The 112302-nt window shown below is 50.1% G+C and carries 126 protein-coding genes, 1 tRNA gene and 2 pseudogenes (2 of these 129 only partly in view); 87 read left to right on the top strand and 42 right to left on the bottom strand.

The genetic code is table 11. The features are described 5' to 3' along the window. The 3 genes from VSQ30_RS14045 to VSQ30_RS14035 form a co-directional block, all read left to right on the top strand. Nucleotides 1–273: the 3' portion of a Maff2 family mobile element protein gene (locus tag VSQ30_RS14045; RefSeq protein WP_482558736.1), read on the top strand. Its footprint begins 69 nt before the window's first position; only the last 273 of its 342 coding nucleotides appear in the window; its start codon lies off the left edge, out of view; it ends in the stop codon at nt 271–273. A gap of 51 nt (nt 274–324) precedes the next feature. Beyond that, the gene (locus VSQ30_RS14040) at nt 325–636 is read left to right on the top strand and encodes a VirB6/TrbL-like conjugal transfer protein, CD1112 family (protein WP_502876260.1); all 312 of its coding nucleotides are present in this window, start codon (nt 325–327) and stop codon (nt 634–636) included. Nucleotides 637–774: 138 nt separating this feature from the next. Beyond that, complete coding sequence (locus VSQ30_RS14035; RefSeq protein ID WP_502876283.1) at nt 775–1017, top strand: TnpV protein; 243 nt, start codon at nt 775–777, stop codon at nt 1015–1017. A gap of 82 nt (nt 1018–1099) precedes the next feature. On the opposite strand, the gene VSQ30_RS14030 is transcribed toward VSQ30_RS14035, so the two are convergent. After that, entirely contained in the window at nt 1100–1921 is an 822-nt protein-coding gene (locus tag VSQ30_RS14030) for a MerR family transcriptional regulator (RefSeq protein ID WP_334464678.1), read from the bottom strand. Between the two features lie 88 nt (nt 1922–2009). Here VSQ30_RS14030 and VSQ30_RS14025 point away from each other — a divergent pair, with 88 nt between their 5' ends. The 14 genes from VSQ30_RS14025 (at nt 2010) to VSQ30_RS13960 (ending at nt 14245) form a co-directional block, all read left to right on the top strand. Further along, a complete protein-coding gene (locus VSQ30_RS14025; RefSeq protein WP_334464676.1) occupies nt 2010–3341 on the top strand; it encodes an MATE family efflux transporter in 1332 nt (443 codons plus the stop codon). A gap of 101 nt (nt 3342–3442) precedes the next feature. Continuing rightward, nucleotides 3443–4189 carry a winged helix family transcriptional regulator gene (locus VSQ30_RS14020; RefSeq protein ID WP_334464674.1) on the top strand — a complete coding sequence of 249 codons (747 nt, stop codon included), beginning with the start codon at nt 3443–3445 and terminating at the stop codon, nt 4187–4189. Between the two features lie 221 nt (nt 4190–4410). After that, nucleotides 4411–4692, top strand: coding sequence for a DUF3847 domain-containing protein (locus VSQ30_RS14015; RefSeq protein ID WP_016324247.1), 282 nt, complete (start codon nt 4411–4413; stop codon nt 4690–4692). A gap of 180 nt (nt 4693–4872) precedes the next feature. Continuing rightward, nucleotides 4873–6339, top strand: a complete 1467-nt coding sequence (gene mobQ / locus VSQ30_RS14010) for a MobQ family relaxase (RefSeq protein WP_334464894.1) — start codon at nt 4873–4875, stop codon at nt 6337–6339. Nucleotides 6340–6369: 30 nt separating this feature from the next. Further along, on the top strand, nt 6370–6690 hold the full coding sequence (locus VSQ30_RS14005; protein ID WP_334464671.1) for a DeoR family transcriptional regulator: 321 nt from the start codon (nt 6370–6372) through the stop codon (nt 6688–6690). Nucleotides 6691–6701: 11 nt separating this feature from the next. Next, nucleotides 6702–7556 (top strand): ParB/RepB/Spo0J family partition protein, encoded by an 855-nt coding sequence (locus VSQ30_RS14000; RefSeq protein ID WP_334464669.1) that lies wholly within the window; start codon nt 6702–6704, stop codon nt 7554–7556. Continuing rightward, a complete protein-coding gene (locus tag VSQ30_RS13995) occupies nt 7546–7890 on the top strand; it encodes a winged helix-turn-helix domain-containing protein (protein WP_334464667.1) in 345 nt (114 codons plus the stop codon). Before VSQ30_RS14000 ends, VSQ30_RS13995 begins: the two co-directional genes overlap by 11 nt. Before the next feature lie 8 nt (nt 7891–7898). Further along, entirely contained in the window at nt 7899–8237 is a 339-nt protein-coding gene (locus tag VSQ30_RS13990) for a cysteine-rich VLP protein (protein ID WP_334464892.1), read from the top strand. Nucleotides 8238–8377: 140 nt separating this feature from the next. Continuing rightward, entirely contained in the window at nt 8378–9130 is a 753-nt protein-coding gene (locus VSQ30_RS13985; protein ID WP_334464665.1) for a phage replisome organizer N-terminal domain-containing protein, read from the top strand. Next, nucleotides 9127–9933 (top strand): ATP-binding protein, encoded by an 807-nt coding sequence (locus VSQ30_RS13980; RefSeq protein WP_334464663.1) that lies wholly within the window; start codon nt 9127–9129, stop codon nt 9931–9933. The genes VSQ30_RS13985 and VSQ30_RS13980 overlap by 4 nt, the downstream gene beginning before the upstream one ends. A 25-nt stretch (nt 9934–9958) precedes the next feature. After that, entirely contained in the window at nt 9959–10132 is a 174-nt protein-coding gene (locus VSQ30_RS13975) for a transposon-encoded TnpW family protein (RefSeq protein ID WP_334464661.1), read from the top strand. A 90-nt stretch (nt 10133–10222) separates the two neighbouring features. Beyond that, entirely contained in the window at nt 10223–12139 is a 1917-nt protein-coding gene (locus VSQ30_RS13970) for a recombinase family protein (protein WP_334464660.1), read from the top strand. Between the two features lie 117 nt (nt 12140–12256). Continuing rightward, a complete protein-coding gene (locus VSQ30_RS13965; protein WP_334464659.1) occupies nt 12257–13693 on the top strand; it encodes a hypothetical protein in 1437 nt (478 codons plus the stop codon). A 159-nt stretch (nt 13694–13852) separates the two neighbouring features. Continuing rightward, complete coding sequence (locus VSQ30_RS13960) at nt 13853–14245, top strand: VirB6/TrbL-like conjugal transfer protein, CD1112 family (RefSeq protein WP_502876259.1); 393 nt, start codon at nt 13853–13855, stop codon at nt 14243–14245. A 24-nt stretch (nt 14246–14269) separates the two neighbouring features. On the opposite strand, the gene VSQ30_RS13955 is transcribed toward VSQ30_RS13960, so the two are convergent. After that, nucleotides 14270–15577 carry an IS4 family transposase gene (locus VSQ30_RS13955; RefSeq protein ID WP_334461212.1) on the bottom strand — a complete coding sequence of 436 codons (1308 nt, stop codon included), beginning with the start codon at nt 15575–15577 and terminating at the stop codon, nt 14270–14272. Between the two features lie 120 nt (nt 15578–15697). Between VSQ30_RS13955 and VSQ30_RS13950 the strand changes: the two are divergent. The 13 genes and pseudogenes from VSQ30_RS13950 to VSQ30_RS13890 all read left to right on the top strand — a co-directional run. Further along, a pseudogene (locus VSQ30_RS13950) lies at nt 15698–15919 on the top strand (hypothetical protein); the annotation flags it as partial. Between the two features lie 42 nt (nt 15920–15961). Next, nucleotides 15962–16405: a SpoVG family protein gene (locus VSQ30_RS13945; RefSeq protein WP_016289158.1), complete on the top strand. Its 444-nt coding sequence runs from the start codon at nt 15962–15964 to the stop codon at nt 16403–16405. Next, nucleotides 16405–16962 carry an MT-A70 family methyltransferase gene (locus tag VSQ30_RS13940; RefSeq protein WP_334464658.1) on the top strand — a complete coding sequence of 186 codons (558 nt, stop codon included), beginning with the start codon at nt 16405–16407 and terminating at the stop codon, nt 16960–16962. The genes VSQ30_RS13945 and VSQ30_RS13940 overlap by 1 nt, the downstream gene beginning before the upstream one ends. A 28-nt stretch (nt 16963–16990) precedes the next feature. Beyond that, nucleotides 16991–17425 carry a PrgI family protein gene (locus tag VSQ30_RS13935; RefSeq protein WP_334464657.1) on the top strand — a complete coding sequence of 145 codons (435 nt, stop codon included), beginning with the start codon at nt 16991–16993 and terminating at the stop codon, nt 17423–17425. A 10-nt stretch (nt 17426–17435) separates the two neighbouring features. Further along, complete coding sequence (locus tag VSQ30_RS13930; protein WP_350339959.1) at nt 17436–19799, top strand: VirB4-like conjugal transfer ATPase, CD1110 family; 2364 nt, start codon at nt 17436–17438, stop codon at nt 19797–19799. Nucleotides 19800–19917: 118 nt separating this feature from the next. Next, nucleotides 19918–20229: a hypothetical protein gene (locus VSQ30_RS13925; protein ID WP_334464655.1), complete on the top strand. Its 312-nt coding sequence runs from the start codon at nt 19918–19920 to the stop codon at nt 20227–20229. Between the two features lie 4 nt (nt 20230–20233). Further along, the gene (locus VSQ30_RS13920; protein ID WP_004083315.1) at nt 20234–20479 is read left to right on the top strand and encodes a DUF4315 family protein; all 246 of its coding nucleotides are present in this window, start codon (nt 20234–20236) and stop codon (nt 20477–20479) included. After that, nucleotides 20469–21668: a DUF4366 domain-containing protein gene (locus tag VSQ30_RS13915; protein WP_334464654.1), complete on the top strand. Its 1200-nt coding sequence runs from the start codon at nt 20469–20471 to the stop codon at nt 21666–21668. Before VSQ30_RS13920 ends, VSQ30_RS13915 begins: the two co-directional genes overlap by 11 nt. Nucleotides 21669–21706: 38 nt before the next feature. After that, nucleotides 21707–26629 carry a class B sortase gene (srtB, locus tag VSQ30_RS13910; RefSeq protein WP_334464652.1) on the top strand — a complete coding sequence of 1641 codons (4923 nt, stop codon included), beginning with the start codon at nt 21707–21709 and terminating at the stop codon, nt 26627–26629. A gap of 66 nt (nt 26630–26695) precedes the next feature. Continuing rightward, complete coding sequence (locus VSQ30_RS13905) at nt 26696–27178, top strand: hypothetical protein (RefSeq protein WP_161930566.1); 483 nt, start codon at nt 26696–26698, stop codon at nt 27176–27178. 148 nt (nt 27179–27326) lie between these two features. Continuing rightward, nucleotides 27327–27614 carry a hypothetical protein gene (locus VSQ30_RS13900; protein WP_016219331.1) on the top strand — a complete coding sequence of 96 codons (288 nt, stop codon included), beginning with the start codon at nt 27327–27329 and terminating at the stop codon, nt 27612–27614. Further along, a complete protein-coding gene (locus VSQ30_RS13895; RefSeq protein ID WP_502876282.1) occupies nt 27595–28368 on the top strand; it encodes an FAD-dependent thymidylate synthase in 774 nt (257 codons plus the stop codon). The genes VSQ30_RS13900 and VSQ30_RS13895 overlap by 20 nt, the downstream gene beginning before the upstream one ends. Beyond that, the gene (locus VSQ30_RS13890) at nt 28365–28778 is read left to right on the top strand and encodes a dUTP diphosphatase (RefSeq protein WP_004083327.1); all 414 of its coding nucleotides are present in this window, start codon (nt 28365–28367) and stop codon (nt 28776–28778) included. Before VSQ30_RS13895 ends, VSQ30_RS13890 begins: the two co-directional genes overlap by 4 nt. A gap of 119 nt (nt 28779–28897) precedes the next feature. On the opposite strand, the gene VSQ30_RS13885 is transcribed toward VSQ30_RS13890, so the two are convergent. After that, on the bottom strand, nt 28898–29212 hold the full coding sequence (locus tag VSQ30_RS13885) for a helix-turn-helix domain-containing protein (RefSeq protein WP_016219333.1): 315 nt from the start codon (nt 29210–29212) through the stop codon (nt 28898–28900). A 149-nt stretch (nt 29213–29361) separates the two neighbouring features. On the opposite strand from VSQ30_RS13885, the gene VSQ30_RS13880 reads away from it, so the two are divergent. The 22 genes from VSQ30_RS13880 to VSQ30_RS13775 all read left to right on the top strand — a co-directional run bounded on the left by VSQ30_RS13880 (nt 29362) and on the right by VSQ30_RS13775 (nt 48300). After that, the gene (locus VSQ30_RS13880; protein ID WP_016219334.1) at nt 29362–29871 is read left to right on the top strand and encodes an SLOG family protein; all 510 of its coding nucleotides are present in this window, start codon (nt 29362–29364) and stop codon (nt 29869–29871) included. Nucleotides 29872–29951: 80 nt separating this feature from the next. Further along, nucleotides 29952–30086, top strand: a complete 135-nt coding sequence (locus VSQ30_RS13875; protein WP_022746005.1) for a DUF3789 domain-containing protein — start codon at nt 29952–29954, stop codon at nt 30084–30086. Continuing rightward, entirely contained in the window at nt 30083–31108 is a 1026-nt protein-coding gene (locus VSQ30_RS13870; protein WP_016219335.1) for a DUF5688 family protein, read from the top strand. The genes VSQ30_RS13875 and VSQ30_RS13870 overlap by 4 nt, the downstream gene beginning before the upstream one ends. A 54-nt stretch (nt 31109–31162) precedes the next feature. Continuing rightward, nucleotides 31163–33271, top strand: a complete 2109-nt coding sequence (locus VSQ30_RS13865; RefSeq protein ID WP_334464644.1) for a DNA topoisomerase 3 — start codon at nt 31163–31165, stop codon at nt 33269–33271. Further along, nucleotides 33268–33645 carry a cysteine-rich VLP protein gene (locus tag VSQ30_RS13860; protein ID WP_334464643.1) on the top strand — a complete coding sequence of 126 codons (378 nt, stop codon included), beginning with the start codon at nt 33268–33270 and terminating at the stop codon, nt 33643–33645. The genes VSQ30_RS13865 and VSQ30_RS13860 overlap by 4 nt, the downstream gene beginning before the upstream one ends. Before the next feature lie 134 nt (nt 33646–33779). Next, nucleotides 33780–34310 (top strand): hypothetical protein, encoded by a 531-nt coding sequence (locus tag VSQ30_RS13855; RefSeq protein WP_251318382.1) that lies wholly within the window; start codon nt 33780–33782, stop codon nt 34308–34310. Between the two features lie 11 nt (nt 34311–34321). Then, the gene (locus VSQ30_RS13850; protein WP_004083346.1) at nt 34322–34960 is read left to right on the top strand and encodes a hypothetical protein; all 639 of its coding nucleotides are present in this window, start codon (nt 34322–34324) and stop codon (nt 34958–34960) included. Nucleotides 34961–34971: 11 nt separating this feature from the next. Continuing rightward, nucleotides 34972–35913, top strand: coding sequence for a DUF4316 domain-containing protein (locus tag VSQ30_RS13845; RefSeq protein ID WP_334464642.1), 942 nt, complete (start codon nt 34972–34974; stop codon nt 35911–35913). Then, nucleotides 35913–36611 (top strand): hypothetical protein, encoded by a 699-nt coding sequence (locus VSQ30_RS13840; protein WP_004056018.1) that lies wholly within the window; start codon nt 35913–35915, stop codon nt 36609–36611. The genes VSQ30_RS13845 and VSQ30_RS13840 overlap by 1 nt, the downstream gene beginning before the upstream one ends. Further along, a complete protein-coding gene (locus VSQ30_RS13835; RefSeq protein WP_016219341.1) occupies nt 36608–36952 on the top strand; it encodes a plasmid mobilization protein in 345 nt (114 codons plus the stop codon). The genes VSQ30_RS13840 and VSQ30_RS13835 overlap by 4 nt, the downstream gene beginning before the upstream one ends. 144 nt (nt 36953–37096) lie before the next feature. After that, nucleotides 37097–37387 (top strand): CD1845 family protein, encoded by a 291-nt coding sequence (locus VSQ30_RS13830; RefSeq protein WP_004056015.1) that lies wholly within the window; start codon nt 37097–37099, stop codon nt 37385–37387. An 89-nt stretch (nt 37388–37476) separates the two neighbouring features. Further along, nucleotides 37477–37986, top strand: a complete 510-nt coding sequence (locus tag VSQ30_RS13825; RefSeq protein WP_004056014.1) for a DUF3849 domain-containing protein — start codon at nt 37477–37479, stop codon at nt 37984–37986. Between the two features lie 33 nt (nt 37987–38019). Further along, a complete protein-coding gene (locus VSQ30_RS13820; RefSeq protein WP_004056013.1) occupies nt 38020–39429 on the top strand; it encodes a relaxase/mobilization nuclease domain-containing protein in 1410 nt (469 codons plus the stop codon). A gap of 202 nt (nt 39430–39631) precedes the next feature. Then, a complete protein-coding gene (locus VSQ30_RS13815; RefSeq protein ID WP_334464641.1) occupies nt 39632–40786 on the top strand; it encodes a relaxase/mobilization nuclease domain-containing protein in 1155 nt (384 codons plus the stop codon). A gap of 61 nt (nt 40787–40847) precedes the next feature. Then, the gene (locus VSQ30_RS13810) at nt 40848–41423 is read left to right on the top strand and encodes a hypothetical protein (protein ID WP_334464640.1); all 576 of its coding nucleotides are present in this window, start codon (nt 40848–40850) and stop codon (nt 41421–41423) included. 34 nt (nt 41424–41457) lie between these two features. Continuing rightward, nucleotides 41458–42708: an ISAs1 family transposase gene (locus VSQ30_RS13805; RefSeq protein WP_334464887.1), complete on the top strand. Its 1251-nt coding sequence runs from the start codon at nt 41458–41460 to the stop codon at nt 42706–42708. 356 nt (nt 42709–43064) lie between these two features. Continuing rightward, nucleotides 43065–43730 (top strand): response regulator transcription factor, encoded by a 666-nt coding sequence (locus VSQ30_RS13800; protein ID WP_016217823.1) that lies wholly within the window; start codon nt 43065–43067, stop codon nt 43728–43730. Further along, on the top strand, nt 43727–45175 hold the full coding sequence (locus tag VSQ30_RS13795) for a sensor histidine kinase (protein WP_016217824.1): 1449 nt from the start codon (nt 43727–43729) through the stop codon (nt 45173–45175). The genes VSQ30_RS13800 and VSQ30_RS13795 overlap by 4 nt, the downstream gene beginning before the upstream one ends. Before the next feature lie 271 nt (nt 45176–45446). Beyond that, nucleotides 45447–46094, top strand: a complete 648-nt coding sequence (locus VSQ30_RS13790; RefSeq protein WP_334464637.1) for an ABC transporter ATP-binding protein — start codon at nt 45447–45449, stop codon at nt 46092–46094. Further along, a complete protein-coding gene (locus VSQ30_RS13785) occupies nt 46091–46783 on the top strand; it encodes a response regulator transcription factor (RefSeq protein WP_135975259.1) in 693 nt (230 codons plus the stop codon). Before VSQ30_RS13790 ends, VSQ30_RS13785 begins: the two co-directional genes overlap by 4 nt. Then, nucleotides 46780–47811 (top strand): sensor histidine kinase, encoded by a 1032-nt coding sequence (locus tag VSQ30_RS13780; protein WP_135975220.1) that lies wholly within the window; start codon nt 46780–46782, stop codon nt 47809–47811. The genes VSQ30_RS13785 and VSQ30_RS13780 overlap by 4 nt, the downstream gene beginning before the upstream one ends. A 165-nt stretch (nt 47812–47976) precedes the next feature. Next, nucleotides 47977–48300 (top strand): hypothetical protein, encoded by a 324-nt coding sequence (locus VSQ30_RS13775; RefSeq protein WP_277820573.1) that lies wholly within the window; start codon nt 47977–47979, stop codon nt 48298–48300. A gap of 10 nt (nt 48301–48310) precedes the next feature. Here VSQ30_RS13775 and VSQ30_RS13770 read toward each other — a convergent pair whose 3' ends face one another. Beyond that, a complete protein-coding gene (locus VSQ30_RS13770) occupies nt 48311–49957 on the bottom strand; it encodes a recombinase family protein (RefSeq protein ID WP_135975218.1) in 1647 nt (548 codons plus the stop codon). 827 nt (nt 49958–50784) lie between these two features. Here VSQ30_RS13770 and VSQ30_RS13765 point away from each other — a divergent pair. Both VSQ30_RS13765 and VSQ30_RS13760 read left to right on the top strand, forming a co-directional pair. Continuing rightward, nucleotides 50785–52098, top strand: a complete 1314-nt coding sequence (locus VSQ30_RS13765) for an IS4 family transposase (protein WP_135975216.1) — start codon at nt 50785–50787, stop codon at nt 52096–52098. Nucleotides 52099–52581: 483 nt separating this feature from the next. Further along, a complete protein-coding gene (locus VSQ30_RS13760; RefSeq protein WP_135975216.1) occupies nt 52582–53895 on the top strand; it encodes an IS4 family transposase in 1314 nt (437 codons plus the stop codon). A 165-nt stretch (nt 53896–54060) separates the two neighbouring features. Here VSQ30_RS13760 and VSQ30_RS13755 read toward each other — a convergent pair whose 3' ends face one another. From VSQ30_RS13755 to VSQ30_RS13715, 9 genes are all read right to left on the bottom strand, one after another. Then, on the bottom strand, nt 54061–54303 hold the full coding sequence (locus tag VSQ30_RS13755) for a helix-turn-helix domain-containing protein (protein ID WP_135975214.1): 243 nt from the start codon (nt 54301–54303) through the stop codon (nt 54061–54063). Next, nucleotides 54300–54725, bottom strand: a complete 426-nt coding sequence (locus tag VSQ30_RS13750) for an RNA polymerase sigma factor (RefSeq protein ID WP_135975212.1) — start codon at nt 54723–54725, stop codon at nt 54300–54302. Before VSQ30_RS13750 ends, VSQ30_RS13755 begins: the two co-directional genes overlap by 4 nt. A 9-nt stretch (nt 54726–54734) precedes the next feature. Further along, nucleotides 54735–55361: a hypothetical protein gene (locus VSQ30_RS13745; RefSeq protein ID WP_135975210.1), complete on the bottom strand. Its 627-nt coding sequence runs from the start codon at nt 55359–55361 to the stop codon at nt 54735–54737. After that, nucleotides 55306–56736 carry a hypothetical protein gene (locus VSQ30_RS13740; RefSeq protein WP_135975208.1) on the bottom strand — a complete coding sequence of 477 codons (1431 nt, stop codon included), beginning with the start codon at nt 56734–56736 and terminating at the stop codon, nt 55306–55308. Before VSQ30_RS13740 ends, VSQ30_RS13745 begins: the two co-directional genes overlap by 56 nt. Then, nucleotides 56733–57614 carry an ABC transporter ATP-binding protein gene (locus VSQ30_RS13735; protein ID WP_135975206.1) on the bottom strand — a complete coding sequence of 294 codons (882 nt, stop codon included), beginning with the start codon at nt 57612–57614 and terminating at the stop codon, nt 56733–56735. Before VSQ30_RS13735 ends, VSQ30_RS13740 begins: the two co-directional genes overlap by 4 nt. A gap of 60 nt (nt 57615–57674) precedes the next feature. Then, a complete protein-coding gene (locus VSQ30_RS13730) occupies nt 57675–58877 on the bottom strand; it encodes a HAMP domain-containing sensor histidine kinase (protein ID WP_135975204.1) in 1203 nt (400 codons plus the stop codon). Further along, nucleotides 58865–59539, bottom strand: a complete 675-nt coding sequence (locus tag VSQ30_RS13725; protein WP_135975202.1) for a response regulator transcription factor — start codon at nt 59537–59539, stop codon at nt 58865–58867. Before VSQ30_RS13725 ends, VSQ30_RS13730 begins: the two co-directional genes overlap by 13 nt. 487 nt (nt 59540–60026) lie before the next feature. After that, on the bottom strand, nt 60027–60335 hold the full coding sequence (locus tag VSQ30_RS13720) for a plasmid mobilization protein (RefSeq protein ID WP_135975200.1): 309 nt from the start codon (nt 60333–60335) through the stop codon (nt 60027–60029). Nucleotides 60336–60360: 25 nt separating this feature from the next. Continuing rightward, complete coding sequence (locus VSQ30_RS13715; RefSeq protein WP_135975198.1) at nt 60361–61248, bottom strand: replication initiator protein A; 888 nt, start codon at nt 61246–61248, stop codon at nt 60361–60363. Nucleotides 61249–61428: 180 nt separating this feature from the next. On the opposite strand from VSQ30_RS13715, the gene VSQ30_RS13710 reads away from it, so the two are divergent. From VSQ30_RS13710 to VSQ30_RS13635, 16 genes are all read left to right on the top strand, one after another. After that, nucleotides 61429–63522, top strand: a complete 2094-nt coding sequence (locus VSQ30_RS13710; protein ID WP_277820572.1) for an ABC transporter permease — start codon at nt 61429–61431, stop codon at nt 63520–63522. Between the two features lie 126 nt (nt 63523–63648). Continuing rightward, a complete protein-coding gene (locus VSQ30_RS13705) occupies nt 63649–63909 on the top strand; it encodes a hypothetical protein (RefSeq protein ID WP_135975196.1) in 261 nt (86 codons plus the stop codon). A 5-nt stretch (nt 63910–63914) separates the two neighbouring features. After that, nucleotides 63915–64580 (top strand): ABC transporter ATP-binding protein, encoded by a 666-nt coding sequence (locus VSQ30_RS13700; RefSeq protein WP_135975257.1) that lies wholly within the window; start codon nt 63915–63917, stop codon nt 64578–64580. Nucleotides 64581–64594: 14 nt separating this feature from the next. Beyond that, nucleotides 64595–66979: an ABC transporter permease gene (locus tag VSQ30_RS13695; RefSeq protein ID WP_135975194.1), complete on the top strand. Its 2385-nt coding sequence runs from the start codon at nt 64595–64597 to the stop codon at nt 66977–66979. 102 nt (nt 66980–67081) lie between these two features. Further along, nucleotides 67082–67696: a helix-turn-helix domain-containing protein gene (locus VSQ30_RS13690; protein WP_442907046.1), complete on the top strand. Its 615-nt coding sequence runs from the start codon at nt 67082–67084 to the stop codon at nt 67694–67696. A 45-nt stretch (nt 67697–67741) separates the two neighbouring features. Next, on the top strand, nt 67742–68542 hold the full coding sequence (locus VSQ30_RS13685; RefSeq protein ID WP_017144665.1) for a dihydrofolate reductase family protein: 801 nt from the start codon (nt 67742–67744) through the stop codon (nt 68540–68542). Nucleotides 68543–68596: 54 nt separating this feature from the next. Then, nucleotides 68597–68740: a WxxxWxxW domain-containing protein gene (locus tag VSQ30_RS13680; protein ID WP_008687245.1), complete on the top strand. Its 144-nt coding sequence runs from the start codon at nt 68597–68599 to the stop codon at nt 68738–68740. A gap of 377 nt (nt 68741–69117) precedes the next feature. Continuing rightward, complete coding sequence (locus VSQ30_RS13675; RefSeq protein ID WP_135975190.1) at nt 69118–69396, top strand: hypothetical protein; 279 nt, start codon at nt 69118–69120, stop codon at nt 69394–69396. A gap of 41 nt (nt 69397–69437) precedes the next feature. Then, complete coding sequence (locus tag VSQ30_RS13670) at nt 69438–70223, top strand: class I SAM-dependent methyltransferase (protein WP_135975188.1); 786 nt, start codon at nt 69438–69440, stop codon at nt 70221–70223. Nucleotides 70224–70422: 199 nt separating this feature from the next. After that, entirely contained in the window at nt 70423–71202 is a 780-nt protein-coding gene (locus VSQ30_RS13665) for a response regulator (protein ID WP_016222142.1), read from the top strand. A gap of 61 nt (nt 71203–71263) precedes the next feature. Continuing rightward, nucleotides 71264–71755 carry a winged helix-turn-helix domain-containing protein gene (locus VSQ30_RS13660; RefSeq protein WP_022745526.1) on the top strand — a complete coding sequence of 164 codons (492 nt, stop codon included), beginning with the start codon at nt 71264–71266 and terminating at the stop codon, nt 71753–71755. Between the two features lie 155 nt (nt 71756–71910). Continuing rightward, nucleotides 71911–72642, top strand: coding sequence for a sigma-70 family RNA polymerase sigma factor (locus VSQ30_RS13655; RefSeq protein WP_334464635.1), 732 nt, complete (start codon nt 71911–71913; stop codon nt 72640–72642). A 606-nt stretch (nt 72643–73248) separates the two neighbouring features. Further along, on the top strand, nt 73249–73464 hold the full coding sequence (locus VSQ30_RS13650; protein WP_004083374.1) for a DUF6870 family protein: 216 nt from the start codon (nt 73249–73251) through the stop codon (nt 73462–73464). A gap of 138 nt (nt 73465–73602) precedes the next feature. Further along, nucleotides 73603–75231, top strand: coding sequence for a recombinase family protein (locus tag VSQ30_RS13645; RefSeq protein ID WP_135975185.1), 1629 nt, complete (start codon nt 73603–73605; stop codon nt 75229–75231). Continuing rightward, a complete protein-coding gene (locus VSQ30_RS13640) occupies nt 75232–76884 on the top strand; it encodes a recombinase family protein (RefSeq protein WP_135975183.1) in 1653 nt (550 codons plus the stop codon). Beyond that, the gene (locus tag VSQ30_RS13635) at nt 76866–78410 is read left to right on the top strand and encodes a recombinase family protein (RefSeq protein WP_135975181.1); all 1545 of its coding nucleotides are present in this window, start codon (nt 76866–76868) and stop codon (nt 78408–78410) included. Before VSQ30_RS13640 ends, VSQ30_RS13635 begins: the two co-directional genes overlap by 19 nt. Nucleotides 78411–78433: 23 nt before the next feature. Here VSQ30_RS13635 and VSQ30_RS13630 read toward each other — a convergent pair whose 3' ends face one another. From VSQ30_RS13630 to VSQ30_RS13610, 5 genes are all read right to left on the bottom strand, one after another. Further along, a complete protein-coding gene (locus VSQ30_RS13630; protein WP_334464634.1) occupies nt 78434–79489 on the bottom strand; it encodes a tyrosine-type recombinase/integrase in 1056 nt (351 codons plus the stop codon). 101 nt (nt 79490–79590) lie between these two features. Continuing rightward, the gene (gene mobP3, locus VSQ30_RS13625; protein WP_334464633.1) at nt 79591–80946 is read right to left on the bottom strand and encodes a MobP3 family relaxase; all 1356 of its coding nucleotides are present in this window, start codon (nt 80944–80946) and stop codon (nt 79591–79593) included. Next, the gene (locus VSQ30_RS13620; RefSeq protein WP_334464632.1) at nt 80943–81350 is read right to left on the bottom strand and encodes a hypothetical protein; all 408 of its coding nucleotides are present in this window, start codon (nt 81348–81350) and stop codon (nt 80943–80945) included. Before VSQ30_RS13620 ends, mobP3 begins: the two co-directional genes overlap by 4 nt. Nucleotides 81351–81679: 329 nt before the next feature. Beyond that, a complete protein-coding gene (locus tag VSQ30_RS13615; RefSeq protein WP_334464631.1) occupies nt 81680–82072 on the bottom strand; it encodes a helix-turn-helix domain-containing protein in 393 nt (130 codons plus the stop codon). Beyond that, a complete protein-coding gene (locus VSQ30_RS13610) occupies nt 82036–82248 on the bottom strand; it encodes a helix-turn-helix domain-containing protein (RefSeq protein WP_334464629.1) in 213 nt (70 codons plus the stop codon). The genes VSQ30_RS13615 and VSQ30_RS13610 overlap by 37 nt, the downstream gene beginning before the upstream one ends. 167 nt (nt 82249–82415) lie before the next feature. On the opposite strand from VSQ30_RS13610, the gene VSQ30_RS13605 reads away from it, so the two are divergent. After that, on the top strand, nt 82416–83381 hold the full coding sequence (locus VSQ30_RS13605) for a DUF6076 domain-containing protein (RefSeq protein ID WP_334464627.1): 966 nt from the start codon (nt 82416–82418) through the stop codon (nt 83379–83381). Between the two features lie 86 nt (nt 83382–83467). On the opposite strand, the gene VSQ30_RS13600 is transcribed toward VSQ30_RS13605, so the two are convergent. From VSQ30_RS13600 to VSQ30_RS13565, 8 genes are all read right to left on the bottom strand, one after another. Further along, a complete protein-coding gene (locus VSQ30_RS13600) occupies nt 83468–84232 on the bottom strand; it encodes a LytR/AlgR family response regulator transcription factor (RefSeq protein WP_334464626.1) in 765 nt (254 codons plus the stop codon). Nucleotides 84233–84251: 19 nt separating this feature from the next. Beyond that, a complete protein-coding gene (locus tag VSQ30_RS13595) occupies nt 84252–84731 on the bottom strand; it encodes a hypothetical protein (protein WP_334464625.1) in 480 nt (159 codons plus the stop codon). Beyond that, a complete protein-coding gene (locus VSQ30_RS13590) occupies nt 84728–86503 on the bottom strand; it encodes an ABC transporter ATP-binding protein (RefSeq protein ID WP_334464624.1) in 1776 nt (591 codons plus the stop codon). Before VSQ30_RS13590 ends, VSQ30_RS13595 begins: the two co-directional genes overlap by 4 nt. Before the next feature lies 1 nt (nt 86504). After that, on the bottom strand, nt 86505–88244 hold the full coding sequence (locus VSQ30_RS13585; protein WP_334464623.1) for an ABC transporter ATP-binding protein: 1740 nt from the start codon (nt 88242–88244) through the stop codon (nt 86505–86507). 85 nt (nt 88245–88329) lie between these two features. Then, nucleotides 88330–88809 (bottom strand): hypothetical protein, encoded by a 480-nt coding sequence (locus VSQ30_RS13580; protein ID WP_334464622.1) that lies wholly within the window; start codon nt 88807–88809, stop codon nt 88330–88332. A gap of 105 nt (nt 88810–88914) precedes the next feature. After that, a complete protein-coding gene (locus VSQ30_RS13575) occupies nt 88915–89232 on the bottom strand; it encodes a thioredoxin family protein (RefSeq protein WP_334464490.1) in 318 nt (105 codons plus the stop codon). 14 nt (nt 89233–89246) lie between these two features. Beyond that, a complete protein-coding gene (locus VSQ30_RS13570; RefSeq protein ID WP_334464621.1) occupies nt 89247–90167 on the bottom strand; it encodes a trigger factor in 921 nt (306 codons plus the stop codon). Next, entirely contained in the window at nt 90164–91024 is an 861-nt protein-coding gene (locus tag VSQ30_RS13565) for an NAD(P)/FAD-dependent oxidoreductase (protein ID WP_334464620.1), read from the bottom strand. Before VSQ30_RS13565 ends, VSQ30_RS13570 begins: the two co-directional genes overlap by 4 nt. A gap of 291 nt (nt 91025–91315) precedes the next feature. Here VSQ30_RS13565 and VSQ30_RS13560 point away from each other — a divergent pair, with 291 nt between their 5' ends. Genes VSQ30_RS13560 through VSQ30_RS13550 form a run of 3 tightly spaced genes read left to right on the top strand, consistent with a single transcriptional unit; the run spans nt 91316 to nt 96404 of the window. Further along, nucleotides 91316–94207: an insulinase family protein gene (locus tag VSQ30_RS13560; protein WP_334464619.1), complete on the top strand. Its 2892-nt coding sequence runs from the start codon at nt 91316–91318 to the stop codon at nt 94205–94207. Between the two features lies 1 nt (nt 94208). Beyond that, a complete protein-coding gene (locus VSQ30_RS13555) occupies nt 94209–95108 on the top strand; it encodes a YitT family protein (RefSeq protein ID WP_334464617.1) in 900 nt (299 codons plus the stop codon). A 15-nt stretch (nt 95109–95123) separates the two neighbouring features. Then, nucleotides 95124–96404, top strand: coding sequence for an L-cysteine desulfidase family protein (locus VSQ30_RS13550; protein ID WP_334464616.1), 1281 nt, complete (start codon nt 95124–95126; stop codon nt 96402–96404). 475 nt (nt 96405–96879) lie between these two features. Here VSQ30_RS13550 and VSQ30_RS13545 read toward each other — a convergent pair whose 3' ends face one another. Further along, nucleotides 96880–97158: a hypothetical protein gene (locus VSQ30_RS13545; RefSeq protein WP_334464615.1), complete on the bottom strand. Its 279-nt coding sequence runs from the start codon at nt 97156–97158 to the stop codon at nt 96880–96882. A gap of 132 nt (nt 97159–97290) precedes the next feature. Between VSQ30_RS13545 and VSQ30_RS20665 the strand changes: the two genes are divergently transcribed. Then, entirely contained in the window at nt 97291–97509 is a 219-nt protein-coding gene (locus tag VSQ30_RS20665; RefSeq protein ID WP_350339957.1) for a hypothetical protein, read from the top strand. A 102-nt stretch (nt 97510–97611) separates the two neighbouring features. Here VSQ30_RS20665 and VSQ30_RS13540 read toward each other — a convergent pair whose 3' ends face one another. The 6 genes from VSQ30_RS13540 to VSQ30_RS13520 form a co-directional block, all read right to left on the bottom strand. Next, nucleotides 97612–97809 carry a hypothetical protein gene (locus tag VSQ30_RS13540; protein WP_334464613.1) on the bottom strand — a complete coding sequence of 66 codons (198 nt, stop codon included), beginning with the start codon at nt 97807–97809 and terminating at the stop codon, nt 97612–97614. Between the two features lie 29 nt (nt 97810–97838). Beyond that, nucleotides 97839–97991 carry a HepT-like ribonuclease domain-containing protein gene (locus tag VSQ30_RS20660; RefSeq protein WP_350339949.1) on the bottom strand — a complete coding sequence of 51 codons (153 nt, stop codon included), beginning with the start codon at nt 97989–97991 and terminating at the stop codon, nt 97839–97841. 173 nt (nt 97992–98164) lie between these two features. Beyond that, nucleotides 98165–98473 carry a nucleotidyltransferase family protein gene (locus VSQ30_RS13535; protein ID WP_334464612.1) on the bottom strand — a complete coding sequence of 103 codons (309 nt, stop codon included), beginning with the start codon at nt 98471–98473 and terminating at the stop codon, nt 98165–98167. A gap of 73 nt (nt 98474–98546) precedes the next feature. After that, entirely contained in the window at nt 98547–99092 is a 546-nt protein-coding gene (locus tag VSQ30_RS13530; protein WP_334464611.1) for a DUF4276 family protein, read from the bottom strand. Next, nucleotides 99089–100273, bottom strand: coding sequence for an AAA family ATPase (locus VSQ30_RS13525; protein ID WP_334464609.1), 1185 nt, complete (start codon nt 100271–100273; stop codon nt 99089–99091). The genes VSQ30_RS13530 and VSQ30_RS13525 overlap by 4 nt, the downstream gene beginning before the upstream one ends. Before the next feature lie 533 nt (nt 100274–100806). Beyond that, nucleotides 100807–101085, bottom strand: a complete 279-nt coding sequence (locus VSQ30_RS13520; protein WP_334464607.1) for a hypothetical protein — start codon at nt 101083–101085, stop codon at nt 100807–100809. A gap of 43 nt (nt 101086–101128) precedes the next feature. Here VSQ30_RS13520 and VSQ30_RS13515 point away from each other — a divergent pair, with 43 nt between their 5' ends. The 4 genes from VSQ30_RS13515 to VSQ30_RS13500 all read left to right on the top strand — a co-directional run bounded on the left by VSQ30_RS13515 (nt 101129) and on the right by VSQ30_RS13500 (nt 102837). Then, nucleotides 101129–101614: a hypothetical protein gene (locus tag VSQ30_RS13515; RefSeq protein WP_334464605.1), complete on the top strand. Its 486-nt coding sequence runs from the start codon at nt 101129–101131 to the stop codon at nt 101612–101614. Nucleotides 101615–101888: 274 nt separating this feature from the next. Beyond that, on the top strand, nt 101889–102104 hold the full coding sequence (locus tag VSQ30_RS13510) for a hypothetical protein (RefSeq protein ID WP_334464603.1): 216 nt from the start codon (nt 101889–101891) through the stop codon (nt 102102–102104). Between the two features lie 107 nt (nt 102105–102211). Continuing rightward, nucleotides 102212–102424, top strand: coding sequence for a helix-turn-helix domain-containing protein (locus VSQ30_RS13505; protein ID WP_334464601.1), 213 nt, complete (start codon nt 102212–102214; stop codon nt 102422–102424). A gap of 59 nt (nt 102425–102483) precedes the next feature. Further along, nucleotides 102484–102837 (top strand): hypothetical protein, encoded by a 354-nt coding sequence (locus VSQ30_RS13500; protein WP_334464599.1) that lies wholly within the window; start codon nt 102484–102486, stop codon nt 102835–102837. 622 nt (nt 102838–103459) lie between these two features. Here the strand turns inward: VSQ30_RS13500 and VSQ30_RS13495 are convergent. Together VSQ30_RS13495 and VSQ30_RS13490 are read right to left on the bottom strand one after the other, a co-directional pair. Then, on the bottom strand, nt 103460–103591 hold the full coding sequence (locus VSQ30_RS13495; RefSeq protein ID WP_256376717.1) for a hypothetical protein: 132 nt from the start codon (nt 103589–103591) through the stop codon (nt 103460–103462). Further along, a complete protein-coding gene (locus tag VSQ30_RS13490; protein ID WP_334464598.1) occupies nt 103588–103791 on the bottom strand; it encodes a hypothetical protein in 204 nt (67 codons plus the stop codon). Before VSQ30_RS13490 ends, VSQ30_RS13495 begins: the two co-directional genes overlap by 4 nt. 289 nt (nt 103792–104080) lie before the next feature. Between VSQ30_RS13490 and VSQ30_RS13485 the strand changes: the two genes are divergently transcribed. The 5 genes from VSQ30_RS13485 (at nt 104081) to VSQ30_RS13465 (ending at nt 105611) form a co-directional block, all read left to right on the top strand. Next, nucleotides 104081–104341, top strand: coding sequence for a hypothetical protein (locus VSQ30_RS13485; protein ID WP_334464596.1), 261 nt, complete (start codon nt 104081–104083; stop codon nt 104339–104341). A gap of 124 nt (nt 104342–104465) precedes the next feature. Continuing rightward, entirely contained in the window at nt 104466–104660 is a 195-nt protein-coding gene (locus VSQ30_RS13480) for a hypothetical protein (RefSeq protein WP_334464594.1), read from the top strand. Further along, nucleotides 104653–104880 (top strand): hypothetical protein, encoded by a 228-nt coding sequence (locus VSQ30_RS13475; RefSeq protein WP_334464593.1) that lies wholly within the window; start codon nt 104653–104655, stop codon nt 104878–104880. The genes VSQ30_RS13480 and VSQ30_RS13475 overlap by 8 nt, the downstream gene beginning before the upstream one ends. Nucleotides 104881–104886: 6 nt before the next feature. Further along, nucleotides 104887–105231, top strand: coding sequence for a hypothetical protein (locus VSQ30_RS13470; RefSeq protein ID WP_334464591.1), 345 nt, complete (start codon nt 104887–104889; stop codon nt 105229–105231). 11 nt (nt 105232–105242) lie between these two features. Further along, a complete protein-coding gene (locus tag VSQ30_RS13465; RefSeq protein ID WP_334463679.1) occupies nt 105243–105611 on the top strand; it encodes an RNA polymerase sigma factor in 369 nt (122 codons plus the stop codon). A gap of 499 nt (nt 105612–106110) precedes the next feature. Here VSQ30_RS13465 and VSQ30_RS13460 read toward each other — a convergent pair whose 3' ends face one another. Continuing rightward, nucleotides 106111–106563 (bottom strand): hypothetical protein, encoded by a 453-nt coding sequence (locus VSQ30_RS13460; protein ID WP_334464590.1) that lies wholly within the window; start codon nt 106561–106563, stop codon nt 106111–106113. A 438-nt stretch (nt 106564–107001) separates the two neighbouring features. Between VSQ30_RS13460 and VSQ30_RS13455 the strand changes: the two genes are divergently transcribed. After that, complete coding sequence (locus VSQ30_RS13455; RefSeq protein ID WP_334464588.1) at nt 107002–108120, top strand: ABC-three component system protein; 1119 nt, start codon at nt 107002–107004, stop codon at nt 108118–108120. Here VSQ30_RS13455 and VSQ30_RS13450 read toward each other — a convergent pair. From VSQ30_RS13450 to VSQ30_RS13435, 5 genes are all read right to left on the bottom strand, one after another. Continuing rightward, a complete protein-coding gene (locus VSQ30_RS13450) occupies nt 108078–108656 on the bottom strand; it encodes a hypothetical protein (RefSeq protein ID WP_334464587.1) in 579 nt (192 codons plus the stop codon). The genes VSQ30_RS13455 and VSQ30_RS13450 overlap by 43 nt on opposite strands. Beyond that, nucleotides 108643–109098, bottom strand: a complete 456-nt coding sequence (locus VSQ30_RS13445) for a hypothetical protein (RefSeq protein WP_002583793.1) — start codon at nt 109096–109098, stop codon at nt 108643–108645. The genes VSQ30_RS13450 and VSQ30_RS13445 overlap by 14 nt, the downstream gene beginning before the upstream one ends. Nucleotides 109099–109277: 179 nt before the next feature. Continuing rightward, nucleotides 109278–109364, bottom strand: a tRNA-Leu gene (locus VSQ30_RS13440). A 348-nt stretch (nt 109365–109712) separates the two neighbouring features. Then, nucleotides 109713–109955: a DegV family protein gene (locus tag VSQ30_RS20655; RefSeq protein WP_350339948.1), complete on the bottom strand. Its 243-nt coding sequence runs from the start codon at nt 109953–109955 to the stop codon at nt 109713–109715. A 62-nt stretch (nt 109956–110017) separates the two neighbouring features. Further along, nucleotides 110018–110758 (bottom strand): hypothetical protein, encoded by a 741-nt coding sequence (locus VSQ30_RS13435; protein WP_334464585.1) that lies wholly within the window; start codon nt 110756–110758, stop codon nt 110018–110020. A 161-nt stretch (nt 110759–110919) separates the two neighbouring features. Here VSQ30_RS13435 and VSQ30_RS13430 point away from each other — a divergent pair. Together VSQ30_RS13430 and VSQ30_RS13425 are read left to right on the top strand one after the other, a co-directional pair. Then, nucleotides 110920–111111 (top strand): annotated as a pseudogene (locus VSQ30_RS13430) (sigma factor-like helix-turn-helix DNA-binding protein); the annotation flags it as partial. Further along, nucleotides 111104–112018, top strand: a complete 915-nt coding sequence (locus VSQ30_RS13425; protein WP_334464584.1) for an anti-sigma factor family protein — start codon at nt 111104–111106, stop codon at nt 112016–112018. The pseudogene VSQ30_RS13430 and the gene VSQ30_RS13425, both read left to right, overlap by 8 nt. 42 nt (nt 112019–112060) lie before the next feature. On the opposite strand, the gene VSQ30_RS13420 is transcribed toward VSQ30_RS13425, so the two are convergent. After that, a protein-coding gene (locus VSQ30_RS13420; protein WP_334464885.1) for an IS6 family transposase crosses the window boundary here: on the bottom strand, nt 112061–112302 show its end. 790 nt of this gene lie beyond the right edge of the window; the window shows 242 of its 1032 coding nt (coding positions 791–1032); its start codon lies off the right edge, out of view — the gene reads right to left on this strand; its stop codon occupies nt 112061–112063.

Genomic DNA, 112302 nt, shown 5'->3' with positions numbered 1-112302 from the left:
CAGCAGCCAAACCCCGAACAGGGGAAGGTTCAACGACTATCCTTTGCAGGAGTAGGGCCGAGCGGCCCGAAGCAGCCTGCCCCGCTCCATGCGGGTGAAGATATAGTCTGCGCCCATGTGAAAGCATGGGGTGTCCGCTTCTTTATGAAGTGGGGCCGCGCCGGGGCAGCGACCCGGTGTGAACAAAAACGGATGAAACAGCTTATGGCTGGCGGAGGTATTGCGCTGGTGGGTGCCACGCTGATCCCGCTGCTCTCCGGCCTGTTCGGTTAATAGCCGATGGGCAGTCTGTTTGAATGGATAACAGACTGGATTAAAGAGGGCTTGATTGAAGCGATCACAGGACAATACACCGGTATCTTTGAGTCCGTCAACAGCCAGGTCTCGGATGTGGCCTCGCAGGTAGGCCAGACACCGCAGGGATGGAATGGCGGCGTGTTCAGCATGATCCAGAATCTTTCTGAAACCGTCGTCATTCCCATTGCGGGAATCATCCTGACTTTTGTTCTTGTCTATGAACTGATCCAGATGATCCTCGAAAAGAACAACATGCACGACGATGTATGCTGTAAGCGATGTATTTCAAATGCATCAAATACAACGTACAGTCAGCTCATTTGCGGCAGAATGATATGACTGGTGAAAGGAATGAGGGAAATGGCTGAATTGACTTATACGAGAGTTGGAGACTACTACATCCCCAATCTGCTACTTGACCCCGAACCAGAAGCAGAGAAATTCTATGGCAAGTACGGCGATCTGCGCTGAGAGTACATCCGGGAGCATCGGACCGCGCTGTGGGCATCCCTGGTGAACAGCGGCAGACTAGACGATCACCTGACCACAATCGAGCGGCTGGCGGAAATTAGGATGGACAAGATGCTGCCGCAGATGATGGAGGTCGCTGGTGCAACTGAGGAACTGAAAGCCCGCGACCAGATGGCGTGGTTAAGGTTGGTAAATAATTGCAGGGCCAGGGCCGAAGAAATTATTTTCACAGAACTGATATATATTTGAAATCCTCTGAATTTACAATTTTAACAATAAAAGGTCGTTGCTTATTTTGAGTAGCGACCTCTTATTGTCTGCACTAAATGAGTCATTTTGATTTCACAGGTATTTCAATCTGCACGAGAGAGTCCTCAATCTGGTCGATTACGTTTATATTGATAACGGCTTCATAAGAGAATCCTGATAAAACAAGACCATGTTCTTTAACATAATCAAATATCCTTTGGTAACACAGCTCAGGGCTTTCCGCCGCGTCTCTATAAAACGCCCGCACATAATTCCCGGCTGGTTGGATGTGTAATTCATCGCTTTTTGTGGGAGACGGAATTTCAACAAAAAGTTTAGAATAATCCTCGAATCTTCCATTTTTCAGGCTATCTACCGTAATCATTGTCCCATAAGAAAAATCATGCAAGTTGCATAATTGGTACTTTTTCCTTTCGGCTGAAATTATCTCCACTTGTTTATCGAACGTAGTGTTTCGATTGATGTCCACGGTAACTAAACTGCGCGCCTTTTTCTCCACAATACCGATTTTCGATAAATCCATTGTCAATAATGTCTGCATATTCTGGCAATGGTAGGACAACGTTTTCCGCAGTGCCTTTAGATGGGCTATATTGCGGTCTATATCTTCAATTTTCTCTTGCATAAGCTGCTCCATGCTGGAGGCGCAACGGTTTTTCATAAAATCCTGAATTTCGCTAATTGGCAAATTCAGCTCCCGTAGCAGCAGAATTGTTTCCAAAACAGGACTTTGCTCGTAGCTATAATACCTGTATCCATTTTGGGGATGGATAAACGCTGGATGGAAAAGGCCAATTTCATCATACCACATCAGAGTTTTTTTGTTTATGCTATGCAGGGACGCAAATTGACCGATTGTGAGCAATTTTTTATTTTTCTCCATTTTTCAAAATACCTCTTGACTGTACAGTTACTGTACGGGTTATTATATCGCATATGCCGGAGAAACACAAGAAAAAAGGAGAAAAATAATGGAAAATGAAAACGCCTATAACAAGCCGGTTACGTTGGGGAACATCCTCAAATTCGCAGTCCCCACCATTGCAATGGCTGTCTTTATGTCTTTTTACACTATGGTTGACGGCCTGTTTGTATCAAATCTGATCGGTACAACCGCACTGTCTGCAATCAATCTGACAGCCCCTGTGATTCAAGTGATTACAGCAATTTCCACTATGCTGGCAACTGGCGGAAGTGCGGTCATCATGAAAAAGATGGGGGAGCAAAAGCAAAAAGAGGCAAGGGAAGATTTCACGTTCTTGATTTTAGTGAATGTGGTTGTTGGCATGGTCATGACGGTGCTTGGGTACTCTCTGATGGAAACTATTTTTGGGAGCATGGGGCTGTCCCCGGAGGTCGCAGGCTATTGTACCTCGTATCTCAGCCGCTATCTTCTCTTTACAATCCCAATCCTGCTGATGAACAATTTTGCTCTGTATATGATCGCCTCTGAAAAAGCAACCCTGTCCCTGATTTGTTCCGTGACAGGTGGCGTACTGAACATCGTGCTTGACTATGTATTTATCGGCCTTTTGGACATGGGAATCGGCGGTGCGGCCATCGCCACGGGCCTGGGCTACTCTGTGACTGCCGTTGTAGGTCTGGTTGTGTCCGGAAACAAACAAAGCCTCCTTCACTTTACAAGGCCCGCTTTCCGATTAAGGGTTCTTGCAAGTGCGGCTACAAACGGATGCTCAGAAATGGCGACCACTTTGGTCATGGGAATCATTACAATGATGATCAATGGGGCCATGCTCTATTATGTTGGTGAAGATGGAGTTGCCGCCGTGACCATCATCACATATATACTGGTATTCGCAAGTTCCCTTTACACGGGGTATTCCTATGGCATCGCTCCTATGCTCAGTTACTACTATGGTGAGGAGAACTACGGGAAGCTAAAAAAGCTGGTTTCCACCAGTCTGAAAGTGATTGCTGTCATTTCTCTTGTGACAGTGGCAGCGTCCTTTGCCGCAACAAAGCCCCTGGTATCTATTTTTGCCCGACCGGATAATCCAGTCTACGATCTGGCTATCACTGGAAATCGAATCTGTACCCTGGCGTTGTTCTTTATCGGTTTTAATATCTTTGCCAGCGGGATGTTTACCGCATTGTCCAACGGTATTGTCTCCGCAATCCTCGCCTTCTCTCGCTCCTTTGTATTCATGCTGATTACCATGCTGATTCTTCCCGCAGTTTTGGGTGTAACTGGCATCTGGCTGGCTACACCAGTAGCAGAGACGATGGCGATGGTATTATCGGTGTTAATGCTCGTGAAATATCGGAAGCGGTATCAATACTAAGGGGGTACCGTCTTGAACGCAGAAAACCGCAACTTAAATATAAGCGAGAAGCACAAAAGTTTATCCGTCGCTTTTCTGTAGCTATCCTAAAGGAGATTTGAATGGAGTACAGTGTATTGACTATCGGAATACCCGATGAGTTATTTTCTGATTTGAAAAAGCTGATAGTCCAATACCGTCTGCGCTTTATTATGTCCCCCACAGTTCATGCGGCAGGCCAGATGTTAAGTCACCAGCCTTTTCATTTGCTGATGGTTAACCTGGAATATCTACGAAGCATCCAGCAAACGGACTGGTTGATAGGAATACGGCGTATCAGTTTTGTGCCAGTCATTATCATCTCGGACACACCAGAAAAAGATATGAAGGGAATGATAGAACTTGGAGCGGATATGTGTGTTTCTGGAAAATGGCCCTACTCCATGATAGCAGATTTAGCTTACGCTCAACTGCGGCGTTACACAGAATATAATCATTACAGAGATCCCGGTGGAGCTGAAATATCTCCCTTCCAAGTAGGTGATATTTTCATAGACCCAGCACGACGCATTGTAATGGTTCAAGGACGATCTGTAGATCTCCGTCCCCGCGAATTTTCTTTGTTGCTATACTTTATGCAAAACCCCAAAATCGTGCTGACCGCAGAGCAGATATGTGAACACGCATGGGAAATGGAGGGCAGCTATAACCGGGGTGTTTCTGGCCCGATTGCTCTTTTACGAAAGGGCATTGAACCAGACATATCGAATCCTTGTTACATCGAAACGATTCCCCGTATTGGTTACCGCTTTACTGCGTATCGTGACGAAACTTGCGATGATTGTAGTAGTTCTGTAGGACTTTTGTAGGAGTTCTGTAGGGCTTGTATTGTAGAATACTTCCATCATACAGGAAAGGAGTATTCACATGAGGACACCGCCTCCAATTTTGAACAAGCAGCGAATGACCGCTATCCCAAGAAACGGGATAGCGGTCATTTTTTGTTCGACATGAAAGTCACTGTTGCCTGATTAAATCCTGTTTTCCACTTTTTCTCTCAAATCAATTTTACAGAAATGGAGTAATGTCAATGGATAAAAAAGAATCCCTGTTGAAGCAACGTGACGAAGCAAAAAAGGAAGCCGCCCAATACGAGAACCAGGTAAAGATTTTGCTGAACAAGCAGAGGGATGCAGAACGCCACGCTCGGAACCACCGCCTGATTGTGCATGGCGCGATCATGGAGGGCGTGTTTCCCTTCACCGCCAGCATGGACGGCGAATCGCTCAAGGCGTTTCTGATTGACCTTTCCCGTCTGCCGGGAGCAGAGGAAACGGCGGAAAAGGCGCAAAAAATCGCCCCCACAAACTAAAGTCCGTTCTTAACGGCGCACTTATACACCGTTCCGGTGTCGTGCGCCCTGCCGGGGGCTGTTGCGTCCTGCGGACGCGATGGGGAAGTACCTTCCCCAAACCCCTTGTGCGCCAGCGGAAACGAAACATCCGCTTTGCGTCTGTTCCGTTTCCGCTGGCCTTTATCTCCCCGCTGTTGACTGCGGAGGAAGGAGGAAAACCACATAGCGATTTTTCACTGTCCCATTCAAATCATCAAGCGGAGTGTAGGCCGTTCGGCTGTCGCTGCTGCCGCCTACCGGAGCGGCGAGAAGCTGACAAATGAGTGGGACGGCAAGACCCACGACTACACACATAAGCCCGGTGTTGTCCATACGGAAATCATGCTCCCCACCCACGCCCCGCCGGAGTTTCAAGACCGTTCCACGCTTTGGAACTCCGTGGAGCAAATTGAAAAATCCAGCGACGCCCAGCTTGCCCGTGAAATCGAAGTTGCCCTGCCCGTGGAACTGTCCAGAGCGGAGCAGCTGGCACTTGTTCGGGCTTTTGTCAAAGACAATTTTGTGGACGATGGGATGTGCGCCGACTTTGCGCTCCATGACAAGGGTGACGGCAACCCCCACGCTCATATCATGCTGACAATCCGTCCGCTGAAACCGGACGGACGCTGGGGGCCGAAGTGCCAGAAAGTTTACGATCTGGACAGCCAGGGTCAACGCATCCCGGATGGCAAAGGCGGCTGGAAGAATCACCGTGAGGACACCACCGACTGGAACAATCGAGAGAACGCCGAGAAGTGGCGGGCGGCGTGGGCCAGCTATGCGAACCGGGCGTTAGAAGCCGCTGGCAGGCCGGAGCGCATTGACCACCGCAGTTACAAGCGTCAGGGCATTGAAAAAATCCCTTCCATTCACATGGGCGTTGCCGCCAGTCAGATGGAACGGCGGGGCATCCAGACGGAGAAAGGAGATATTAACCGCCAGATCGCCGCCGACAACAAGCTGCTGAAGGAAATCAAGGCCCGCATCACCCGGATTTACAACTGGACGAAAGAGCAGGCTGGGGCGGAACAGCCCCAGGACGGCGGCAGCCTTGTGGCCCGGCTTTATGAAGCCCAGGCCAAGGTCAACAGCAACAAAGCCCATTCTCGTTCCGGTAAGATTAAGGCTCTGCAAGAGAACGCCAAACTGCTGGCCTTTTTGCAGAGCAACGGCATCAATTCCATGCAGGAACTTTATGAAAAAGTCTCTGCCATGAACAAGGATTATTACGATCTCCGTGGGCAGATTGTCGGCGCGGAACGTCGTCTTGCTGTCCTGGATGAACGTCTGGAAATGTGGGCGCAGTACGAGAAGTACAAGCCCATCCGCCAGAAGTTGGACAAGGTGAAACCGGGTAAGCGGGAGAAATACCAGCAGGAGCATAGGGCAGAGTTAGCAGACTTTGACGCTGCCGCCCATTTTCTGAAATCGCTGAAAGAATCCGGTGAGGCAATCACGCCCAAAGCGTGGCGGGCCGAAGCTGCAAAATTGACGGTACAAAAGGACGCAGATTATCAGAAAATGTATGCCATGAGGGATGAAATTAAGGCGGTGGAGGCCCTACGCAAAACCGCTGACCGTCTGGCTCACGAGGGACAGCATCAACAGAAAGAACAAGAACGATAATTTCAATTTTTGATGAAAGGATTTACGACTATGGACCTGAACCCGTGGGAACGCCGCCAGAAGATTTTGGAGGTTTTGTGCCTCCGGCGGCATGATACTTATGGAAATTTAGCGCATGAGTTTAACGTCAGCACCGGGACAATTCGCCGCGACATTGTAGTGCTGACCTGCTCCTATCCGATTGAAACCGTCCAGGGCGGTCATGGCGGTGTTCGAGTGGCGGAGTGGTTCCATCTGGACCGCCGTTCGCTGAACTCTGCGGAGATCACTTTCCTCCGTAGGCTGGGGGAATCTCTGGACGGCCATGACCGCGAAATGCTCAACCGGATTATTGCAGCGTTTTCGCATTGAGGGTAGTCATCATGCAAATCAAAATCAGTGAAATCAAAATCAATCCAGGACGGCGGGATACCCAGCAGAGGAATGTGGAAGAACTCGCCCGGAGTATCGCCGCTGTGGGCCTGATGAATCCCATCACTGTCACCCAGGACAACACGCTTATTGCTGGCCTGCATCGGTTGGAGGCGGTGAAGCTGCTGGGCTGGACGGAAATTGAGTGTACCGTCAGCGATGCGAACGGCCTGCAAGCGGAACTGGCCGAGATTGACGAGAACTTTGTTCGGGCTGGTTTGTCCCATCGTGAGTTGGGCGATCTGCTTCTGCGCCGGAAAGAACTCTATGAAGCCATCCACCCGGAGACGCGCCAAGGCCAGCGAAACGGACAGACGGCTAAAAACGAAAATTTCTCGCTTTTAGAAACGAAGTCCTTTTCACAGGATACCGCTGAAAAGCTGGGCGTGAGCAAACGCACCGTTGAGCAGCTTGTTCAGACTGCCGCCAATCTGACCCCAGAGGCCAAGAAGATTATCAAGGAGGCTGATACCAAGATCACCAAAGGGGCCGCGCTGAAAATTTCCAGACTGCCCCCAGACCAGCAGGAAGAAGCCGCTACTGTTCTGACCATAGCACCGCCCGCACCGAAGCGGCAAGGGATGATGGACAGCGAAGCGGCTTTGAGAGAGTTTACGTCTCTCTGCTCCCGCTATGTTTCCGGTATCAAATCCCTTCATCACCGGGCAGGCATTTTCGCTGGAATGTCAATTGCCCAATTTGACGCATTGGGCAATAGTGCGTATTCTGTCACGACCGCAATTAAAGAATTTTTCGAGAAGGTACATGAAATCCGACACGAAATGGAGAATGAACATGAAAACTGATTACATCACCGCCAGCTCCCCCCTGCCGCCTTATCTGGCCTATCCCCGGTTTCTGCTGGGGATGGACCTGCGGCTGATTACGAAAGAGGTCTACTGTATCCTGCTGGACATGACGGTGAACGGCGAGGGTAGCGTGGATAAGCATGGGCGGCGGTATCTGACATTCATCAACCCGGAGATCGCCAAGCTGATCGACCGCACTCCCTCCACCGTGGGCCATGCCCTGGCGGAGTTGGAGCGTGCCGGGCTGGTAAAGCGTCATTGGGTGAGCCGCAGCCCCACCCAGCCTTATCACACCTACATCAAGCTACCTGCCACGGAGGACGAGCCGTGATTGTCCACATGAACTATCAGCAGTACCGCACAGCCCGGAAACTGGTACATAGCTGCTGCAATTATGATGGTGAATGTTGCTTGCTTCTGGACAATGGAGAGGAATGTATCTGCCCGCAGAGTATTACCTATTCGCTTGTGTGCCGCTGGTTCCGCGCCGCCGTCCTGCCGCTGGACAATGCCCTGTGCGCCGCCCTGCTCTACCGTGACCATATGAAGCCCTGCGCCATCTGCGGCAGCTACTTTGTTCCAAAATCCAACCGGGCGAAATACTGTTCGGAATGTGCTGAACAGGAGCGGCGGCGTAAGACCCGTGACCGAGTGCGCCGACATAGGGCTGATATGTAACGCTTTAGGCCCGAAAAAGGCGTTGATTTGCAAGGCTTTCCGGGTGCTGGTCAATAGGGGGGCTGATACTTTTCCTATCCAGCACCCCGGAAGGCCCTCAGACGGCCTGCAACGGCGATTCTACAAAGGAGTTTTACCCTATGGCTGAAAACAGGAGATTTTACTATCTCAAACTGAAAGAAGGTTTCTACAACAGCGAGACTATGGTGGTCCTGGAAAGTATGCCGGACGGTCTGCTGTACTCGAATCTGCTGCTGAAAATGTATCTCATGTCGCTGAAATCCGGTGGAATCCTCATGCTCAACGAGCATCTTCCCCACACCGTTCAGACCATTGCCACCTTCACCCGGCACCAGATTGGCACCGTAGAGAGGGCAATCAAGGTATTCATGGAATTTGGCCTTGTGGAAGTCCTGACGGATGGTGCTTTCTACATGGCCGACATTCAACTGCTGATTGGACAGTCCTCCACCGAGGGCGAGAGGAAGAAGCGGGAGCGGAGCCGGTTGCAGCGTCAAAAACTGCTTCCCTCCGGCAAAGTGGACATTTGTCCACCCATAGACCCGGTGGACAAATGTCCCCCTATATTAGAGATTAGAGATAAAGAGTATAGAGATCAGAGTATAGAGAATAGAGAGGGGGAACACGCCCGCACGTTTGGCCGTTACCAAAATGTTTTTCTGTCTGCTGGTGAGCTGTCCGAACTGCAAACCGACTTCCCCACTGTCTGGCAGGAATACATTGAGCGTCTGTCCGAGTACATGGCCTCCACGGGCAAACAGTACCGCAGCCATGCCGCCACCATTCGCCGCTGGATAGCCGATGACCGCCGCAAGGCCGCTCCCGTTTCCCGTGACCGCGATTACAGCGTGAGGGAGGGTGACACCGTATGACGGAGATCCGCGAGGATGAATACCTTGACCCGGCAGACGGTCTGCTCCATTGCCGCAAATGCGGAGGTCCCCGGCAGGCAGTCATACCCGACCCGTTCAAGGGCGGCAGTTTCAAGCCCCGCTGCGTCTGTCCCTGCCAGCAGGAGGCGGAACGCCGCCGCAGAGAAGCCGAGGAACGCCGCCAGCGCATGGAGCGCATCAGACGGCGAAAGGCTCAGGGCCTCCAAGACCGCTATCTCTATGGCTACACATTCGCCCATGACAATGGACAAAACCCGGTTATGGCAAAAGCCCATGCCTATGTCGATCACTGGCCGGAGGCGTTCAAGAAGAACATCGGCCTGCTGTTGTTCGGTGACGTTGGAACGGGCAAATCCTTCCTGGCCGGGTGTATCGCAAACGCCTTACTCGACCAGGATGTACCCGTACTCATGACCAACTTTCCGACCATTCTAAGCCGCCTGTGCGGGACGTTCGGAGAGGACCGGACGGCGTTTCTGGACAGCCTGGGGGACTATGACCTGTTAATCATAGACGATTTAGGCGCGGAGCGCAACACCGAGTATGCCCTTGAGCAGATGTTTTCTATCATCGACAGCCGCTATCGTTGTAACAAGCCGCTGATCGTGACCACGAATCTGAAGCTGGACGAGCTGAAGCATCCACCCGACCTTGCCCATGCCCGTATCTATGACCGGATTTTAGAACGCTGCGCCCCCATCCTCTTTGCCGGGAAGAACTTCCGGGAGGACAACGCCGCCAGCACCAAAGCGGTAGCGCGGCGCATCGTATCACCAGAATAATTTTGAAAGTTTGAAAGGAGCGTCTATGGCAAAAACAAAAGCAACCACCCCCGCTACCCCGCAGAGCAAGCGGACATTGGAGAAGCGCATTGGCCACACCACTTACGAGGTGCATATCTGCTTCAGCGAGCAGAGCAAGGAGAGCATGAATGATAAAATCTGCCGCCTTATCAAGAATCAGATTGCGGATAGCCAGTAAAAGTTGCAAAAGGCAGTTGGCATCACGCAGATTTTGTGATATATTGGTGTTGCCGCAAATGAGCTGGCTGTCTTGAAAGGAAGTTGCGCTATGACAAGACAGCCGGAAAAGGACACAGCAATCTACACCAGATTATCACGCGACGATGAATTACAAGGTGATAGTAACTCTATTATTCATCAAAAGGAACTGCTTTCCAAGTATGCCGCTGACCATGGTTTCCGTAATGTCCGTTTTTTTGTGGATGACGGATTCTCTGGAACGAATTTCCAGCGTCCAGGTTTCCAGGAGATGCTGTCGGAGATTGAGGCAGGAAAAGTCGGAACCGTTATTGTCAAGGATATGTCCCGGCTGGGCCGCGACTATCTAAGAGTGGGATTTTATACGGAAATTTTCTTCCCGCAGAAGGGTGTCCGCTTCATCGCCGTTAATAACGGAATCGACAGTGAAAACCAACAAGAGACAGATTTTACCCCCTTTTTGAATATCATGAACGAGTGGTTTGCCAGAGATACCAGCAAGAAGGTTCGGGCAATCAAACGCGCCCAGGGTATGGCTGGAAAGCATACCGCCGTTCATCCGCTCTATGGCTACAAGAAAGACCCGGACGACCCGGAGAAGTGGATTATTGACAATGAAGCTGCCGAGGTAGTCCGCCGTATCTTCCGCATGACCATTAACGGCAAAGGCCCCTATGAGATTGCTACAATACTGGAAAAGGAACGTATCCTTTGCCCGTCTGCCTACCTTGCGGAGCGCGGCGCAGGGAACCGGCGCAACAACGATTTTGCAAACCCCTGCCGCTGGTGGGGAACCACCGTTTCTTACATCCTCAACCGCATGGAATACATGGGCCATACCGTCAATTTCAAGACAGAAAAGACCAGTTTTCGGGATAAACGACGGCATCTTACCCCCAAAGACAGTTGGGTGATTTTTGAGAACACCCAAGAACCGATCATTGACGAGGAAACCTTTCAGACGGCACAGAAACTCCGCAAAACCGGACGCCGCCCGACCATTCTTGGAGAAGCGAATCCGCTGACAGGACTTCTCTATTGTGCCGATTGCGGCGCGAGATTGTATAACGAGCGCGGGGATAATGGAAAAGGCCATTTCAAGGATTCCTATGCCTGTTCCAGCTATCGCAAGCGTACCAGTGATTGCACGATGCACTTTATCCGTTCGGAGGTTGTGCGGGATTTGATTCTATCGGCGCTGCGCTCCATTTCGGAGTATGCAAAAGCCAATCGAGAAGCCTTTGAGCGGCTGGTAATGGATACAACCTCTGACCGTCAGGCACAGCAGATGAAGGAGAGCCGGAAAGCCTTGACGGACGGCCAGCGGCGGTATGATGAACTGGATGTGCTGATTCAGCGTACCTATGAGGATCACGTTGCGGGCAAGCTGACCGACAAGCGTTTCTTGAAACTGTCCCAGCAGTATGAAGCGGAGCAGGAACAGCTTGAAGGTGAATTGAAACGGCTGGCCGCTGAAATGGAAACGATGCAGGAGCAGACCGGCAGGGTGGACAAGTTTATGGCCCTGGTTGACCGCTACACCAGCTTTGACGAGTTGACCACGCCCATGCTCAATGAGTTTGTGGAAAAGGTCGTTGTCCATGAGCGTGTGAGTGTAGGCCGCTACAAGCGCAAGCAGCGTGTCGATGTTTATTTCAACTTCATCGGGCTGGTGGAGCTACCTGCCGAACCGGAGGCCGAACTGCCCGCCGCAGAACCGTCCCAGGAGCGGTATGTAGCGGTGAATACCAGCTTTGCCCCGCTGGGCGAGTACCTTTCCCAGCAGACAGAGAACAGCGTTACCCTCTCTTTCTCAGATGTTGAGCGGGTAATCGGAAAGCCCCTTTGCAAGTCAGCGTTCAAATTCTACTCCTATTGGTATCCAGGCGACAACCGCCCGATCTCTAATGTGATCTACAATGCTGGCTTTGATGTTGACCGGGTTGACATCAAAAATCAAATTCTTTATTTAACTAGGGCAATTTGAAACGCTTACTGTTTGCGTACTTAGGACCTTAGTATAAGCCACAGGTGTCTCGGTGCCTTTTTATAGAATCGAGGCACTTGTGGTCAATAATTGTCTTACAATGGATGGAGATGTTTTATGGAAATAGTACAGGAAATATACACTGGGACTTTGGATTATAAAGGAATTGAATTCAACTTTATACTTAACGGAAATGAACTGCGGCTGGTTCCGCCAAAGGACAAAGTTCAAGATGTGTATCGAGACTTTTTGACACGGCCACTTGGTAATGGTGCATACACTATGAATATTCCGGTTATGGAAGAATCTCATTTGTTAGGCAAATGCAATGAATCGGCTAAACAAATAATTTTTATAACAAGAAAAGGGCGGAATATCGGCAGTGAAAATTGTGTTCTGCTTATTGAAATACAGGCGTATATTTTATGTAAATATAAGAGAAACGCGATAAACAGAATCAGATTCAGTAATTCAGAAATTGACTGTATCCATCCTATCAACAGTTCCTTTAGTTTTACGTTTGGTGAAAGTATTGAAGAATTTAATAAAACAGGCATTTTGACAATAACAACTAAAGACTGGGATGCTACAACTACACAGAAGCAAGAATTTAATGTTGATGGAACAATAGTATCTGCTTATTTTGGCGTTTCACGAGGCATTAGCACTAAGTTGGGCGAGTCCCCATTGTCTTTAAAGTCTTCGCTTATGTTTGAATTTGAATCTACTGATAATTTTGAATTTATATATAGATTATGGCATATTGCTAAAAATTTTCTTTGTTTTCTCTGTTACAGAAAAAATGTGTATCTCCCCACTGCTGAATTAGATGCCCCGTGCGAAGATGGAAAACACGAAAACTTTGCGGTTCTGTATGTCCTCGGTGAAGACAAGGAAACTGAGTTAGATGAACTGAAAAAGGGTAAGTATATCCAACAACAGTATATTGTTGGAGCTGAAGGTGCTATTCTATCTGATATTGCTTCAGATATGCTCTATTTAAGGCATTTGCCTCATTCACATTCGCCCATTGATGCTGCTCGATTCATAATGATTACTGCAGCATTTGAATGGGAGTTTCATAGGAATTATCCTCAAGGAATTCCTAGAAATGAAGAAACAACAAAGGTTGAAACCGAAGTCTCAGAGGTTCTTCAAAACTTAGTAAAAAGCAATACAGGAAAGGCCAAGAAGAAGTACAAGTTTTTGCTTAAATTAGTAAAATCTGATTCTTTGCAATCCGAAATTGAACAGATAGGTCGCGACTATGGAGAAATTGTTGACATTTTTGGAGAGAATTTATATGCACTTAATCATGAAACATTGAACTATTCCGAGATGGGTACACGGCTTGCAGATCAAAGAAATCATTTTGCACACGGGGACTTGGATAGGGACTTTATAGGTCTTTCTCTGCTTGATCTTATATTTTTACAATTTGTGATCTATGCTATGCAATTGAAATATTATGGGGTCGAAGAGATCAATGTTAAAAGGGCTATCAACGATTTGTTTGCCCGCCGACTTCTAATACCAGACGATTCCTCTAACTAATGTGACTAGAATTTCTAATGTATGCCCTTTGTTAACATTTATTTGATAGTGCATACATAAGCTATCATAAGCTATACATTTCAAAAGCAGGACACAGCGAATAAAATTTGCTGTGTCCTGCTTTTGGATTTATTTGAAAAACCTACTTGACAAAACGCGTTGGATTTTGATACGTTCAACATCTTCAAGTGGATTTTCAAAACCTTTGTTGCCACATACCTGCTCACCAACTGTTTTACCATCGTCATGGCGGTGTTTGACATCGCCCAGCATGTGGTGAATCAAAGCTCCGGCGTGATAAACGGGAGCATGGACGTTACCGCCGCGCTGGCCGACCTGGAGACGCAGCTTGAAGCAATGGGGATGTGGGAACTGATCGGCCTGTGGCTGGAGACCAACATTATCAACCTGTGCATGTGGGTGTTGTCCATCGTGATCTTTGTCATTGTGTATGGCCGCATGATTGAAATATATCTCACGGTCAGCCTGGCACCCATACCGTTTTCCACAATGGCAAACCGTGAATGGGGGCAGATGGGGCAATGCCATTAAGTTAAGCGCCCCCAAAGAGCCCCGCTATCGTGCCGGAAGATAAAACCAAGAAATCCGATTACCCGAGGAAACAGGTCTCTGGAAAGCCCGTCCCCGCCTTACCGGAAAGCGTTTTCTGTAAAGCAACCCTTCCAGTTCTCGAAAAGGTTTCCGTAAGAAAGCACAGCAGGCAAAGACAGCGTCGGAAAAATTGAGGCGCTGTTTTTGTTTTGTGTTGTGGCAGGAAAGCTTCACGTTCCAGGCTGCTGCCTGTGCAAAGTTAAAAATCAGGAAAGCAGCAAAAACCTCCTGTAAAATAAGTTCTGGAATTTTGGAGTGGAGATGAATGAGCGCCACTGAATATTTCAGGCTGCGGAAAGATGTTTCGATGCCCCAGCGTTTGGCGTAAAGAGCTTTCAAAGTTTCGGGCGGAAATTGATTTTTATTCAGATTTGTCAGGAAGGTTTCCGTTTTTCCATTGCAGAAATTTACGCGTACGATACGGAAAGAAAGCCGGTAAAAGCCAACGCTTTCTACAGGCAGGAAATCGAAAACACGCTGACTTGTAAGCTTATAATAATCTGCCGGAACAGGGATATTTCTTGTTTCCAGTTTTCGTTTTGTGAGGCGCCCCAAAGTGAGGCTTGCGGGTATATCAAATTCGGGAAAACAAGGAAGTTTTACACCAAAAACCGAATCCCTTTCCTTCAGGCGGATGACATATTTCCATCCCCGGTTTTCCAGATGCGCCAAGTTGTTCAGGGACGCATAGTTCCGGTCAGCTAAAAGGATAACCGGCTCTGAAATCCGCGAACGGTCTGTCATTTCACACAGAGCTTTGCCTTCATTTTTCTCGTGTTCCTTTTGGACAATTAAGTCTGTATAAATGCCGTTTTCCAAGTCAAAAAGAGCGTTTATCAGGTGCTTGTTCCAACCGTGCTGGCGGTCTGTTCCGGGCAGATAAGAAAGCAAATCTGCAGGGTATGCTGATGATTTCAAGGACGTTCCATCCACTGCCAGCAGCCGATATCCCCGGTACTTCTTTTCGGGGGTAAGTGAATTTGAAAAGCTGTGAAATAAGTCCTCCAAGGCTTTAGGCAAAAGCTTTTTCCGCTGCTGCACAAAGGCGGAGGCAGAAGGTGTTTTTTCTTGAAAACGGAAAGCTTTCATGAGATTTTTGCCCACGCTTTCACAGCTCATGGTGAGCAAGAAGAAAATGATATTTTCAAAATCCAGCGCCCTGCGGCGGGTGAAATCCCGTCCCGGCCGGCTGGCGTAAATTTGGGGATTCTTTCCCATTTTCCTTACCTGAGACAGCAGCTTTTTTCGTAAGTTTTTTGCGGTTTGTTTCATTTTATAAGCCCCTTGAAGTTTTTATTTTTCAAGGGGCTTCGCCGCATATTTTTCTCATTTTGTCAAGGGCTTTTTGCCGGTTTCTTTATCTTTTTACAAAATGCTTAACTTAATGGCATTGGGCAGATGGGGACGAATTACCTGCGTTCCCTGTTTGCTTTGGGTTTCCAGGGGTTTTTGATTATGGTCTGCGTCGCGATCTATGCGGCGCTGGTCCAGTCAATCCCTTCTTCCGGCGACATCCACGGCGCGATCTGGGGCACGGCAGGCTATACGGTCCTGCTGGCCTTTGCCCTGTTTAAGACAGGCTCGCTATCCAAAAGTATTTTTAACTCGCATTAGTGTGTAACCGACCTATTTTAACAAGAAGGAGGATTTTTTTATATGAGTAAGACCAACCATGAAACCATGCAGCCGGAGGCCCAGGCGGGCGAGGGCTTGAAGCTGGATGTAACGGTACGCCCGATTGCCCCGATGGGGAACCTTCTGGCTTTCGCCAATGTGACGATCGGGGACTGTTTCAAGATCGACGGCTTCCGTATCTGCTCCGGCGAGAACGGCCTGTATGTCAACATGCCCTCAACCCAGGATAAGCAGGGAAAATGGAGGGATGTCTGCTGGCCGGTGACGGCGGATTTCCGCAGGCAGCTTAACGACGCCCTGATCGGAGGGTACGGCCAGGCGATTGAAAACCTGCAGGCCACCCTTGAAGCGACAAAGGGGGCGGCGGAGAAGCCTTCCCTGACCGGCGCGCTGAAAGAAAATGCCGGCAAGGTCAAGACGCCCCCGGCAAAATCCGCCCCGGCCAAGAATGAGCAGGCCCGGTAATGGCGGAGGCCGGAAAATATGGCATCGTGTACGCGGACCCGCCCTGGCGCTATGATATGAAACGCGGCAACGGGGTGGCTGAAAACCACTACCCCACCATGAGCATGGACGATATATGCGCGCTGCCGGTTGCAGACCTTGCGGCCATGGACAGTGCGCTTTTCTTATGGGCCACCTTCCCACAGCTTAATGAAGCCTTCCGGGTAATCGAGGCATGGGGGTTCAAATATAAGACGCTGGCCTTCCTCTGGCTCAAACAGAACCGGAAAGCAGATTCCTGGTTTTACGGGATGGGGTTCTGGACCCGCTCTAATGCGGAGGTATGCCTTCTGGCGACACGCGGGCGCCCAAAACGCCAGTGCGCGGGAATCCACCAGTTTGTAATCTCCCATATTGAGCAGCACAGTAAGAAACCGGATGAGGTACGGGATAAGATCGTAAGGCTCATGGGCGACCAGCCCAGGGTAGAACTTTTTGCGAGGCAGCAGACCCCCGGCTGGGATGTGTGGGGCAATGAAGTGGAATCCACAATCACGATGCAGGAACGGAATAAGTGATATACAGCATGAATGGAGGTGAATTTACATGCCCTATGTACCTGTACCCAAAGACTTAACGAAAGTCAAGACCAAGCTGGCGTTTAACCTGACGAAGCGTCAGCTTATTTGTTTCAGCCTGGCCGCGCTGGTGGGGCTGCCGGTATATTTCCTTACCCGCGGCGCTATCGGAAACTCGGCGGCGGTGCTGTTGATGATCGGGCTTATGATGCCCTTTTTCTTTTTCGCCATGTATGAGCGGGACGGGCAGTCGGCGGAGAAACTTCTGAAAAACAGGCTCCGCTATAAGCTCTGGCCGAAGAAACGGCCATACCGGACGGAAAATTTGTATAAATCCATGTCAGAGAAGGAGGTTACGAGGATTGCCAAAAACCAGACAGCAGGAAGCCCAGGAAAAACGTCTGCAAAGAAACATCAGGCAGGCAAAAAAGGCCAGGGCAGACGCAAAAACAGGCGGGCGTAATGCTTCCCGCATAAAGCCGTCCAGGAAAGGTGGCTTTTTCAGTGGGCTTAAATCGGACGCCCCGCAGACGGTCCAGCAGAGTATTCCCTATAAAGAAATGTATCGTGACGGGATCTGCCGGCTGACGGATAAGCTCTACACCAAGACGGTGCAGTTTTTTGATATTAACTACCAGCTCGCACAGGCGGATGACAAGGCGCAGATTTTTGAGGGCTACTGTGATTTCCTCAATTATTTTGACGCTTCGATCCATGTGCAGCTTACCTTTATCAACCAGCGGGCCAACATGCAGGATTTCGCCCGCAGTATTGATATCCCCATCCGTGGCGACGAATATGACGGAATCCGCAAAGAGTACGGGGATATGCTGAAAGGTCAGCTCCAAAAAGGCAACAACGGTCTTACCAAGCGGAAATATATCACTTTTGGCATTGAGGCTGACGACCTTCGCACCGCGAAGATGCGCCTGGAGCGGATCGAGGCCGACGTGCTGGCGAATTTCAAGGCCCTGGGAGCCCAGGCAAAGCCATTAGACGGGCTGGAACGCCTGGAGCTCCTTCACAGCCAGCTCCACCCGGACGGGCAGGAAAAGTTTCATTTTACCTGGGCGGACCTCCCGAAAACCGGGCTGTCCACAAAAGATTTTATTGCGCCCTCCGGCCTGTCCTTCTCGAATGACGGAAAGACCTTCCGGGTGGCCGACCATTCCGGGGCGGCGTCCTTTTTGCAGATTTTAGCGCCGGAGCTGACGGACCGGCTGCTGGCGGAGTTCCTTGACCTGGACGACGCCGTGACGGTGAACCTGCATATCCAGTCCATCGACCAGGCCCAGGCGATCAAGAATATCAAGCGCAAAATGTCCGACCTGCAGAAAATGACCATAGAGGAACAGAAGAAAGCGGTCCGTGCCGGGTATGACATGGACATCATACCTACCGACCTTGCCACCTATGGCGAAGAAGCAAAAAATCTCTTGCAGGATCTGCAGAGCCGGAATGAGCGTATGTTTTTAGTCACGGTACTGGTGGAGAACATCGCGCCGAAACGCCAGAAGCTGTTCAATGACATCCTGTCTGCCTCCGGCATTGCGCAGAAATATAACTGTGCCCTGAAACGTCTGGACTTCCAGCAGGAACAAGGCCTTATGTCCTCTCTTGCCTTAGGGTTGAACCAGATTGAGATTGAGCGGGGGCTTACGACCAGCAGCACCGCCATTTTCGTGCCGTTCACGACCTGCGAGCTGTTCCAGGAGGGCGAGGCGCTTTATTATGGCCTGAACGCTTTAAGCAACAACCTGATCATGGCGAACCGCAAGAACTTAAAGAATCCAAACGGCCTGTTCCTGGGGACGCCCGGCAGCGGCAAGTCCTTCTCCGCCAAGCGTGAGATCGTCAACGTGTTCCTTTTGACGGAGGATGACATCATCATTGCAGACCCGGAAAATGAGTACGGGCCTTTAGTACAGCAGTTCGGCGCCCAGGGGCAGGTCATTGACATTTCCCCGACTTCCACCAACTATATCAATCCGATGGACATTAACCTGGACTATTCGGATGATGAAAACCCCATCACGCTGAAAAGCGATTTTATCCTGTCCCTATGCGACCTGGTAATCGGCGGCAAGGAGGGGCTTTCCCCGATTGAGAGGACCATTATTGACCGCTGTACAAGGCTGGTGTACCGGGATTACCTGCAGGACCCGCGCCCGGAAAATATGCCGGTCCTGGGAGACCTGTACGGGCTGCTTTTGAAACAGTCCGAGCCGGAGGCGCAGAATATCGCCACGGCGCTGGAAATCTATGTCAATGGCTCCCTGAATGTGTTTAACCATAGGTCCAACATTGATATGAACAACCACCGGGTACTCTGCTTCCAGTTAAAGTCTCTGGGCAAGGCCCTGAAAGAGATCGGCCTTTTGATTATGCAGGATGCCGTGTGGAACCGTGTCACGGCCAACCGCTCCAAGCATAAGACGACCTGGTTCTATATTGACGAATTCCATCTCCTTTTGAAAGGCCAGACCGGAAGTTTCAGCGTGGAAATCTGGAAACGGTTCAGGAAATGGGGCGGCATACCGAGCGGCCTGACGCAGAACGTGAAGGATTTGCTGGCCTCCCGTGAGATCGAGAATATTTTTGAAAACTCGGATTTTATCTACATGCTGAACCAGGCCCAGGGAGACCGGCAGATTCTGGCGAAGCAGCTGGGGATTTCCCCGCACCAGCTTTCCTATGTGACCCATTCCGGCCCCGGCGAGGGGCTTCTGTTCTTTGGGAATGTGATTATCCCCTTTGTCGATCATTTTCCGAAGGATACCCTGCTGTACAGCGTACTTACAACACGGCCTGATGAAGTGGCGGGGACGAAGGCATGAGGAAACAAAAATACCCTGAAAGCGATTGGAGGTGAGGGCAATGGCGCGTGACAGGAATTTTCAGAGGAAACAGAAAGATGCCCGGATGCCGACGCGGGATTCCCACGGGGAGGACCGCATGGCGGCCCGGCAGGGAGAGCCGGATTATGACCTGCGCCGGGCAAGGGACGCCCCTTCTTCCGGCACTTCAAGGAACCGCAGGCAGGCGGCGCCGGTGCAGACGGAAACTTATGGATCAGATATATTTGCCGGTTGCGAAAACAGTGATACGGCAGCACAGGATTCCCCTAGCACGGTTCTTATTATGCTTCTTTGCTTTTCTGCAACATGGCTTCGTGATATTAAGTTTTGGAGTAAATTATCAAACTTAATTGTAATTATGGAGCTTATTATTATCAAACTGTTTTGCAAAAAGACAGATTGGAGGTAATAAATTGAACCCTAAGATTGAGAAACTGGAGAAAGAGATCGACAAGACAAAAACAAAGATTGCGGAGATGCAGGCCAAGCTCCGCGACCTGGAAAAGCAGAAAACGGAGCTGGAGAATACCGATTATGTGGCGATTGCCCGCAGCTTCCATCTGACCCCCCAGCAGCTGGCCGAATTTCTGAAATCGCAGCAGTCCGCCCCGTCCGGGGATGGCACGCTGCAGAAACAGGAGGATATGAATGAGGACTAAAAAAATCTCTCTGCTACTGGCGCTTATGCTTGTCATAAGCGCCATATCTTTGCCCCTGACGGCTTATGCAGCCGGGGACAAAGATACCACGCCGCCCGAACTTACGGCTTCCCTGGACGGCGACACGCTGAAAATAGAAAGCAGCGACGATAATTCCGGCGTGGAGGCGGTATTTGTGGACGGGAACCGTATCAATTCCCTAACCAATGGGGCGGCTTCCGTTGCCTTAAAGGATTATGCAGGCACGGAAAAGCAGGTAAGCGTGTACGCCCAGGACTATGCCGGGAACCGCTCAAAGACTGTGAAGTTTGAGAATCCCTATTATGAGGAACCGGCGCCCACGGAAAAACCTGCGACTGCAACGCAGCAGAACCAGGGCGGCACGGCGGCAAAACCTGTGCAGGCCCAGGCTGCTTCCCCCGGCAGCACAAACAGCAATGCCGGCAGCAGCAATTCAGGGAATGGTTCTAATACAGGTACGAATACGGGTGCCAATGGCGGCGGTAATACAGCCTCCGGCACAAACGGCGACAGCCCCGATTCCCAGGAGGAAACGGAATCCGCTTCCGCTATCCCGGACGGCGCATTTACCCCGGAGGGCACCGGCACGGTGTTAGATACGGCCACCGGGGAAGATGGGGATAAACAGTTTTACACCATCACCTCCGAGGACGGGAATGTGTTCTATCTGATTATTGACGGAAAGCGGGACGGCAACAACGTCTACTTCCTGAACGGCGTTACCGAGGCTGACCTGATGGCGCTGGCGGAAAAGAGCGAGGACACCATGAGTGCGATCCCGGCAGAGGATGTCTGCACCTGTACGGAGAAATGCGCAGCCGGGGAAGTCAATACCGCCTGCCCGGTCTGCAAGAATGACCTGAAAGGCTGTGCCGGGAAAGAAAAACCTGCGGAAACGGAGGAACCCGCACAGGCAGAGCAGCCGAAAAAGGACAAGGGCAGCGCCGGCACGATCATCTTTATTATCATTGCCCTTCTTGCAGTAGGCGGTGTTGGTTATTATGTGAAGATCGTCCGTCCGAAACAGCAGGCAGAGAATGACGAAGATTTCGAGGATGACGGGTACGGCGAAGGCTTTGACCCGGATGAGGCTTACGGCGAGACGGAATTTCTCTCCGAGGACGATTTTGAGGACAGGATCAACAATGAACAGGAGGACAGCGAGTAAAGCTGTCCTTTAGTATTTTAAGAAAGCGAGGATATTACATGGAGAAAACAACAATCCATCACCGTAGCGGCCTAAAGCGGCTGCTGGCATTTCTTCTCTGCGCAGTATGCGTCTTTGGGCTGATCCCTACTCAGGCGTTTGCGTTTTCGCCGGGACAGAAAGCAAGCTCCTGGCTTGGAGAACAGTATGTCGGTTCTGACGGGCGGCATTATTATGCGCCGGCGCCTTACACCTACCTTGTTTACAATTCTGACGGGACGATGGATGTGCGCAGCAGTTCCGGGGGCAGCGCTTACCGGCATTATATGCTGACAGCTTCGGACGGGAGCAGCCAGCAGGTCTATTGTGTGGAGAGCGGCATTGCCTATAATACTTCTGACAATACCTATACATCGGAAAGCGGTACGAACAGCAATTACTTAAACCTCCTTCCGGCAGAAGCACGCCGGGGCATTACCCTGACGACGATCTACGGCTGGAAACCCGGCGCTTCCCTTCCTGTGTCCGGCATTAACGAGGACGATTATAAAATGGCGACGCAGATCATCCTCTGGGAATACCAGCAGCAGCTCCGCAGCGACCCTTACAGCCGGCATGGGAACGGCCAGGCAAATGCAGACCAGTATTTCAGCGTGATTGCCGGACGTCCTGCGGAAAAAGCCTACAACTGGATTCTTTCACAGGTCGCCTCCCATTCCACGGTCCCCTCCTTTACTTCCACGAAGAAAAGTGAAGCCCCGGAGCTGGAGCTGAAATGGGACACGGAGAAAAAAGTCTATACCCTGACCGTCACGGACACCAATAACCTGAAAATCGATCTGGAGACCCTGAAAGGCAGCGGCGTTTCCGCCACAAGGAGCGGGAACAAGTACACGTTCACCAGCAAGAACATGATCATGGACCCTGTCACCTTTGAATTCCGAAAGGATATTCCGGTTGCTAACGACATGCTGATCTGGGGGAGGCCGGGTTACCAGACCATGATGACCGGCGCCAGCGACCCGGTCTCCTTCTTTGTAAAGATCAAGACCGAGACCTACGGCACCGCAAAGATTGTCAAGACCAGCGAGGACGGCATTGTGTCCGGGATTCCTTTCCAAATCTCCGGCACGGACATCCTGGGGAACAAGGTGGATGAAACCGTCACTACCGGGGAAAACGGGCAGATCAAGGAAAAGCTGCTGCCCGGCACCTATCTGGTGAAGGAGCTGCCGGTGGACCGCTATGTGACCCCTTCCGCGCAGTATGTCACCATTGAAAGCGGCCAGACCGCCACGGTGCATTTCAGCAATATCCTGAAAAAATTTCGCGTCCATGTGGTAAAGAGCGACGCAGACACCGGCACCGCCCAGGGCGACGCCACCCTTGCCGGGGCAGCCTACGGAATTTATAACAACGGCGAGCTGGTAGACACCTACACTACCGGGCCGGACGGCAGCTTTATGACCCGGTACTATGTCTGCGGCGATAACTGGACCGTGCGGGAGATCGAGCCGAGCACCGGCTACCTCTTAAACGATACGGTCTATGAGGTGGGCGCTTCCCCCACGCTTTATGAAGTGGAGCTGAACACCACCGAGAACCAGGTCACGGAAACGGTCATTTACGGAAACATCCAGCTTGTGAAGCATACGGAGGACCTGGACCCGGATGTGTCCGGGGATGAAAATACGGACGAGCCCAATGAGGGCGTCATTGAGCGCCCGGAGGCCGGCGCAGTTTTTGAGGTCTATCTGAAAGCGGCTGGCAGCTATGACGCAGCGAAGGAAAGCGAGCGTGACCTGCTCACCACGGACGGGGACGGCTTCGCTTCCTCCAAAATGCTCCCCTACGGACATTACACGGTGCATCAGGTTTCCGGCGAGGAAGGGAAGGCATTTATCCCGGATTTTACGGTCTTTGTTTCCTCCAACGGACAGACTTACAGCTATATCCTGAATAACCGTACCATTACCGCAAGGCTGCGTGTGGAGAAATGCGATGCGGAGACCGGCAATATTATCCCGATGACGGGCACCGGCTTCCAGATCAGGGATTTGTCCACCGGGGAACTTGTCACCCAGGAAATCTACTACCCGAACCCGGAAACCCTTGATACCTTCTATGTTTCGGATGAAGGCTGGCTGATGCTGCCGGAGCCTCTGCACACCGGAGATTATGAATTGTATGAGGTGGCGGCGCCCTACGGTTATGTGCTTTCCAGTGAGCCGGTGCCGTTTACCATTGACGGCAGCGAGTCGGTTGTCACGGTCACACAGCACAATATGCCGCAGAAGGGGCAGCTTACCATTACCAAGACCGGCGAGGTATTCGCTTCCGTCCAGGAGAACGGCGGCCTGTACCAGCCGGTGTATGAGGTCATGGGGCTTCCGGGCGCAGTCTATGACGTGATCGCGGATGAAGATATTTATACCGGCGACGGTACGCTCAGGGCGGCAAAGGATGCCGTCGTGGAGACCCTTACCACCAGGGAGGATGGAACGGCACAGAGCGGGCTTTTGTACCTGGGCCGTTACCGTCTGGAGGAACGCCAGGCGCCGGAGGGGATGGTCTTAAACACCCAGCCGGAATACGCGGAGCTTACTTATGCGGGGGAAACCGTGGAAGTGACACATGCCGCAGCCGGCCTCTATGACGAGCGCCAGAAGGTGGCGGTAAGCCTGTCTAAAGCGCTGGAAACGGACGAGCTTTTCGGGCTCGGCATGAACGAGGAATACAAAGACATTTCTTTCGGGCTGTATGCTTCCGCTGATCTGACGGCCCTTGACGGCAGCGTGATCCCGGCAGGCGGGCTTCTGGAGGTGGTTTCCATTGACCCGAATGAGGCGGGCGGCTATGGCGCTTCCTTTGCCTCCGACCTGCCTTTTGGCAGCTACTATGTGAAGGAGCGTACCACAAACAGCGCTTATATCCTCCCTGATACGGAATATCCGGTTGTTTTTGAATATGCCGGCCAGGAGGCGGCGCTGGTGCAGGTTCTTGTAAATGAGGGCGGGGCGGTTCCCAATGACCTGCTGCGCGGGCGTGTGGACGGCGTGAAAACCGGCGAAAACCCGGATGGCGGCGAGGATGTGAAGCTGGCCGGCGCGGTCATGGGATTATTTAAGCCTGATACCGAGGAATTTACCGGGGAAAATGCGCTGCTTACCGTTACTACTGGCGAGGATGGCAGCTTTGTCTTTGAGAATATCCCTTACGGCCACTGGATCGTAAAGGAAATTTCCTCCCCGGCGCTTTATACGGTAAGCCCCGAACAGCACCATATCTATATCGGTGTGGACGGCCAGAGCATTGAAATCAAAGTGGAAAACACCCTGATCCGGGGCAGCGTGCAGGTGATGAAAACCGAAGCGGTAGACGAGCCTTCTTCTGTGGAGAAAAAGGACAAGGATAACAACACCTTCCTGCGTTTCCTCTCCGGCGCGGTGTTCGATCTGTATGAGGATGCCAACGGCAATAAGGAATTTGATTCCGAAGATACGAAGATCGGCACACTGAAAGAATCGGATGCGGGCTACCATACGGCAGAGAACCTTCTGGCAAAGGGCTATTTTGTGAAGGAAAGCAAGGCGCCGGAGGGCTACCAGATGGATGAAAACGCCTACTATTTTGAGATCACCGAGGACGGCCAGGTGGCCGTTGTGGAAAACGGCGAGGCCGGGCGCGGATTTACCAATGAGGCGTACCGCGGGAACCTGAAGATCACGAAGGATTCCAGTGACGGGCGCAAGGATGGGTTTGCTTTTGAGGTCAAGAATGCGGACGGCTCCTATTGTGAGACCTTTACCTCCCCGAAATCCGGCGTGATCGAAGTCAAGGGGCTGCGCGTTGGCATTTATACCGTAACGGAAATCTCCAACCGGGCAAGCAGGGACTATATCATTCCTGACGCTGCCACGGTGGAGGTCAAGGCGGACGAAACCGCAACGGTCCAGTTCTTCAATGAAAAACCGGAGAAACCGGAAACGCCGGACAGCCCGGACAATCCGAAAACACCGTCCAACCCATCCACTCCGTCCACACCGTCCAATCCGGGCAAAGCGGTACCGCAGACCGGGGATGATAATTTTATCTTCCTGTATGGCGGGCTCCTGGCGCTGGCTGTGATCGGCGGCGGGCTGTCTGCTGCGGCCTATTTCAAAAAGGGAAAGCACGGCAGAAATACCGCCAGGGCAAAGACCACCTGCATTGCGGTACTTTCCCTCTGCGGGCTGCTGGCTCTTGGCAGCGGTTTCCTGATCGTCCGCGACCTAAGCCAGTATGCCGAGAGCGCCGGAACTTATGACGGGCTGGCGGAACATGTGGAAGTGCCGGAGCAGGCCGGGGAGCCGGAAGGACCGGGGACAGGGGAAGAAACAGGCAGGGAGGATTCCAGCGCGGTCCTCCCTGTTGTTGACTTTGAAGCCCTCAGGGAAAACGGGCCGGACATCATCGGGTGGCTCAGCCTTCCCGATACGGCCATCAACTACCCGGTAACGCAGAGAGACGATAACGAATATTACCTGCACCATCTGTATGACGGCACCTATAACAAGGTGGGCTGCCTGTTTGCAGATTATGAGAATAAAGCGGACTTTTCAGACCGAAATACCATTATCTACGGCCACAACATGCGGGACGGCTCCATGTTCGCCGCGCTGAATGAATATGGCGAACAGGGCTATTTTGACGGACACCCGCAGATGTACCTTGTCACCCCTGGCGGCGGCTATACCGTGGAAATCTTCACGGCGTTTGTGGCAGAACCCGGAGAGTCCGGCAGCGACGCCTCCCCCTGGAGGCTTAGCTGGAAGGATGACGGGGCCTACACCACATGGCTTTCTGAAATGGCGGGCCGGTCTGTCATTGAGACCGATGTTACGGTGACTTCCAGTGACAAGGTGCTGACCCTTTCCACCTGTACGCCCGGAGGTAAGAGCCGCTTTATCGTCATGGGAAAGCTGGCGGCTGTAAACGATTAACAAGGATATTGGAAACCGGTGCGGGGGCTGTCTGCTCCCGCACCTGCTATATAGGAGGATTTTTCTATGGTGAATACCATTGTTTCGATACCCGGCTACGTCCATCTGTACCGCTCCCTTCTGCGGTTCTATGACATGCCGGAGAATGAGGTCCGGGAAATGCTCTATCTTCTGAATACGGCAAACCTGGACTGCTACGAGTATTACCACCCGGAACGTGATGTGGTCCAGAGCGGGCCGGCAGCCTTTAGCGGATGGCTGGAGCATGAGGATTACCGCCCTTACCGGACGGAGGTACAGCTTTATAAATCCCTGCTGTTCTTAAAGCGCAGCATTGACCGGGACCTGATCGTGACTTCACAGCGGGAGGCGCTGCAGACGCTGCGGTGTATCATTTCCAACCTGGAATACCGCTTCTACAAGGCGTATGGCATGGAGATCGAGGACAAGCGGACCGTGTACGGGGAATGTACCTACCACCTGGTCCCCAGGGAGGACGAGCCCAGCGTGTGCCTGATGCATGACTGGATTTATCTGCCGAGCGCCTGAAATACGGTGGATAAGGGATATAGTGCGTATTTTGTTCTGCTTCAAGTAAAACTGTCCCGGATTCTATACAGTATTCGGGACAATCCATTTTTCAAAGGAGGGATGCCATATCACACAGCAGGAAGTCAATGCCGTATTTGACGCGCAGGTGCGGCTCTGTGCCGACACACTGCAAAAGAAAACGAAGGAATATACCGGGGACGATACGGACCGGCTGGGGGCTTTTAAGGCGGCGGCAGCCTTGCAGCACACCACGCCGGAGCGTGCCCTTGCCGGGATGCTGGCGAAGCATATCGTTTCCCTGTATGACATGTGCTTTGACAATGATACGGATTACGGGATAAGCACATGGGAGGAAAAGATCACAGACAGCCTCAACTATCTGTTCTTACTGAAAGCCATTGTAAAGGAGGGACATACCAATCAAACGGATTGAAGTAAAAATATTAAACTGCCAGGCGGCCAGGGAGGCCGAGAAAAACATGGTCTTTGCCGCCCGGCTCACCCAGAGGGGACATAAGATCTCCACAATGGACGACCTGATGGCCCTTTATGAAAAATCGTTCAGTGATGATACTGTGGCGGCCATCAGCGCCCTTCCCCACCCGACGGTCCAGAAATTTGCGGTGATCACCGTCGCCGTTGTAGGGGCAAGCCGGAGGTTCCTATCGCAGATCACCAGGCACCAGAACGAAGTAAAGTTTATGAGCGCGTCCTTACAGTACAGCAATTATGCGGGGCAGGCGGATTTTGCCATACCTTATGAGATTATAACCGCCACGGCTGCGGTCCGGGAACTGTATTTAAAAAGCTGCCACGAAGGCATGGGCTGTTACGAAAAGCTGTGTGCCGAGGGGATCGGCCATGACGCGGCGGGATATGCCACACCTCAGGGACTTCGGAATGTGCTGGTTATCAGCGCCACGCCCTATCAGTGGAAACACATCATCGGCCAGCGGGTATGCCGGCGCAATACGGACGAGACCCGGATCGTGCTCCTGAAAATCTGGCAGGAGCTTTATACTTTAAGCCCGGTGCTGTTTGCCCCTGATTTCACAGGCCCCTTCTGCCAACAGGACAAATGCCTGGAGGGGAAAATGACCTGCGGAAACATACTGAAAGCGGATATGACGCCTGGAGATATTCTGAAAACGGACTATCCGGCGCTTTTGGAAGGAGGCGGCGCATGAAGATCAAACTGATCGACTTTGGCGTGCCGGAGGACCGCCGCCCTTTCCGTCCGCATGGGAACGATGCCGGCGCGGATGTTTACATGCCCTATGACTGTACGTTACAGCCGGGCGAGATCGCAAAGGTCCCTCTTGGATTTGGGATTGAAGTGCCGGACGGATATGCGGGCTATGTATTCCCGCGCACCAGCATGGCGGTAAAAGGGCTGGTCTGTGAGCTGCCGCCGGTGGATTCCGGCTACCGCGGGGAGATTCACGCGATCATCAGCAATGTAAGCAGCCAGACCCAGGAGCTTTCCAAAGGCTCCCGCGTGGGCCAGCTTGTAATTACTCCGGTTGTGATCGCAGATTTTGTTACAGAGCTTGGCGAGCAGCGCGGCACAGATGGGTTTGGAAGTACAGGAAAATAAAAAAGTGACATTCCGGGAGTGATTCTTGGTTTATCGCCGGTAGTGGGATTGGGCATATCAGGAGGATTGCAGGGTACAATAAAAGAAAGGCAGCAAAAAGCGGCCAGCACCGTGGCCGCTTATTTTCTGCTATTGAGTTCTTTCATAATCCCCAGGATATAAGAAAGTGACCTGGAATCCAGTTTTTTTGCCTCTGCAATAAATTCCTGCAAGGCTTGCGGGGCCGGGTTCCCCTCGTCAAAAAATTCCTGGGGCGTCACGCCCAGATATTCACAGATGTAAAGGAAGGACTGCATGGAGGGAAGGGACTTTTTGTTTTCAATGTTGTTAATGTAGTTATTTGCCTGTCCCAATGACAATGACATATCGCGTGCAGACACGCCTTTTTGAGTCCGCAGCTTTGCCAGCCGTTCCGGGACGAAATTTTCATACATTGCCTTTACCTCCTATTCCGTAATAGATTGTACCTTACACCCTGTCCTTATTCGCAAAATAAAAAAGGGTATTTGCGTTGAAACGCTAAAATAAATCTATTATAATTTGAGAAATAAAGAATAATAACTATCGGATGGAGGAAAAGAAGATGGAAGGAAAGACATGCTGTGTCACCGGGCACAGGGATTTACCCCAGAAAGAGATAGGCCATGTAAAGGCGGCCCTGCGGCGTGAAATTGATTCTGCCGTTGCGGACGGGTTTACCCGCTTTATGAGCGGCTTTGCGGACGGCGTGGACCAGTATTTTGCAGAGATCGTACTGGAAAAGAAAAAGACGAATCCGGCGCTGGAGCTGATCGCGGTTGTTCCCTACCAAAAGCGCCTGGACAGCCTGATGGAAAAGAGCCGGACTTATGAAATGCTGGAGGCCTGTGCGGATGTTGTTGTCATGCAGGAAAAATACCACCCCAGCGTCTATTCCCACCGGAATCGCTACATGGCTGAACACTCAGACAGGGTGATCGCCGTGTATGACGGGAGGGAAAAAGGCGGCACGGTCAGGACAATCCGGTTTGCGCACCAGATGAAGAAAGAGCTGCGGGAAATCCCGGTTGGGGAGATTATCCTGCCAGGGCAACCCGGAGCGAGAAGAAAATGAAATAACAAAAAACTGATACTTGATGATACGCTCACTTTCCGGTGGGCGTTTTTCTTTACCCAATTTTAGGAGGATTTTTTATGTGGAGCATGATTACACACTTTCTTACATTCACTGGAGGAATGTCTGCCGGCGTCGTGCTGATGTGTCTTTTACAAGCCGGAAAGCAGGAAGATGAATGGTCAGAAAACAGGAAACGGGAGGAAAATGAATGAACCAGGAATTTGCAGAATATATCAAAAACCATATACGGGAATATCTGCCGGCGGACTACCAGGATGCAGATATTTCCTTAAAAGAAGTCACAAAAGGGAATGACCGGACCCTTACCGGGCTCATCATCCGAAGGGACGATGAAACGGTTACGCCAACCATTTATCTGGAGCACTATGGGGAACAGTTTGGAAAAGGCCGTCCGATGGAGGACATAATGAAGGAAATCGCACAGATAAAAATGGAGAGCAGTTTGGAGCTTCCTATTGACGTGAAGGGATTGGAGGATTATGAAACAGCCAGGCCGCTGCTTGCTATCCGTCTGTGTGACCCGGAAAAGAATCAGGAATATCTGAAAGACAAACCCTGTACCGCATGTGGGGAACTGGCGGCAGCTTACCGGATTCAGGTCATGGAGGGCAGCGAAGGGACAGCTTCGGCTATAATTACAAATGACATGCTGGGACTTTGGGGGATTACGCCGGAGCAGCTTCACCATGACGCAGTTACAGCAGAAAATGCCAGGAGCCCTGTCTGCTTATATACGATGCATGATGTGATGTCAGAGATTATGTTTTCTGCTAAACCTACGAATCTGTTTAACCAACCGGAACCGATAGAAACTGGCGCTGTGCCTATGTATGTCCTGACGAACCAGAGCAGATTGGATGGCGCCGGGGTCCTGGCGCGGGATGGCGTACTGGATAAAATCGGGGAGCTGGTCGGTTCCGATTTTTACGTCCTTCCATCATCCATCCATGAAGTCCTGATTGTGCCGGATAACGGGAATATGCAGGCAAAGGAACTGGAGGATATGGTAAAAGAAGTGAATGCTTCCCAAGTGGCGCCGGAGGATTTGCTCTCCGATAAGGTGCAGTATTATGACCGGACAGCGAAAACCCTGGGGCGAAAACAGGAAAAAGGGCTTTTGGAGCGGCTTTCCGCAAATAAAGCAAAGATCCGGGAAAAGGAGGCAAAGGAACCCAGAGAAAGTCAGAAAACCCGGCAGGAACCGGGCTTATAAAGGGCGGCTGCCATGCTGGCTTTTCTATTTCAAAGAAATGGAGGTTTACAGGAATTGAAGTTAGTAATTGCGGAAAAGCCCTCCGTCGCCATATCGCTGGCGGCGGTCCTGGGCGCGAATGAGAAAAAAGACGGCTACATGGAGGGCGGCGGCTATCTGGTAAGCTGGTGCGTGGGGCACCTTCTGGAGCTTGCGCAGCCGGAGGCTTACGGGGAACAGTATGCCAAATGGCGTTATGGCGATCTGCCGATCCTGCCGGAAGAATGGAAATACGGAGTGCCGAAGGATAAGAAAAAGCAGCTTGACCTTCTGTGCCGGCTGATGAAAGACAAACGGGTGACTTCTGTGGTGTGTGGTACCGACGCCGGACGTGAGGGCGAGCTGATCTTCCGCCTTGTCTATCAATATGCCGGATGCAGCAAACCAATGGAACGCCTCTGGATTTCCAGTATGGAGGATGCGGCAATCCGGGACGGCTTTGAACACCTGCGTCCTGGCAGCGACTACGATACGCTCTATGACGCGGCGGTCTGCCGGGCCGGGGCTGACTGGCTGATCGGCATTAACGCCACCCGGCTTTTCTCCGTCCTGTATGGCACGACGCTGAATGTGGGGCGGGTAATGTCTCCAACGCTGGCGCTTTTGGTACGGCGGGAGGCGGATATTCAGGCATTTACAAGCAGCCCCTTTTATGTGCCGGAAATCACCTGCGGCGGCTTTACTGCCTCCGGAGAAAAGCTGCCGGATAAGGCGGGGGCTGAAAAAATCCGTATGGAAAGTGACGGGCAGGCTGCTTCGGTGCTGTCCGTGGAAAAGCAGGTCAAGACGGTACAGCCGCCCCGCCTGTACGATCTGACAACCTTACAGCGGGAATGTAACCGCATTTATGGTTATACGGCTCAGCAGACCCTTGACTATGTGCAGTCGCTTTATGAGAAAAAACTGGCGACCTATCCCCGGACGGACAGCCAGTATCTGACGGAGGATATGCAGGCAACCGCCGCCTCCCTGGTCCTCTGGCTGCGGGGCAATATGCCCTTTGGGAAGGGATGCGCCGGGGAACCGGATATTGGCCGCGTGACGGATGGCAGCAAAGTCACCGACCATCACGCGATTATCCCTACGGTGGAGATTGCCCGGACGGGTTTATCGGAGCTTCCTTCCGGGGAGCGGGATATACTGACGCTGATTGCCGCAAGGCTCCTTTCTGCCACGGCCCAGGCTCACCGGTTTGAGGCGATAACGGCGGTTCTGGACTGCCGGGGCCATTCCTTCACGGCAAAGGGAAAAACCGTGCTGCAGACAGGATGGAAGGAAGTGGAACGCCTTCACCGCATGGGCCTGAAACAGTCTAAGACGGAAGAAAAAGAAAGTGAAGATGCTGCCCTGCCTCCGCTGCAGGAGGGCCAGACTTTTGAAAAGGTGTCTGCCGGCGTCCGGGAAGGCAAGACATCCCCGCCGAAGCACTATACGGAGGATTCCCTTCTGGCGGCTATGGAAACGGCGGGCGCCGGGGATATGCCGGAGGATGCCGAGCGCAAAGGTTTAGGTACGCCGGCTACCCGTGCCGCCACGCTGGAAAAGCTGGTATCTGCCGGTTTTGTGCAGCGGAAGAAAAAGCAGCTTATCCCCACGGAAAAAGGCACGAACCTGATTTTGGTCCTGCCGGATAACATCAAATCGCCCATGCTCACCGCAGAATGGGAATCCATGCTGAAACAGGTGGAGCGCGGCGGGGTCCCGGCAAAAGACTTCATGGATGGGATTGCAGATATGATCCGGGCGCTCGTCAGAGAACATACCGCGCCGGAGGAACGGTTTGCCGGGCTGTTCCCGGATGCGAAAGAAAACGGGCGTGAAGCTGTCGGCACCTGTCCCCGCTGCGGCGGCACTGTGTATGAGGGCAAAAAAGGATTCTTCTGTGATAACCGGGATTGTGCCTTTGCACTCTGGAAAGATAACAAATTCTTTTCCAGTAAGAAAAAGAGCATTACAAAGTCTGTGGCGGCGGCCCTTCTGAAAGAGGGCCGCGTTTCCGTGTCCGGGCTTTACAGCGAAAAGACGGGAAAGACCTATGACGCGGTGGTGCTGCTGGATGATACAGGGGGAAAATATGTGAATTTCAGGCTGGAATTTCCGGCGAAGAAAGGCAGGGGGAAATGAGCGGGCCGCCCTCACGGGAATTAACCAGACAGGAACGGGCGGCGATCCGAAGGCTAGTAACAGACCTTTGCGCGAACTATGACAATCGGGATAAGTTCTGCCGTTCTTTGGACTGTCCCTGTTATATGTTGCATAAATGGTGGACCGGCTCTTTCTGCCGCTACTTCCGGGAGGCGGTGCTGCCGGTGGACCCGGCGCTGGAATCTGCCATTACCGGCGAGGACACTTCCCTGAAACAGAAAACCTGCCCGGTCTGCGGCAGGGCGTATCTTCCCACCACCAGCCAGGCATATTGTTCGGATTCCTGCCGCGCCTTTGCCAGACGGAAATCCGAGCGGGAACGCAAGCGCCGGATCAGGCAGAACCAGGGGTAATATGTCCGCAACTTAACCAAAAAGAGGCTTGATTTTCAAGGATTACAGAACCCGGTTTGAGGGGCGGCTGAATAAGAATACTCCGGCGCCCTGAAACAGCCCTAAGTTGCGGACAGACAGAAAAATCGGGAGGGATGTTTATCGAGAAAGTAAAAATATCGGTCATACCGGAAATTATGCGGATCGACACATGGACGCAGGCCATTGACATACAGCAGATTGACAACCGGCGCTTCATGTATAACCCGGACACAGGGCTGCTGGTCTTAGGCCGGCAGTATGCAGTGACAAGTCTGTTGGATTCCAGCCATGCCGGTGAGCTTGCGGCTGCCGGCATTACAAAGGGTTATGACGCATTTGTCCGGGGCTGGGTCGGTACCGGAGGGGATTACCCTGTAGGAGTGATCCATTTTGCGCCCAGCGTGGATGCAAGGAATATAGAATTATTTGACCGGGCCTTTGACACTTTGAAAATGTTTGCGGATAACGGGATCATGTACGGGACTGTGATTCGTGGATTCGGGAAGGAATGGGAACAGCCGGCCTCTGCCATTTTAACGGATATGTGGCAGCCGGCAGTAAAGCCTTCCGTCCGTAAGCAGCTAAAAAAACAGCCGGAGGCCAAAGCCACCCGGCAGAAAACCAACCATCAACAGGAACGATAGGAGGCGGTTTTATGAATATCAACACGATCACAACTGATGACCTGCGGGGCATGGAGGGCAAAGACGGCCTGATCCTGCAGGGCTGCGGCGGGGATTTGAAGGAATGGGTGGACGGGATCAATGATATGTTCACCGAGGCGGGCATTTTGAAGGACGGCAGTAAATTTGAGGACGTTTCAGCTTTCCAGTATGGGGAGCTTACCTGCCTGCTCTACCCTTTCGAGGATGTAAAGCTGGACATCGGGAAACTTGCCATCTGGCGGTTACAGACCCATGCGGATTTCGGGGGTACCTGGCTGTCCGATTTTGTACCGAACCGTCTGGGCGGCTTTATCAGTGAGCCTTCGCCGGAGCCGGAGAAACCGGACTGCGCGTTGATCGGCCAGGACGGGAATGTTTTCAACCTGGTAGGGATTGCGGCCCGCACCCTCCGCAGGAATGATATGGCGGACCAGGCAAAAGAAATGTCGGACCGGGTGTTTGCTTCCGGCAGCTACCATGAGGCGCTGAACATCATCGGCGAGTATGTCAATATCACGGATTCCGAAAGGGAGCCGGAGCACAGGGCCTCGGTCCGGCAGCAGATAAAAGAAACAAAGACGGCGGAACCGGACAAAAAGCAGAAAACGCCGAAACAGCAGGAACGGTAAGGAGGGTCAGGATGGGAAAAGAAAAAGTATACGGCGTGTGGGCGGTCCGCAGCGGCTCTTCCATTTTTGGACGTGCGGAGGGCTGGTGCAAAGAGGACGGAAAGCCTCTGGAATTTGATTCTGAAAAAGCCGCCCAGGATTATGCGGACGAAGCCGGCCGCCATGCCACGGCGAATGTCCGCTACTATGTGGAGGAAAAAGAGCCGGAACCGGGCGCAATTAAAAAACGTGCGGCACAGCCGGATTTGGATGCCCGCGCCCATGAGGAAGTGGCGCCGAGAAATGACGCAGCGGAAAAGCGCAATGAGATTCCCGGCAGGCAGATCATGCCGGAGGCGGACCCATTGGTGGGAATCCGCTCTGCGGTCCACAGCAACTATGCGGGCATGGTCGCCATGCTGGGCGCAGATAACCAGGTGTACCTGGGACGTGAGGAACGCTGCCACTATCAGGATATGCAGGCGTCTTATTATGACAATCAGGACGGCTCCCTGTGCTTTGTCTGCGACCAGCCGGATATGTACTATTTTCTCTATGGGGAGGGCTGGGCGCATACCCAGGCGGAAATGCTGGAGCGCGGCCTTACCCTGGGCCAGTATGAAGAATTTGCAAGGCTCCGGGACGGCGTGCTCTCACAGTTTACGCCCCATAGGGAGATCATGTTTGCCGGACAGCCCTTCCAGGCGCCGGAGAGCTATCTGCGTAATGCGGAGCTTTACGAGGAAGGACAGACCGGCAATTACAATATGCTGGACGGACGCCTCAACAACGAACCGCCGGAGCGCCCCGACCTGACGGACGGGCAGACTTACGAGGAAATCCGGGAGCTTGCCCCGGAGACGCTGCTGGAGGAAACGCCGGAGAAACCTTCCCTGATGGAACGGCTGAAGGCGGAACGTTCGGAGCATGAAGCAAAACAGGCAGCGCCGTTGATGGCAGAGAGGGAACGCTGATGGGCGCGGTAAGGTTTGAGGGCGTGGATATACTGGACAGCCTGGGGCAGATCATGGAGCTGCACACGCAACACTACAAGGATGATTTTGATATGGATAAAGAGCTGATCCCAAAACTGGCTCTATCGGGAGAACCGGAGGACCGGCGGCTTCTCTGGATGTCGAGGCCGTGCGGCACCTATACCCTGCGGGAATGGGAGGTCTATCTGGAGGGCAGCCATGCAAATAATGTGTGGAAGTTTTACCATGAACAGACAAAAGACCCGGTTCTTGCCTATGCCCTCTCGATCAAAGACGTGCAAGACGGAAAAGTGGTCGGCGATATATACCCGCTTGAATATGGGGCTCATGTGGAACGGGTAAAGTTGCTGACCTGCCCCATTGGTAAAGTGGCCGTTGTGTTTGAGGACGGAGCCAGTATCACGCTTCCTTATCAGGATCGGAGACAGCTTATGAATGAGCTGATGCCGGTACATGGGAGCCCAAAGTCGATGACCGATCTGCCAAAGGACGAGCGGGAGCTTGCCGTAATCCTGAAACGGGAACGGCTCAAACGCTCCTGCCATGCCACAAATGGCAATATAAAAGAATATATTGACGGCCTGAAAAAGAATACCTTGCGCGGAAGGCTCAAAGAGTCCCGGACAACCGCCCCCACCCATAAACCGCCTGCCCCGAAAAAGGAGCCGGAACGATGAAGGGCGGGCATAATAAAAAATCCGTCCGCACAGAGTTCGTCATGTCCGAGCAGGATGCGGAGCTGGTAAGGGAACGCATGGCGGAGCTCGGCATTACCAACCTGTCCGCATATCTGCGCAAGATGGCGGTTGACGGTTATATTATCCATCTGGATATGAGCGACATCCAGGAAATGATACGGCTCCTTCGTATCTGCTCCAATAACCTGAACCAGTATGCCAGACGCGCCAATGAGACCGGAAGTGTTTATTCTGCCGACGTGGACGATCTGCGCACCCGCCTGGACAGCCTGTGGGACGGCATGGATAAGCTGCTGCGGGGATTTGCGAACATTTCGTAAACAGGAAGAACCGCCGTTGCTTTCCGCAGGCCGGCACGGTAAAATTTTACTGGAGGGGTAAATATGCTTCTCTTTGAAATACCCTTCGGGCATACCTGGATGTCCTGAAAAATCGGACATGGGATTAGGAAAGGAGGCGGACGTATGCGTCTGATTGGCAAACTGCTAGCACTTCCCTTTGTAATAGTTACAGGGATTCTTTATCTGTTCTGCAAATTTCTTGTTGTGGTTTCCGGCGCCGTGCTGGGAATTCTGTCAGGGATTGTTTTTCTGGCGGCGCTGGCGCTGTTCTTCGCAGCCGGGTTCTGGCCGGGAATGTCCTGGCTGGTGATTGCGTTCCTTATCAGCCCTTACGGCCTGCCGATGGCGGCGGCCTGGCTGGCCGGCATGATCGGCGGCGTGAATGGCGCCCTGAAAGATTTTATATTTGGTTAAACAGTTTCGGCGGGGCGCATTGGCAGCCCCGCCCTTTTTCTATAATTATGGCTGTCTGTTACGGCAGCTTTTTGATTGGAGGGATTTCATTGAAAGATACAACGCCAATTTATTTCCATTCTGCTGCCTATGCGCATGAGCATGGGGAGCTGGATCAGTACCACGCTTCCCACAAAGCAAACATTGCGTGCAGGGAGGCAATCGAACAGGCCATTGCGGACAACTACCGGGACAACCGTTTAGGCACGGCATGTGTGCAGCAGGTCTTACAGCAATTTGATCCTGGACGGATTTTTTATGTCCTTGCCAACACGGTCCGGCAGAAAGATCACGACGGGCGCATTTCACGGGACAACAAAGCATGGGCGCAGACGGTTCCGGTCTGTGAGGATAAGGACGGTTTTGGATATGACCGGAATGTCTGCTTTGCCGTGGACCGCTGCAATCCCGGACTTACCGACCTGTTTCTCTCCCAGGCCAGGCGGGAGTGTGCGCCGGCCCAGGAGCAGAAACCATCCGTGCGTGACAGCCTGAATAAAAATGCCGGGCAGCAGGCGCACAGTGACAGGACGAAAGCAAAAAAGGAGCCGGAGCGGTAACAGGTCCTATATTGGATTAAGGGGGTGACAGATATGGCAACCACTCGGCTCATGCCGCTGCATGTTGGGAAAGGCCGGGATGTTTCCACGGCCATAGCGGACATCATTGACTACGTAAAGAATCCGCAGAAAACCGATTATGGGAAATTCATTTATGGCCATGAGTGCGACACCCGGACCGCTGATGCGGAGTTCCTTTTATCCAAACGGCAGTATGCGAACCTGACCGGAAGAAGCCGGGGCGCGGATGATGTGATTGCCTACCATCTCCGGCAGGCGTTCAAACCCGGCGAGGTCACGCCGGAAGAAGCGAACCAGATCGGGCGGGAGCTGGCATTGAAACTGACGAAGGGAAACCATGCTTTTGTTGTCTGTACCCATGTGGATAAACACCATGTCCATAACCACATCATCATAAATTCTACCACGCTGGACTGCCAGAAAAAATTCCGCAACTTCTGGGGCTCTACTTGGGCGATCCGGCGCATGAATGACAAGCTGTGCCTGGAGCATGGGCTTTCCATTGTAGAGAATCCGAAACCCAGCCGGGATCATTATGGCACATGGATGGGAAGTCAGAAACAGCCTTCCCACCAGGAGCGGCTGCGACAGGCTATCGACGCAGCCCTGGAAGAAAAGCCGAAGGACTTTGAAGAACTTTTGAAAAAGCTGGAGGCGGCTGGGATTGAAGTCAACCGGGAGCGAAAGCACCTTCGTTTTCGCCTGTCACCTGATGATAGATATACCCGGTGTGACACACTGAAAGGCGACTATACCGAGCAGGCCATCAAAGAACGGATCGCCGGCACACGGACGGCAAAGCCGCGCCGTATTTCTCCCCAAAAGCCGGTTTCCAAAGTCGGGCTGCTGGTGGATATTGAGGCGGCAATCCGTTCCGGCAAAGGTCCGGGATATGAACGCTGGGCGAAGGTGTTCAACTTAAAACAGCTCTCTCAGGCGGTGATCTGGCTCAAAGAGCATGGCGATATGAACTATGAGGATTTGCAGAAAAAATCAGATATTGCTACTGCTAATTTTAATGCGCTGTCGGTACAGATCAAGGAGCTGGAATCGCAGATGGCCGCCAACGGGGAGCTGCAGAAACAGATCGTAAATTATGCCAAAACACGGACAGTCTATGTGGAATACCGGAAAGCCGGGTACAGCAAAAAATTCCGTGCGGTACATGAAACGGAAATCCTGCTGCACCAGGCGGCAAAGAAACACTTTGACGGATTGGGGATCACAAAGCTGCCCTCCGTTAAATCTCTGCGGGAAGAATACGCCGGGCTCCTGGAACAGAAACGGAAAGCCTATTCTTCTTACAAGCAGGCCAGGGCTGATATGAAAGAGCTCTATAATGTCCGGGCGAATGTGGAGCATTTGCTGGACATTCCCACCGGGCGGGAACCGCAGAGGGAATCGCAAAAGTCACGACAATAGGTTCTCTCCGCTTTTGTTTTTCAGCGTTCCAACGGAACGCGCAGCCATCACCGCAGGTGATGATCTCAGGGGTTTGGGGATATGTCACCAACAAGCATTTAGCAGAAATTCCGGGTACGGGATTTCTGCTAAATACGCAATCTTACGGAAGATTGCATTGCTTGCCAGTAGTTTTGAGAACCTTTATTTAGGTATTGTCTGCATGCACATAGACAAGCACCATGTCCATAATCACATCATCGTGAGTGCGGTAAATCTGGAGTCTACCAGGAAATTCCGCAACTTTTGGGGTTCCTCCTGGGCTTTGCGCCGGATCAGCGATAAGCTGTGTCTGGAGCATGGCCTTTCTATTGTCGAAGATCCCAAGCCCAGCCGCGGCCACTATGGAAAATGGCTGGGTGATGGAAACAAACCGCTTTCCTTTCAGAATCAGATCCGTCAGGCCATTGACGCCGCCCTGGAGCAGCACCCCTCCACCTTTGAGGATTTCCTGAAAATTCTGGAAGCGTCCGGTGTGGAAGTCACCCGGCGCGGGAAATCTATCAATTTCCGTGTTCCAGGGCAAAAGAGCCGAACCCGCTGCAATACGCTAAAAGGAGATTATACTGAACAGGCAATACGGGAAAGGATCGCCGGAACCTATATTCCCTCTGTTCAGCCCAAACGGTCCAATTCTTCGGTGAGGATGCTGATTGATATTGACGCCGCAATGCGGGCCGGTAAAGGTGCCGGTTATGAGCGTTGTGCCAAAGTGTTCAATGTGAAGCAGCTTGCGAAAGCTGTGGCTTACCTGAAAGAGCATGGGGATATGAGCTATGAGGACCTTCAAGCAAAGGCCCAGGCTACGACTTCCCGGTTTAATGAGCTTTCCACGCAGATCAAGGATATGGAAAGCCGTTTATCTCAAAATGGAGAATTGCAGAAACAGATCGTCAATTACTCTAAGACGAGATCTGTCTACATTGCGTATCGAAAAGCCGGTTACAGCAAAAAATTCCGGGCCGAGCATGAGGCTGACATCCTGATCCACCAGGCAGCGAAGAAATATTTTGACAGCCTGGGAGTGGAGAAGCTGCCTACCGTAAAGACTCTGCGGGAAGAATATGCCGAAGTGCTGGAGGCCAAGAGAAAAGCCTATGCGGAATATAAGCAGGTACGGGAAGAAATGCGGGAGCTGCAGAATGTGAAGGCCAATATTGACTATCTGCTGGGACCGTCTGCGGAAAGGACACAGGAAAAAGAACATTCATCAGGGTTGTTTCATGAAGAAAAATTAAAATCGGTATATAGAGCATTTTTACGAGGGTTATGGAAGCTATACGAATTTTTCATAACCCTCGATTTTTTTGTCTTGTAGAGGTATAATGTCTATATAGTATAGGTATATACTACCTATACGGAAAGGAGGAATTACGCCTATGACAGAAAAGAAATATCCACAATGGGTGCAGGAGCAGCGGACGCAGGGAACTACCGTGAAAAAGAAGGGAGATACCTATTATCTCTATAAACGTACATCCAAGCGTGTCCCTGGGAAAAAATACCCACAGCCGGTAGATACTTATATCGGTATCATTACTCCGGAAGGAGTCATAAAGAGTGAAAAGAAAAAAATATCCCTGGGGGGGATCGAAGTGAAGGAGTATGGATTTTCCAGAGCCGTATGGCAGCTGTGCCCGGAAGGCTGGAAGAAGCCGTTAGGGAATGACTGGGAAGATGTCCTTTCGATCATCCTGTGGAAATGGTCACCGGAAACTTACCTTTTGAAAGAAAAAGTCCTAAAGGCTGAGCAGGACTTCCACTATCAGTTCAATGCCCAGGCAGCCTCATTGGGCAGGCGGTTCTATAAAGAACATGGGATGGATATCAAAGATCTGCAGATACTGAAAGGTATTTATCTGCTGTATTTTGAAAAGGAAAAGGTAGTATCCAGGATAAGCCCGGAACAGGAAGAAGTACTGTGGAAAGCGGGGGTAGATCTTTCCGTGTGCTGAAAAAGGATTCTGGTCCAGACCGCTTTTGGAATATATGAAGGCGGTGCCAGACCCCAGATGTGGGCGGGAGACGAAACATGACCACGCAGAGGTATTGGTGTGCCTGATTGTTGGTTTCCTTGTAGGAAGGACTACCATACGTAGAAGTTTGAAATGGTGTAAAAAACATTTGGAAGAACTGAGAGAATATCTTCCATTAAAGAACGGGATCGCGTCCCCTTCAACAGCATGCCGGATCCTGTCTAGGCTCGATGAGGAATTGTTCGCGCTGGAATTCATGGAATGGATCGGGGAGATCGTGAGCACGGAAGGGATCCATATTTCAATAGATGGGAAGGCATTGCGGGCTTCCATGGAGAAAGTGAAGGATTTCAGGGCGCCGATGGTATTGAATGCGATAGATGCAGCAACGGGACTGGTGCTGGCACAGATGCCGATCCAGAATAAAGACTGTGAGATCAGGGCGATACCGGAGCTGCTGAAACTGCTCGGCATAAAGGGAAGCACGGTCACAACAGATGCCATAGGGACGCAGACACAGATCATGGAGCAGATCCTGTCACAGGAGGGCCATTTTGTACTGATGGTCAAGAAAAACCAGCCGCAGTCTTATGATGAGATCGTGGGATATTTTGATGAGATGTCGGAAGACCATAAAAAGATGGGGGAAGACAGCAGCTACAGGCCAAGGCATCCGGAAATGCAGGAAAAATATGAAGAGATCAGCTGTCCAGAGAGAAACCGTGACAGACAGGAGTACCGTTGGTACAGCGTATGCACAGAGTGCGGGCTCCTGACAAAGACACAGAAAGAATGGCCTTATATAAAAACGGTAGGGCTGGCCATACAGATACGGATACCGGTAGAGAGGGATGCACAGGGAAACGATATCACACCGGATATAAAAACGTTTCTGGAAAAAGGCTCCAGGCGTAGGCCAAAAGCGGTGCAGGATGAAGAAACAGGAAGGGATTTACAGAAAACAGGGATGATTTCAGACATGGAACTGACGGCGGGAGAAATGGGTAAGATAAAAAGGGAACACTGGTCGGTGGAAAACCGCCTGCACCATGTGTTGGATGATACCTTCCGCGAAGACAGGTCACCGGCAAAGAAATCGAAGAACAATCTGGCACTGGTAAGGAAGTTTGCCTACAACCTCCTTCGGATAGCAATACTGTCCGGCGATTGTTCGGGGATCATGACAGAAGCAATGGATGATTTCGGCGATGCCCCTGATTTAAGAAAGAAATATGTCTTCAACGGTATCCAAAGTTTTTACTAAAACAGGCAGACAGAATATGAAAAAAAAGAGTAAATAATATACAGGGGAATTTCTGCGCTTTTTTATCGGACAGAAGCTTCCCGTAGAGGGATAAAATGTAAGGGCGGTCATCACAGGCCGGACTCCAGCCTGATTCACAGTATGCCTATAATGAATACTATCGTTTGAGGAGCTTCGTGAAACAACCCTGGAACATTCATAAGCATATATGGAAATTATTCAGAAAATTTGATATACTTATTGGCGTGTCTGTGTGGAGTCTACTGCCTTACTTGACAAAGTTTCTCGTTATCCATGGAAAATTCATATACATGACACATTGGAATGCTAATATCTAAATAAAAAAGGGTGATGAAATGGCAAACTTATTGATAGTAGAAGATGATGTCCTGACAAACGAATCTGTTTGTGAGTATTTGCAGGATATGGGCCACATCGTGTTTTCAGCATACGATGGAGAACAGGCTTTAGAGTTGTTCAATAGCAAAGAGATAGACCTGGTTGTTTTGGACATCATGCTTCCCCAAATAAACGGTCTGAATGTTTTGAAAAAGATTCGTCAGGCAAGCAGCATACCAATTCTTATGCTCACAGCGATGGACGACATGGATACACAGATTATGAGTTTTGACAATCTGGCAGATGATTATGTAACGAAACCGTTTTCCATCGTTTTACTGGGAAAAAGGATTACGGCGCTTCTTCGGCGTATTGGAAAAACGGGACCAGCAAATATTTGGAGTTATAAAGATATTATAGTGGACTTCTCCGGCTTTTCAGCAGAAAAGGCAGGAAAGCTGATTGATATTTCACCCAAAGAAGTGCAGTTGCTGAAAATTCTGGTGGATCATACAGGAGTTGTGTTGACCAGAGATCAAATTCTCGATTCTATTTGGGGGACAGATGTTCCATTGAATGATAGGACGATTGACACATATATCGGCAGACTTCGTAAAAAGTTAGGATTGGACTGTATTGTAACAGTGAAGGGAATCGGCTATAAATTTGAGGATGTGCGATGAAACTATTTCCAAAAACTTTTTGTTATACCCTTATGTTAATGATTATCATTACGTTAATTGGGCATGGGTTGATGTATTTTCTGATACCTGCTTTTTATACAAACCAAAAAGAAAGTCTTGCGGAAAGCATAGGGGAGGAAATAATACAGCAGCTTCAACAATCCTCAGAATTATCGGAAGATAAGGTTTTGGAGCGGTATGCTAAGAATAAGGCATTTGTGAACTTGACCTGCGGAGATAAACAGTATGTCTATGGTTCTTTTTATATTGAAGATGCCCTGAATGGAAACGGGAAAGATTATTCTTTTCAAGCCTCTCCCGGAGATCAAGCGAATGATGCTCAGTCTAATGTTACGGGCGCTGAACAAGGGATTGATGGCCTGGCTCCCTACTTAACAGCACAATTTGTAAAGCGGGAATTTTCGTTTCAAAATGCAGATAACGAAGATTGTACGTTGCTTATTCTTGTTACATTGCAGCCGGTAAATGAAACAAAAGGCATTGTTCTTGAGATCCTTCCTATTAACTTGTTGATTTGCTTTATTATTTCTGCTATTGTGGCGTTTTTGTATTCCAGACGGCTTTCTACACCAATCAAGAAAATATCAGAAACTACAGAGCAAATGAGGTTATTAAAGAGAAATGCTGTCTGTGAAATTCGCACAAAGGATGAGATCGGACAGTTATCTCAAAATATCAACGCACTTTATAAGGAACTTTTGACATCAATAGATCATCTGCACGCAGAAATCGCCCATGTTAGCGAAGTGGAGCAATCAAAAATAGACTTCATGCGAGCTGCTTCGCATGAGTTGAAAACGCCTGTATCGGCAGTTTGCACTATGCTGGACAGCATGATTTTAGGTGTGGGGAAATTTGAAGATACAGATACTTATCTCCCTGTATGCAAAGAAAAAATGCTGCAGCTTTCTTCTATGATCCAAGAGGTGCTTGACGCCTCTAAATTGACTGGACAGCCAGAAGAACCTATCAAGAAAGTCCAGCTTTCTGAGTTGCTCCATGAGGTCTGTAATTCCTACCGCTTGATTGCAGATTCAAAGGGAATTGTATTTTATATTGAAACAGAAAAAGCCGGGGTGGTTCATATTCCGGTCAAAGCTGTAAAGCGGGCAATCTCCAATGTTATCTCTAATGCTGTGAATTATACAAACAGTGGTGGAAAAGTCTCTGTTATCTGTTCAGAAGGCACGATCATAGTAGAAAATGAATGCGTCCCGATTTCAGAGAAAGACCTAAATCATTTGTTTGAAGCGTTTTACCGGCCTGATTATTCTCGCAGCAGGGAAACTGGTGGAAATGGCCTTGGATTATATATCACCCATAAACTTTTGGATACTTACAAAATCCCTTACTCCTTTATGCCGTATGAGCATGGAATGAGATTTACAATAAACTGCCCCACAAATAACCGCTTCGTAAAATGAAGTTATCTCAACGTACCAATACAAAGAGGACTTCATTAAACAAGATAGGGTTGACCCATTGATAAAATGGAGGTGTATGGTGTATTTATCCGCTATACAGAAGTTCTAATATAAAATAAGGAGAGATTACATTGAGATACACAAAAACATCATTAAACTATTCTGTTTGACTTTGGTTTTTACATTGGTATTATCTGCCTGTGGAAATTCCTCATATAATGACTGCAATTCCATCCTTTCTAACGAGGACAGCTATACCTATCAAAAATGTGTGGACACCGGAAGTACGGACGCTTCTCTGAAAAGAGAATTTCAAGGGTTCAATGGAAAAGATACCATCTGGGTTCCATGTGGTTCTATTGTAGGGCTGATTGGTGAAAATGGAGCTGGAAAAAGTACAACTATCAATGCAGTGTTGGGACTTATTCAGAAAGAGGCTGGCAGCATTTGTGTTTTAGGTAAAGAGCAACCAGATAACGAAATCAAGGAACAGATTGGTGTCGTATTTGACGGCAACAACTATCCTGAAATCTTTTCTACCCGAAAACTCAACCGGGTTATGAAAGACATTTATCATTCATGGGAAGAACACACATTCCTGAACCTTTTGAAAAAATTTTCTTTACCTACCGATAAACCGATTAAGCAATTTTCAAAAGGAATGAAAATGAAATTGGCAATCGCAGTCGCCTTGTCCCATAATTCTAAACTACTGATTTTGGATGAAGCCACCAGTGGACTTGATCCCGTCATACGAGATGATATATTAGACATCTTATTGGACTTTGCACAGGACGAAACTCATTCTATTTTGATTTCTTCGCACATCACTACTGACCTTGAAAAAATTGCTGACTACATTGTTTTTATTCACGAGGGGCAAGTAGTATTCTCAAAGCTGAAGGAAGTGAGGATATGAAGCAGATTTTAATTGTCGAGGACGACAGTTTTTTAAGTAAGATGTTGGCCTATAACCTGACCGCAGACGGCTACGGCGTGACTTCTGCCCTGAATGCCAGAACCGCAGCCGCAGCCATCCGCCAGCGGGAATTTGATTTAGTGCTGCTGGACATCAATCTGCCGGACGGCAACGGTTTTGAGCTGTGCAAGCTGATCAAGCCCCAGCACCCGGACACTATCGTAATTTTCCTAACCGCCAACGATCAGGAGAGCGACCAGATACGGGGCTATGAGGTGGGTGCGGTGGACTACATCACAAAGCCCTTTGTGATCGGGGCCTTGCAGCGGAAAATCAAAGCCATGTTCGCCATGCTGGAACACCACAAACCGGCTAAGGACATTTACGACGACGGGCGGCTGTTTCTGGACTTCTCGGAGCAGACGGCTTCCTTAAATGGCAAGCCCCTGACCCTATCCCCGATGGAGTACAAAATGCTGAACCTGTTCCGTAAAAATCCCCGGCAAGTGCTGACCCGTGGGCAGCTTTTGGAAAAGCTGTGGGATATAGACGAAAGGTTTGTGGACGAACACACCCTGACAACCTCCATCAGCCGGATTCGCGGCAAGATCGAATCCGACGGCGGCGCGCCCTACATCAAGACCGTTTACGGCATGGGCTATCAATGGACGGGAGGCGAGGCAAAATGAAGTTTCAAAACCTCTCGGTAAAGCGGCTGTTTGGCCGGGTGGCAATAGGGCTTGCCCTCTCCATGTCCGGGATCACCATAGCCCTGTTTTTTGTGACGAAACAAATTGCGGTGCTGCTGACGGGCGGGGCGCTGCTGCTGTGCGCCCTTGTGGGGATTTTCGTACTGACGCAGGCGTTTGGAAAGCGGCTGTCACAGTTTACCGCTGACCTGTGCCAGACCTTAGACCACATGATCGCCGGGAATGAAGCGCCAAAACGCCCGGAGGACAGCGAAACCCAGCTTGCCAGAATCGGACACCGGCTGGCAAGGCTTTACCAGATCATGCAGGAGAACCGCCGCCGGGTGGACGAGGAACGGCAGGAGTTACAGACCCTTGTATCAGATATTTCCCATCAGGTGAAAACGCCGGTAAGCAATCTGAAAATGGCGACGGACACCCTGCTGGAAAAGCCTATGGCCGAGGCGGAGCGCACCGACTTTATCCGGGGAATCCGCAGCCAGACGGATAAGCTGGACTTTCTCTTTCAGGCCCTTGTAAAAACCTCCCGGCTGGAAACAGGCGTGATCCAGTTGGACAAGAAACCGGGTCGCCTTTTTGATACTGTGGCGCAGGCTATGAGTGGGATCGTGTATGCAGCGGAGAAAAAGGAAATCGCCGTGTCCGTGGATTGCCCGGAGGATTTGACCGTTTCCCATGACAGCAAGTGGACATCGGAAGCCCTCTTTAACCTGCTGGACAATGCGGTGAAGTACACCCCGGCAGGCGGGAAAATCGCTGTGTCGGTGGTGCTGTGGGAAATGTATGTGGAGATCAAAGTGACCGACACTGGCAAGGGCATTTCCGAAAGCAATCAGGCCGCCATCTTCCGGCGCTTTTATCGTGAGGAAGAAGTACACGAACAGCAGGGCGTGGGCATTGGCCTATATCTGGCCCGCGAGATCGTAACGCGGCAGGGCGGCTATATCAAAGTGGTTTCGGAGCCGGGCAAGGGTTCGGAATTTTCCATTATGCTGCCTACAAAATAGAACGCGGCGGACGGCCATTTCCGGCTGCCCGCCGTAAATTTTTTTGAAATGTCCGAGCGCTGTAACATTTCACCCCGATTTTCAATGAAATTTTTTGGCCGCTGTAACATTTCGCGGACATTTGGGTTTTACAATAGCTTTATCAAATATGGAGGTGATACAACTATGACATGGCCTTTTGAAAACGATACAAGTGCCATTACAAAAAAGTTGGCAAAACGCAATGTATCTTCAAATCGTATTTTTTGCTTTTTTAATGTTTTGACCATTGCGCTGGCAATTAGTTTGATTGTGGGAATCTCCTTATTCCAACAAGGCAGCAAAATCAGCGAACAAAAGATTTTGAATCAAATGCAGCAAGTTACCATCGGAGGGCTTACAGCAGAACAGATAGAAATTCTGAAAAAAGAACCTGAACTTGAAGATATTGTACCCTATATGTGCAATACGCATAAAGAAGTTTTCCCTATTGGGAGTGCAACCGCATGATGCTGTGGCGTCATGCGGTTGTCGTTTTGCTGTACCTGCTAAATTCCGGGGAAAAATCAATCTCCCCGATAAAGTTATAGTGTACGTCAATGCGCTGGGTGCGATGGCCGCTGGACTTATCCGGGGCGTGAACAACTACCTTTTCCACAAACTCACGCAAAAGTGCCGGGGTCAGCTCGGTGGGTTCGGTGTACTTCCGTACAATTTTCAGGAAATTCTGAATATTGACAGCCTGGGCTTTCGTTTCGGCTACAACGCCCCGCAATTCCTCTGCGGACTGTTTCAGATCCGCCTGTTCCTTTTCGTAGCCCTCGGACAACCGGGTAAGCCGCTCTACGCTCAACGCCCCCGCCACACGATCTTCATAAAGCTGTTGAATAATGCGGTCAAGTTCGCTGATACGCCGCTCCTGCTTCTCCAGCTTGCGCTTGGCCCGTTCCTGCTCGGTACGCTGTGCCGCCGTCTTGTTTTCCATGACGCGCCGCACAAACTCATCCTCGTCATCCTGTGCGTAGGCTACCACCCTCTGCAAATTTTGGAGTACAAGCTGTTCCAGCACCACGGCCCGGATATAATGGGCGGTGCATTGCTTTCTGGAGCGGTAGTTTGCACAAGTGTAACTCTCCTGTTCTTTTGTAAATGTAACGGTGCGGTGGTGGTACAGCTTTGCTCCACAATCGGCGCAGTAGGCCAGCCCGGAGAACAGTCCCATTTCGCCCAGCTTGGTAGGGCGGCGGCGCTGCTCCCGATTCTTCTGTACGATTTCCCATGTCTCCCTGTCAATAATCGCTTCATGGGTGCCCTCAAACACCGCCCGCTTGTCCGGGGGATTGATGATTGCTTTCTTGCTCTTGTAGGAGAGTTTTGTGGTCTTGAAATTCGTTGTGCGGCCTAAATAAGTATCCTGTTCCAAAATGCTCAGGACAGTTGCGGGATTCCAGCGGCAGGGATCATCCGGGTAGTAACGGCTTGTCCGGCCTGTGCGCCGAAACTCAATCGTCCCCGGCGTTGGGATTTCCCTCTCTTTCAGCATCCGGGCAATTTTACCAGGGCCGTTGCCCTCCACACATAGCTGGAAAATCAACTCCACCACGGGGGCGGTTTCCTCGTCCACCAAAAGGTGTCCGTCCTCGCCCTTTATGTAGCCGTAGGGAGCGTTTGATGCCAGCCTCTGGCCCGACATTCCTTTGTTGCGGAAAACCGCCCGTATCTTCTTCGACGTATCTTTGGCATACCACTCATTTATGATATTTCTGAACGGGGTGAAGTCATTTCCCAGTTGATCCTCGCTGTCCACTCCGTCATTGACGGCGATAAATCGGACTCCCAGTTCTGGAAATCGGATTTCCGTATATAGCCCCACTTCCAGATAATTCCTGCCAAACCGGGACATATCCTTGACTATCACCATACTGACAAGCCCTGCCTCAATGTCGGCCATCATTTCCATAAAGCCGGGACGTTTGAAATTTGTACCGCTCCATCCGTCATCTTTGTAAACCTTATAGCTGGAAATTCCACGGTCTTGACAATACCTGGTGAGGATTTCGATTTGATGGGCTATGCTGTTGCTGTCCCCCTCGTTCTCATCATCGCGGGAGAGCCGGACGTAGAGGGCTGTCCATTTTTCATTCAAATTGCCTGACTGCCTAATCATTTCAGCCTCCAATCCGGCAGTTACCGTTTCTGGCCTTGTGACACTTATATTATATTAGATGTCAAGGAAAACGTCAAATTTTCGACAAGTTTTTTATTCTTCTTCACTTGGTTTCTTTGTCAAGTAATCGCTTCATTTTCCAGAAACGGCAACTCCCTCGCGGGCAAATTCTTTTCATAAAAAATGCGTCTCACGGTGAGACGCATTAACGACAAATTTCGCGCTGGTTGGCGGTTTTATATTTCGTTGTTCACGATGTAAAAACAAAGGCAGAGCCAGACGGCGGCTGGCAGGGCCGCTCCATAGAATTTTTCGTGCCTCCCCCCATTCCCGTGGCGGGGCGTCCTACGCTGTGACGCATAGCCGACGCAAGTATCTCCCCTGTATGCGGTTCGTGGCCTGCTGCTGTGCCATAGCAGCTTTGCGGCGCTGGCCCTGTTCGCTCCGTCCTCCCAGTGTCCGGCCTCCTTTCACGGGAGATCATCCCTGCGTACCCGCCGCCCGGCTCCGCGCATACAGAATGTATCTGATTGCCTTATTCAGTTGTAGTCAAGCCTTTTTCCTACGAACGGAAAATACCTGCTTCTACCACTTAATATCCGTGAAAATCGGATTTTGTTCATTATTCGCAGGAATGGGCAAAACTTCCCAAAAGATTTTAGAAAACGACAGTTTCCTAAAAATACGTTTCACCGTGAGTAATGTCATTAAGTTGGGAATAGGGAGAAAATAAAGTCAAAAAAGATGTAAAAATGGGTTGACAAAGGAGGAAAAATGTGCGGCGAAGCCCTGAAAAGTAAACTTGCTTTTCGGGGGGGACGCCGCACATGAAATATACACCAAAATTTTTGCGGGGAATGCTGCTTTCTATGATCCGGAAAATGGGGGAGCACCCAGAACAATACGTCAGGCAGCCGGGGCGGGATTTTACCCGTCCCCGGACGCTGACCTTCGAAACGGTCATATCCCTGCTGCTGACCATGAGCGAAAACAGCATTGGAAAAATACTGATCGGACGGTTTCAAAACAGCGAAAAAACACCGTCGGCTTCGGCCTTTGTCCAGCAGCGGCAGAAGCTGCTGCCCGCGGCGCTGGAGACGCTGTTCCACCGCTTCACAGCCCTGCTGCGCCCTGGGAAGACCTTTCGTGGCCATCGTCTGCTGGCAGTGGATGGCTCGTCGCTGAAATCCGCCGCCTACCCGGAGGACCCAGCCTCCTACCGCCCGGGCACGCCCAGACAGCACGGCTGGAACCTCTGGCACATGAATGCGCTCTTTGACCTGGAAAACGGCATTTATACCGACCTGATCGTGCAGAAGGAGCACGAAAAGAACGAGTGCAGCGCCCTGTGCCAGATGGCAGACCGCTCCCGCGTTTCCGGAAAGGTGATCCTGCTGGCTGACCGGAATTACGAATCCTGCAACAATCTGGCCCACCTGGAGAAGCGGAACTGGAATTACCTGATCCGTATTCGGGACAAGGCTCGGGGCATTGCATACGGTATGCCTTTGCCTGACCAGTTGGAGTTCGACATTCCCCTCAAACTCACCCTGGGCCGGCTGACGCCGCGGCAGTTGGAGACCCGGGGCATCGCCGTCCCCAAGTCCTATTACCGTATCCCGCCCACAATGACATTTGACTTTTTAGAGTCGAACAGCCCGGATTTCTACGAAATATCCTTTCGCGTTGTTCGTTTGCAGACCGACAGCGGCAATACGGAAACCCTTATCACCAATCTCGACCCGGACCGGTTCCCCCTCGCCGCCCTCAAAGCCCTCTACGCCAGACGCTGGGGCATTGAGACCTCCTTCCGCAGCCTGAAATACGCCGTGGGTCTCATCCATCTTCACGCAAAGAAGCCGGACCTTGTCCTCCAGGAGGTTTTCGCCAGTTTCCTCATCTTTAATTTCACCCAGGCCGCTGCCTGGGCTGTGGACGCGTCTCAGGGCACAGCCAAATACAAGCGTCATGTCAATTTCTCCGACGCTGTCTTTGCCTGCTGTGCTTTCCTGCGCCGCTCCGCCGCTGATCCGCTCCTGCTTCTCCGACGAAGACTGCTCCCGCTTCGCCCCGGACGCACCGCCCCAAGGCCAAAAATCACGGGTAACCGCATTTCCGCCTGCTATGCCTCCGCTCGCTGACCTTTTCTATATCCTTTTTCTGACGGAGCTGCCTCCGTCTGCTTTTGCTGCCTCTTTTTCCTGATAAGCTCCTTCTGGATTTCCTTCGGAATCCCATTGCCTTTTGCCGTTTCTTTCTTCGCGGCTAGCTTAATGACATTATTCACCGTGAGACACATTTTTCAGCAATCGCTGTATTGGTTGCTGTTCCTGTTTCTTACGTCTTGATTTCGCCCTTTGTATGTATCACGATGCCGAATAGCCAAAACTGAAATAAAACTCAAAACAAGTCAAAACATTTTATTTACCTGCCTGATACAACAATTTTTGCATTGGAATTGTAACGCCGATACAAAGAAATGCGTCTCACCGTGAGTAATGTCATTAAGTTGGGAATAGGGAGAAAATAAAGTCAAAAAAGATGTAAAAATGGGTTGACAAAGGAGGAAAAATGTGCGGCGAAGCCCTGAAAAGTAAACTTGCTTTTCGGGGGGGACGCCGCACATGAAATATACACCAAAATTTTTGCGGGGAATGCTGCTTTCTATGATCCGGAAAATGGGGGAGCACCCAGAACAATACGTCAGGCAGCCGGGGCGGGATTTTACCCGTCCCCGGACGCTGACCTTCGAAACGGTCATATCCCTGCTGCTGACCATGAGCGAAAACAGCATTGGAAAAATACTGATCGGACGGTTTCAAAACAGCGAAAAAACACCGTCGGCTTCGGCCTTTGTCCAGCAGCGGCAGAAGCTGCTGCCCGCGGCGCTGGAGACGCTGTTCCACCGCTTCACAGCCCTGCTGCGCCCTGGGAAGACCTTTCGTGGCCATCGTCTGCTGGCAGTGGATGGCTCGTCGCTGAAATCCGCCGCCTACCCGGAGGACCCAGCCTCCTACCGCCCGGGCACGCCCAGACAGCACGGCTGGAACCTCTGGCACATGAATGCGCTCTTTGACCTGGAAAACGGCATTTATACCGACCTGATCGTGCAGAAGGAGCACGAAAAGAACGAGTGCAGCGCCCTGTGCCAGATGGCAGACCGCTCCCGCGTTTCCGGAAAGGTGATCCTGCTGGCTGACCGGAATTACGAATCCTGCAACAATCTGGCCCACCTGGAGAAGCGGAACTGGAATTACCTGATCCGTATTCGGGACAAGGCTCGGGGCATTGCATACGGTATGCCTTTGCCTGACCAGTTGGAGTTCGACATTCCCCTCAAACTCACCCTGGGCCGGCTGACGCCGCGGCAGTTGGAGACCCGGGGCATCGCCGTCCCCAAGTCCTATTACCGTATCCCGCCCACAATGACATTTGACTTTTTAGAGTCGAACAGCCCGGATTTCTACGAAATATCCTTTCGCGTTGTTCGTTTGCAGACCGACAGCGGCAATACGGAAACCCTTATCACCAATCTCGACCCGGACCGGTTCCCCCTCGCCGCCCTCAAAGCCCTCTACGCCAGACGCTGGGGCATTGAGACCTCCTTCCGCAGCCTGAAATACGCCGTGGGTCTCATCCATCTTCACGCAAAGAAGCCGGACCTTGTCCTCCAGGAGGTTTTCGCCAGTTTCCTCATCTTTAATTTCACCCAGGCCGCTGCCTGGGCTGTGGACGCGTCTCAGGGCACAGCCAAATACAAGCGTCATGTCAATTTCTCCGACGCTGTCTTTGCCTGCTGTGCTTTCCTGCGCCGCTCCGCCGCTGATCCGCTCCTGCTTCTCCGACGAAGACTGCTCCCGCTTCGCCCCGGACGCACCGCCCCAAGGCCAAAAATCACGGGTAACCGCATTTCCGCCTGCTATGCCTCCGCTCGCTGACCTTTTCTATATCCTTTTTCTGACGGAGCTGCCTCCGTCTGCTTTTGCTGCCTCTTTTTCCTGATAAGCTCCTTCTGGATTTCCTTCGGAATCCCATTGCCTTTTGCCGTTTCTTTCTTCGCGGCTAGCTTAATGACATTACTCACCGTGAGACGCATTTCTCGGCTATGGCATAAAATCATCGGGCGGCTTTTTGAATTGAAAGCTGTCGATGGCTCTGAACAACGCGATTTTCGCTTGATAATACAGATCATCGTCCACATGAAAATGTGTATTTCCGTATTCATCATCGTAACGGCATAGGCATCGGCTTACGATAAAGCCCTCAAAGTGCTGGAGTACAAACTGGACGGCTTCAGCGTCAAATCTCTTTGCCGCCTGGATGATATTAAAAGGTACTCGCTTCATGGAGCGTTCTCTATCAATTCCCGCAGCCGTTTAGTTGCGGCTCTGCTCCGCCGGGAAACAGCGGATGCGCCTATATGTACCAGCGGGGCAATTTGAGTGTGTTTCAGCCCTTTGAAATAATAAAGCAAAATGATTTCCCGGTCTTTTGGGATTAAGTAGGTCAACGCTTTAGACAGCTTTGGATTGTAAACAGGGATATTCATTCCTTGAACGTGGAATGTCTGGCATAATTCCTCCGGCTGTTCCGCTTCATTGCTCTCTGCCGCCAAACTATAAAGTGCGGCATCTGTCAGTGTGGAGAGGGATTGCTCTATCTGTCCCCGCTTGGATTTTTTCTGACGTTCTTTCTTTGTGGCATTGCTGACCGCCTTTTTGCAGTAGGCTTCAAACATGATTTCATTAAATAGCTCAAATCTTGTCATTGGTATTTCCTATGCCGATTGTCCTTTTTTCTCAAAGGGAAGTCCGCTAAAAAAGATAATCGCCGCACCGCTCCCCAACAGCAAGAAGAATTGGTAAACGCTGATGCCATTTGAAACGGATTTGAAAATAGCTCCTATATTCTCCACTTGCAGGACACAGTACCAACAGAACGACACCAAAAATCCAATTACCGTATTTCTTGATACGGCGCTTGCCAGAAGCCCGATAAATCCGAGCGTCATAGTTACCGCCAGTGTTCGGAGCGCAAAAACAGACGCCGGGAATGAACATCCGCCAATGGTCATATATCCCTCGAAAACAAGAACAAGTGCAACTGTGCAGATCAGTGAAAGCACCATCCGCAGCACAGTGACAATCCGATATGGAAAGGGCCGAAAAGTGATAATCGCGTCCATGCCGCTGTCCTGCTCCGGCTTTAGCAGCGGCACGAACATAGGAAGTCCAATCAGTGCCACCATTCGTTCCAGACAATCCGCAGACTTCACGCTGTCGAGGTTGGAAGTCCCGTATATCAGCGGAATAACGAACAGGAGCAGAATTGCTGGGAAAAGGGTCTGCTTAATGTTCAGCCGTAAGTTTGAATTTGTGATGGTGAGCAGATTTTTGGCGTCCAAAGGTCAGCCCTCCTTTCCGCTTTTTGCTATACACAAAGACGGCCAACCCCACAAGCGCCAGGGCAATAACGGAAATAGTAATCCTGTTTAGTGCCAGCATTTGAATATTCTCCATCATCCGCCCGTAGCCTTTCAGGGTGTTGTGCCGGATGATAAGGTCGAACAGGCCGTAATTTCCACCGTTCAGCTTATCGACAGTGGGATTGCCAACCAGCCAGATCAGACCGGCCAGCAGGATCGCTGTATAGTTTTCCAGCAGCGCCGTCACCACCAGGCTGATTGCCATAATCAGCAGAACCGTGGGCAAAATCCACGCGAGGGTGTACTTGATAAAAGCCAGCGCATCCGCTTGGACGCCAATGCTGCCGCAGTACCGCATCAGCACAACCAGGGATTTGACCGGCAGAATGAGGATAGGGAGCATGGTCATACAGACTGCGGCGGCGTAACGGGTACAGATCAGCTTTGCGCTAGAGATCGTTCTTGGGTAAGTCAAACCCCGCATTTTGCGGCGCTTATCCCGCAGCATCAGGTCAACAATTACAAAGGCCGGGAGGAACAGCACTCTAAGGGAAATGCTGTCGCAGTAGTACCGAGCAAAAGCGCCGGTCACCCGGTCGCCCTCGTAGAACTCCCGGTGCTGCCGCTCGGTGATGGGAGCTTCCTCCATGTCGTTCCCGAAGTAGTACAGTTTCAGCATTGTCCAACTAAAATAGGAGTTGCGCCCAATCATCCGATTGACTTCTTCCATGATTTCTTTGAAACGTTCAAACGACACCTGTATTTCAAAGCTGCCGCTTGACTGTGACGGCGTTTCGGGAGATGTGCCATCGCTGGGAACGTACTGCCATTCGTCCGGCCTTATGATAAACTGCCCGTCCTCGTTTATGCCTCCTTTGCCCGGATCCAGGACAAAGGCACCGCCGCCGGAGATGGGAACGTCACCGATATTGGTATCATTGGTATCTCCCGCTCCGTCTTTTGCCCCGGCCAACTCCTGTTCACTAAGCCCGGTCAGCTCCATCAGGTATTGGAGGATCACAGCCTGTTCCTTGGCGGACATGGTTTTCTCCTTGACATAGCCAAAGGGGTAATACTGATAGCAGTTATCGCGGTAATTATACATCAAGAGTTTTGTGGCCCCAATCATCATGGCGTGTTCCATCGCCGCATTGGGGACGGCATCGCGTTCCTCTGCGTAGTTTCCGTCGGTTGCGGTATAGAACACCGAAGCGGGGTCGTTAGTACGCCGAAGCTCACTTTCCACGGAGGGATCATATTGATAAAAGCTGACGGCCAGCAGCGCCAGGACAAGCACCCAATATAAAATGCTTTTGGCTATCTTTTTGCACTCCATTCCAAACAAGCGCATCATTTTTTCACCCCCTGTTCCAACTGCCGAAGCATTTCCATGTAGCCGTCCTCTACCGTGGCCTCACAGGTCACAGGATCACCGACCGTCGGCTCACTGTCATGGAGGACACGGATTTTCACATCCGCCAAATGGCCCTGACTGGACAGGACGCAATATTCATTTTGGATGGACGCCTGTCTGCTCTTGGGGACAGTCAGCTCGTAGACCTTTCCCGCCGCCGTTTGCGCCAAATCCTCTACGGTTCCAGTGAACAGCAGCTTCCCAGCGTCCAGAACAGCCACCTTTTCACATACCGTTTCAATGTCACTGACAATGTGCGAGGACACGATCACAATGCGGTTGCTGGAAAACTCGTTCAGCAGGGCATAGAAGCGAAGCCGCTCCTGGGGGTCAAGGCCAACTGTCGGCTCGTCGGCAATCAACACCTGCGGGTCATGGAGCAAGGCTTGGGCAATACCCAGCCGCCGTTTCATGCCCCCGGACAGCTTCCGTACCTTTTTTTCCCTGTTCTCCCACAGATTTACCCTTTGCAGCAGATCAGGGATGCGTTGGCGCTGTACCTCCGCTGAAAGATTGGACAGTGCGGCCAGATAGCGCATGATCTCCAACACCGACATATCCGGGTACAGGGAAAATTCCTGCGGCAGATAGCCAATGAGGGGCCGGATTTTCTGGGTATCCTCCAGCGGGATTTCGTTGAATATAATTTTGCCGGAGGTCGGCTTCCGCAGGGTGGACAATATCTGCATCAGTGTTGTTTTCCCCGCTCCATTTCGTCCCAGCAGACCGAACATACCGTTTTCAATGGTGAGGGAAATGTTGTCCAGTGCTGTCTTTTGCCCGTAGTTCTTTTTTAGGGCTTGGATTTTTATTTCCATAAGAAAAACTCTCCTTTCGAGTTGATAAGGAGAGTTTAATCGAGAAAAGTCTACATTCCGTCACAATGGAGAAACTTCTTCAATTTTTAGTTTTACGGTTACTCTTGCCCCGCCGTCCGGCGCATTGTCAAGGAATATCGTGCCGCCATGCTTCTCCGCTAAAATTTTGCAGATCGTCAGGCCGATGCCGAAATGCTCCTTTTCTTTTTTGCCCTTGTAGAAGTAATTGACTGCCTCGGCCCGGTCTTGCGCCGAAAAGCCTTTCCCATCATCCGTTACTGTGATTTTAAGAAAAGGCTGTGAATAAGAAAAGTCCAGGTCAATCTTCGATTTACAATATCGCAGGGCATTGGAAACAATATTTTCCACGATCCGAAACACAGCGGCGGGGGCGAGGGAAGCCGTCCGCTCCGGCAAATTCGCAGAAAAATGGATGTTTGTTTGGTGCTGTTCAGACAGGATAGAAAGTTGGGTCTGCATTTCTTTCATCAGATCAGGTAACGCAATTTCCTTGTAGTCCAGGCTCATATCCTCCAGGGTTTGTACCTCATGGACGGAATTTGCATAATCCTCTAATCTGCTGGCTGCTTCATGGATATATCCGGCAATCTCTCGCGTTCCATCCGCCGTAAGTATATCTTTGCCAATGTTCCTGTCCAGATATTCGCTGTATCCTTTTATCACGGTGATTGGTGTTCGCAGGTCGTGGGAAATGCTGGCGTTGATTTTCTTCCGTTCATCAAGCAAAGCCCACATCCGCCGGCTATTATCCAGCAGCTCCCGCCGCATAGTCTCAAATGCCCCGCAAAGTTGGCCCAATTCATCTTGCTTTTGATAGCTTATGGAAAAAGACAAATCATTGTCTGCAATGTGAACAATGCCCTGCTTGAGCGCATCCAGAGGCTCCTTCAACTTAATGCGGTAAAATATCGAGCTGGCGCAGGCGATGCCTGCAAAGGAGAAAAGGACGGGTAGGAGAACCATCAGCGTTTGAGCGGTCTCAAATACGATCACTTCCTGATTTGTAAATTCGGATACCTCACCGTTCGCCGGGCCGCCGCTCGCTTCCAAGGTGAATTTTCCGTTTCCCTCCGGCTGAACAACAGACGGCTGAAAAATATAGGCGTGGGGAAGCAGGATTTGATCTCGTATATTAGAGCAAATTCGTACCGAAGCAGCGGACAAAAGAATTACAGCTATGGCCGTAACGATAACAATAAAGCAGAATGATTTTTTGATGGAGAGGTTTTTCAGCTTACCCATTTATATCCGCACCCCCAAACTGTTTCAATATAATTTTTGCTGGTCGCCGCTGCCAGCTTCGTGCGTATTCTGCGGATATGCTCTTTTAGTATATCGCTGCTTCCCTCGGCATCATAGCCCCAAAGCCGCTCATATATCCGCTCCCGGTCAAAGACCTGTCCGGCATTGAGCGAGAGAAATTCGATGATGTCAAATTCCTTTTTTGAGAATGGGATGATCTGCTCGTTGCAGTACACACACCGCCCCACATAGTCAATGAACAGGTCGCCAAATATTCTTGCATTGCCGCCATGCCGTGTGCGGTTTTCCCGCCGAAGATGGGCTTCCACACGCGCCGTCAATTCGTCCAGGCTGAACGGTTTTGTAATGTAATCGTCCCCACCAGCCCGCAGGCCGATAATCTTATCCTGCTCGGTGACACGGGAGGTCAGGAAAATAATGGGACAGTCAATGTGATTGCGTACCTTTTTGCAAAATTCCAGTCCGTCAACCTCCGGCATATTGATGTCCAGCAAAATCAGGTCGGGGGCATGGGACAGCATTTGAGCGGCTTCTTCTGCGTCTGATGCGGTATAGACAAGATAGCCCTCGGTCTGGAAATGCAGTTTGATTAGATTGTTGATAGCAGCTTCATCGTCAACTAACAAAATTTTAGGTATCATTTTATATTCCTTTCCGCTGTGCGTGTCAAAGATTATATCGTTTATACTATCAGAGAAAAGTCTATATTTGGTCAACTAACGTCATTAGAACTCAAATCCTTTATTCGCATAGTATAGCTCTTCTTCATATACTTCGCAACTCTGAAAGACGAAGTAAGATACTACTAAAATGGAGAACTTTTAATGCGTCTCACGGTGAGACACATTAAAGAGTTGGCTGGTCTCATGAGCGTCTGCCGCTTTTCCTGACAATGATCACCGCACTCTCCGGGAAACGCTGGCTTTACCCATAACAGAAAAACCGGCGCAAGCCGGTTTTGGGGTATGCCCCCTTAGTCACAAAAAGCACCGGCGGCCTTTGGCTGTCAAGGCCCGCGCCGGACGCTTGCGGACGGCGCGGCTTGCCTTGGCCTTGACGGGCAAAGGACGGTGGTGTAAAATCCGCTCCACCGAGAGGGCATACCCCGGATTGTGCCGCCTTATCACGTTACAGCGTCTCTTTCACCAAACGCCACGTCTGCCGGATAAGAGCAGCAGCTTCTGCAAGTTCTGTTTTGCTGATGCCTTTTGTGGCATTGGCCCAATATGCAATTTGATTTACATTGTTCCCGATTGCCGACAACTCCTGCAGCAGGGCGGCGTAGGTATCAGGCGGCTTTGGCTGAATGTTCATGCCCATGATACTGTGGCGGATCAGGGCGCTGGCATTGAGGCCCGACAGAGCGCATTGTTTCAGCAGGTGCCTATACTCTGTATCATCCAGCCATAGGCCGATAAAATGTTCACGTTTTCGCATGGCAGTCTCCCTTTCGTAATGCGTCTCATGGTGAGACGTATTTTTCGTGGGCTGGGGGTTTTAAGGGGGCAGTGCCCCCTAACAAGGGTCGTTTGTGTTTAACAAATGACATACTTGCTCGGACAGCACCGCCTTTCGGCGGCGCTGTCCGTTGTGGTGTTGCTGGGTAGATGATTCCTTTTTTAACGGCGTTTTTTCCACAAAAGAAATGCGTCTCACGGTGAGACGCATTTCCCCAACATCGTGCTGAACAGTAGAAAAACTGTAAAAGCCCATAAGACATACTATTTTTCCTGGGTTCCTCTCTTAGCTCGTATCTATCCATTACCGCCTGGTTTGCGGTGGGGGTAGGGGGATAGATGGATTGATTAGTATGAATAAAATCAGTTTGGTTTTTATCAGTATAATTCGGGTTTGCTTTTGAAACCTCAAGACGTCGATTTTCCCGATGCCTTGAAGTCGATTTTTCCGACCTCTGCACGTCGGAAAAATCAGCCGGCAAAATGGGTGCGGCAGGGCCTTGATCGGGTGCCTCCATATGCTCCTGCATAGTGATTCGCTTGACAAAAATCCTGTCCGGCTTCCCCTGGCCCTGTTTGATTCGCTCAATCAGGCCGATTCCTTTGCTGGTATCCAACTCTGCCAATAACCGCATGGCCTTGTTTCGCCCGCAGCCTATGACCTCGCAAACCTCTTTTACAGTGAAGTAAATATAAACCCGCCCGGAGTTGTCGTGCCAGTCATTTTTGGCGGACAGGCTCATACGATTCAGCAACATACCATATAACAACTTGGCGTCCGCAGACAGGGGCTTGAAGCGAGAATGGGTGATAAGCTGGCGGGGGATGCGGAAGTGTGAAAACCGTATTTCTTCATCGCCGCAATAATAGTCTGATAAAGTTACGCTCGACATTGAGTGCCCTCCTTTTCAAGAATGAAAAAAGCACGATTGGCGTTGATTGTCAAATCGTGCTTTTTTCTGCCTGTTTGATTTTGTCACAAAGGTTTGCTTTTTCGGTAACTGCCTTATTATGTGTTGTTTTTCGTCTTGTCCTTTATACGTACTGACCTTAAGCATAGTAATAGTTTTCTGATGGATGGGATCAAATTTGAAGCGGTTTATATGCCGACTGGTTTTGGAATTATAAAATCTTATGAATTAGTCAGTGGAACCCGTCCAGAACAGTACAATGAAATTGTAATTGATAAAAATGTTCAATTAGAGCTGGGCTATCAGCTAAATATAGGAGATACCATCACTTTACCAACGGCGGAGAGTAAAACAGAGGATTTTATCATTACTGGTTTTACTGATAATGTGGAAACAGGAACATATTACTTTTATGTCTCCCCGGCATATGCAGAACGGGGCGTGTTATTATCTGATATTCCGTATAGTGCTTTGATTCGTGTAAATGGTGCGACAGAAATGGGACTTGTTGATTTTGAGAATACAGTATATCGTCTTGCTTCATCGCAAGACATAAGTAGGAATCAACTTTATTTTAATAGCAAATTCTGTTCCTCACTTATTAGTGGATCAGGAATGGGAAGTGTTCTTTTAGCTACGCTTTTTATTGCATTTTCAAGTGGGATTGTCATATACAGTGTATTCTACCTTTCGGTATCAAATCAAGTGCAGCAGATTGGACAGCTCAAAACTATTGGCATGACAGAAAAACAAATTAAGCGGATGATTCGTAAAGAGGGGTATCGTTTCTGCCTGTTCGGAATACCTGCCGGTATTGCAGTAGGTATCATATTTGCATATTTGTTAGAGCCGAATGGGATAACGATTCTCAATGCCATAGCTACAAGTATTTTCGCAATAATATTAGGCATTATCATCGTACAAATTTCCATATATAAGCCTGCACAAATAGCTTCAAAAATTCCCCCCATTGAAGCAACAAAATATGTTGGAAATGATTCAGAACTGAAAGAAAGTAAAGCGCGGAAAAGGAAAAATCATATTCGTCTCTCACCGTATTCTTTAGCTGTATTAAGCGAAAAGCAGGATCGAAAAAAACACAATCTGACGATTGCCTCACTTGCAATCGGTGGGATTTTATTTATGGTTGGAGCCACTTTTATATCATCATGGAATCCAGATTCCTTTGCGAGAATGGGGAATTTGGAAGATGGAGAATATTATATTACGATTAACCACAATACATTAGTCAACCCGAAACCGTATGGCATTTCGGAGTATCAAGTTGATACGCCTTTTTCACAGGAACTCATGGAAGAATTGCAACAAATCCCGGAAGTTAAAGAGATTTATGCTACGGAGAGAACCGCAGCCATTATTGAGTATCACGATGAACAATTAGAAATTCCCATTATTCCGATTACACCTGATAATCAGGAGGAAATTTTGAAAACGCTTCCTGTCGATTGGACATACGAAACATTGGTGAAACAAAACGCTATGGTTATATTAGGGACAAGCGTACAGAACGAAGTCTATCATACTTGCCCATCAATAGGAGAAAAAGAGACATTACGATGGTTCGATGGAATTGAACACAGCACAGATGTTTTAATTGCCGGTACTTCCGAAAAAAGTATGAATGAGGGTTTTTATCTTCCAAAAGAAACCATAGAAAAGTTGTGGGGAGATATGGATTTAACAGCTTCTTTAACTTTGTCCGTACCCGAATATGAAAAAGTGGGTAAATCAGTAGAAAGCAAGTTAAATGAAATACTGTCCAAACACCCTGATTTGGTAATGGAAACCTTACAAGAGGTAAAAGCATCTTCAGCAAATACGATTCATAATACTAGCGTACAAGTTTATGGGGTATCTGCCTTTGTCATTATGTTTAGCATTTTTAATCTGACAAACACCTTGATTAGTCGTATCAGTACAAGGAGAAAAGAATTTGGAATATTGGAGTCTATCGGTATGACAAAAAAGCAGATAAAGAAAATGTTGCTGCATGAAAGCGTCTTACTGATTATTCCATGCTTGATTATTACGCTTGTGGCAGGAACCTCGATGGGTTATTTGTTAGTACGGATATTATCTACAAATGGATTAACTTATTTTCAATACGCTTTTCCTTTTATTCCATTATTGATTTACGGTGTCTGCTTAATAATAACACCGATTATAATTTCTGCTATCTGTCTAAAAATTCAATGCAGAAATTCGTTGGTGGAACGGATCAAAATGGCAGACTGATTTTGAAATGTCCGAGTGCTGTAACATTTCACCCCGATTTTCGATGAAATTTTTTGACCGCTGTAACATTTCGCGGACATTTGGGTTTTACAATACCCTTATCAGCAAAAGCAAGGAGGCGACGCAATGGAACTGACCCCGACCTTGATTTTGAATCTGGCGCTGCTGATCGTCCCGCCCGTTGCCCTTGTGCTGGTGTTCCGGCAATGGCTGGCTCGGCACATCCGCTGGACGGTTGCCTTGACTGCTCTCTGTGATGTTCTCCTGTTTTTGGATGAACTGTTCTACTATGAGAGCTTCGGTCTGTTCGCGGTGCTGATTCTGGTACAGTTGGCGGCCACCGGCGCAGCAGCGTTCCACATTTACAATAAACAAAGAAAGGATTGAATTTTATGAGTATTTTACAGACGATCGACCTGAAAAAGTATTACGGCACAGAGCCGAACATTACCCGCGCCCTTGACGGTGTGAACTTCTCCGTGGAGGACGGCGAGTTTGTGGCTGTTGTAGGAACCTCCGGCAGCGGCAAGTCTACCCTGCTTCACATGATGGGCGGGCTGGACACCCCTACTTCCGGCAATGTGATTGTCCGGGACAAAGACTTGTCAAAAATGAACGACGAGCAGCTTACCATCTTCCGTCGCCGCAACATCGGCTTTATCTTCCAGAACTATAACCTTGTTCCTATTCTGAATGTGTATGAGAACATCGTCCTGCCGGTGGAGCTGGACGGGGACACGGTGGATCAGAAGTTTTTGAACGAGATCGTTCATCTGCTGGGGCTGGAAGATAAACTGAAAAATATGCCGAACAATCTTTCCGGCGGCCAGCAGCAGCGTGTGGCTATCGCCCGCGCCTTGATTACAAAACCGGCTATCGTGCTGGCCGACGAGCCGACCGGCAACCTTGACAGCAAGACCAGCGCCGAGGTGCTGGGGCTTATCAAGCGCACCAGTGCGGAGTTCCGACAAACTGTCGTGATGATTACCCACAACAACGACATAGCCCGTCTTGCAGATCGGATTGTCCGCATTGAGGACGGCAAGATCGTGGAGTAAGGAGGTGGCAGGCTATGACATGGCCTTTTGAAAATGACACCAGTGGCATAGTAAAGCGCATATCAAATCGCAGTATCTCGGCAAATCGAAAAAGAAATATCTTTATTGTTTTGACGATTGCACTTGCCAGCGCATTGCTATCTGCCATTGTCCTCTATGGCTTTGGAGTTATGCAGGAAACGCAGAACCGCAACCAAAAAACAGCACAGATTATGTACCATGCGATTTCTGAACAACAGGGACAAGAACTATACAAGCAAGAAGAAATTGCGTGGGTTGGGGAATTTTTTAACGCATTTTCTGAACAGGTAAACCATTCAACCGTGAATTTTACTTATGCAAATGCAGATATGCTAAAATCCCAAAGTATGCCCTATTCGGGAGATTTACCAGCTTCGGAGAATGAAATTGTAGTGCAGGAATCCTTTTTGGATAGTTTGGGCTATTCAAATGAATTGGGACAGACAATTCAAATTCCCTTTTCTGACGGGACTACCCATGATTTCAAATTGACGGGAATCTTAGATGTGAAAACCGGCGATATTGGGCGCTATACAGCCATTATATCGAAAGAATTAGTAAGACAGCAGTATGGCGACGAGGGCATGATTGATTATTACATTGGGCTGAAAGGCGCTCAAAATATGAGCGAGGAAGAAGCCACCAACTATGCAAACACTCTGGCGCAGCAATTAAAAATTTCCGATGATAGTGTGATTGTCCGTTCCACATATTTTAACTTAAAGGACGAAAATCACGGAAGCGATATGCTGTTCTATTTCTTGATCGGTTTTGTAACTTTCATTGGTTCCGGCATTGTGATCTATTCGATTTTTTATATTTCAGTAGCAAGCAGTATCCGTAACTATGGACAGCTTCGCACAATCGGAACTACAAAACGACAGATCAAAAAGATGGTTTACCGCGAGGGAAAATTACTTGCTGCCATTGCTATCCCGATTGGTCTGGTTATTGGAAATGTGATTGGGTACTTCCTGATTCCTGCCGGTTGGTACTGGCTGACTACTTTATGTGTGACGGCCGGGGTTGGCCTTTTTGCATTTATTATTGTGATGATTGCTATTCATACTCCTGTAAAAAGAGCTGCGGCAGTATCTCCGCTGGAAGCATTGCGATATTCCGATTATCAAGGAAAAATGAAAGAAAGTTCCGTGTTGCACCGTAAAATAACGCCTGCTTCACTTGCTAAAATGAATCTGTCCAGACAAAAGGCAAAGTCCACTTTAACAATACTTTCTCTTTCACTCGGCGGAGTATTGGTTGTATTGATTTCGACAATGTTAGTTTCCTATGATGGCGTTGCAGAGGCAAGAGGCAGGGCGTTCCCTGTCGGTGAATTTAACATCCAGCTCAACGCAAATCAATCGTGGGACACCGCCGGTATTTCTTTGTCTGGATTGCAGCAAAAGAATTTTCTAAATGCCGATTTTGTAAATGCAGTAGAATCTATTGATGGGGTTACAGGAATCAAGCGCTGGTATTACACAGACGCAGAATATCTTGTAAATGGTAATTCTGGAAAATGGATTCAGGGCTTTTGCCGGGATGAGCAGCAGAATTTAGAGGAAGAACGAATTGCAGGCACCATTGATTATGATGAACTGGTGGCAGGCAATGGAATTGTCTTGCTTCAAGAGCGTGCCGATCTCTATGATATTGAGGCTGCGTTGGGTGATACCGTCGAAGTGGACTATAAAACCAAATCCGGCCAAATTCGCACAAAGACCTATACCGTCATGGGCATTGTAAACGAATATTCTTACTCCGGCTTTTCAAAATGCTTTGCGCTTCCAGAGCAGCTTATGAATGAAGCGACCGGGATAGATTGCACAGGTACGATTTCCGTAATTACCGATATGGAAAAATTTGATACGGTTGAAGCTGCATTAAATCAACTGATAGACGGAAATAGCGATTTGGTTATGGAAACCATAAAAGAAAGTATCTCTTATTATAGCGGACTTCAACAACTTTCTTTCGGGGTATTGTTGATCGTGGCTGTTATTGTTGTGTGCTTTTCTTTAATCAACCTTGTCAATACGACAATCACAAACTTTCTGTCCCGCAGGCAGGAAATTGGAATGTTACAGGCAATTGGTTTGAGTAAAAAGCAACTGATCAAAATGCTGTGTTATGAGGGATTGATTTATTCCGTTTTTGCTACGCTTGTAACAGTGGTTTTGGGAACTGGATTGGGCTTCCTATCCGTACAGGTAGTTGTGAAAATGATGAATCCATACTTTTATTATTCATTTCCGTGGCTGATCGTATTGATATATTTAGCAATCCTGCTGATTGTGCAGTTTACCTTGATTTCTTACACAACTGGAAATCTGAAAAAGCAATCTCTTGTTGAGCAAATCAGGGCAATGGAATAAGCGTATAAAATTTACGATAAATAAGTATGATAGGCTTATAAACAGAAAGAAAAGCAACGAAAGGAGCGGTTATACTAAGTTATGGAGGGTTATATAAAGAAAATGATTTTCTTAGGAGAGAACATACAGACCATAAGAAAACACAGGAAAATGAAACAGCAGGAGTTTGCGGACAAAATCGGTATCAATATGCAGAGCCTTTCCAAGATTGAAAGAGGGGTAAACTATCCTACCTTTGATACGCTGGAAAAGATAATGGACGTGCTGGGAGTAACGCCCAATGAATTATTGTCGGGAAAATGGAAGTATGTTAATCAAGCCGAAAAGGAAGTCTGCCAGTTTTTAAGGACGGAAGAACGCCTAAATGCAGAGTTGAAACATGGACACTATGATAACTTCTTTGACAGCGAAGAAGAATGGCTGGAGTATGAGCTGGAACAGTTGCGGAAATACATCACAGACTATATCAACGGAACGGAGATACAAGCGTCCGACCTTTACCCTATCAAGGAATTTATCCAGCACTTGAAATTTCAGAAAATATTAAACCGCTATGATGATTTATACAGCATGGATATGTTTGGGGAAAGCACAGACGGACACAAGTACGGTACGCCTTATCAGGTTGTAAAAATGATAAACCCCAATTCAAAAGAAGATATGGAACTGTTACGGGAAGTATTAAGGAATAATCATTTTGATAATGAGGACGAGTAGCCTTTTTTCTTTTCTGTGTTGGGTAATCAAGAGGAAGAAAGAAGTGTGCATTTTCAAGGCAGAAAAATATCAAAGGGTATGCTGATTTTTGTTGTGGCGGATATATGGAACTGTTATAATATGGATATGAAGAAAGCGAATTGGAATTTGTGGAGGAAAGATAAAATGGATAGACCTATTACAACATTGTTTATGCTAATGTCTGTTGATGGGAAAATAAGTACTGGTGCAACAGATGATTTGGATGTAGATAAGGATTTTCCTAAAATTAAAGGCGTTAATGAGGGATTACACCAATATTACGAAATAGAGCAGACAACAGATTTGTGGTCTTTCAACTCGGGTAGAGTGCAAGAAAAAATGGGAGTAAATAAAAAGAAAATACCAAGGAAAACACCGGTTTCCTTTGTTGTAATTGATAATAAACATTTGAATGAAAATGGTATTCGCTATTTTTGTGCTTTATCAAAAGAGTTTGTGCTGATTACGACGAATACAAGACATCCTGCCTTTAACGTAGAGGATGAAAATCTTCATATCATATACCAAAATGAATTATCCTTAAAAGATGCACTTATAAAACTTAAATCGGAATATGGTTGTGAGAGAATAACAATCCAGACTGGAGGAACATTGAATAACTTATTTCTTCGTGAAAAGCTGTTTGATTATGTAGATATTATTATTGCACCTGTTTTGATTGGCGGCAAGGATACTTCTACTCTAATTGATGGAAAGTCTTTGACAGAAGAATGCGAATTATCAAAATTGGGTGTTGTGAAGTTGCAAGAATGTGTAGTTTTGGAGAACTCGTATCTTAGATTACGCTATGAGGTGATTCATTGACAAATCCCAGTTTATATAACTGGGATAGATTTGCAGTTGTGGAGGTGGTTGATTATGGAATATACTAAAAAGAAAAATTGGATAATAGCAATCGCTGTTGCTATCGTTTATTTAACAATAAGTATTCTCTTTGATTTGTGGTTTTTTTCTTGGATTATATGGGTTGCCTATGCAATTTATAGATTTATCGTGAAATAGATAAATCCAAGCTGTTCAGAAGTACAAATCTCAGTTTGACAATTTCATATCCGTACATAAAAAGACACCGCTTAAGTTAAGGGTGTCTTTTTAGCGCTATTTTATTGTCATATCAAGGCTCAATCAATCGTGGTAAATTCGTGGTAAAATGAATGATTTTCTATACTTCAAAATACTTGAAAACATAGTATTTATGTGGATAATCTAAAAATAGATATAAAATTTATACAAATTATCTATGGATAACGATAAAAGAAAATTAACAGAACTGATAAGCAAGAAAGTGTGTATTGCGCCCATCCTTACGAATGTGCTTTTGTAGTTTTTGAGAAATAGGAACGAATACTATAAATCGAAATTTGAAAGGAGTAACAGACATGGAATTTCCTTTTTATGATTCACCCGATACTGCTACGATTATCTGTTGCCATATATTGGAGAGTCAGGCACCTATTCTATATGTATCACATGATGAAGATGACGGAATGTGGCAATTTCTATGCGGAGAAACACATGAAACGGATGAAGCAAAGTTAGTATCTTTAAAATGGGTTTTTGATTTAGATAACTCTGTCAGTACCTTAAAGGATATGCCTTGCGGTTACTATGCAGAGAGAAAAAACCAAGATGACGATTGGATTATCAGGAAGCGATAACTTCCGGTTTGTCGGGCAAAAGAAATTTATGGAGGCATAGTATGAAGATAACTGATAGAGATATAGATAACGGAAAACCTTTTGATTGGGGGAAAACCTCTTTAGATTATGCAAAGTTCCGTGATATTTATCCAAAAGAATTTTATCAAAAAATTGTTGACCGCAAATTATGTATAGACGGACAATCTATCCTTGATGTTGGAACAGGGACAGGGGTGCTTCCCAGAAATATGTACCAGTATGGGGCGAAGTGGAGGGCTACCGATATTTCAGGAAATCAAATTGAACAAGCCAAAATCCTTTCAAAAGATATGGATATAGATTATTACGTTGTGCCAACAGAAGATATAAGTTTTTCAGATAATTCTTTTGATGTAATCACAGCCTGTCAATGTTTTTGGTATTTTAACCATAAAATTGTTATGCCTAAGTTTTATCGTATGCTTAAAAAAGAGGGAAAGATTCTTGTTTTATATATGGCATGGCTTCCATTTGAGGATAAAATTGCGGGAGCAAGTGAAAAACTTGTGTTAAAATATAGTCCTAACTGGAGTGGTGCAGGAGAAACGATACATCAAATAGACATACCCGATTGCTATAAAGAAAACTTTGAACTTGTACATCACGAAGAATTTACTGTAAGAATACCATTCACCCATGAAAGCTGGAATGGAAGAATGAAAGCGTGTCGTGGAATTGGTGCTTCGCTTACCGAAAAAGAAATTTCTATGTGGGAACAAGAACATAGAACACTCCTTGAACATATTGCGCCTAATGAATTTGATATTTTACATTATGGTGCTATTGCCGAACTAAAAAAGCGTTAAATTGGACGTTTGGGAAAATCAGTGGAGCGGTTCATTAGCTGCTCCACTGATTTTTGCTATCCCTTGACAAAATATTTTGAAATGTCCGAGCTTTGTAACAATTCAGCCTGTTTTTCTGTCGAAATCAAAGACACCTCGGACATTTGTGTAACATTTGTAGTTTATGCTTGTAGTAAATCAATATTGGGGGTGAGGACACATGAAAAAGATACTGCTGATCGACGACAGCGACACCTATACATGGTGTCTGCAAAAATACTTACAGCACCGGGGCTACCCGGTGAAAACGGCTTGTACACTGAAAGAAGCGCGGGCCGCCATCCAAGAGGAAATGCCGCTGGTGGTCTGCTGTAATCTCGATCTGCCGGATGGTTCCGGCATGGACTTTCTGAACGAGGTGCGGGCCGCAGATAAGGAGCTGCCTTTTATTCTGGCGTCCTGCCATGACAAGGACGACTACGAACAAGAGGCTATGCGCCGGGGCGCGACGCTGTGCATGGACAAAATGAAAGGACTGCTGCTGCAAGATAAGCTGGTGGAATACGCCTACCGGCAGTTATCCGGCGAACCAGATTCAACTTTTCATAAGCTGCTCTTTGTCCATGCGGAAGATACCAGCGCCGGAGTGCTGCGGGCTGCTATGCTGCAAAAGGGCCTTGACCTGATTCTGGTTTCCTCGATAGCAGACGCCAAGTGTCGGATTTTTGAGGATGAAGAAATAGAACTGATCTTGTGCGATCTGGAACTGCCGGACGGCACAGCAATGGAGCTGTTTCATACGCTGCGACGGGTGGCAGGGATGTTCCAAATGAAGAATCCCCCTGTCCGGCTTCTGCCGTTCTTTATCCTTACCGAGAACAGCGACCCTGCCACGGAATATGAATACCGGCATGAGGGTATCAATGACTATTTCATGTCCCCGGTCAATATTCCGGAGCTGATACGGAGAATTATGTATTTTGTTGAAGATTCAAAATAATGGTAAAAATCTTGAAATAAAGTTGATTTGAAGGAGGTGGTGACATGGGAAATTAGCCGTATTGGATATATCTGAATCCGGCAGACAAATTGGAGAAAAATTGTTTGCTTTGCTTGATACAGAGCAGCAGAAAGATTTATTGCAGTATATTCTTAATAGAGAAAATCTGAGTGATTTTCCCGATATTTTCCTATGTACTGTTTCTAAATGTCACGGTTTCCAGAATGGTTCAGTTCAACCATTATTGGAAATCCGGGAAGGTGATCTGTATTTTTGCCTGGAAGAAAGAACGGTGTGTGTCGGCAGTCAGGAGATAGAATTAACAGCTAAAGAATTCGATGCACTCCACTTACTGATTGTCAACAAGAAACGGGTATTGACCTTTGAGACTATAGCTTACCATGTTTGGGGCGAAGAATATATTGACGTTACACCAAAAACAATCCATAATCTGTTGAGCCGCCTTCGCCAGAAACTTCAAATTGCACCTGAAGCACCTGAATATGTTATCAGTGTGCGAGGCGTCGGTTATAAATTCGATGCTGGAATATGACAGATAAATTTAGGGCATTTTTAGGACATTACCGGGAAAGGCTGGCGATAAAAAGCGAATATGCCCCTGTATAATATCCCCCATGTAACAGGTTGGGGGATATATCAAAGTATAGTGACAAATCCATTTATACTCCCCCAGATATGGGGGCAGACATGCACATTAGAAAAGTCCTATATTTTCACAGGAAACGACAAAAAAATAGCCAAATATATTTTAGTGCCGCAGTTCAAAAAGCTGCGGCACTTTTTGTATCGACATATTTTTATTTTTTCTCCCAGCAATCAGCAAAATGTTCCATTAAGCGCGCGCCTGTAACAAAACGGGTACGCGCTCTTTTCTTATCTACAAAACAGACAAACTTTCCTGCTGCCTCTGTTGCAGGTGATAGTCCGGGGTGTCGCTCTCCACCTTCTGATTTCGATTTTGCCTATCAACTAAAGAAATCGAAATTGGAGGAATTACCCATGAAAGAAATTAACTTGCGGGACTATTACCCGTTTTATACGAAAGATACTGTTGTTGAAGTGCCGGACGAGGTGGCCGACCTGCTCCGGGAATATAAATTAAGCGAGGCGGCCCATTTCCTGCGTACATATCGGCATAAGGCATATTTTTCTCTGGACTATGACAAGAATGTTGAACGGGACGCCCTTGTGATTATGCTGGCACCGGAAGATGTCTTGGTCCAGGAGGAAGAACATGCGAGGCTCTACCGGGCTATTTCCCTGTTGCCTGAAAAGCAGCGAAACCGGATATGCTCGCACTATCTGCTTGGCATGAGCCTTTCGGAAATTGCCAAAAGCGAACACTCGGCGGTAAGCTCCGTGCATGAAGGAATCCAGCGCGGGCTCCGACGCCTGAAAAAAATTCTGGAAGAAATTTAATCCTGCCCCCGAAAATAACCCTCAAAAATGAAATGAATAATAGAGGGACATATTTATCCGGCAGGACAAGCCTGGCGGGTGTGGCCGTACAGCATATGCTCCGGCCCGCCCCAACTGAAAAACTGTCATAACTGCCACGCCCCTCGCTTGCTCCTTGACAACCGAATACACGCTGTTACAGGTACTTCATTCTGTGTTCCGAGCGGCAGATGGGGCGGCGCGGTGACAGGCGGCCTAAGGAGGTGATGAATCCAGGCTGTCCGAGCGGTAAACGCAACCCACGAAACCGGCTGTGGCAGGCCGGACGCGACAACGGCACAGATCATAATGGTACTTCCTCACGGCTCCCTAAAGACTTGGGGAGAGTTCCTGCGGCGTGCGCCTGCTCTGGCAAAGCGGCGGCGTATGCGGGGCTATGATGCGGCAACGCTATCCGCAGCCTGTAACAGCCCTGCCCTGTTCGTTCAGGGCCTGCCGGGGGGCGTGGCAAATACGGCAGCTGATCGAAATCAGATACAATGGGCCGGGTCTGTGAGTGTATGAGCGCAGGCCCGACTTATTCATGTGGTTTCGATAGCCAGAAATTTTCAGGAAGGAGTTGGTATTATGGAAAATACGGTTGTTGCCGGCAGAACCGGCGCACTGGTGGACATCCGGGAGGTTGCCGTTGATAAGGAGCTTTCCCGTGAGGAACGGATCGCCGAATTTGTACGGCAGATCAAAGACCCTTACCGCTTCAAATGCGGGCGGTTCACCGTACAGGCCAGCTTTGCCGCAGGCGGCGCCACCCTGGAAGAATGTATCAAGGGAATCTTACGGTGAGCCGGATTATTTTAGGAAAAGGGCTGACTTTCCCGCAGGGGCGTGGTACAATAAGAACTGGAAAAGGAATTGAATACGGCACAGCCACACTTCTTGGATTGCGGGGATTTTTCTGCGCAACGAAAGGAGTGTTTTTTTATGCAGGTTTATAAAGCCATTAAGTACATCCGTCTTTCTTATACCGATGATAAGACGGTGGAAAGCGACAGCGTTGCCAACCAACGGCGGCTGATCGATGATTACATTGCCCGGCACCCGGAGATTGAAGTCGTGGCAGAAAAGATTGACGACGGTTACAGCGGGGTTCTCTTTGACCGCCCGGCATTCCAGGAAATGATGCGGATGATCGAGCAGGGCGAGGCCAACTGTGTGATCGTCAAGGACCTCTCCCGCCTGGGGCGTGAGTACATAGAGACCGGACGCTATATGCGCCGGGTATTTCCGGCCTACGGCGTCCGCTTTATCGCCATCAATGATAACGTGGACACGGAGAATGATGCCGCCGATGACCTTACCGTATCGGTAAAAAACATTATGAACGAGGCATACAGCCGGGACATTTCTGTTAAGACCCGGAGCGCCCTGGAAGTAAAGCGGCGCAGCGGGGATTTTGTAGGAGCCTTTACCATCTACGGCTATATCAAAGCTGGCGACAAACACAAGAGCCTGGAGGTTGACGGGTACGCTGCCAATGTAGTGCGGGATATTTTCAGAAAGCGGCTGGAGGGGTTCAGTGCTTCCCATATTGCGGACGAGCTGAACCGCATGGGCATTCTCTCACCGTTGGCTTATAAGCGCAACAATGGGATGCCCCACGCCAAAGGCGGCTATACGGACCGTAAAGATTGTAAATGGTCTGCCACAACGATCATTCGCATTTTGCAGGATGAAACCTATACCGGAACGCTGGTGCAGGGAAAACAGACCACGCCCCACTTCAAGCTGAAAGAGCGTGAGGACAGACCTTCCTCTGAATGGGTCCGTGTAGAGGGTACCCATGAGGCGATCATCCAGAAACATGATTTTGACCTGGTACAGCGCCTCCGCAGGATTGATACCAGAACCTCCCCAAAATCGGATAAAGTCTACCTGTTCTCCGGCATTTTAATCTGTGGCTGCTGCGGCTGCCGTATGACACGCAAGACCAACCGCTATAAGGATAAGGAATACCACTACTATTATTGTCCTACCGGCAAAAAGAACGGGTGTAAATCTTCCGTCATGCTGAAAGAGTCCGACCTGATCGAGTGCGTGCAGGGCAGCCTGAAAGGGCATATTGAAAATGTGGCTTCCCTGGATGCGCTGCTGTCCAGTATCAGCCAGGAGCGGATCAACCGGGAACTGGCCCTGGAATACGCCGGGCAGATCAAAGCAAATGAGAAACGTATGGCGCAGGTTGAGGGTTTCAAGGCAAAACTCTATGAAAACCTGGTGAGCGGGATTCTCACCAAAGAAGAATTCCTCTCCTATAAGCGGAAATACAATGCGGATATTGAACTGCTGCAGAAAGCGGTTGCCGAGTGGAACGAAAAGCTGACGGACGTACTGGAGAACCGCAGCGAGCGGAACCGCTGGATCAACCACTTTATGCAATTCTCCACGATGGAGGAAATTGACCGGAGGGCGGTCATGCAGCTTATCCGCAGCATACGGGTAATGGGGAAAGACGAGCTGCACATTGAATTTAATTACCAGGATGAATACCAGAAGGCGGTCTCCCTGGCGGAACAGATTGCCGTACAGGGCAAAGAAAGGAAGGTGGGCTAAATGGCAAGAAAGAGCAGGAAACAGACGGCGGCTCCCATGCCGGCCCCGTCCTTATATGTGTATGTGGCGCTCTATATCCGTCTTTCTGTGGAGGATAATAAAAAGCGGGGCTGCTCCGTAGAAAACCAAAAGCTGGTGCTGAATGATTTCCTTGCGGACAAACCGGATTTCGTTGTCTATGATACCTATATCGACAATGGGGCGACGGGTACAAACTTCCACCGCCCCGGTTTCCAGCAGATGCTTTCTGATATCGAGGCGGGCCATATTGACTGTGTGATTGTCAAGGACCTCTCCCGGTTGGGACGGAATTCCATTGATACCGGTTATTATATCGAACAGTATTTCCATACCCACAACGTCCGTTTTATTGCGGTCACGGACCAGTTTGACACGGCAGACCCCGGCAGCCTCCACAGCGGTATTATGCTTCCCCTGAAAAATATGATAAACGAGGCTTACGCATTGGACATTGGCAGGAAGATCAAGGCCCAGGCAAGGCAGGCCATGAAAGACGGCGATTATATCGGCGCACGGGCGCCCTACGGCTACCGCAAAGACCCGGACAACTGCCATAAACTGCTGATCGATGAAGATACCGCCCCTGTCGTAAGGCAGATTTTTGAGTGGGCGCATGGGCATGTGGCGCTGAACCGTATCGTCCGCAACCTGAATGAAATGGGAATCACAGCGCCCAGCCATTACAAAAAATCCACCGGGGAGATCACCAGCCCTGGCCTGATCGGGAGCGGGAAATGGCAGACACGCACCGTAATGAAGATTCTGGAAAGCGAGGTCTACACCGGCGATCTGGTGCAGGGAAAGACAAAGATCGTGGACCATCAGCAGGTTAAGGCCGGGGAGGACAACCTGATTATTGCAAGACGCACCCATGAACCAATCATCAGTTATGAGCTCTTTACAGCGGTGCAGGAATACCGGAAACAAATCTGTGAGGAAAGCCGGGCGGTCCCAAAGCGGCCCTACACCCCAAACATCTTCAAGGGGAAGGTGTTCTGTGCCGACTGCGGCAGGAGCCTCCACCGGCAGCGCGCCGAGCGCAAGAAAGGGCCGGATGTTTACTGGTTCCACTGCCTCACCAACAGCCGTGTGGCAAAGGATAGCTGTAAAGGCGTGATGATGCAGGAAACGGAGCTTATCGCCACGGTCACAGCTATTCTGGAAAAAGAGCTGTCTGTTGCCCTGGGAATGTCCCTCCCCCTCTTTCAGCTGGAGGCAAAACAGAAAAAGGACAAAGACAGGCTGAAAACCCAGATGTCGGCCAGGCGGCAGGAAACCGAAAAGAAACGCCGGCTGATCCGCGGACTGTATGAGAACTTCGTCCAGGGTATCTTAACAAACGAGGAATACTTTGAGCTGAAAGCGGATTATGAGGAATCCATCCGTACACTGTCCGGCGAGATTGAGGCGCTTGAAAAAGATATGGACGCCCTGGACAGCCGGCTTGTGCGCTACCGGGCAATGGAAAAGGATGCGAAATCGCTGACACAAGACCATGCGCTTACGGCAGAACTGATTGACCGGCTGATTGAGCGGATCGAAATCGACCATGAGCGGAATATCCATGTAACTTTCCGCTTCAAGAGTGAATTCCAGGGAAAGGCGGTGGAACCATGCACAAAAAATATGTGATCGCCCTTTATATCCGTCTGTCCGTGGAGGACTTTAAGACCGAGAGTTTGAGTATTCCCAACCAAAAGCTGATCCTCCGGGAAAAGGCCATGTCGCTGCCGGAATGGGATAACGGCGAAGTGCTGGAATTTGTTGATAACGGCCATACGGGTACGAATTTTGAGCGCCCTGCGGTACAGGAGCTTTTGACGATGGTCCAGGCCGGGAAGATCGACTGTATCATCGTAAAAGACCTCTCCCGGTTTGGCCGTAACAGCATTGAGACCGGCTATTTCATTGAGCGGGTGTTCCCGCTCTACCATACCCGGTTTATCTCGGTCAGTGATGATTTTGACACCGCCAATTTCAAAGGAGATACCGGAGGGATTGACGTTGCCTTTAAGTATCTTATCAGCGAATGTTACAGCCGGGATATGTCCATGAAAACGAAAAGCGCCAAATACGCAAAGATGCGCCGGGGCGAATACCAGAGCGTCATCTGTCCCTATGGCTACCGCAAGAGCGCAGACGGGCGCATGGAGCCGGACGGGGATGTCGCAGGGATTGTCCGGCAGATATTTGAATGGGCGGCTGACGGCAATACGGCCGCCGGGATCACGCGGAAACTGTATGCCATGAATATCCCCACCCCTGGGGAATACCGGAGGGATAAAGGGAAAGACCACTATAATGTGTCCAGGACACACGGCGTCTGGAGTAGCTCAACAGTCCTGCGGATGCTGGAGGATCAGCGGTATATCGGCACTTATGTGATCGGCAAGCGTAAGGTACAGGAAATCGGCAGCCGCCGCATGAAGCTAAAGGATGAAAGCGAATGGTTCAAAATACCGGACCACCACCCGGCAATCGTAAGCATGGAGCTGTTTGAGAAAGCCAACGCTTCGATCAGGCGTTTCTCCCTTCCGAATAAAAAACGGCGCGACTACCTTCTCCGCGGGAAAGTATTCTGCGGCTGTTGCGACCATGCTATGTCACTTAGAAATGGAACGTGGTTTTACTGCCGTCACTCCGAAGTGGCAGAAACCCTTCCCTGCCATGGGGTAAGGGTGAAAATGGCTGATCTGGAGCAGGCGGTCCTTGAAACAATCCGGGCACAGATGTGTCCGGCGCTGGGGATTGACAGCAGCAAGGATAAGCTGAATTTGCAGACGATCCAGCAGGCCGAGCATGAAGATAAGCTGCGCTCTATCCAGGACAGCAAACGGCAGCTTTATGAACAGTATGCACTTGGAGAGGTTGACCTGGAAACCTACCAGGAGCGCAAGGCGGTATATGATGCGGATCTGGTGCAGGCAAGGAATGTCCATGCCGCCATTACCGCACAGACCAGGCAGATACAGAGCGATTATGAAGCAAAGCTGAAACAGCGTGAGATCGTTCAGGAAGTAGGCAGCGCCGACACACTGACGCAAGCCCTGATTGACAGGCTTATCAGTAAGGTCTATATCTTTCCGGGAGACCGGATCGAGATTGAATATGTGACACAGGATTTCTTAGGAATAAGCGAACCAGGAAAGGAGGCGTGAGCCATGAATACCGTATTAAGTAGCTACGGGCAGCTATGCGGCTGCCCGGAAATCCTCAAAAAAAGTTGTAATTTTTTTGTCGTGGGCTTGACATACGGGTGCCTCAAATCGTGGAACCGTATCTTGGGTAACCCCGCCCTTTCAAGTACCCGATGTAGCATATGCAGGACGCTGTCCGGAGAAATCGGCCCGTCGTTGGGCGAGGGGAAGACATACTCACCAGCCACTTTGTTCCTCTGCTCTATAAGAATTTCTACCGCATCTGTCCCAATAGACAGGGTTCGGTAGGAATTCTTTGTCTTTAATGGGGCTTCTACCACTTCCCCATCAATCCTGGCTACCTGCCGTTTCACTTGGATAGTGCCTGCATCCAAGTCGATGTCATCCCACTTCAGCCCTAGTAGCTCTCCCCTGCGCAGCCCTGTTGCCAACTCCAGGTAGTACATCTCGAACACGCCGCTGTTCTTAGCCTCACGGAAGAAGGCGGCCAACTGGTCAGCGGTCAATGTTTTCATCTCCTGATGTTCAACCTTTGGTAGGGCGCAACCAGCTGTTGGATTTGTAGAAATTAGCTTCTGACTTTTTGCCAACTCCATTGCAGAAGAAATCACTTGATTTATATTGCGCACCGTTTTGGCGCTCAGACCCTCGGGCTTATTCTTGGACTCTGTCCGTTCTACCCTACCGCTAGTGAGCAACTTTCTATAGAGTGTCTGGACTTCCAGCGTAGTCAGCTTACTGAGCGGTATCTTACCGATGCTTGGCTTAATATGATTTTCGATATAACCTTTATATGTTTTATGCGACGATGGGCGCACCTTAATTTTGGCATAGTTCTCAAACCACACGTCCATCCACTGGCCAACTGTGTACTGACCAGCTTTGACGATATCCAAGCCTTTGCTGTCCTCAATGGCCCTGGCGAGTTTCGCTTTGACCTCTGCCTGCGTCTTACCAAGCACATTCTTGTAAATTGCCTTGCCAGACTCAGGGTCACGTCCAGCCGTGTAGCGGCCCTCCCAGCGACCGTCCTTGCGCTTGCGTATATTGCCCTCACCATTTGCTCTGCGTTTTGCCATATACTGGCCCCCTTTCTGACTACCAACACTACCACATAGTGCGTGCCTATGTCCAGAGAATTTTTCCGTATTCTTTGTTTAGCGGCGCAAATTCTGAGCCTTTACATCCTGATATCCTGCTCTTCCTCATCACTATGCGGCCGAATAGAGTGGTTTGTTTTCAAGCCCTGGGCGGCCTTCTTCTGTTCGATTTTTAATCGCAGCTTGCTGTCGATTTGACTGTTGAGCTGATCTAGCTTTTGGGAGTAGCTCTGTGAAATCATTTGGCAGAGAGCAACTGCAAAGCGTTTTATAATGGGCACAATGTCGCTTTCTCGAGGAGAGACTTGCGGTGCGAGGCCTGTGGTCAGCGCTGCACTTCTGACGATTATGTTCTTGATGCTACGAAATTCCGGGTTATCCTCCAGAGCGATGTCTGGCCCTTTCTTCTCAAAATAGAGTGATAATTTTCCTCTGCTTATCTTGTTCCACTCAGAATTGAGCCTTGCAATACCTTTGTCCTTTGCGAGCTCTACTACGATTTTGTTGACAGTATCCTTAACCTCTTTTGGCAAATAGCCGTACTGCTTACGGCCCTTGCAGGTCTTTAGCTGCGAAGCCAGTTTCAAAAACAGCATTTCTATTTCAGAAGTAGGTGTATACGATTCGCGGATTTTTGCAAGCAGTTTCTCAATTTCCAGCTTGCTCTCCTTCTTCAGCCGGTCACGGAGATCTGTTTCCATCGAGAACAGCTTGTACTGCTCCAGCCGAAAGATATCATTGCCCAGCGCGCTTCGCAGCTCGTCAATCCCCTTTTTCGTCAGCCAGCCCTGCTTTGCGTCTCTGGAATAGACCAGCAAGTGCATATGCGGGTGGTGCGTAGTGTTATGAAATGCTCCATACCATTGGAGGTTGGTGAGGTCGATTTTCTGGGCTTCCGCCAGCTCAGTAACGTTACGCCTTACCAATTCTCGCCACGCCTCGGCCTTGTTATAGCCCAACCGCTCTGCATCTTCGCGGTGCAAGCTGATGACGTGCGTCCAGATGATACCCTTGTGCTGGCCCACTTCCTCGGCAGCCAAGTCCAAATCTATCTTGTCATCGGTCTGGCTGAATAGCCCATGCGTACCGAACTTCTCCACGCCAGGACGCTCTGCCATGTAGCTGACCAGCTTATCCAACTCGCCAATTCGGTCGGCGTTGCCCTCAATGAAGGCGTCTATAAACTCGCTGGCGTTGCTCTTTGTGGGGGAATTCTCGTAGTCATGGTACTCGCTATAGTCTTTTGCTGATGAGTCAAACTTGATGATGTCCTGCACCAATCTCTGCTGGCGAACAGTGACAGGGGCGTTGTCAAAACCCAGAGCCACCTTCTCTACACCCTCGCGAGTGCCCATGTATTTCACTAAATTCTTAGCCGAACGCTTTGGCGTGTTCCGTATATACCTGCTTGTGACAATAATTTTCGCTATATTCAATCACCGCCGTTTTGCCATTCGTTGGCGTCCTCAAAAGATAAAAGCCCATTTGTTTCTCCGATTTCCCGTGCGATGTTGCGGCGCAAAGCTGCCAGTGACAAATCTGAAACATCGTTAAGCGCCGCCGTGATGCTGCTGCTTAAGCCCACCTCTACCGCCAACTTGAAGATCATTTCGCATACGTTTTTGCTTAGGGAATCCACCTCGCTCTTGATGGTTCCCGCCAACGCAGGGGCCAAGTAGTTGATGTTTTTCTGCTGCCGGAGGTAGCCAATATAGAACTCAACTGCCTTGCAGACGAAGTCCCCCTTCGAGGTGGCATTCGCTGCGGGTAGCATTGTCTCTATCTCTGCTACCATTGAAGGCCGCATCCAGTACGCATATTTTTGCTTTTTCTCGCTCAAAAGCTCTCCTTTCCGACCGACCCCTGATTTCAGAGGCCGGTAATACCTGATTTTTCCCCAACGACCGGCTCTGCCGGACGATGTCACCTGCGCGGTAGACCCCGCGCTTTAACCTGCTTGTCTTTTTGACCGTTTTCTGCGCCCTGTTTTGCCGGATAAACTTGCAACCCTTTGCATATTTAGGGCGATTCCATCCACTGCGGATACCGCCCTTACAAATCGCCACAAATGCCCCAGAATGGCGTTTTGGGCTGGTTGCCGCTCAACTTCCTCGACCCCGGCCCAAATCGCCTGACACGGCCCTCACAGGGGCCACAAACGGCTCCTGCTCACTTCCACAGCTGGCCCTCGTTGTAGTTGTCTATCGCCCGCTGAATGGGGAGAATCTTGTATTGCAAATTCCCGTTACGGATTTGTCCACCTAATTCATGTTTTGACGGTTCGATTTGAATCAACTCCTTGTACCAAAGCTCATGCACATATTTCCTCACAGTATTCTCGCTCATCCCTACGGCCTTGCCGATGACCTTGTAACTGGGCCAGCACTGGTGCGACTTCCTGTCCTCGCAGTACATGAGGTAGCTGTAGACTGCAATTGCACCTGTGGACAGTCCAATATGAAAGATTGCATTTGGCAGAGGAAAAAAGTTTGCAGGCCGCTCTGCCTCTGGCGAAGTGAAATAACTTATAGCGTATTGCCCCCTGTCCGGCTCTCGATCCACGAGAGGAATTTCTCTTTGGGCACCACCAAGCGGGAGCCGATTTTAAGAACCGGGAAGCCCTCCTGATGCAGCAACTCGTAGGCTCCCGCTTGAGATATGCCTAAAACCTGTGCCACTGTTCGCGCGTTAAGGAACAGTGGCAGCTCGTCATAGCTTTTGAATTTGGATTGAAGCATTGGCACCTCCTGGAAAATTCTCCTTGACATTCTCAAATTCTTGTTGTAGACTTATTCTTAAATCCAGACTTGATTTTCTACATGGTCTTATGGTAACACCTGGAAATCGATTTGTCAAGGACAATTTCAAAAATTATTTTAAGCTTTATGATTGGAGAGTGGCGGAAGTGTTTGATTATGTGTTCTACACCTACTTTGCAGAGGGCCGGGAGCATTTCGTCTACGCGGAGACAGGGCGTTCGAGGAAAAAAGAAAAGGACTTCCCATTTCTGGAAAGCCTTTTGCGGTTTGTCTATCTAGACATCAAGTCGATGGAGGACGAGTTCAAGAGGATGGACAAAGCGTTACTGGATTTTTATCAAGAGCCCAGCTTTGATTCTCAGTCTGCGGTGATGAGTACACTTGCAGAGCTGGCAAGCCAGCACATCTATTTTGAGTTCCTGCGCTTAGACTGGCAAGCACGGTTTCATTATGCAGAGCAGCATCCTGACGAGAGCGCAGCGGACATCCTTCCACACAAACAGCTTGCACACATCCCCAGCACCGTCGATATGCTTCAAAAGCAAATCATGCGCCTGTTCCAAGACGTGCTGGACATTGACGATGGCAAAAAGAAGCCAACCCAGGAAAAGCTGCAAGCGTATCTGGATAAAGAGAAATCACACCCACTCTACGCTTACAAGTTCCAGCCGATTTCTACTGTCTATGAGCGCATCAGCAGAGATGCTTTCGCCGAAACCCTCCACCCGGCCTCCATCTATGACCTTGTGGAATTCTCCCTCCGGGAGTGCGTCAAGCGTGAACAGCGCATGCGTATCTGCTCTTACTGCGGTAAGTACTTTGCTATCCCCCGGCGCAACACGGCGGAGTTCTGCAATCTGACGGTTGACGAGAACGGGCACACCTGCAGAGAAGTCGGCGCAGTAAAGCGCTGGGCTGAGAAGAAAAACTCGGACGAGCTGTTCAAGGAGTACCGGCGGGAGTACAAGAAACGCTTTAATTGGATCAAGGTAGGGAAGATAAGCCCCGGCGCGTTCTACGCTTGGAGCGCTACTGCAAAGGGCAAACGTGACGAGTGTGCTGCTGGGAAAATGACTTTCGATGAGTTCAAAGAGTGGCTGGCTGAACCGTGAACCGCTTTTCTTTGTTTAGCGGCGCAAAAATCATCCCCATACTGGCGTAAATATACCCCTTTTCGCACTATATTTATGATGTGGCATCAGATATTGATCTTCGCGTACCGCCCCTTCAGAAGGGTTACCAGCTCTGCGTATTTTTCCCGGCTGAGCAGAATCACTCCCTCATAGCCTTTGAAACGAATGGTATAATTTTTCGCCTCATTGTCCGCCCGGACAGCCGCCACCTGGGAGAGGTTGACGATGAAAGACTGATAGCAGCGGTAAAACCCGCAGCCCTCCAGCATTTCCTCCAGCTGGTTCATGGTGTATCCCAGCAGCGCAATTTCCTGCCCATCGGTAGTAACGATGCTGTTTTTGCGGTTGTTCCGTTCGATGAAGAGAATATCGCTGAGACGGGTGAGCTGATATCCGCTTCGGGTTTTAATCATGATACTGCGATTCGCCACCTCCCGCTTGGCCTGCTGTAGGTCGAACACATAGCTCAGGCGGTTGACCAGCGATTGGAGCGCCAGGGGGTCGAAGGGCGTCAGCAGGTACCCGGCGCACTGACAGCGGAAGGCGCTAAAAGCCCACTCCTGCGAGCCGGAATATACCACCACCTGGATATGGGGGTGGCTCTGGCCCAAAACGGCAGACAAATGCTCTCCCACGCTGGTAGTGCGAGGATCGGCTGGCTGGTGGCTGGCAAATATCACGTCCACATCATTGGACTGGACATACTCAACGGCCTCCGTGGATGTCCGCGCCGTTCCTACCACCCGGAAGCACTGGAACGCGTGCAGCAGAACCGTCAGCTCGCCCATCAGGCGCTGGTCGCTGTCCACCAGCAGAACTTTCATCTCCATCGCCGGTTCCTCCCTGTTTTTACTCTGCCTGCCCCACAGCCTTGAACGCCTGCTCCAACGCGCCCGGGTCGCCCTCATAGAGGTCCAGCCACAGAGCAAAGGGGCCGTTGTGAACATAACTCAAAATGTGCCCGGAGCCGTAGAGATCGATGACGCCGTCTGACTTCAGGCTCTTATAGGCAGTCTCTTCTTGGCTGCCCTCCTTCAGGTTTTCCAGGTCCCACCAGTAAAATTCCGCGCCGCTGACCTGGCGGGCGTCGGTACACAGGCCGTCGCTTGACAGAGAGATAGCGGAGGCAGGATCGTCAATGAGTCCCTGTGCCGCTAATTCAGCCAGAACCTCGTCCATGGTCATATCCCAGATGGGAGCGTCAGGGTCTTCCCCCTCGCCGATCAGTGCCGTGGGCGGAACAAACTCCGGCGACGCCGCCACATAGGCCAGCACGCCGCCAAAGCCCAGCACCAGAAGAACAGAAAATAGAATCGTAAAGCGTTTCATTGTCCTGCCTCCTCTCCCGCCAGGGCAAAGCCCTGCAGTTCCAGATAAGTGCGGTAAGTTGGGCTGGTTTTCAGCAGCTCCTCGTGGGTGCCAGTGGCCTCCAGGGAGCCGCTGTTGAGGACAATGATATGATCCGCCTCCATTACCGTGCGCATATCATGGGCCACCACCACGATCGTCCTGCCTTTCATATGTTCCCTGACGGCGCGGAAGATGGTCATGTCGCTCTTATGGTCCAGACTGGCCCCTGCCTCGTCCATAAGCAGATAATCCGGGTCAGAGAGCAGCGTCCGGGCGATGGCCACCCGCTGGCGCTGCCCGCCGGAGAGCAGCGCCCCGCCCACGCCCACATCAGAGTCATATCCGTTTGGCAGTTGGCTGATAAAGCCGTCCGCATCCGCAAGCCTTGCGGCCCTGGCCACAGCCTCATCCGATACCTCGTCTGTTTCTCCATAGGCTATGTTATCACGAACGGAACCGGAAAACAAGGGATTATGCTGGAAAATACAGCCAAAGCGCCGGCGCAGCTGGGCCAGCTTCACCTTGTCCACAGCGGACTCCCCCAGCCAGACCCGGCCGCTGTCCGGCGGGTAAATGCCCTGGATAAGTTTTAAGAGGGTGGATTTGCCGCAACCATTATTGCCGATGATGGCAGTGGTCTTTCCGGCAGGGATGGTGAGACTCAGGTCATGAAGCACCGGCTGATGGAGGTCGTAGCCAAAGCTCACCCGTTCCAGCACGATGTCCTCCTTCGCCTGGCCCTCCGGCAGGTCGCGTCCGGCATCCGGATCCTCCTCCGGCCCATCCAGGAGGACGCCCACATACTGCATGGCGCCCTGGGTGCCCTTGAGGGTCTGGTAATGGGTCAGCACCTCAGCCTGATACTGGTCCACCCGGCCCTTATAGGTGGTAAAATCATTGATGCCGGTATCGGGCATCTGGCCCTTGCGGATCATGTCAGAGCCGAACAGGGCGATGGCAATACTGCCGATGGAGGTATAAAGCGTATTGGAGAACACCTGCAGAACCTCCATAAAGGCATAATAGATGTCGGCCCTATACCGCTGGTCGATGGCCCGAAGGCCCTCCTCCGCTTCCAGTTCCTCCATGGCCTGGGCCTTCACGTGCTTGGCGGCGGAGATATGCTCGGAAAAAAACTCCGTCATGGCGCCCAGGCTCTCATACCGCCGCAGCATCATGCGGTACTGCAACTGTCCCACCAGGGCGAACACGCCAATGGCCAGAGGGACAAGCAGCAACATATAGGCGGAGAGCTTCGCATTGAACCGGGCCATTTCCACGCAGCAGCGGATAAAGCCGTAGACAGAGGCCACTGCGGAGAATATCATATGTATCACCGCGCTGGCCTGGGTGATGTCGTTTACAACGCCGGAGATGAGGGAGGAAGGCTGGCGGCGCTCCACTTCCCGCATGGGCAGATGGAGGATCTTGTTCCACAGCAGCATCCTGGCCCTAAAGGTGACCTTCTGGATGCCATACTCTCCGCAGAGGTTGCTGAACATGGAGATCACGGCGTTCAGCACGGTCAACAGGGAGTAGCCGATCATAACGCCGTTGTAGAGCTCGCCCTTGTTGATCTGGATCACATACTTGGAGACAGCCAGCACCACCTCGGTATTGACAAGGCCGAAGGCCAGGGACGCGATAAACAGCCACCAGGGAATGGGGAACCGAGTGTAAAAAGAGATATAGGAGCGGAAAGAAAATTTCTGCTTTTGCTGTTGACTGCCGTCTTTTCCGTTGCGCTTCATATCAGCGGCCCTCCTCTCCGTTTTCCATCATTTCCCGACAATAGGAATTGGAAGCCATAACGTCCTCCCGCTCCCCGGCGGCCTCCACCTGTCCGTCCCGAAGGACGATCAGGTAGTCCGCGTTGCGTATGGTCTGGGCATCATGAGCCACATAGACCACGGTTTTCCCCGCCATCACCTGCCGGATGCTGGCCCAAACGCCCGCCTTGCCGCCGATGTCCATAGCGGCGGTGGCCTCATCCAGCAGCAGGCAGTCCGGCTTTTTCAACAGGGCCCGGGCCACGGAGAAACGCTGCCGTTGCCCGCCGGAAAGACTGGCCCCGCTCTCCCCCACCGGGGCGTCGTAGCCCAGGGGCTGGCGGCGAACATAGTCAAGGATGCCCACGGCGGCGCAGGCCTCGTCCAGCTCCTCGTCCGACGGCGTGCACCCCAGGCCGTGGAGCAGATTGTCCCGGATGGTGCCCGCGTACATGACGCTCTCCTGAGTCACATATCCCAGGGCACGGCGGAAGCTGGACAGAGAATAGTCCGAGGTGTCCTTTCCGCCGATCTGTATCGCCCCGCCGTTCAGCGGGTAAAGGCGGTCGATCAGGTTCAGCAGGGTGGTCTTTCCCGACCCGGAGGGACCTACCACGGCGGTGATCCGCCCGGCGGGGATGTCCAGGTCCAGGCCCTGGAAAAGCGGCTCGCTCCCAAAGGAAAAATCCACCTTCTCAAAGCGTATGCCCCCCGTCGGGGAATCCATGGCGCTTCCGGCGTTCAAATTTTCTGAGGGCTCGGCCATGATCTCGGTCACCCGGTCCACCGCGCCCTGGGCGCTCTTGAATGAGGTCCAGTAGCCGCAATACGCGCTAAGGATATTGGTCAGTTGAATGGCAAAGCCATAATAGGCGATCCACTCCGTCAGGCTCAGCGCGCCGGAGGCGTAGTAGCCCCGGCCCACCAGGATAATGACGATGGTTTGCAGGACGCTGGCAATGGCCCGAATGGGGATGGCCGTGCCAGTGATCCAAATATTCATTCCGGCGGCCCGGTAGCTGGCCTTCATCCGCTCCCCGCCGACATCGGCCTCCTTGGCCTCGGCGCCCATGGATTTTATCAGCATAAGGTTATTGGTCCGCTCCGCCACAGTGGCGGTCAGCTCGGCGTTGCGCCGGTTGATAAGATCCTGTACGCCAAATTGCAGGCGGCCCAGAATAAAGCTGATGAGGATATTCACCGGCAGCGCCGCCACTAAAGACCACATCAGCGCCCCATCATAGCTGGAGACCTTCTGAAGGATGACAAAGCTGGCATAGGCCGTGGTGAAGATGGGGAGGAAAACCTTCATGACCAGATTGCTGATGCTGGAGATGTCTGTGGTGATACGGCTGAGCAGTTCCTTGGGATTGTTGTTCTCATAGAACCGCAGGGGCAGGCTCACCGTCTTGCGCCAGACCATACGCCGCAGGTTCCTGTCCATGCGGGCTGTGCAGAGGTTATTGATGAGCCCGGAGACGGAGCTGAGAATCAAGGACAGTATCTGGTAGAACAGGTATGGCAGCACCACAGCGGTCAGTCCCACGTTCCCCGCAAAGAGGGCGGCGCTGTACTCGGTGGAGCTGACGCCCACATTGGCAATGACGGCGCTTGCCGCAAGGTAGCCAATGATCCACAGATAGGGCAGGTTTGCCTTGCCCAGCATGGAGAAGAAGCGGCGGAAGCTGCCGTAATTTTTTCGGAAAATCGCGTTTGTTTCCATGTTTTTCTCCTTCCTCTTATGTGTTTTTCAGCGAAACGCCCCTACCCTATCCCATATAGGATAGGGTAGGGGCGTTTCTGTGTCCTTATTTCTGGGAAAGCGCCTGAAAATCTTTTATAGCCGCGTCTTTTTTGGAGTAGCCTTCCCCAAAGGCAATGGCAAAGCTGCCGTTGTAAGCGGCGGTCTCCAGAACAGCTGCGCCGCCCATATAGACGATGGTACCCTCGTTCATGGCAAGATTCTGGAAGCAGCTGGTGTACGCCTCAGAGGGGGTGGCGGCGTCCCACCACATCAGCCAGAGCCCGTCGTAGTCCTGCGCTTTATCCGCAAAGGGCGCATAGGGAATCTCCCCACCGGTGTTGTCCGTAATATAGCCCTCGGTGGTAAGCATATCCACCGGAGCGGCGTCCTTGGAGATGTAGCCTTTGGCGGTAAGATAGTCCACCATCTCATCGTATGTGCAGGTTTTGGGGTCCACGCTTTTTGTGCCGCCGCAGGCGGCAAGACCGCACACAAGAAGCAGTGCCAGCAGCAAACAAGTGATGCGTTTCACAGTCTTTTTCATGGGACAGAGCCTCCTTTTATTGGTGAAAGAATTATAGCATATTGGAAATCTGGAAAAAAGGGCAGGTGTCGATTTTGCCCGAAAATCCGCTTAATCTGTCCGGTTTTACGCATACATATACTGGGCGATCACATCCTTCACCGCCTGGGGCTGCATAACGCCCACATGGCTCTCGACCAGCTGTCCGTCCTTGTAAAAGTGTACGGTGGGCACGGCGGTTATCCCGTACTCCTCCGCCAGCTCCGGGTTCTCGGTGGTATTGAGCTTGACGATGTTCAAGAAGGGAATTTCCGCCTCAATATCCTCCAATATCTTGGAAAACAGCTTGCAGGGAACGCAGGTTGTGCCGTAGAAGTCCGCGATCACGAAATCCTCTCCGATCAGCTCTTTGAAATTGGTCTTGTCCGCGTTTTGAATCGCCATGATGGGTTCCTCCCTTAATAAAATTCTCTGATATAGTTTTTCAGCACTGTATAGGCGTGCCCGGTGTATTCGTTGAAAATGAAGTTCTCAAACGGGTTAGCCTCCCGGGCGTTTTCCTCGCAGACGCGCCAGGTTTTGGCATAGTCCGCGATAAACGCCTCATACTCCGCCTCGCCGGAGTGGAAACTGTCCGTTTCGGCGTACCGGCGGCCCAGCAGATAGCGGCAGAGATTGTCCCAACCATCATATTGGAGCATGGCTACCAGCTCATGGTAGCTTTTCACTGGGATGCGGCCCTGGAACTGCTCCGGCGTCATTTCCTCCAGGACCATGCCCTCCTGGCGGCACAGCGTCCGGCAGCGGTCCAGCTCCCGGTTGATAGCTTCGGCCCAGTCCTCCCTGTATAGGATAAACTCCGAGCCGCTTATCACCTCCCGGGTGAGTTTCTTCAGCGCTTCAAAGGAGTCTTGTCCGAAGGCGGCCTCCCGCTGCTGCTCCAGCAGGTAGGCCCGGTATTCCGCCACAGTATGCACGCCGTCCAGCTCCAGCTTCTCCACCATCTCATCACTGGGTTCCGGGGCCACGCGGTTCATCACCCCCGCCAGCGTAAGGGACACCTTCCCCTCCGGCAGGCCGGCCTCCCGGGTCTCGCCCACCCTCATGCCGATGGAGAGATTTTCCAGCTCCCTTTGAAACATCCCGCTCCCTGCCACGAAGCGAACTTTCTCCTTATTGTACCGGGGGCAGTCCGAAAGCAACCGGCACACCACCTGGTCCCCGGCAGAAACCTCCTCGCCGGGTTCCCAGCGGATATATGGGTTAGTCAGCCGCCTCAGCTCCGCCTCCAGCGCTGTCTCATCCGGCACAAAGGGCCTGAGCAGAGGCTCCACGTCCACCTCCCGGTAGTCCTTTACCTTCAATATTCTTGATTTCATTCACACGCCTCCATTTCTTTCAGGTATTCCACCACGCTGTGCAGGGCCACGTTGCCCTCGCCCACCGCTTTTGCGTACTGATAGGGCCGTCCCGTGCAGTCCCCGGCGGCAAAACAGCCCGGCAGGTTGGTCCGCTGTCCCCGGTCCACCTGGATGTGCCCGCACTCTGCCGCCAGTCCCGGCAGCAGCGCCGAGGGGGCCACGCAGGAACGCAGACAGAAGACTCCGTCCGCCGCTACTGTCTCTCCGCCGCAGATCAGGCCGGAGGCCCTGTCCTCACCCAAAATTTCCGCGGGATAGCCCACCGTATGCCGCACATTGTCCCGGTGAACGCCGCAATCCTTATAGCTGGTACACAGGAACACGTCCGAAGCCAGCCCGGCCAGAAACTCCACTTCTTCCTCCAAGGACGGGTCCGTGCAGACCACCGCTATACGTTTGCCCCGATACAGCTCCCCGTCACAGGTGGCGCAATAGCTGACCCCCTTCCCCAGCAACCGGCTCTCGCCGGGTATCTCACGGCTGTTAGATACCCCCGGGGCCAGGATGACAGTCCTGCCGTCATACATCTTGTCGTTGACCACGGCGGTATAATAGCCGCCCATGCCGTAGATGGAATTGACCCGTTCCTCTAAAACAGAAATGCCCAGGCTGTCTACTTGATGTAAAAAGGCTTCCCGCATCTCTGGCCCGGTGACCGCCGGAAGCCCCGGATAGTTCATAACGCGCTCAGCTTTCGCAATTTTAGGGCTCAACTGTCTGGAGCCGAACCACAGGAAATCCAAGCCCCGCGCCTTTGCGCTCAGCGCGGCGGAAACACCGGCGGGCCCGCTGCCGATAATAAGCAGGTCGTACATTTGACATACCCCTCCCAGATTTTTCTATGATGCAACCATATCATTTTTTCCGAAAAAATCAATACTACTTGCTCATTCCGCCCCGGAAACGGTCTATTCTGTACAGATAGCGGACGCTCTGTCCCAGTCCAAAGCCGGTATGAAAAAGCGGGGAGTTTTGGCGAATGGGACAGAATGGCCGGGAAAATGAACAGAATAGTCATAGCACCTTGCGCCAGAGGAGAAAAGCTCCTATAATATTGGTGTCTAAGCCGGATCGAACAAAAAGGAACTCACTACAAGGAGGCTATCATGGAAAAGAACAGTATCCTTTCAGGTTTTATTGTCCTAGATCAACAACGTGTTGACGAGCTGGAGGCGGACCTCTGGCAGATGGAGCACCAAAAGTCCGGCGCCCGACTGGTATGGCTGGAGCGGGCGGAGGAAAACAAGACCTTCGCCATCGCCTTCCAGACCCAGCCCTGGGACGACACAGGCGTGTTCCATATCCTGGAGCACTCCGTCCTGTGCGGCTCCAAACGCTACCCGGTGAAGGAGCCCTTTGTGGAGCTGATGAAAAGCTCCATGAACACCTTCCTCAACGCCATGACCTTCCCTGACAGAACTGTCTACCCTGTATCCAGCCGGAACGGCCAGGATTTTATCAATCTCCTGCGGGTCTACATGGACGCGGTACTGCACCCGCTGCTCCACTCCAAGCCGGAGATTTTCGGCCAGGAGGGCTGGCACTACGAGCTGGGCGAAGACAGCGCGCTCTCCGTCAAGGGCGTGGTGTATAACGAGATGAAGGGGGCCTTCTCCTCGCCGGACGCCCTTCTGGAGCGGGAAGCGGCCCGCCGCCTGTTCCCGGATACCTGTTACCGATTTGTTTCCGGGGGCGACCCGGCGCATATCCCGGAGCTGACCTACGAAGCCTTCGCTGCCGCCCACAGCCGTCTCTACCACCCATCAAATTCCTATATATTCCTGGACGGCAGCGTAGATATCGCGCAGGTTCTTGAGATTTTGGACAGTGAATACCTTTGTGCATACGAGCGCTGTCCCACGCCGGAAGGGATACCTCTGCAAAAGCCTGTTGAGGCGGGCCTGTCCGCTATACGCTATGAGCTGTCCGCACAGGAATCCTTGGAGGGACGCGCCCGGCTGGCAGATGGGTACGCTGTCTGCACCTTCCGGGACAGGGAGACGTTAATGGCGCTGCAAGCCTTATCGGATGTACTATGTGGGGACAACCAGGCCCCCCTGAAGCGGCGTCTTCTGGAAAGCGGCCTGGCTCAGGACGTCCGCTTAGAGCTTCACGACGGCGTACAGCAGCCCTGGCTCCTGCTGGAGGCCAGGGACATTGCCGAGGACAAGTCCGAGGAGGTGTCCTCCGCCCTCCGGGATGAGCTGGAGCGGCTGTCCCGGGAGGGGCTGGATCACCGGCGGGTCCTGGCGGCGCTGGACAATCTGGAGTTTGAGGCCCGGCAGCGGGACTATGGGCAGATGCCCCAGGGGCTTATGCTCTGCTTCCAGGTGATGGAGAGCTGGCTCTACGGCGGCGACCCTGCGGCAAATCTCAGCGTCGGTACGCTCTTTGACGGCTTGCGGGACAAGTGCGGGACAGGCTATTTTGAGGAGCTTCTAAAGCAGCTCATTTTAGAGAACCCCCATCACTGCCGAATCCTTGCACTGCCCTCCCACACCATAGGCCAGGAGCGCCAGGCCCAGGAGACAGCTCGACTCAGTGCCGTCCGATCCAGCTGGGGAACCGAGGAAGCCGCCGGCGTCCATCGCTTCCAGGAAGCTATCGCCGCCTGGCAGAACATGCCGGACACGCCGGAGCAGCTGGCGTCCATCCCCAGGCTTCGCCTTGACCAGATCCCCGCGGAGCCGGAAAAGCTGCCTATAGAGGAAGAAACCGCCGACAGCATAGCGCTCCTCCGCCATCGGCTGCCCACCAATGGTATCACCTATTGCAATCTCTATTTCGCGCTGGATGACTTGTCCCCAGAGGAACTGGCTAAGGCATCCTTTATGGCCCAGTTGTTCGGCTGTCTGGATACGGCTAAGTACAGTCTGGCAGACCTGAGCCGGGAGATGCGCTCCCTGTTCGGGAATATCTGGTTCACGGTAGAAGCGTATGGGCGGCAAAACGCCCCGGACCGCTGCCGGACATTCCTGTGCGTTTCCTGCAGTATTCTGGACGCGAAACTGGAAAAAGCCCTGTCCCTCCTGACAGAGCTTTTAGTTGGACAGCAGTGGGAGAACGCCCAGCAGGCGCTCACCTTCCTGCGCCAGCGGCGGGCGGCGATGGCGGAGCAGATGGTCACGGCAGGACACAGCGCCGCCATGTCCAGGGTCCTGGCCTGCTCAACCGCCGAGGGTGCCGTCCAGGAGCAGGCGTCGGGCATCACCTTCCTGCGGTGGCTCACGGAACTGGAGCAGAACTTCCCCGCCCGCTTTCCTGCTTTGGCGCAGGATCTTATATCTCTGGCCCAGCGCATTTTCTGCCGCGCACGCATGACGGTCAGCGTCACTGCCGGGAATGAAGCTTCTGCCAAAACTGTCACCCGACTGCTTTCGTCCAGCCTGCCGCAGGGCAGCTTTGCCCTGCCCTGCACGGGGGCCGTTCTGCCCTGGGAACCCCGTCGGGAGGGGTTTGTGATCCCATCCGGCGTATCATACGCGGCTCTGGGCGGCGTTTTCCAGGGAACCGGAAGCGGCTCGGCGAAGGTCATGGGACGTACCGTCTCCCTTGCCCACCTTTGGAACACGGTACGGGTCCAAGGCGGGGCCTACGGCACGGGAATGGTTTTGCGTGACACAGGCTTTGCTGGATTCTACTCCTTCCGCGACCCCAGCGCCGCCCGGACGCTGGACTGCTACCGTGCCTCCTCGGACTTTCTGAGAGGCATTGACATAGACCTGACCGGCATGATCACCGGCGCGGCGGCGGAGTCCGACCCGCTTCTGACAGCCCGCATGAAGGGCCGGATGGCAGACGCTCTCTACTGGCGGCAGATTAGCCACGAGGACCGGTGCCGCGTCCGCCGGGAGATGCTCGCCGCCGTGCCGGAAGATCTGAAAGCTCTGGCCGGCCCCGTGGAGGACCTGACAGCGCGGGGCAGCATCTGCGTCCTCGGCTCCCGACAGCAGGTGGACGCCTGTGCCGGTTGGCTGGACAATATAGTGGTACTCTGATATGAGAAGGCTTGATCGGAAGCGCTTGAAAAAAGCGTCGGAGGTTGGCTTTGCGATCATAGCCGGGAATATGCTGCTGGGGTTCGCCGTGGCGGCATTCATCCTGCCCAGCGGCGTCATCATGGGCGGGGCCACGGGCGTTGGGGTGGTTCTGGCAAGGTTCATCCCGCTGGACACCGCCCTGATTGTTTTATGCGTGAACCTGCTGGCCCTGGCGCTGGGCTGGGCGGTGCTGGGATGGAGGTTCGTTTTGGCTACGGTGGCCAGCTCCTTGCTCTACCCCATCTTCCTGGGCGCGGCCCAGAGGGTGCCGGGTATCGAAGGACTGACTGCCGACCCGTTGCTGTCGGCCCTGCTGGGCGGCGGGCTGGTGGGGATAGCCGTGGGGCTGGTGATGCGGGTGGGCTCCTCCACCGGCGGCACGGATGTGGTCAATCTGGTACTGCATAAGTGGACACATATCCCGGTCTCCGTGGCGGTCTACCTGACGGATATTGTCATCATGGGCGCGCAGGCTGTGTTCTCTGACCCGGAGCAAATCCTATACGGCGTTGTGTTGCTGGTGGTAGAGACGATTGTGCTGGACAAGGTGATGCTTTTAGGGCAGTCACAGATACAGCTCTTTGTGATTTCCAGACGGTACGAGGAGATACGGCAGAAATGCCTGACAAAGCTGCAGGCCGGTATCACTATGGTTCAAATCGAAACCGGCAGGACAAGGTCACCTCAGCGCGGTGTGCTGTGCGTGATCCCGCCCAGGAAGCTCTATGCCGCACAGTCGCTGATACAATCCGTTGACCCTAACGCGTTCCTGACCATCACGCAGATCAAGGAGGTACGGGGACAGGGCTTTTCCAGAGAGCGGGTTTATGTGGAGCCGCCCGAAAGCCCTATAGAATAAAAGGAGGGTAAATTTATGTTGACTGCTGAAATCAAAAAAGCGTATCTGTCCATTTTAAGGGAAGAACTGGTTCCCGCCACGGGCTGTACAGAGCCCATAGCCCTGGCCTATGCCGCCGCCCGGCTCCGGGATATCCTGGGAGCCTGGCCGGAAAGGATACGGGCGGAGGTTTCCGGCAATATCATCAAGAATGTGAAAAGCGTAGTCGTCCCCAACACCGGAGGGCTAAAGGGCATCTCCGCGGCCATTGCGGCGGGGGTAGCGGCGGGGGACTCAGAGAAGATTCTACAGGTCATCTCCTCTGTTCCGGCACAGCAGCATGGGGCAATCGCGGCCTATTGTCAGGATACCCCCATTGAGATCGTCTGCGCCGACACGCCTCGGATGCTGGACATCCGCCTGACCGGCTGGGCGGGAGAGCATTCCGCCCAGGTACATATTGCCAACAGCCATGGCAATATTGTCAGAGAAGAAAGGGATGGCGAAGTCCTGTTGGAAAAGCCGGTGACAGATTCCGCCGAGGACAGTCTGACGGACAAGAGTGTGCTGAATGTAGCGGATATTCTGGAGTTTGCGAACACGGCGGAGCTTGGGAATATCGCACCGTTATTGCAGCGGCAGATAGACTGCAACACGGCAATCGCGGAGGAGGGCCTGCAAAATGACTGGGGCGCCAATATTGGTTCCGTCCTGTTGAAAGAGTATCCCGGGGACATCAAAACCGAGGCAAAGGCCTGGGCCGCCGCCGGAAGCGACGCCCGAATGAGCGGGTGTGAGCTGCCAGTGGTGATCCTCTCCGGCTCCGGCAACCAGGGGATCACCGCCTCTGTGCCGGTGGTCCGGTACGCGAAGTTCCTGGGGGCAAGCCAGGAAAAGCTGTATCGGGCGCTGCTGGTCAGCGACCTGGTGACAATCCATCAGAAAAGCGGCATAGGCCGTCTCTCGGCCTATTGCGGCGCGGTCAGCGCCGGGGTCGGGGCAGGGGCCGGAATCGCCTATCTGCTGGACGGCGGCTACGAGGCCATTGCGCACACCATCGTCAACGCGGTGGCTATCATCAGCGGAACCATCTGCGACGGGGCAAAGCCGTCCTGCGCCGCCAAGATTGCCGCCAGTGTAGATGCGGGGATATTGGGCTACTCTATGTATAAAAACCACCAGGAATTCAAGAGCGGCGATGGTATCGTGACCAAAGGCGTAGATGATACAATCGCGAATGTGGGCCTTTTAGCTCAGCAGGGAATGCGGCAGACGGATCAGACGATATTATCCATTATGACTGAGCGGTGCAAATGACAGGAGGCATATTTTGGAAAAATGGAGCAGGACGAGGTCTGCCTGGAAGTGATCTGAAAACTCAATGAGCGGGATACCGTAATCGAATCTCAGGACCGGATGGAGCTTTTCTTTGTTTAGCGGCGCAAATTTTGATGTAGTCTCCCCCACTCCTACCTTCTCCACATGCTGTGTTTGACCCATTTTCTGACCCAGAACCAAAAAAACTCAGTGGACTGTTCAGGGCTAAACCTTCGGGTTTTGGCTGGAAAACCGAGCGGAAAGGGTCAGAAATGCCTGTAAACTGCTGGAAAAACCGGCTCACCACAGCTCATAACCCGAAGGTCGTAGGTTCAAATCCTGCCCCCGCAACCACATATATAGCCCAGAACCAAGCGTTCTGGGCTATATTTTGTGTTTCTAGCGGCTCTGCATATGAGATTTGACCCCAATTTGACCCCAACGTTGTCAACTCATTTCCAACAGGGGATATACTTTAGACAGGAATTTGCAGCAAAAGCTGGCCTGCATCCAGCATGATTTGATTGGCTGGCGTAGGTTCAGGAGGACAAATGCTGACTAAAAGCTCTTTTTGCAAATGCTCCTTCATATACTGCAAGCCTTGGTAGAGGTCTGGACCAGAAAAGCTGATTTCTGGAAAAATGGGGGCAGAAAAGCTATATTCGCCATTTACCAATGGGGTAGCAATGACAGGATAAGAAATTTCCTGCTGGGGTACTTGTCCCATGTCGAACAGTTCACCCATCAGAGCCATGCTCTCTACCTTGTGGTTGTTAAGCACATGGGTGTAGGTATCCATGGTGAAAGACACAGAAGCGTGGCCTAGGATACTCTTACCCCTCCTGTACAAACCGCCAGTCCAACAAGTAAAAAACCTAAAAGTAAGATAGTTGCGGGAATCCTTGGAATTATCATGGGGTGTTTAGGAGCACAATGGTTTTATCTTGGTCGTGCAGGTATAGGCGTCGCACACCTTGTCATTTTCTTTGCCTTAAATCATTTCCTTCCTGGACTAGTTGATCCATATATATACATAGGAGCAATTGAGGGGGTATTCTTTTTGTTTGCAAAGAAAGAGTGGTTTGACAAATTTTGCCAAAAATAAAAAGATTTTTACCTATTTCATATTGAAGAAAGAGAAAGTGGCTTTAATGCAAGCCTACTTTCTCTTTCTTATAGTCTTGGAGTCCAAAAACTAATTGGACATTTACAAAAGGAATTTCTTCATATCAGCCTTAACATTTTCCACAAACCACGGGGTTCTCTCCAAAGAGCTTTTCAGCTCCAAGGTCTGCATAGTAACAAGGTCAACTTCTTTAGCAATATCAGCTAGGTTATACTTTTTTCGATTGGCTTTATGTATCTCTTTAATTCGTTGAAAGAAAAACCATTTTGATATTTCCATTTGGAATCCGTCTGGAAAAACGCAAATCATCACTCCCTTAATAACTCTTTACACGTCAAAGACAGAAGGGGAATATCATTCACTAAAGTATCCCAGACAGAGGGGATATCAATAGAGCCGTATGCGTGGACGTAGAAGTTGCGAGTGTCTTTGATAGCTCGCCAGGGGGATAGAGGGAGCATAACCTTTCGCTTCTTCAGAGAGTTGGCCTACTAGCTCCCCGATTTGTACTACGCACATGCAGCAAGCATCTTGAAACATGGTATCATTTTCAAAAGAAGTAAAATCATTATCATAGCGTTCTAAATTTTCGGAAATGCGCTGACAATAGCTAATAATCTTTTTAAGAATCAAATTATCTCGCGGTTCGATAAAGCAGCACCTCACTTTCACGTATCGCTTTCAAAAATTCCTTATCAGAAGATTCACTGGTAAGCAAATCAACAGGAAGGGATAGAGCATCTTCCAAGGCCAAGCGAAAGCTTGCGATTTGAAACAGAGACCGGAGCTTGCCTTTCTCAATTTTCAAGTCAATATCACTGCCTACTTTCGCAGTACCAGTAGAATAGGAGCCGAAAAGCGAAACACTTTCTACACCATACTGTCCCGCAATGGGGGTAATGATGCGCTTTATTTCTTCAATAGAATAAATTTTGCCAATCATGCAAAAGCATCCCCTCTTGATGAGATGTCAATAAAAAAAGGCAGTCAACGCTAATTGTAAGAAATATGTAGCATTAACTGGCAGCAAGCTTTCTTACCCCCGATACAAAACACTGAAAGCTTTTTGAAGTATTCGCATCTATTGACATATATGGGCTGATTTTTCTTGCACCGGAAATTTGCTGATGCTGTGGGAATAGCTTCCGCAATTCTTCCTTGGGATTTCCTATTTGATCAGGGATACGGTATTTTTTCTTTTCCGAAAGCCCGCGCACGTCTTTGCCATAAGCTTGAGATACAGCATGCAAGTCACCGAAATACCACGATTCTAATTCCCTGCAAGCAATCCGAACCAGCACATCCCGTCCTGCTGGCCTTGCAAGATCTAACAGTTGGTTTTTAAGATCAACGCAGTCTGCGCTATCTTGATCTTGCACGATCACAAATTTTGTTTCAGGAACATTCCAGGCTTTTAGTTTTCTGGGAATTGACTGCTGTAGGTCGCTTTTTCCGCTATGTGGGATGGTCTTAAAAGATACGTTTTCAGGAAGGATTTTTGGTAAAAGACAATCAAGGACTTCTTTCATCGACCGCTCTTCCAATAAAAATATGATTGTCATTGTGACACCTCTTCGATCAACAAATCCTGGCGCCAGAGCTGTCCCAACAAATCCCCTGCCTCATACAAATTCTGTATCAGTTCACTATCGGATACCTTATATATTTTTGTAAACCCATCATGGCCTTTTACCAGGCAGTACAACTCATCAATCTCAATCGCATTCAAAAAATCCGGTGAATGCGTAGAAATGAATACCTGCCCTCCTTCGCAGGCATAAAGCCTGAACTCTTCCGCCAATTCGGAAAGCAGGTGGGGATACAACTGGTTTTCGGGTTCCTCCACACACAACAGGGCGTGCTTTTTAGGGTCTTTCAAAAGCACCAGATATGTGAACATTTTGATGGTTCCATCTGAGACATAACGCGAAACAAACGGGTCTTTGAAATTCCCATCTGCAAATTTCAGGATAATTCTTCCGTCTACGGTTTCCTGTGCTTCCACGGTTGAAATACCGGGGACTCTGTTCTGCATGGATTCGATGATTTCTTGAAATACATCTTTATGGTTTTCATATAAGTATTTTGCAACAAGGGCTAGATTGTCACCCGTCTTTGAAAGGCGCTCGCTATAGCCTGCGTCTTCCACCCCTCGCGCGTCTTCTATATGGAAATCAGAAACGTACCAATCCTCTATCAGCCTTCTAAGCTGGGAAACCGCGATAAATTGTTGAAACTGGCCTAATCCCTTGATCGCAAGGATGTCAGGGGAGTCCAGCTTCTGCGTACTCCGTTCCGCTAACTTAACATCGTCATACTTTATAAGTTCTCCTTCGGCGGCAACGCCTGTTCCGAAAGAAAACTCCAGCACTTTCCAAGGGGCCCCGGTCTGGCCTCTGCGGAACCGCATGATTTCCTTTTTGATAGCCGGGTTGCCATCGTCATTCAGGCAAATGGAAAGCTCATATGTGATCATAGGCTCGTTTTCAGAGGGGCGAAACTTTATTTCAAATTCAATATCCCCGTCCTGTCCTCTGGAGAGGACTTCCCGGAATCCTCCTCTCCTGGATAAGGCTACTTTGACATTCCACTGAAGCGCATCATGTAAAAAACCAAAAACATCAAAAAACGTTGTCTTTCCTACGCCGTTCATCCCGAGAAAGACGGCCATATTCGGAATATTTTCAAGACTGACATCCTGGAGCACTCTATAATTACGGATTTTCAACGATTCGATCTTCATCGGATAACCTCTTTTCTATTATGTAAATCATAACGAATTATGTACATAGGCCTTTAAAAATATTCGCAATAGGATGAATAACAATATATCGGCTCCGATTTGTTCGTTGCGGGAGGCGCTTCTTTATTTGATTTTAGTATACCATAGACGGCTGTTTCCTTCAAGGTTTTCACGGGAAAAAGCGGTTTATGCATACGTATTCGTTTCTAACACTTTTCTAACACAATCCCCCGGAAACCCAATGCCTATGCCTATTGAAAGCTGTGCAAATAGGAAAATCCTTTGCTTTTCGGCAAAGAATTGTGAATAAGTATCCAGAATCAGCCTGTTCGTGGGCAATTATATGCATAAAAATACCTTTATCGCCCTCATAACCCGAAGGTCGTAGGTTCAAATCCTGCCCCCGCAACCACATATATAGCCCAGAACCAAGCGTTCTGGGCTATATTTTGTGTTTTTAACGGCTTTGCATATGAGATTTGACCCCAATTTGACCCCAACGTTGTCAACTCATTTCCAACAGGGGATATACTTTAGACAGGAATTTGCAGCAAAAGCTGGCCTGCATCCAGCATGATTTGATTGGCTGGCGTAGGTTCAGGAGGACAAATGCTGACTAAAAGCTCTTCTTGCAAATGCTCCTTCATATACTGCAAGCCTTGGTAGAGGTCTGGACCAGAAAAGCTGATTTCTGGAAAAATGGGGGCAGAAAAGCTATATTCGCCATTTACCAATGGGGTAGCAATGACAGGATAAGAAATTTCCTGCTGGGGTACTTGTCCCATGTCGAACAGTTCACCCATCAGAGCCATGCTCTCTACCTTGTGGTTGTTAAGCACATGGGTGTAGGTATCCATGGTGAAAGACACAGAAGCGTGGCCTAGGATAGCCGACAGCGCCGATTTGTGGGATATCGCCCGTTCGGTGCTCATGCTGGGGTATACGGAAGAACAAGGCGTGCGCTACCTTTCCAACGAGAAGAACAATTATTCGGAGCTTCAGGAATCTATCTTGTTTTCCTTTGGCGAATCCGGGGAGATAAGGCCAGAGGGAACCACATGGAAGCGCGACCGGGAATTTACCCAAGAAGCAGCTTTAAGCGTTTCAGCCCCAAAGCGGAATGATTGTAAGGAATGGATTATACGGGAAGTGGAAAACGCCGGAGGCGATGTCCCTTCAAAGATATTGGAGGAAAGCGCCAAGCAGGCAGGATATAGCTTCCATACGCTGCGCAGGGCAAAAGAGGAATTAAAAGCGGCGGGGGATATCCAATATTATACAGTGGGCAGCCCTAAAGAGGGCACCCGCGAATGGCGGTTAAAAATCCCTTCCCTCGTGTGACCTGTACAGGTGGGCAAATTAACCCGGAAACCGTTGGTATACCTAGCTATTTTTAATTTGTCCAGGTGGGCAAGTTAAAAAGTTAAAGCAGGTTTAATTTGTCCAGGTGGGCAAATTAAAAAACCGTTGGCATCACTGGGTTTGCGGTTAACTTGTCCATCTGCGTGTTCCTGACGGAAGGGGAGCCGGTTAAAACAGCATGGGCAAGTTAAGGCAGCACGCTAAAGCGGCAGGAAATGCACAAAAATGCCGCCATAAAAAAGGAGGGTGCAACGTGGGGAAAGCATCTCAACGAAAAGGCCGTGCCGGGGAGCTGGAGCTTTGTCGCATTTTGCAGGGGTATGGCTTGCAGGCACAGCCCGGGCAGGCGGTAAGCTTTGGCAACACCCCCGACATTACAGGGCTTCCCGGCATACATATCGAGTGCAAACGGGTGGAAAAGCTGAATATCCCCGCCGCTTTTGCCCAGGCTGCGCGGGACAGTGAGTGATTCCACGATGGGAAGCCCGCCCTGTTTCACAGGCGCAACCGCCAAGAATGGCTGGTGACTATGCGCTTGGGAGACTGGATAGAACTTTATAAACGAGGGTGGTAAAAATGCCAGAGGATTTTCCTACAAGGCTGTGCGGGCTGCGGGAAAAACAGGGGAAAAGCCGCCGGGTGGTGTCAGAGCTGTGCGGGCTGCATCCGGAGGCTGTGCGCCGCTATGAGCGGGGAGAAAGCCAGCCGACTTTGGAATCCCTGGCAGCGCTTGCGGATTATTTCCATGTTTCTGTTGATTACCTGATAGGCAGAGCAGCAGGGGGCTGAATTCCGGGAAAATCCGGGCGCAAAAAAGCAGAAACCGCCAACAAAAAAGGAGAATAAAAATGCCGCATCTCACAAAGTACGAACAGGAAACCATTATCAATTTCAATGAGGCCGAAGCTACTGCAAGCGTTTATACATACAACCAAGCCTTGCAGCGGAAGTTTAAGCGGCTGGCCCAGGAACGGCCCCAAGAGTGCGTCTTGGATGAACCCCGCGACTATAGCGGGGCGCTTGTCTGCACCATCCCCAAGCGCTGGATTAAAATCACTCCAACCCGCATACTTAGCGAAAAACAGAAAGCACAGTTAAGAGAAGCGGGGGAAAGTACGTTTTTTACTAAAAATAACGGCAATGACCGCCAGGGAAAGACTACTAACTCGAATTCGGAGGGAAGTTATACCCCCAGCACGTGAGAAAGGGCAGATAGGCTGCGGGTGCCGAGGTAATTCTAACTATTCGAATCCGATAAAAACAAAAGGGCTTCCCTAGCGTGGGGAGGCCCTTCCTGCTGTTTCTGCGGCAATTCGCCGCAATTCGCCGCCGGATGCAGCTTGCAATCAAATGATAGCACATGTTTGCGGCTTGCTGTCACATGATGGCGGAAACACTAGCGGATTCACTAGCGTAAATACTAGCATTATGCAAGGGTAACTGTAGAAAACCGTTATCCACGGTGGGCTACGGTGAATCACGGTGGGCCACCGTGGAAAAGGCTAAGTTTAACTTAGGGCCATCTGGAAGGGGTTACCAACTGCACCAACGATGAGAACAAGGGTGTGTAACTCCTGGAGAAACCGAACGGTTTTTCTGAAAAGCAAATGGTTTTTTCAGAAAGCAAGGCTAAGCAAAACCAGGCAAAGCTAAGCAAAAGAAGCAAATGCTTGATTTGCTTACGCCGGGAAGCGGCGGAAAACGGCTCTGCAAGGTGATGTTGCGGTTCTTCCTTTGCTTGCCGCGTTAAACGGCCTTGCTGGGCCTTGTAGATAGATTTATGACGATGTAGGAGGGCCGGGGATTGCTCCCTGGCCCTTTTGCTTATTCTTCTGGCTTCGGCTTATATTGCTCATCGCCGCTTTCAATCCAAAGAAGGAAGTCCGCGATTTCCGTATCCGTCCATCCTTTAGCGCGCAGCCCTAGAATCAACCTTGCATTTTCCTGCATGTTCACTCCTGTTCACCTCCTTCCTTGTCCCGCTCCATTGTTTCATCAATAGCCCGGCCTATAAAACTGTTCATGCTTTCGCCCCTGTTGTCTGCGTGGGCCTTGATTTCAGCTTTGCGGCCTTTAGGGGCTTTAAATTCAATCCGGTCATAGTTTGCCTTTACGTATTTATCTACTGCCCTTTGTTGTGCTTTTGTAGTAGCCATCCTCCACCTCCCGATATCACATTACCTTAACCATTTTAAGTATATCACTTTTGCATATTGTCGTCAATATACACTATGCACAATATATTGTCGTCAATATTGGTATCTTTACCACTTGATATATTGCTGTCCATATAGTATACTATAGACACAGCAAGAGGGAAAGCCAAAGTCGAAAGCAAACGCGGCAAGGTGAGAACGGGACAGGAGATGCTAACAAAGCAAAAGCGAGAGTTGCACAGCGCCCCCCGCCGCTTCTCCAAAAGCTGAAATCAAAGGAGGCTATACCATGAACGAGAAAGTAAAAGAACTGCGGGAATTAAAGCGGCTGGCAGAGGAATTGCAGGCAGAGATTGAGGGCTTGCAGGATGCCATAAAGGCCGAAATGGCAGCCCAGGATGTGGACACGCTTACCGGGGTCGATTGGAAGGTGACGTGGAAGCCAGTCACCAGCACACGCCTGGACACAGCGGCCCTTAAGAAAGCCCTGCCCGATGTGGCCCAGCGGTTCGCAAAGACCACCACAGCCCGCCGCTTCTGCGTGGCGTAAAGGAAAAGCCCTTATATAGCCGCCCGACCAAGAACGCTATATAAGAGCCGCACACAACCCCTAAAGGGCTGGTACAGTTATTATACCAGCCCTGGGGGAAATTATCAAGGAGGAATCGGAAAAAATGATAGAGCTTGCTAAAGTTAGAGGTTCGGTTTGGGTTGGGATGCCTGCCGATGATGGCGAACAGGATACAATAGAGATTTCTTGGGATAGGAAATATGATGCGGTAACAATTTGCTTTACTTCTCCTTATAAGCTGCCTGGGTTGGTGGTGCAGGCGCTGGCAAGGCTGGAAAGGGGACAGCGGCATGAATGACAAGATTATGCCCGGGGATAACCTGGACAACATTGCAGGCCGCTTAACCGCCTGTGGCGCTATACTTCACGTTATTCATGCCGGGATGGGCAGCAGCGGGGACTTAAGCGAGGCCCTTTATGGCGCTTGTGACTTGCTGGAGAGTATCTGTAGGGATTTCCAGGCAGACATTGATGCTGCCGGGGATTACCAGAGGGCAGAGCTGAAAAGGGAGGTATAAGATACTGTGAAGCTGTTTCAAATATTCTCCCAATTCAAGCGCAGGTACAAAGAAGCGGCGGGTACTGTAACGCTTCCAGTCTGGGAAATCTGTAATGGGTTTATAGATACCCTGGAGGGGTGCGCGCTGCAAGGCGAGGCTTTCTGGGCTGTAAAGAAAGTATTCAAGGCGCTGCCCCCGGAAGTCAGGCAAGCCTTGCTTTCTACTCCGAAAGTGGCAGGGGGCTGGGTGAGCCGGGCGCAATTCTGGCAGAAAGCCCTGCGGCCTGTACTTCCCAAGAAGCTGTATCATGCAGCCATACAGGACATTTATGGTGCGTACAAGCATGCTATACATATTATCCCCACCTGACCGAGCGTGTCATGCTGGAGGTGTCTGACGAGATCGCCGTGACCCTCTCCATTGGTGGCCGCCTGTGTGACAGCTACAAGCGCCGCAAGCGGGAACATGACGAGTGTTCCTTGGACAGCACCCCCGGCTTTGAGGCAGACGTGACCTTTCCCCCGCTGACCCCGGAGCAGGTAATGGAGGACAGGGAAAACCGGGCCGCCCTCTATGCGGCCATCGACCAGCTCCCACCTGTCCAGGCCCGGCGCGTCTACGCCCATTACATACTCGGTATCAGCAGGGCCGACCTTGCGCGGGCCGAGGGCGTGGGGATCAGCCGGATCAGCGGCTCCATTGACCGAGGCTTGCTGAACCTGAAAAATATTTTGGAAAATTCCATTTAGGAGAGAGGACTTTCCCCCTCTTTTCCGCCTGATGTTGGATAGTGCGGAGGGGCGACAAACAAATACAAATAAAAAAGGGACTTCCTCAATCCTTAAAAGGCTATGACAGTATCGGTTATAGTCTTTTTTCATGCGGTAATTACCGTATGAAATGAACTCCTATTCCCCAAGCGGAGAAATACCCAACAACAGTATTCCGCAATCAAATCTCCCAACAAGTAACGAGAAAAAATCATATATCAACACCGAAACCAATCAATCATATCAATCCATATCACAGGAGGGCAAAGACCATGAATAAAAAGCAGGAACAACAGATTTTGGACTATTACAGTACCGCCGACAAATATATCCGTAGCAAGACACACTCCAATGCGCATCAGACTGTATTTACGAAAGAAAACGATAAATACCAGTGGCTTGTGTTGGAACAGAAAAGCCAGTGTGAAGTCGAGGTAAGGCAGACCGACAGGCATGGAACAATCACAGCGAGGGATAATTACGAACTGACAAAAAATCTCCCTAAGTGCGTGGGCGTGGAGCGTTTATGTGAGGGCGCAAATATACAGATACCTTTCAAAAACTTTTTCTTGGCGGCTTCAATGGACTCGGCCACCGACTGGAATCTGGTGTTTTCCAGCGCGGCGATCTCCCGCAGAGTCTTGCCGTCCGCATACATACCAAGGCGGCGTTGCTGGGTCTCAGTGAGCTTGCCGAAAGCGGCTTTGATGCGTTCTGTCCGTTCTGTGGAATCGTCCTCAACGGGATATTCATCGCACTTGCCGTACTCAAGGCCCTCATAGTCGATGGCATCGAGAGAATAGCAGTGGTAACGGTTGCGCTCCTCCAGAGCGTGTTCAGCCTTGCGGCTGGCGGTGATCACAGCACCAATCTCATCGGAGACCTCGACTTCCGTGGTTTCACCAGTGATAAACGTATACTTGATTTTCACGGCTTGTCCTTTCCGCCTGACCAGCGGAGGGCGAAAAGACACAAAAAAGGGTCTATGCATATCGATACACAGACCCTTGAAGCCTAATATGGGCGCAACAGGAATAGGGTACCGATATTGCGTCCCACCAGCGATGCAGTAGGAAGACAATATTTGTATCCTCGGCCCTTATTGCAAATCAGGCTTTGAATTATTTTTCACAAAAATCAGATGCGACTGAGAAATTGAAATCTTATATCGCAAAATGAATTTCGCGTTCTCAAATGGCACATTGACTCTTGCGAAAATACATGATATAATGTATAAGTCATGTCAGCAATACTGCTGGCATTGCCTCGTACAATCAAATTTTACTGGATAGCTGGGTAAAAGTAATTGCCGCCACTTTGCCATAAAATTGCAACCGTTTTCCCCCAAATGCGAGAGGAGGTTTGCTAAGTGAATGAATATAACGTCTCTGCGCTGATTAAGACCATGCAGGCTGGGCTGGCAGAAGATAATAAGCAGGAAGCGGCTGGTCGCTTACTGTTGAATTCCGTTGCACAGCATAATCTCGCACTTGTTGATGTAGATGGGAAAATGGTCACAAACCTGGTTAAACGAAAGGCAGAGGTACACGAAGCAATAAAAAATGCCGCAGCTAACCCGACTGTGATAGCTACGGCAATTCATTATTTCAATAATGTAGTTGTACCCAAACTCAATCCGCACACTATTGATGATGCTTGTTTGCAAATCCTTAATCTTTTACAACGGGACAAGACTGTGCCGGACAGTAAGTACCAATCCCTTCTGAATTTGTATAACTGTGGGAATATGGGTGAGTTTCTGGCCATGTGTCTTCTATATGCAGTGAGCAGGCCAAACAAAAAACTCGAAGCGCCAGTTGACTACTCTGATTTACCTCTCCTATCAGAAGTTGATAACGAGTGTCCGCTGTGCCATTCTCCCTTAGTTAAGACAATCAAGGGCGTGTCTGTAAAGAAATATAGTATTGTTCGAATTTTCCCTGAAGGCTTGGATGATGATACTGACGACGAGTTCTGTGCTGCTCGGACTCCCGCTAAGCGACTTGATTCCAACGACAATAAGATAGCTTTGTGCAACGATTGTGCTGAAGCGTACGAAGCCGATCAGGAACTCGATGAATATGTCCGGTTATTTGATTTGAAGGAAGATGTCTCCCATAGCTATTCCTTTCGGCAGGAAATAGCCGGAATGGATTTGGAAGATGAAATCAACGAAATTGTTGCAATGTTAGCTGGTCTCAAAAGTACAACCAGTCTCCAAAAGCTGGAGATGGGGGCGTTGCGTATTGACCAAAAAGTACTCCCCGAAAATGCCATCCTCAAGCATTCTCTTCAGGAAAAGGTGCTTACATATTATCGGTTTATCGAAGACGCGTTTTCCAGAGTCGGAAATTTCGATCTGGTCGCATCTGAAATAAAGTTAATGTATGAGAAATTGGAAGCACGCAATATTTCTCAAGATGAAATCTATATTCAAGTAGCCACTCAGATGTGTTTCATAATATCAGAGATAATGTTTTCTAATTGAGAAACATCAATGCCATTGCTTTGAGTTGCATGAACTGTTGCGTTATCATTTGCTACATTTGCTTGTGCCACGCCACCATTTACATTAATCATAAATTTTTTATCCTCATCATATCCCATCTGAATGCCTATTTCCGTAAGATACCCTTCAATATAGTTGACAAAAGGAAGTACTATTCGATTACAAAATTCTTTTACAGCATCATTCGCTTCCCTTGCATAACGAAAAGCCATATCATGATAAAAGTTGTGATAATTCTCTACAGCATATTTCAAATACTGATATGTATAAGAGATTTCCTCTTGTTTTGTATCGCCCATTGAGGAGAAGCAAGTCCCTCTTTCAACCGGTTCAAAATCGTCTGGATTAACATATTGCTTTATGTACTCTGATATAATTTCGTTTTCGTCAATATAAGCCATAAATTTCTTCAATAAAGCCATTCCAGTCTGATGATTGCATGTAATCAAACGGTTAGCAATTGTTCTAAATTCCATGGAAATTATTTTCAACTGTTTTTTATCAATGTTCTTCATACCTTACCCCACAAAACGGGCAATAACTCCCGCACATTTTATAAATTGGTTTGATTTTTGCTTCCCGCTTGCAGCAAGGATATTCCTCAACTTCTAAAGCTTCTATTCCATACTTAATAGGATATTCTTCTTCATGCTGCGGCTTTTTACCTGCCTTGAACGAGATAAATGAACCTTTGAATTTCTTCTCCCACTTTTTCATCTCGTTATATATTAGATCATTTGCGTAATTCTTTGTCTTTTTTAACGCAAGCTCTATCACGTCATCAGTAAAATAATTTTCCGCTTTTAAACCACAACTTGGACACCATATTTCAATAACATCTTCTGCATGATAATCCTCTGGTTTTATTTTAAAAAATTCCCCGCATAGGGGACATTGCATTAAAACAAATCCCTGATCGTCAGCAGGTATTGATACTTCACCAATTATAGTACTCATACATTACCTCCTGCCTATATCTTGTATTATAGCGGAACTTCTCATAAAAATCCACTCTTTTTTTGAGTAACAAAAGCGGCGGTATCGCACACGATACCGCCGCTTTTGTTTTAACACTTAAGATATACTAAAAATCCAAAACCGTCCCCGATTGGAACTGGGTTCGGATTATCATTATCTGGTGCCGGCGGCGGGACTTGAACCCGCACGCCATCGCTGGCAATGGATTTTGAGTCCACCTCGTCTGCCAATTCCAACACGCCGGCATTTAATATTTTAAGTCGTCTCCCGATGTCCTGTCCGAGAAATCGGAGGGACATCGTGGAGGGACATTAAAAGCAAGTTACATATTCAGTTTTCAAAAACCCCCGTAAAATCAAGGGTTTACGCCAAAGTGGTATGAAACGGCGTTGTAGATTTTGAGTCCGTCACGTCTGCCAATTCCATCACACCGGCATCTATTTAAGTCCAAATCCCTGATGTTCTACCTGAGAAACCAGAAGACATCCTGAAAAGACATTAAAAACCGTATACATATTAAGCTGCCAAAAGTCTCATAAAACCAAAGGCCTACGCTAAAGTAATAGCGAAACAGAAACACTATATTACTGTCATCAAACAACTCTTATTATACCTGACACATGAAAAAAAATCAAGGCCTTTTTACAAAAACAGTCACTCTGCACTACAAAAAGACCGCTTAGACGGTGGTTACAGGTTGTGGATACAGGTTCTAAATCTATCCCGTCCTGATACTGCCTGCCCTCAAAGCTGATAGTCATAGGCAATACCCTGACTTCCTGCCGCTGAGGGGAAACCATGTCGGAGGCGGAATCGGTAATAATACGGATAGGCATAGGAAAACTCCTTTCGTCATAAGGGCCGCATACTACAGCCCGTCTCCCTCTTGTGCTTTTTATCAGTTCTGCTGTGCGGCACTCCACTGGTATGGCTGATCCAAAGGCCAGGAGAAGCCGATATTCGGCAGGGACAGGGGCTGTTCCCCCTCCATATAGAAATAAATATCTATATTATCCGGGTTGCCCCCTGCACCGGTAAAGTTTTCCTGCAGGGTCTTTTGGATGCTGTCCAGCACCGTTTCTGCCATCTGGTCAGTGCCATACATGTGGAATTCGTCCTTCTGGTTTTCAGGAGGACCTTGGAACAGGGCCGAGCTTTCCGCCAGGCACACGCTCATGCCGCCCTTACCAGTCGCCACAGGCTCTGCCAGGGTCAGGTCCCAGCCTGTGAGATCGGCAATCCCCTGTATCAGCCCTTCCGGGGTTACCTCTCCCTCCAGCGTACAAGGATATTCCTGGAAACCTCCAGCCTTTGTACCAATATACAAGGTTACGCCGAAATTAACAGCCTCCGCCGCGCTGGGAGCAGGCTGGGCATCCTCCGGCTGGCTGGCAGGGGTGCTGGGGCCGTCTGCGGCAGAGGGAGTCTCCTCTCCCTTTGCAGAGGGCGTTGGGGTGGGCTGTACCGCCGGCTCCGGTGTAGAGGAGGCACAGGAAGCCGGCTCTGCGGAGGAGGAGACTAAAGGCTCCCATCCTCCAGCGGCAGGCTGGGCGCTGCTCTGTTCCGGCTCAGCCGAACAGCCCGCCAAGATTGTGCAAAACATAGCCAGCAAAAGTACAGCAGCTATTCTTTTTTTCATGAGTATCAAGTCCTTCCCCCCCAAAAAAATTCTGTAAACCAATTATATCACAGCCCCTAAGCTTTTGCAATGCTTTCTCTAAGGAATCACTGATTTAATTGCCGGACAAAGAGAGATATAAAGCTTTTTTCATTGAGGAACAGATAATAAACCGAAGTGACGCTATGCGAATACATCTGCTGCTGCACAATTTAGCCGAACCATATAAGGAAGTTTTTATGCTTCGGGTTTTTGGAGAATTGAGTTTCAAACAAATCGCAAAAATTTTTAAAAAATCAGATAACTGGGCCTGTGTCACTTATCACCGGGCAAGAAACAAAATATTGGAACAAATGGAGGCCAATAATGAGTGATAAATGCAATTTGATTAAAGACATACTTCCACTTTATGTAGAAGATATGGTAAGTGCGGATACACGCGAATTTGTAAGCGAACATCTTGAGCATTGTGCGGAATGCCATGCGGAGTTTGAGCGTATGCAGAAAGCTACGAATTTCATCCCTGATGCTGCCCCTGATACTGATATTGTACCGCTGAAAAGAGTAAAGCGGGACTTATTTATCAAACGCTTGCAGACTATTTGTTTCACGGCGATCTTGGCCTGTGCCATCGTGACGATTGTTTTCGGGATTTTGACATCACCTAAATTTTTTCCCTATTCCGATAACCTGCTCAATGTGATTGATGTCCCTGATGGGAGCGTTATCATCACCTTTGATAGCAAGGTAGCAGGGTATAGCTGCAATGAAGTGTTTGACAATGAAACAGAAACGGCAATTTATCGCATAAATGCTTGGACTACCACTTGGGACTTACATTTGTCTAATCGTGGAAAACAAAACATGGTGATACCCTTTGACCGTGAAACTGAAATTCAGATTTTCTATGCTCAAAACGATGGCTCCGAGGACGTACTGATCTATGGGTCAAATCAAAACACCGAAGAAAACGGCGTAACTCTGCCAAGACTGATCCTGATGCCGTATTTCCTATTAGCTTTTCTCGCCCTTGTTGTCCTTGCAATTCTACGAGTGCTATTAAGAAATAAGCAAGCAATCGTTGTTTGGGTTGATAGGGCTATACCGTTCCCAATTTCCTATATGGCAGCGCAGCTTTGCACAAAAGGATTTAACTTCACCACATATTCATCGCAACGAGATTTTTGTATCATCATCCTGGTTGCTATGCTGCTTTATTTCACAATGCTGACGGGAAAATCTCTTTATAAAGCAAAGCTCAACACTTCGAGGGCACTGTAAAGCAAAAATGAAAAGAAAAGACCCGAAAATCAGCGAAAAACTCTACGCAACGAGGAAAAGCTCACGTTTACGCGATTTTGAAAGCACAAGGCCGGCGCACTGAGCCGGTGTAAGGTTGTTCAATGCGGAATGAGGACGGACAAAGTTGTAGAAAAAGATGAACATGGAAATGAGGTTGTTGGCGCAAGCAAAAGAAGAAAAACCCTGCTTGGTCTTGTACCAAGCCTTGAACTGCTTGTTAAAGCACTCGATGAGGTTGTTGGTGACATCATCGCGGAAGCTTT

The sequence above is a fragment of the Acutalibacter sp. JLR.KK004 genome, assembly GCF_036941085.1.
In the GTDB taxonomy this organism is placed as follows: Bacteria; Bacillota; Clostridia; order Oscillospirales; family Acutalibacteraceae; genus Acutalibacter.
The sequence above is the reverse complement of the archived record's forward strand: the minus strand, read 5'-3'. Positions and strand labels throughout refer to the sequence as shown.

What these genes read in the sequence shown, in the direction of transcription:
- VSQ30_RS13905 (WP_161930566.1), top strand. Translation starts at nt 26,696, where the DNA reads ATGGTGAATACCATTGTTTCGATACCCGGCTACGTCCATCTGTACCGC.
- VSQ30_RS13955 (WP_334461212.1), bottom strand. Translation starts at nt 15,577, where the DNA reads ATGAAACAAACCGCAAAAAACTTACGAAAAAAGCTGCTGTCTCAGGTA.
- VSQ30_RS13785 (WP_135975259.1), top strand. Translation starts at nt 46,091, where the DNA reads ATGAAGCAGATTTTAATTGTCGAGGACGACAGTTTTTTAAGTAAGATG.
- VSQ30_RS13480 (WP_334464594.1), top strand. Translation starts at nt 104,466, where the DNA reads ATGATAGAGCTTGCTAAAGTTAGAGGTTCGGTTTGGGTTGGGATGCCT.
- VSQ30_RS13965 (WP_334464659.1), top strand. Translation starts at nt 12,257, where the DNA reads ATGGAAATAGTACAGGAAATATACACTGGGACTTTGGATTATAAAGGA.
- VSQ30_RS13915 (WP_334464654.1), top strand. Translation starts at nt 20,469, where the DNA reads ATGAGGACTAAAAAAATCTCTCTGCTACTGGCGCTTATGCTTGTCATA.
- VSQ30_RS13840 (WP_004056018.1), top strand. Translation starts at nt 35,913, where the DNA reads ATGGGCGCGGTAAGGTTTGAGGGCGTGGATATACTGGACAGCCTGGGG.
- VSQ30_RS13450 (WP_334464587.1), bottom strand. Translation starts at nt 108,656, where the DNA reads ATGAAGAACATTGATAAAAAACAGTTGAAAATAATTTCCATGGAATTT.
- VSQ30_RS13575 (WP_334464490.1), bottom strand. Translation starts at nt 89,232, where the DNA reads ATGGCGATTCAAAACGCGGACAAGACCAATTTCAAAGAGCTGATCGGA.
- VSQ30_RS13750 (WP_135975212.1), bottom strand. Translation starts at nt 54,725, where the DNA reads ATGACAAGATTTGAGCTATTTAATGAAATCATGTTTGAAGCCTACTGC.
- VSQ30_RS13835 (WP_016219341.1), top strand. Translation starts at nt 36,608, where the DNA reads ATGAAGGGCGGGCATAATAAAAAATCCGTCCGCACAGAGTTCGTCATG.
- VSQ30_RS13665 (WP_016222142.1), top strand. Translation starts at nt 70,423, where the DNA reads ATGAAAAAGATACTGCTGATCGACGACAGCGACACCTATACATGGTGT.
- VSQ30_RS13990 (WP_334464892.1), top strand. Translation starts at nt 7,899, where the DNA reads ATGAACTATCAGCAGTACCGCACAGCCCGGAAACTGGTACATAGCTGC.
- VSQ30_RS13935 (WP_334464657.1), top strand. Translation starts at nt 16,991, where the DNA reads ATGCCCTATGTACCTGTACCCAAAGACTTAACGAAAGTCAAGACCAAG.
- VSQ30_RS13975 (WP_334464661.1), top strand. Translation starts at nt 9,959, where the DNA reads ATGGCAAAAACAAAAGCAACCACCCCCGCTACCCCGCAGAGCAAGCGG.
- VSQ30_RS13780 (WP_135975220.1), top strand. Translation starts at nt 46,780, where the DNA reads ATGAAGTTTCAAAACCTCTCGGTAAAGCGGCTGTTTGGCCGGGTGGCA.
- VSQ30_RS13435 (WP_334464585.1), bottom strand. Translation starts at nt 110,758, where the DNA reads ATGAAAAAAAGAATAGCTGCTGTACTTTTGCTGGCTATGTTTTGCACA.
- VSQ30_RS13465 (WP_334463679.1), top strand. Translation starts at nt 105,243, where the DNA reads ATGCTGGAGGTGTCTGACGAGATCGCCGTGACCCTCTCCATTGGTGGC.
- VSQ30_RS13700 (WP_135975257.1), top strand. Translation starts at nt 63,915, where the DNA reads ATGAGTATTTTACAGACGATCGACCTGAAAAAGTATTACGGCACAGAG.
- VSQ30_RS14000 (WP_334464669.1), top strand. Translation starts at nt 6,702, where the DNA reads ATGCAAATCAAAATCAGTGAAATCAAAATCAATCCAGGACGGCGGGAT.
- srtB (WP_334464652.1), top strand. Translation starts at nt 21,707, where the DNA reads ATGGAGAAAACAACAATCCATCACCGTAGCGGCCTAAAGCGGCTGCTG.
- VSQ30_RS13570 (WP_334464621.1), bottom strand. Translation starts at nt 90,167, where the DNA reads ATGAAATCAAGAATATTGAAGGTAAAGGACTACCGGGAGGTGGACGTG.
- VSQ30_RS13885 (WP_016219333.1), bottom strand. Translation starts at nt 29,212, where the DNA reads ATGTATGAAAATTTCGTCCCGGAACGGCTGGCAAAGCTGCGGACTCAA.
- VSQ30_RS13520 (WP_334464607.1), bottom strand. Translation starts at nt 101,085, where the DNA reads ATGGCTCTGATGGGTGAACTGTTCGACATGGGACAAGTACCCCAGCAG.
- VSQ30_RS13580 (WP_334464622.1), bottom strand. Translation starts at nt 88,809, where the DNA reads ATGAAAAAGACTGTGAAACGCATCACTTGTTTGCTGCTGGCACTGCTT.
- VSQ30_RS13715 (WP_135975198.1), bottom strand. Translation starts at nt 61,248, where the DNA reads ATGTCGAGCGTAACTTTATCAGACTATTATTGCGGCGATGAAGAAATA.
- VSQ30_RS13820 (WP_004056013.1), top strand. Translation starts at nt 38,020, where the DNA reads ATGGCAACCACTCGGCTCATGCCGCTGCATGTTGGGAAAGGCCGGGAT.
- VSQ30_RS13490 (WP_334464598.1), bottom strand. Translation starts at nt 103,791, where the DNA reads ATGGCTACTACAAAAGCACAACAAAGGGCAGTAGATAAATACGTAAAG.
- VSQ30_RS13475 (WP_334464593.1), top strand. Translation starts at nt 104,653, where the DNA reads ATGAATGACAAGATTATGCCCGGGGATAACCTGGACAACATTGCAGGC.
- VSQ30_RS13585 (WP_334464623.1), bottom strand. Translation starts at nt 88,244, where the DNA reads ATGGAAACAAACGCGATTTTCCGAAAAAATTACGGCAGCTTCCGCCGC.
- VSQ30_RS13545 (WP_334464615.1), bottom strand. Translation starts at nt 97,158, where the DNA reads ATGGCTCTGATGGGTGAACTGTTCGACATGGGACAAGTACCCCAGCAG.
- VSQ30_RS13730 (WP_135975204.1), bottom strand. Translation starts at nt 58,877, where the DNA reads ATGGGTAAGCTGAAAAACCTCTCCATCAAAAAATCATTCTGCTTTATT.
- VSQ30_RS13595 (WP_334464625.1), bottom strand. Translation starts at nt 84,731, where the DNA reads ATGAAACGCTTTACGATTCTATTTTCTGTTCTTCTGGTGCTGGGCTTT.
- VSQ30_RS13765 (WP_135975216.1), top strand. Translation starts at nt 50,785, where the DNA reads ATGAAATATACACCAAAATTTTTGCGGGGAATGCTGCTTTCTATGATC.
- VSQ30_RS13535 (WP_334464612.1), bottom strand. Translation starts at nt 98,473, where the DNA reads ATGATTGGCAAAATTTATTCTATTGAAGAAATAAAGCGCATCATTACC.
- VSQ30_RS13710 (WP_277820572.1), top strand. Translation starts at nt 61,429, where the DNA reads ATGGATGGGATCAAATTTGAAGCGGTTTATATGCCGACTGGTTTTGGA.
- VSQ30_RS13770 (WP_135975218.1), bottom strand. Translation starts at nt 49,957, where the DNA reads ATGATTAGGCAGTCAGGCAATTTGAATGAAAAATGGACAGCCCTCTAC.
- VSQ30_RS13690 (WP_442907046.1), top strand. Translation starts at nt 67,082, where the DNA reads ATGATTTTCTTAGGAGAGAACATACAGACCATAAGAAAACACAGGAAA.
- VSQ30_RS13555 (WP_334464617.1), top strand. Translation starts at nt 94,209, where the DNA reads ATGAGAAGGCTTGATCGGAAGCGCTTGAAAAAAGCGTCGGAGGTTGGC.
- VSQ30_RS14030 (WP_334464678.1), bottom strand. Translation starts at nt 1,921, where the DNA reads ATGGAGAAAAATAAAAAATTGCTCACAATCGGTCAATTTGCGTCCCTG.
- VSQ30_RS13890 (WP_004083327.1), top strand. Translation starts at nt 28,365, where the DNA reads ATGAAGATCAAACTGATCGACTTTGGCGTGCCGGAGGACCGCCGCCCT.
- VSQ30_RS13850 (WP_004083346.1), top strand. Translation starts at nt 34,322, where the DNA reads ATGAATATCAACACGATCACAACTGATGACCTGCGGGGCATGGAGGGC.
- VSQ30_RS13600 (WP_334464626.1), bottom strand. Translation starts at nt 84,232, where the DNA reads ATGGAGATGAAAGTTCTGCTGGTGGACAGCGACCAGCGCCTGATGGGC.
- VSQ30_RS14015 (WP_016324247.1), top strand. Translation starts at nt 4,411, where the DNA reads ATGGATAAAAAAGAATCCCTGTTGAAGCAACGTGACGAAGCAAAAAAG.
- VSQ30_RS13805 (WP_334464887.1), top strand. Translation starts at nt 41,458, where the DNA reads ATGAAGGCGGTGCCAGACCCCAGATGTGGGCGGGAGACGAAACATGAC.
- VSQ30_RS13830 (WP_004056015.1), top strand. Translation starts at nt 37,097, where the DNA reads ATGCGTCTGATTGGCAAACTGCTAGCACTTCCCTTTGTAATAGTTACA.
- VSQ30_RS13695 (WP_135975194.1), top strand. Translation starts at nt 64,595, where the DNA reads ATGACATGGCCTTTTGAAAATGACACCAGTGGCATAGTAAAGCGCATA.
- VSQ30_RS13880 (WP_016219334.1), top strand. Translation starts at nt 29,362, where the DNA reads ATGGAAGGAAAGACATGCTGTGTCACCGGGCACAGGGATTTACCCCAG.
- VSQ30_RS20660 (WP_350339949.1), bottom strand. Translation starts at nt 97,991, where the DNA reads ATGCTCCCTCTATCCCCCTGGCGAGCTATCAAAGACACTCGCAACTTC.
- VSQ30_RS13560 (WP_334464619.1), top strand. Translation starts at nt 91,316, where the DNA reads ATGGAAAAGAACAGTATCCTTTCAGGTTTTATTGTCCTAGATCAACAA.
- VSQ30_RS13515 (WP_334464605.1), top strand. Translation starts at nt 101,129, where the DNA reads ATGGTGAAAGACACAGAAGCGTGGCCTAGGATAGCCGACAGCGCCGAT.
- VSQ30_RS13845 (WP_334464642.1), top strand. Translation starts at nt 34,972, where the DNA reads ATGGGAAAAGAAAAAGTATACGGCGTGTGGGCGGTCCGCAGCGGCTCT.
- VSQ30_RS13645 (WP_135975185.1), top strand. Translation starts at nt 73,603, where the DNA reads ATGCAGGTTTATAAAGCCATTAAGTACATCCGTCTTTCTTATACCGAT.
- VSQ30_RS20655 (WP_350339948.1), bottom strand. Translation starts at nt 109,955, where the DNA reads ATGCCTATCCGTATTATTACCGATTCCGCCTCCGACATGGTTTCCCCT.
- VSQ30_RS13755 (WP_135975214.1), bottom strand. Translation starts at nt 54,303, where the DNA reads ATGAAGCGAGTACCTTTTAATATCATCCAGGCGGCAAAGAGATTTGAC.
- VSQ30_RS13445 (WP_002583793.1), bottom strand. Translation starts at nt 109,098, where the DNA reads ATGAGTACTATAATTGGTGAAGTATCAATACCTGCTGACGATCAGGGA.
- VSQ30_RS13800 (WP_016217823.1), top strand. Translation starts at nt 43,065, where the DNA reads ATGGCAAACTTATTGATAGTAGAAGATGATGTCCTGACAAACGAATCT.
- VSQ30_RS13735 (WP_135975206.1), bottom strand. Translation starts at nt 57,614, where the DNA reads ATGGAAATAAAAATCCAAGCCCTAAAAAAGAACTACGGGCAAAAGACA.
- VSQ30_RS13500 (WP_334464599.1), top strand. Translation starts at nt 102,484, where the DNA reads ATGCCGCATCTCACAAAGTACGAACAGGAAACCATTATCAATTTCAAT.
- VSQ30_RS13795 (WP_016217824.1), top strand. Translation starts at nt 43,727, where the DNA reads ATGAAACTATTTCCAAAAACTTTTTGTTATACCCTTATGTTAATGATT.
- VSQ30_RS13875 (WP_022746005.1), top strand. Translation starts at nt 29,952, where the DNA reads ATGTGGAGCATGATTACACACTTTCTTACATTCACTGGAGGAATGTCT.
- VSQ30_RS13640 (WP_135975183.1), top strand. Translation starts at nt 75,232, where the DNA reads ATGGCAAGAAAGAGCAGGAAACAGACGGCGGCTCCCATGCCGGCCCCG.
- VSQ30_RS13810 (WP_334464640.1), top strand. Translation starts at nt 40,848, where the DNA reads ATGACAGAAAAGAAATATCCACAATGGGTGCAGGAGCAGCGGACGCAG.
- VSQ30_RS13675 (WP_135975190.1), top strand. Translation starts at nt 69,118, where the DNA reads ATGGAATTTCCTTTTTATGATTCACCCGATACTGCTACGATTATCTGT.
- VSQ30_RS14005 (WP_334464671.1), top strand. Translation starts at nt 6,370, where the DNA reads ATGGACCTGAACCCGTGGGAACGCCGCCAGAAGATTTTGGAGGTTTTG.
- VSQ30_RS14025 (WP_334464676.1), top strand. Translation starts at nt 2,010, where the DNA reads ATGGAAAATGAAAACGCCTATAACAAGCCGGTTACGTTGGGGAACATC.
- VSQ30_RS13530 (WP_334464611.1), bottom strand. Translation starts at nt 99,092, where the DNA reads ATGACAATCATATTTTTATTGGAAGAGCGGTCGATGAAAGAAGTCCTT.
- VSQ30_RS13925 (WP_334464655.1), top strand. Translation starts at nt 19,918, where the DNA reads ATGGCGGCCCGGCAGGGAGAGCCGGATTATGACCTGCGCCGGGCAAGG.
- VSQ30_RS13815 (WP_334464641.1), top strand. Translation starts at nt 39,632, where the DNA reads ATGCACATAGACAAGCACCATGTCCATAATCACATCATCGTGAGTGCG.
- VSQ30_RS13635 (WP_135975181.1), top strand. Translation starts at nt 76,866, where the DNA reads ATGCACAAAAAATATGTGATCGCCCTTTATATCCGTCTGTCCGTGGAG.
- VSQ30_RS13525 (WP_334464609.1), bottom strand. Translation starts at nt 100,273, where the DNA reads ATGAAGATCGAATCGTTGAAAATCCGTAATTATAGAGTGCTCCAGGAT.
- VSQ30_RS13945 (WP_016289158.1), top strand. Translation starts at nt 15,962, where the DNA reads ATGAGTAAGACCAACCATGAAACCATGCAGCCGGAGGCCCAGGCGGGC.
- VSQ30_RS13760 (WP_135975216.1), top strand. Translation starts at nt 52,582, where the DNA reads ATGAAATATACACCAAAATTTTTGCGGGGAATGCTGCTTTCTATGATC.
- VSQ30_RS13705 (WP_135975196.1), top strand. Translation starts at nt 63,649, where the DNA reads ATGGAACTGACCCCGACCTTGATTTTGAATCTGGCGCTGCTGATCGTC.
- VSQ30_RS13610 (WP_334464629.1), bottom strand. Translation starts at nt 82,248, where the DNA reads ATGCTTCAATCCAAATTCAAAAGCTATGACGAGCTGCCACTGTTCCTT.
- VSQ30_RS13540 (WP_334464613.1), bottom strand. Translation starts at nt 97,809, where the DNA reads ATGGAAATATCAAAATGGTTTTTCTTTCAACGAATTAAAGAGATACAT.
- VSQ30_RS13995 (WP_334464667.1), top strand. Translation starts at nt 7,546, where the DNA reads ATGAAAACTGATTACATCACCGCCAGCTCCCCCCTGCCGCCTTATCTG.
- VSQ30_RS13650 (WP_004083374.1), top strand. Translation starts at nt 73,249, where the DNA reads ATGGAAAATACGGTTGTTGCCGGCAGAACCGGCGCACTGGTGGACATC.
- VSQ30_RS13860 (WP_334464643.1), top strand. Translation starts at nt 33,268, where the DNA reads ATGAGCGGGCCGCCCTCACGGGAATTAACCAGACAGGAACGGGCGGCG.
- VSQ30_RS13985 (WP_334464665.1), top strand. Translation starts at nt 8,378, where the DNA reads ATGGCTGAAAACAGGAGATTTTACTATCTCAAACTGAAAGAAGGTTTC.
- VSQ30_RS13630 (WP_334464634.1), bottom strand. Translation starts at nt 79,489, where the DNA reads ATGGCAAAACGCAGAGCAAATGGTGAGGGCAATATACGCAAGCGCAAG.
- VSQ30_RS13855 (WP_251318382.1), top strand. Translation starts at nt 33,780, where the DNA reads ATGTTTATCGAGAAAGTAAAAATATCGGTCATACCGGAAATTATGCGG.
- VSQ30_RS13655 (WP_334464635.1), top strand. Translation starts at nt 71,911, where the DNA reads ATGCACATTAGAAAAGTCCTATATTTTCACAGGAAACGACAAAAAAAT.
- VSQ30_RS13740 (WP_135975208.1), bottom strand. Translation starts at nt 56,736, where the DNA reads ATGATGCGCTTGTTTGGAATGGAGTGCAAAAAGATAGCCAAAAGCATT.
- VSQ30_RS13980 (WP_334464663.1), top strand. Translation starts at nt 9,127, where the DNA reads ATGACGGAGATCCGCGAGGATGAATACCTTGACCCGGCAGACGGTCTG.
- VSQ30_RS13505 (WP_334464601.1), top strand. Translation starts at nt 102,212, where the DNA reads ATGCCAGAGGATTTTCCTACAAGGCTGTGCGGGCTGCGGGAAAAACAG.
- VSQ30_RS13485 (WP_334464596.1), top strand. Translation starts at nt 104,081, where the DNA reads ATGAACGAGAAAGTAAAAGAACTGCGGGAATTAAAGCGGCTGGCAGAG.
- VSQ30_RS13720 (WP_135975200.1), bottom strand. Translation starts at nt 60,335, where the DNA reads ATGCGAAAACGTGAACATTTTATCGGCCTATGGCTGGATGATACAGAG.
- VSQ30_RS13680 (WP_008687245.1), top strand. Translation starts at nt 68,597, where the DNA reads ATGGAATATACTAAAAAGAAAAATTGGATAATAGCAATCGCTGTTGCT.
- VSQ30_RS13550 (WP_334464616.1), top strand. Translation starts at nt 95,124, where the DNA reads ATGTTGACTGCTGAAATCAAAAAAGCGTATCTGTCCATTTTAAGGGAA.
- VSQ30_RS13590 (WP_334464624.1), bottom strand. Translation starts at nt 86,503, where the DNA reads ATGAAGCGCAACGGAAAAGACGGCAGTCAACAGCAAAAGCAGAAATTT.
- VSQ30_RS13775 (WP_277820573.1), top strand. Translation starts at nt 47,977, where the DNA reads ATGACATGGCCTTTTGAAAACGATACAAGTGCCATTACAAAAAAGTTG.
- VSQ30_RS13670 (WP_135975188.1), top strand. Translation starts at nt 69,438, where the DNA reads ATGAAGATAACTGATAGAGATATAGATAACGGAAAACCTTTTGATTGG.
- VSQ30_RS13725 (WP_135975202.1), bottom strand. Translation starts at nt 59,539, where the DNA reads ATGATACCTAAAATTTTGTTAGTTGACGATGAAGCTGCTATCAACAAT.
- VSQ30_RS13425 (WP_334464584.1), top strand. Translation starts at nt 111,104, where the DNA reads ATGAGTGATAAATGCAATTTGATTAAAGACATACTTCCACTTTATGTA.
- VSQ30_RS13870 (WP_016219335.1), top strand. Translation starts at nt 30,083, where the DNA reads ATGAACCAGGAATTTGCAGAATATATCAAAAACCATATACGGGAATAT.
- VSQ30_RS13940 (WP_334464658.1), top strand. Translation starts at nt 16,405, where the DNA reads ATGGCGGAGGCCGGAAAATATGGCATCGTGTACGCGGACCCGCCCTGG.
- VSQ30_RS13565 (WP_334464620.1), bottom strand. Translation starts at nt 91,024, where the DNA reads ATGTACGACCTGCTTATTATCGGCAGCGGGCCCGCCGGTGTTTCCGCC.
- VSQ30_RS13970 (WP_334464660.1), top strand. Translation starts at nt 10,223, where the DNA reads ATGACAAGACAGCCGGAAAAGGACACAGCAATCTACACCAGATTATCA.
- VSQ30_RS14020 (WP_334464674.1), top strand. Translation starts at nt 3,443, where the DNA reads ATGGAGTACAGTGTATTGACTATCGGAATACCCGATGAGTTATTTTCT.